The following is a 115,343-nucleotide window of genomic DNA, read 5'->3' as shown; positions in this document are numbered from 1 at the left end:
AACTTCTGCTGAACTAGGTACTTCTGTTTCTTCGTAGCGTAGACCCGCATTAATTTGAACGTAGTAATCGCCTAGCTCAAAATCCCACTCGGTTTGTACGTAAATAGAGTCTGTAATTTCCTCTACATTACTTACAGAAGGAGCACCCATGTAATATGGATCGATTGAGTATGCGTTAGCCTCACCTACGACATCAGCAGTAATAAACGCCAATTGGCGGGCAATAGCTTCGTCGAAATCAAAGGTATAGTAATACCCAGGGTTCATATTCGCACCACCGCTACTAAAGGCATCTAAGAAACCGCTGGTGTCGTTGCGTACGAACATGCTGTCTGGGAATATTTGAGTAAACGATGGGTTAAATCCTGGGCCGCCTCGCAAGCCGCTCCATGCTTCAAATCCACTTAGCGCCTGTTCTGTGCGTGCATACCCAAAGTCCACTTTAATTAGAGGAATATCAAAAGCAGAGTTGAACCAAGTACCGTCCAATTGAAGTTGCTCAATATCAGAACGGCCAGGAGAATAGATAAACTGGCTAAAGTTAGAGTCTATTTCGCCAGGCGCAATTTCATTAGTGCCGTTGTTCCAGTTTACAAATACCTGAGGAATATCACCTTCGCGGTAGTCGTACACTTTTGACTGAAGCTGATTTGAACCAAGAATAATTTGGCCAGAGCTGCCAAGACCTTCATCGTATCCGTTGTCTATTTCGTTGTATGAATCATGGTAATCGAGGGCTAAATGCCAGTCGTCGTTTACCATCCAATCAAGGTTAATACCAATTGAGCGAGCGTCAACGCGTGTGGTATTTCTGCTGGCAGTGAACGAGCCATCGTCGCCGCTGATATCAGCAAAAACTGCCGTACCGTTTGCATCTAGCTCATAAGCATTAATGTTTGAACCGAAGTTATTCCAAATACCCCAGCCCACAGTGTTAGTTCCTGTGGTAGCACGAGACGCCGTGTAGTCTACCGTTGCTGTGAAGTCGTCGATAGGACGGAACTGGAAGGTCACTTGCGCATTTGAACGTTCGCGCTGAACATCACTAATGCTGTAGTTCATATCTTTAGGGAAGAACGCAGCATTGGTAATGTTAGAACGGTTATCAACTACATTTTCTGGGTCTAACTCAGGTAGCGCATCGTTCTCTTGTAACTGCCAGCCCTGAATGTTCGCCGCTTGCTGCTGGAAGTCACGCTCTTGGTGAGAAAAAGATACACCAAAACCAAACATGTCATCGGCAAAAGTATTGCTGTAAACACCTGCAATTTCAGGTGTTACATCATCACCTTCTTCGTTTGAGGTATCGTAAATACCCTTTACTGAAAATGAGGCTTGCTGCCCTGATTGCGCTAGTGGCTTCATGGTAATGATATTCACCGTTGCACCGAGGCCACCGCTTGGGTTTTCAGCGCGAGCAGTTTTTTGAAGCTCAAGCGTGTTAACACCTTCAGATGAGAGGTTAGACAGATTGAATGAACGAGTGAAACCTGTACCCGGCATTTGACGGCCGTTTAGCGTTATCAAGTTAAATTCTGGACCAAAACCACGTACCGTGATTTCGTTACCCTCACCGTTATTACGGCTTATGGTTACACCGGTAATACGCTGAAGCGCCTCTGCCAAGTTGGTATCTGGGAACTTACCAAGTTCTTCTGCCGATATTGCATCAACAACACCGTTTGAACTGCGTTTTAAGTCCATGGAGCGAATCATACTGCCGCGTATACCGCTAACTTGGATAACTTCAACTTCGCCTTCTTCTGGAGTGGCTGTTTCGTCTTCTTGTGCATAGCTAGGCATTGCCAAGGTAGAGCCCAATAACAAAGCCATAGAAGTGGCAAGCTGGGTCTTTTTAAAGGTAGTGTTTTTCATAATTGCCTACTAATTCTTATCAATTTGACGTGCCGCCAGGGCTACTGGCGGCACATTGCTTTATTACTGTGCTGCTATTTCAACATTGTCTACGCGGTATACAGCGCCATTACCTGTCCCCCATGTAGGGAACATCATAAGAACGTTGATAGCACTGATATCCAGGCCTGCGTCATAAAGAGTTTGCAGTGGGAAAGTGTATGTCTGCCACTCGCCCTCAACTGGGGCAACACCCTCTAAGCTTGCAGACATAGGGAGTTCAACTGCGGTTGATGCGCCAATTGATTCAATTTTGAATAACCAATCACCTGATGTATCAATTGGCATTGCGCTTACTTTCATTTCAAAGCGAACTACGCCTGTAGAAAGTAATGCCGATGCGTCGTAAGACACGTCTTCATCAGCAAGGAAACCCATTACCGTTGGTGTTTCACCAATTCTAAATTCAGCAACGGTTCCGTGCTCAGCGTCGTCTACTTCTTCTGTTGGTGTTGAACCACCACAGCAGTCCCAGATAGACCATTGCTCTGCAGCGGTGTCAGCGAAAATGTTCAATCCGCCTGCTGGAGCTTCGTTGCCGCTATCAGGGTGGAAGAACTTCACATTATCTAAGCGATAAACTGCTCCTTCACCCGTGCTCCACGCTGGGAATATCATGATGACGTCAATACCGCTTACATCTAAGCCTCGAGCTTGTAAATCGGCAATGGAGAACGTGTAAGTCTGCCACTCACCTTCAACAGGGACCTGACCTTCTACGCTGTCGCTAAGTGGAAGCTCCACAGCAGTGGCAGCGTCGTTTGATTCAATTTTGAATAACCAAGTTGAGTCTGGATTATTTGGCGAGCTAACAACTCTCATCTCGAATTGAAGTAGACCACCATCGGTAAGTGCAGTAGCGTCAAATGGAGTAGCACCGCCGCCATCAATAGCACGAGTGGTGAAGCCCATAACTGTTGGATCTGCGCCTATACGGAACTCAGCAGTAAGGCCGTGCTCTTCATCATCCATTTCTTCAGTTGGTGTTGAACCGCCACAGCAATCCCACATTGGCCAATTTGGATTTTGTCCAGCTTCGAAGATAGTAAGCTCAGGGTATGACGCACCGCCTTCTTGTGAAATTTCAACGTTGGCCATGCGATACACCGCACCGCTGCCCGTATCCCACAGTGGGAATACCATGATTACGTCGATGGCACTGGTGTCTAGGCCTGCCTCTGCTAATACACTCAGTGGGAATTCGTACGACTCCCACACGCCTTGCTCAGGTGTGTCGCCTGCTACATCCGCTGGACCTACGTAGCCATCCTTTAGAGGAAGTTCGGCGAAGGTAGAGCCCTCTGAACTCTCAACTTTAAATAACCATGAAGTTGTTGCGTTGTTGGGAAGTGCCACGGTTTTTAAGTCAAACTTAATGCTGCCAGTTTCTTCCATTGGCGAAGCGTCAAACGGTGAAGCTTGGCCATCTGGGTCGGTGATAAATGCCGAGCGACTAATAAAGCCCATCACTGTTGGCGCGTCACCAATACTAAACTCGTAAACCTGACCTTCTTCTGCATCTTCAACGAGTGCAGGAGTAGAACCACCGCAGCAGTCCCATGCTGGCCAGTTTGGATTAGGCGTGCCGTCGAAAATAGTCAGGTTCTGCGCGATACCTGTAGAGGGTGGTGACGGAATTGGAGCCGCGCCTTCAACTAGCGCATCTTCAAGTGAGTCGTAACCTGGGCGAACCGTTTCACAGCCTTTGCCTGTCATTGGGTCTGATGCACATTCGTAAACACGAACATAGTCAACTTCAAGGCTTTGACCTTCTGCAAATGCTTCAGCGTCGATACCTGTTTCATTCACAGACTCAGGCCATGCTCCTCCAACAGCAAGGTTTAAAATAAGATAAAACTCTTGGTCGAAAGGTGCATTGTCCCAATGAGTTGTTAACTCACCTGTGCCTTGTTCATAGTATTCTGCATACCAGCCGCGGTGTGAAAGGCCGGTGGCTTCACCTTTACTATTTTCGCGTACTTCAGAACGACGCTGCGTAGCATACAAGTAACCGTCCATATACCAGCGGATTTCGCCTTCTTGCCACTCAATGGCATAGGTATGGAAATCGTCGGCAGGGTTAGCACCGTTTGGTAGCGAATAAGCTTGGCCTGAACTGTCGTTGTTCGGCCACTCTTGGCCGTAGTGCAGTGTGCCGTAGATATGATTTTCAGGATTGCCATCGATGTCGGCAGCTTTAAGGTTCACTGCTTCCACGATGTCGATTTCACCAGAGCGTGGCCATCCGCCGTATACTTCGTCGGTTGGCATCATCCAAAATGCTGGCCAAGAACCTTGACCTTCAGGCATTTTCGCACGCATTTCAATACGGCCGTATTTAAAGTCGCCTTTATAACGTGTATTTAGGCGTGCAGATGTGTACGGCTTAGGCGCTCCTTCTTCTGCGGGAAGAGCAACAATATTTAGCATACCGTTGTCGACAAATGAGTTACTCTCGCTGTCGGTGTAACACTGTGCTTCGTTATTACCACCGCCGGCGCAATCTACTTCGTGGGTCCATTTATTTTCATCGATGCTTGAACCGTCGAATTCGTCGCTCCAGACTAGCTGCCAGTCTGAAACCGGCGCTGACGCGTCAACGACGTCGATATCTGTGGATGTGGTGGCTCCACCACCGCAGCCAAATAGGGTCGTGACTGACAACGCGGCGGTAATCCGCGTAATTTTTGATGCATGTTTAGTCATTGCTTTCAGCCCTGCTAAGAGTGTTGTAAAGAAATCGCCGCGATGGCTTATATTTTTTTGAAAGCGCTTACAAAATTCGGCGTAATAAATTTGGAAGCGCTTACATTTGCGCAACATTATGATAATGTCGAAGAAAGATCAATCCTATTTGCATAATTTTAACATCAGGTGTCTTAGTTAATTCGTCTAATGCATGAGTTAACAAAGTATAAACTTTTGCCAGTTAAAACTGCTTTCTCTCATTTTAGCTCAGAAATTTTCTTTATCTATTTTAACAATTGAAAACTTAATATTTGGTTTTTTTTTGCAAAATATTTATTTTTATCAGATGTTTACTGTATTTTTCTGAGTGTATGAATTTACACAATGTTTATTAACACTTGCATTACATTTCTATGGGGAGTATTTTTATAAATGTAAGCGCTTTCAACTTGCGTCTCGCCTTGTAAGCGCTTACATAAGGCTTTGTTTGATCGATTCTTAATGGTTGGTCTGAAGAATAAGCTCGAATATGCGGTAGGGTTTGAGGAAGGTTTTGTATCTTTTTTTAACAATATATAACACGCTGGGAAACTTATGAGAAAACACACATTTCAAAAAACACGGCTCGCTACAAGCGTCTCTATGATTTTAGGGATACTGGCTGCGCCTACATCTTATGCACAAGAAAAAGAGGAAGAGCTTCAGCCAGGAGACTTTGAGGTAATTGAAGTAAGCGGTATTCGTGAGAGCTTAACTAAAGCGATGCTCACAAAGAAGGCAGCTTCAGGTGTTGTTGATGCCATCTCTGCAGAAGATATTGGTAAATTCCCAGATACAAACCTAGCAGAATCGCTACAGCGTATTACCGGGGTATCTATTGACCGCTCACAGGGCGAAGGTAGCCGAATTACGGTTCGTGGTTTTGGTCCAGACTATAATGTCGTCACGTTAAATGGTCGACAAATGCCAGCTGCTAATATAGCAGCAACGTCCGCCTCTTCATCTCGTTCTTATGACTTTGCAAACTTGGCGTCTGAAGGTGTATCGGCAGTTGAAGTTTACAAAACAAGTCTTGCCTCGCAGCCAACAGGTGGAATAGGTTCTACCGTAAACTTGGTTACTGCTAAGCCGTTATCAAATCCTGGTCGTAAAGCGACGATTACCGCAAAAGGAATGATGGATGGCTCTACCGAGACTGGAAGCACGATTACACCCTTATTATCTGGTATTTACAGTGAAACCTTCAATGATGATAAGTTTGGTATTCAACTCATCGGTTCTTATCAGGAGCGTGACGGTGGCCAAGCTAGTGCAGAAACAGGCAATGGCTGGTATACAATAAAAGGTGATGGTGGAGATTGGGGCTCTCTACCAAGAGATGGGTCGTTTACTAACCTTCCAGGGCCTAACGACGTCTATTCTGTACCGAGAAACTTAGCGTACAATTTTGACGAGTTTACGAGAACACGAACCAATGGCCAGTTGACGCTTCAGTATGCTCCTACAGACACACTGACCACGACGCTAGACTATACTTATTCAGAACTTGAGACTCGAACTCAACGCCAGCAGCTTTCAACGTGGTTTAATGGTGTACCCGCATTTGGTGAGTATACGCCTGGAACCAACACTGAAGGGTCAGTTATGGGGCCGGTGATATATGCAGACGCAACATGCTGTGATGTTGGTCTAGGCACATCTGACGCGTCGGTATACAACGAAAACAAATCCATTGGTTTTAATGTTGAATGGTTGGCTTCGGATAATTTAACACTTGAATTAGATTACCATTCATCTACAGCAGAAGCTGGACCGCAAAATGACCTGGGCAGCGACAACGTCGTAAGTGCTGTATCTTTTGACCGAGTACTTACTGAGGTTGATTATTCGCAAGATTTTCCTGTTATGAGCATTACGTATGCTGATGGGGTAGATGGGTTAGACCCTTCCCGCATGTCTACTTCGGGTACCTCTTTACGTAATAGCTTCATGAAATCTGACATTGATCAGCTGCAGTTCCGTGGAAATTACTACTTAGATGAAGGCGTTATAACCAGTATCGACTTTGGTATTACTGCAATGGAATCAAAAAACCGTTCAGCATACTCCGTCGCTCAACGTGATACTTGGGGCGGATATGGTACGGCCGATGATTATCCAGATGATATCTTTATACAAGAGGATTTGCCTAGTCGGTTTGACGACGTTTTAGGCAGCAATGGCGCTGATCTAGAACCTTTCTATTACGCATCCAACATTCAAGACTTAATTGGTGCAATAAGTGCAATTGCTGCAGCAAATGGCGAGACAATTAGTCCGTGTGGCACGCGCTTATGTATGGACCCGAATTACCAAGTGGACAGACGGGTAACTGAGACGCAGCTCGCGGCTTACGTTCAGGCTAATATGGAGTTTGAAATTGCCAAAAGGCCCGTTTGGATCAGTGCAGGTTTACGTTATGAAGATACCGATGTTGAATCAACAGCATTAGTTCCGCAATTCACTACTATTCAATGGTCTGGTGCGAACGAGTTTAATGCGGTTATCGATGGTGAAACTTTCACTACACTTGATGGTGGATATGATCACTTGCTTCCATCATTTGATTTTAAGATGGAAGTTCAGGAAGACTGGTATGTGCGCGCATCTTATAGTGAAACCATAACTCGCCCTGGCTATGCCGATATTCAAGGCGGCTTAACGGTTAACCAACTTGCTCGCTTTAACGGTGGTACAGGAAATGCCGGTAATCCAAATCTACTTCCCTTCGAGTCGACAAATATAGATTTCTCTACTGAATACTACTACGGAGAAGGAAGTTACGTCTCAATTGGTTATTTTGATAAAACCGTTGATAATTTCATAGGGTCCGATACGTTTGTAGATACTATCTTCGACTTGCCTACGCCATTTGGTGGACCTCGTTACAATGAAGCAGTCAATGCATTGGGTACCGATGATGCTAACGCGGTATTGGAGTATTTGAGAAACAACTTTGGCGATCCTGTGCAAGGTATTCGTGGAGAAGATCCATTATTACCTATTACAGTAACTCAGGCAGTTAACTCTGACACTTCCCGCTCGGTGGATGGTTTTGAAATGGCTGTCCAGCACATATTTGGCGAGAGTGGTTTTGGTGTCATTGTTAACTACACGACAGTTGATGGTGACGTAGAGTATGACAATTACAACACCAATAAAGGTGAAGGCGTACAGAATCAATTTGTTCTTTTGGGACTAAGTGACACCGCCAATGCTGTGTTGTTCTACGAGAAGTTTGGCTGGGAAGTCCGTGTTGCATGGAATTGGCGCGATCAGTTTTTATCCGCCACAATCGATGGAAACGGCGAGCGTAATCCAACTTACGTAGAGGCGTATGACCAAATTGATGTCAACGTGCGTTATGAAATTAACGAAGATCTCGAGGTCTTTGTTGAGGGCATAAACGTCACTGGTGAATATCAGCGCTCAATAGGTCGTCATCCGAATATGCTAATGGGCATTTATGATGTTGAGCCGCGTTACAACGTGGGTGTACGCTATAGCTTCTAACTTAAGAAAATTGTAATACGCAAAAGCATTGCGACTGTCAGTCGCAATGCTTTATTTTGTTCAATCGAAATCAAATAATTCATCATTTTAGGTAAGAGTGGAACGTGACATTGCACGATAACTTTGAAGACAACGAAACAGCGATTCAGTCTATAGTTGTTGCTGGTGGTGGTGCAGCAGGTTGGTTAACCGCCGCAGTGATTGCCGCAGAGCACAATGTTAAAAGTAATCACAATATTTCTGTCACATTAGTTGAGTCTCCTGATGTCAAAATTTTAGGTGTCGGTGAGGGCACATGGCCTACTATGAGGGATACTCTTAGAAAAATCGGAGTTGATGAAAACGAATTTTTGGTTGCTTGCGACGCATCTTTTAAGCAAGGAACCAGGTTTACTGATTGGCGATACGCCCCTTCTAATCAGCGCACTGATGTTTACGACCACCCGTTTAGTTTGCCCGCAGGCTTTTTTGAGGGAAACATCGGGGCATGGTGGTTACTGAATCAGCACAACGATTCTGGAGCGCCATCATTCTCACACGTTGTCAGTGCGCAATCTTTTTTGTGTGATAGTCATAAAGCGCCTAAACAAGCACAAACTCCTCCTTTTGCAGCAGTCGCTAATTATGGCTACCACTTAGACGCACACAAATTTGCTGAGTTTCTGAGAAACCATTGCGTTAATGTACTTGGTGTTGCGCATGTCCGCGACCACATAAAAGCGGTAACAGTTGACGGTATTGGTAATATCTCCGCTCTTGAGTGCACTAACGGTAATATCACAGGGGATTTATTCGTAGATTGTACCGGTTTTGCGGCAACCTTAATTGGTGGGTATTATCATTCAGAATTTACCGATGTCTCCTGTGGTTTAAAAAACGACAGTGCTGTGGCTATTCAGGCAACTTATAAGAATGAAAACGAAGATATTGCCTCTGCAACGCTCTCAACAGCGCATAAAAACGGTTGGATTTGGGATATTGGCCTGCCGCATAGAAAGGGAGTAGGGTGCGTCTATAGCAGCGAATTTTGCAGCGAAGAAAAGGCGGTAGAAACGCTACTATCTTATGTTTCATCTTGCGATAAGTTATCCTCTATATCTGGCGATGCCATTCGGAAAATTTCATTTAATCCAGGCTATCGAAAAAAAGCATGGGTGAATAATTGCGTTGCAGTTGGCACAAGCGCAGGTTTTGTAGAACCTTTAGAAGCATCTGCTCTCGTTATGGTGGAACTGTCTGCTAAATTTATAGCGCAAAATTTACCGGCTCATCGCGACCTATTAAAGGCAGTTGCTAAGCAATTTAATGCAAATTTTTCTCAGCGTTGGGAACGAATCGTCGACTTTTTAAAATTACATTATGTGTTAAGTGAACGTCGAGACTCTGAGTATTGGCGATATATGTCTAGTCTAGAAACAGCTTCCGACCAACTTCAAGAATGGCTTATGCAATGGAGGTATAGGCCAGTGTCGACATCTGATTTCATTTACGCGGATGAGTTATTTCCTGCAGCCAGTTACATGTATGTCCTTTATGGTATGAAGCCACCAAGCGCATTTCATTTGGAACGGTTGCGCTACAGCACGAGTTTGATGTCGTCGACGTATAATGCGGTACGACAAACGCAGAAGTATGGGCAGCAGCAGCTATCTGCTTTGCCTTCAAATAGGACGCTTATCAATTCTATTCGTTCGGTGAATAGAGCATAGGAGATTTTATGGCACATCATGTATTGCTTAATAATGTAGAGCATAAAGATGTAAAAATAGCACAGAGCTACCAGCATGCTTTTGGCCATGACCAAATGTGTGTGCCAGTTTTCCCGGTTGAAGTACGCCATGCCCAAGCATGTTACCCCTTAGTTTTTGCAAAAGATGCGCAAGAAAACTTTCAAATGGTTGCTCTCCTTGGGCTAGAGCAAAATGAAAATTTGTTTCTCAAAGACGGTGAATGGAACGCATCGTACAAACCACTTTTGGTGGAAAAAGGCCCTTTCCTTATAGGTCGAAATACCTCAAATGCAGAATCGGGAGAGACACTATCAATACATATTGATATGGAGGACCCTCGGGTGATTAAGGGGGAGGATGGAGCGTCTGATAGTGTTAGCGTGTTTCTGCCCCATGGTGGTAATAGCGAATATATCGATAATATTGCTAATGTGTTAAGCACAATACACGAATCTCAAGCGGTCCATAAAGAATTCATAGATGCAATGACGAGATACGATCTTGTCGAGTCATTTGTTGTGGACATAAATTTAGATGGTAATGGTACTAATCGATTATCTGGCTTTTACACCGTTAATGAGGACAAGCTCAATGATTTAGACGCTGAAGCATTGTTTGCACTCAATCAAAAGGGGCATCTTTCAACAGTCTTCATGATGCTCGCTTCCATGTCGCAGTTGAGCAAAATAGTTGATATGAAAAAAGCGGTGCTGTGAAAAGTACTTTGCTCATAAAATACAGCGCCAAGGCAGGAAGAGGTAATAATGCTCAAAGAAAACAGTAACTCTGTGCGCAGCCAATGGCAGATGTCATGCGCCTCGCCTTCGGTGGTTGATGCCTCTGTAGTTGGCGCGAAACGAGAAAGCCTAAAAGGTTTTTTAAAAGGTCGCGACGAGCCTGTTTTCATTTCCAATCTTGTTGAAGATTGGCCATTGGTGAATGCCGCAAAAACTTCAAATGACGAGCTTCGTGACTACCTTTTGTCATTTGTTGACCAAGAAACAACGGTAGACGCCCTTCACCTTCCGTTTGAAGATAATGGAAGGATGTTTTATAACGAAGAGTTGTCGGGTTTTAACTTTACGCGCTCAAGAATACGTTTCAGCGAAGCACTTTCGAAATTGAAACGCTATGAAGCTAAGTCGCAACCCGACACCCTCTATGTGGGCTCAACAACGATAGATAGTTGTTTACCCGGCTTATTAACTGAAAATGACATCGGGCTCAGTGAACTCAAACCGTTGGGAACATTATGGCTTGGGAATAAAAGTAGAATAGCAGCTCACTACGATGCGTCAGACAATCTAATTTGCGTGGCCGCTGGTAAACGGCGTGTAATCCTCTTTCCGCCAAATCAGGTTGAAAATCTGTATATTGGCCCTCTTCATTTCACGCCTGCAGGGCAGTCTATTAGTATGGTTGACTTTGCAGACCCAGACCTTACCGCATATCCAAAGTTTGAAGAAGCAATGCGTCACGCTTTGGTCATTGATTTATCTCCCGGCGATGCTTTGTACATTCCCGCCATGTGGTGGCACCACATAGAAGCCAAAGAAGATCTTAATTTGTTAGTGAACTTCTGGTGGCGAGAGGGTGAACAATTTTTAGGGCGTGCTGAAAACGCGCTTTATCATGCTTTGCTCACACTTAAGCAGTTGCCTAAACCTCAAAGAAAAGCATGGAAGGCATTATTTGATTTTTATGTGTTTTCGGGTGATGACCATCGATTTCAACATATTGAGGATTCAAAAAAAGGACCCTTGGGGGATATTGATGAAAATACGCATCGTCAGTTTAAAGCGTGGCTTGTAAATAATTTAAAGCAGTAGTTCTGAGGTTTTTATGACAGTGTCTAATCAGGCAAGACAGAAACAACGAATAGTAATAGCCGGCGGCGGTACCGCAGGATGGATGGCGGCGGCAGCGTTCACACGTCTATTGGGTAAGGAAGTTGACGTTACGCTTATAGAAAGCTCAGATATCGGTACCGTAGGTGTTGGTGAGGCAACTATCCCTACTCTCGTTTTCTTTCATAAGCTGCTAAAAATAAGCGAACAGGAGTTTATGTCTGAGACCAATGCGACATTCAAACTCGGAATTAACTTTGAGAATTGGAAAGATGTTAACGACGCCTATCTTCACGCATTTGGCGTCACTGGTAAGGACTGTTGGGCTGCGGGCTTCCAACATTTTTGGCTTAGAGGATTAAAAGAGGGGCTTGCAGGCGACTTTGGTGATTATTGCTTGGAGCGGCAAGCTGCAGAGGCAAATAAATTTGCGCATCTGCCTAACAACGGTCTGAACTACGCTTATCATATTGACGCTACAAAATATGCTTTGTTTTTGCGTAAGCTTGCTGAAAAGGAAGGGCTGAGACGCATCGATTCTACAATATGCGATGTAAAGCTACGAGAGAGTGACGGTTTTATTCAGTCTCTTACTCTTAGCTCTGGTGAAACCATTGAAGGAGACTTCTTCATTGATTGTTCTGGGTTCAGGGGGCTTTTGATAGAAAAAGCGCTGCATACAGGATATGAAGATTGGTCTCATTGGTTACCCTGCGACAGCGCAGTTGCTGTGCAGACAGAGTCAGTAGGCGACCCTATTCCATACACCCGCTGTATTGCCCATGAAGCTGGGTGGCAATGGCGAATCCCTCTCCAACACCGCGTTGGCAATGGTATGGTGTTCTGCAGCAATTACTTTTCCGATGAGCAGGTGGTCGAGAAACTACTAGCAAACGTGGAAGGCAAACCGTTGAATGACCCTCGCGTTATTCACTTTAGAACGGGGCGAAGGAGGAAGCAGTGGAATAGAAACTGCCTAGCTTTAGGGTTAGCAAGCGGTTTCTTAGAGCCGCTTGAGTCGACAAGTATACATCTCATTCAGCAGGGAATCGTTCGCTTTTTACGTATGTTCCCAACCCAAGGTGTTATCCAGGAAGATATCGATGAATTTAATAAGCAATCAGAATTCGATATCGAGCATATTCGCGATTTCATTATTTTGCACTATCACGTTACGAATAGATCAGACACTCCTTTTTGGCGTCATTGTCGTCAAATGGATATACCTGATTCTCTCACACACCGCATTGAATTGTTTAAGAAAACAGGCAGAGTTTTTCGCGAAGGCAACGAGTTATTTGATGATTCTTGGCAACAAGTAATGATTGGTCAAGGTCTCATGCCGCAAAGCTATCACCCTATTGTTGATACAATGAGCCGGCAAGAGCTCGCTAGTTTGTTAAACGGCATTAGCGATGGTATTTCCCGGAGTGTCGATAAGCTTCCGCCACATCAAGACTACATAACGAGGTTTTGTGGATAAGCTTTAGATTGCATGAGCCTGTTTTTTTAAATGCCCGATGTGTTTAGTCGGGCATTTTCGTATACGCTTATATAAAAAACAGTAGAGCTGTATATGCATCATCACCATCACCACGTGCATAGCCACGAACACCACCACGAAAGCAAGGTTACTGACAGTAATAGAATAGGTTGGGCTTTCTGGCTAAATTTTGTTTTTACCATTATTGAATTTATTGGCGGCTGGTTAACAAACAGTGTGGCTATTATGGCTGACGCAGTGCACGACCTTGGCGATACGCTATCTATAGGCCTTGCTTGGTACCTCAGTAAGCTGGGGCATAAAGCTGCAACGGAAAAGTATTCTTACGGCTTTAAGCGGCTAAGTTTGCTTGGAGCGATGATAAATGGACTGATTTTGATTGTGGGTTCAATATGGATATTGCTTGAGGCAATACCGAGACTATTTAACCCTACCATGCCAGTCACTGAAGGCATGATAGTGCTAGCGATAATGGGAATAGCGGTTAATGGATTCGCAGCTTATAAATTAAGTGGCGGCCACTCTATGAACGAGAAAGTGCTCAACTGGCACCTAATTGAAGATGTGATGGGGTGGGTTGCGGTATTATGTGTTGCGATTTTATTGCAGTTTGTACACTGGCCAATTCTTGATCCTATTCTCTCCATCATATTTACGCTATTTATCTCGATCAACGTTGTGCGGTATGTGGTGAAAACCATGAAACTGTTTTTACAGGGCGTACCAAATCAAGAAAGCAGAGTAGCAATTCGCAGCGCCCTGCTTGAAGTGCCTCATGTCGAGGAAGTTCATCATCTGCACTTTTGGTCATTAGACGGTGAACAGCACGTACTCACCGCCCATTTAGTGATTGACTGTAGTGTGGATACACAGACGCTGCTAAGACTCAAAAGTGAAGTTGCAGAGCGTTTGACTGAATTTCAGCTTGCTCATACAACAATAGAATTTGAGCTTCCTGGAGAGCCATGTAGAGATAGCAAAGATCATCTTCATCGACATTCTCACAACAACGAACATGTAGAAATTGAACACTCGAAATAGCACTTATTTGCCGAGTTTGCATTCACAGCGCTCTATTTACATGCTTTTGTGTCAAATCTGTATATTTTGAATGATAAGCAGACTGCCACTTAGGGTAAGCATCAGTAAAGCAAGGGCTCGAATGTGTTTTGCAGATACTCTAGCTGTAAGAAGGCGTCCAATTCGTGTGAAAATGAGTACCACAGGCACGGCGAAAAGTGTCGATATAAGCATGTCGTAAGAGGGCAGTGCACCGAAAGGAACTACAATGAGTCTTAGTAGCGAAGTCATACAAAAGAACGCGAGCAACGTAATGCGGATTTCTACAATTGACCAAGTTTGGCGGTAACATTGAAATACAACCGGTGGTCCGAATGTTGAAAACAATCCGCCGAGCACTCCGCTTAGTGCGCCTGCTACACCAAAACCGAAAGGCGAAGTCGACGAAACACTGCGCTTAACCAGCAGTAGTGCGCAACACAATAAAATAATGCACCCAAGTAACACATTTAGCCAGTTTGACATGTATTGTGAAAGGTACTCCAACAGCACATAGCCTATGGCTAAAAATGGGATTGCTGTTGATAGTAAGATTATGAAGGCCTGTTTATTTACATGGTGGGTGTTTCTAAACACCAAGCTAACAGAGTTAAACAAGCTTAAAAAACTGACTAAAAACGTGGTTGCCGTAAGCGGCATGATGTTAAGCAGAGTAAAGCTAGAGACCACGATAAGACCAAAGCCAAAGCCGCTCAGCGTTTGAAGAAGTGTCGCTACACTTAATAGCGCAAACATTAAAATTAGCGTTTCAAACACCATTGTGGAAAATCACCGCAACAATAAGGCAAGTAAATAATTGGTTAGCGACTGTTAATTTTTGCTCAAAACCGCAGCCCAACTGCTTAAAAAAGACATCAGCTAAAAATGCTGCAATGGTAACCTCTTTTCAATTTGTTGAAATGTTACTAATAAGCTGTTTCCTACTATTCATCTAAACGTTGATAAAATTTGCTACTGCAAGTTCACACTCTTACACGGCATTTGCAGTGAGAAACTGTAGGCCCGCTATCCAGTGTTGAACCTTATTTTTATCGCCAAACTCTTATCTAAAATCATAAAAGGCCCTTAACAGCTGAAAATAAGTAAAGTGTTAAAGCAGCGCGTGGTACGGTCGATAACATAACTACATGCTTTTATGTTCGTTTTCTACTTCAGGTTAATAGTCACTGCGGTTTACTTTCTGTTACTCTTGAAAAAACGAATTACTCTCACTTTTCGGTAAATTATATGTTTGTTTCACGCGGTAAATATGAAGAAAAAGAAGCGCAAGCTAGGCAGCTAGAAATGCGTCTTCAAGATACCTTGGATAAGGTAGCGCAATTAGAAGCTGAAAACTCAGCCTTAGCTAACGAAGTTGAAGAGCTGACTGCCGCGGGAACTCAGGCTAATGATTCTGTACTTCTCAAGTGTGTGATAGATGCATTACAGCAAATAGACAGCATTAGAGAAACAGTGCTGGCTGCATTTGAAACCATCGACGCCGAAAGCCGTTCAATATCCGATATTGATACCTTGTTTTCGCAGTCGGCATCAACGCTTGGCAACATTGTTAACGACATGAGCGGCTTAAATGTTCAAATGGGCAGTATGAGTGAGCGTATTTCCGGTCTATCAACGACGGCGGATAACATTAATAAATTCGTTACAACCATTACCAGCATATCAGACCAAACTAACTTACTAGCACTTAATGCGGCAATTGAAGCCGCTAGAGCCGGCGATGCGGGAAGAGGTTTTAGTGTGGTTGCCGATGAGGTACGAGCGCTTGCGACTGAAACGAATAAGTCTGCAACGGAGGTATCTGAATTAGTAAACGGCATTATTCAGAGCACGGCAAAAGCGGTGTCGGGTGTAAACGAACTGCGCAGTAATAACGAAAACTTAGAAGCGGGTATTAACGAGTTAAACGGCAGTTACGAAGGTATGGTGGGCCATTGTAAGACAATGAAATCGACCATAACTGATGGTGCCTTTAGCACGTTTATTCAAACCGTTAAGTTAGACCATGTTGTTTGGAAAGCTGATATCTATGCCATGCTTTGCGGGTATAGCAATAAGTCAGTATCCGAACTATCAGATCACACAAATTGTCGCTTAGGGCAGTGGTACAGGGAAAATACGGGTAGCCATGTAGGTAAGTCAGCAGCTTTCCGAGAGCTTGATAGCCCACATGCAACAGTACATTTGAGTGGAAAAGCAGCCATAGAAGCAAAATTAGCAGGTGATCAATCGACATCTGATGCTAAGCTTATAGAAATGGAGCAGGCTAGCGCACGAGTGATGCAGATTCTCGACACGCTAGCTAATTATTAGTCATTGCTAGCAATTAAGCGGGTCTAGGTTTAAGGCCCGTCGTTGTCTTGAAGGTAGCTTACGTTTGAGTAATGAGAAAAACCACATTGCCAATGAGAGGGTTAACGAGCTTGAAGCCCGCGTCAATTCATTAGAGCGGCAGCTAAAGCGCCAAAAAATAGCCCGTAAAAACGCTGAATCCTTTTTAGAAACCTATTCTCAAGATGCGTATTTAGCTAACCAAGCCCTCCGAAAATCCCTTCAAGCTTCTAAGCAGCGAGAACGAGAGCTGCTCTATTTAAGTCGCTCTGCATCACAGCTTGGTGCAAACAACACTGTCGCATCCTTTATTTTCTCTGCGCTTGAGTCCGCCGTTGAGTTTTGTCAGGCCCGCTGTGGAAAAGCCTTCATTGTGAAAAATGGCGATATGGTGGTAGGTGATGACAATAAAGTATTAACGCCGAACGAAGGTTGGATTGAGGCTAATGACCTCTCTACGCTTATTGTCAATGAGCTACCTTTAACTCTCACCGAAGGTTATGCCCACTGGTGTGTTAATGCTGTTGAGCGCGATGATACAAAAAAGGAAGCGAGAGTTATTCATTTTATGCATGAGCTTGCGGATAACGAGTTTGCTTGGCTAGCGTTGTTAACCGAAGACGACAATCTCGATGAAGAAACCCTTTATATACTCGATACCACAAAGCATTATTTGAATTTTGGCCTTCGCTATCAACTCAAATCCCATAAGCTTAGCCACCAAGAAGCTGCCATATCAACAATGCAAGAAGATAGGAAGCAGTTGGAAGAAAGGCTTGTTAGTGCCGATAAAATGGCCATGCTTGGGCAGCTTGCTGCGGGGATTGCCCATGAAATTAACAACCCTATTGGTTACGTTCGCAGTAACACAACAGTTGCTAAAGAAATTTTCAATGATTACCAAAGTGCCCTTGAGCAAATAGGCGACTTGTGTCGTGAGGCCGGCGGACACATAGCCAGCACCTTCGAGAGGTTAGAGAAGGATTACGCCTTAAAAGACAGTGCTAAAGATATTGCTGAGATGTTTGAAGAGTCTTCAGAGGGAATAGAGCGGATTATTGATATCGTTAAAGCACTGAGAAGCTTTTCTTACCCGAACTCTGATAAACGTACTGAAATAAGTGCAACAGAGGCGTTCCAGACCGCAATTAAACTCACCAATAATCTTTATAGGTATAAAAACAATGTCATTTTTTGTGAGCCAGAACATGATGTGACGTTTAAAGGGAATTCAGGGCAAATACAGCAGGTTCTTGTCAACTTTTTAACCAACGCTATTTATGCCACTGCAGAGGGTAAAAATATTACGTTGAAAGTTGAGAGAGACAATGACAACGTGCTGCTCATTGTTGAAGACGAAGGCGCTGGGATGTCAGCCGAGGTGCTCAACAAAGTATTCACCCCATTTTATACCACTAAGCCGCCGGGAGAAGGTACAGGGCTTGGTATGTCTATTTCGCTAACAATAGTAGAAGAGCACGGCGGAAAAGTAGATATTTACAGTACCGAGGGGGTGGGCACGCGAGTCGTCGTCTCTATCCCTTGTAGTTCGCCTGAAGATTAGTGGGTAAAAGGCACTAGGCCAACAGGCATATAAATCTCGTAACACTTTTTTTTAATTAAAGTTTTTCTAAAACTAGACGTTATCTAATATTGATCTAATCTTAATTGTACGGTTCAGAGGCCTATCTGTTGCCGCGATTAGACCTAACGGAGCACGTTTTGAATGAGAAATAACCAGCCTGTTACTCAAAAAGAGTATAAATACCCTTCTCACTATAGACTTATTTCGTCTACCGATAAGCGCGGTGTCATACAGCACTGTAACGACGATTTTGCAGAGGTCAGTGGTTTCGAGCGTGATGAACTAATAGGTAAAAACCATAACCTTATTCGTCACCCCGATATGCCACCTTCAGTATTCAAAGAAATGTGGGCAACACTAGAATCGGGTAAGTGCTGGCTTGGGTTGGTGAAAAATAGACGAAAAAATGGCGACCATTATTGGGTATCGGCGTTTGTAACGCCGGTTTACGAAAGTGGCGCTATTGTTGGTTACGAGTCTGTTCGTGTGCCCGCGTTTGATGATGAGATTAGGCGCGCAACCGACATGTACAAGCGGCTCAATGCGGGGCAGTCTTCAACGCCTTTATCACAACAGGTTACCCAAGGCTTAGCTCATGTGTGGCCCTCTCTATTGATTGGGCTGTTTATGGTGGCAGCAGTGTGGTTTACCGCAAATACAACTGCAGCTGTTATTTCATTTGTCGCGCTTCTTGTATTAATTGCAGCTCAAGCGGGCAAAACGAAAGCTGAATGGAAAGAGTTTCTGTCGCTAAGCCCCGAAAGTTATAACAATGAAATTGTTGCGCAAACCTATTTCGCTGATGCCAGTCATATTGCGCGAGCAAAACTGACGTTGGGGTGCGAACTTGCCCGCACCAGAACGGCGTTAGCACGGATCAAAGATGCATCTGCTGGCTTAGAAGCGGTTTCTAGAACAACCCATACTCAAGCAGAAAACACGAGTGCCGCGGTTGTACAGCAAAATCAGGCAACACAACAAATAGCGTCTGCGGTAACGCAAATGAGCCAAGCTATTCAAGAAGTAGCAGAGCGCGTAGAGAGCAATGCGAAAAGCGCAAAAACCGCTGCTATGAATGTGGATATGGGTAATCAAAAAGCAGAAGAGGCCATGCAGGCGATAGTGTCTTTGCGCCAAGCGGTAGAATCTATTTCAGAGACAGTGACCGAGTTAGCGCAGTCTACGAGCGATATTGGCGAAGCAGCCAACATCATTTCTGCCATCGCCGAGCAAACCAATTTGCTGGCGCTTAACGCGGCCATAGAGGCGGCAAGAGCGGGAGAGCAAGGTAGAGGCTTTGCGGTTGTTGCCGATGAGGTGCGTACGCTGGCCTCACGTACTCGCGATTCAACAGATAAAATACATAATATTATCAACGAGCTTGCAGAGCGCTCGGACAGAGCAGTTAGAGTGTCTACCGACGGACTGGCGTCTGCTGAAAAAGGCAGCTTGATTGTCGAGGAAACTCGCGGAGCCTTATTTGAGATAAATAATGCAGTGAGCGGTATTGCAGATGCTACTGTTGAGATGTCATCGGCCGTTGAAGAGCAAAGTACGGTAGCCGAGCATATTAATCAGCAGCTTGTAGATGTGGCAGATGGCGCTGAAGAGACGCAGCGTTCCTCTGAAGCCTCACTTGCAGCGAGTGATGATTTAAAAGAAACAGTCAAACAAGTTCACGAACTCGTACTTCGCTTTAGTACCGAAAAACGCGTTGGTGAATAGCAGTCGTTTAGCAAAGTTAACGAGTAGGCTCTATGCCCACTCGTTAACTGTCATTTAAATCTCTGTGTAACCCCCGTCTATAGGCGGCATACGCGGGGAAAAAAGATACAAGATAAGTGCTTATTACAACAAGTAGTACGATAATAGCACTGCTTTTTGTGACTAGTACGCTTCCTAAAAATACCCCGTATTCGCTACTTAGCCAGGGCTTTATACCGTGTAAAAGGCCTAGCACTAATAATATACTTATACAGCAACCCGCAAGTGCGATAAGCAATGCTTCTATCTGCACCAGTATTAACAATGTTGCTGGGCTTGCCCCTATTATGCGAAGTACCGCAATTTCGCGGTAACGCTCTCGCATTGTTGCTAGCAGCATAGTGGAAAGCCCAAACAGTGAAGAAACAACAATGAGTGTTGATAGCAATAAAAGTAATGCCTCTACATTTCCCATGATTTGCCATAGTTCAGCAAGCGCCATTCCTGGCAATATAGCAAGCAACGGCTCATCGCTACGCTGATTAATTTGATATTGTAGTTGCAGAGCCGTTACTCGGTTTTCTAGCCCTAACATTACCGCCGATACTGAAGAGGTGCGGATGCTATCAATGTCATAGTTCTCATAATGCTCCTCATGATGCTCCTCATGATCCTTTTCATCCCGCCTTGAAGCATGGTCTTCGCTGTGTTCTGCTTCATGCACTTCAGCGCCATGCTGACCTGAAGAATGAGGTTTCGCTAACGCTGATGACTTTTTAATTACTGTTGGCTTTTTAATGGTTAACGGTTTAGTAATAGATGAAGAAGCACTATGGCTATGCGCTTGTTCTAAGCCGCTAAGGGTAATGTAAACCGCTTTATCAACAGGGGTGCCTGTTTTATTCAATACGCCTACCACGGTAAATGGGTAGGCGTCGTGCTGACGAAATGAAACATTGCCCAAACCATGGGATATAACAATGTTATCGGCGACGGAGTATCCTAAGCTCTCGGCAATATCTGCACCTATAACTGTAGAGCCAGCGTCGGAAAAAAGGCCTCCAGATGCAAAGGATAAAGGCTGTTTATCGCCATACTTAAAATGTTGGAAGTAGGCATTTGTGGTTCCAATAACACGAAAACCTTTATGCGTATCGCCAAGAGAGATAGGTATCAGCCATGAAACCCGAGGGTCTTCTTGAAGCGAGAGCACACTTTTCTTACTTATTCCTTTAGTGGGCGCCGACAGGTTGAATACTGAAGAGAGCAGTAAGTTCAGCTGTCCATTAGGTGCGCCAACAATAACATCGACGCCAGATACTGTTCGGGTAAAGCTACTTTTAACCTGAGTGCGAATGATATCAACCGAGAGTAAAAGACTCACGCTAATAACAATACTGACCAATGTCAGTAATGCCGTGCTTTTGCGACGTTTTAAGCTTTCAATGGCGATGGTGGTTAACATTAAAGCCCACCTTCCAACATCTTCAAAGACTCTGTATCAGAAGCAGCGTTATTTGGCGTTGTAAAATTCCGCATTTCTAGGTGGTTTGAGAAATACTTCATCATGTAAGGGTCATGACTTACGAAAACTAAGGCACTGTCTTTGGCGACACTTTTTAATATCGCCATAAAACTATCTCTTGCCTTCGCATCTAATGCCGACGTAGGCTCATCAACTATTAGAACATCAGGTGAATTTATTAGGGCGCGGGCAATTGCTATGCGCTGCTGCTGACCCACACTCAAAGCATCAGCTTTAACGTGAAGCACCTGTGGCGAAAGCGCTAATTGTTCAATTAACATAACAATGCGCTCATCGACTTTTTTACTTTTAATCGGGTTGCCAGCAAAATACATTGCAGCCTCTATGTTCTGCTTTACAGACAGATAGGGAATTAAATTAAATTGCTGAAAAACCACCCCGATGTGGTTGGCGCGAAATCGGTCTCGCTGTTTGTTTGAAAGAGAGGAGAAGGGTTTTTCTAGAAGGCTTATAGAGCCTGAGTCGGGTGTTAAAGTGCCGCTTAATAGATTGAGGAAGGTACTTTTGCCACTACCGGAGGGGCCGGAAAGAAAAACATGTTCGCCTTTATTCAATTGCCAATGGGGAATGTCGATAACGGGCGTGCCACCCTTTCGATAAGAAAAGCTAACCCCATCAACAGCAATGGCGACTTTGTACGAACTCTCAGTTTTTGTTATCGCTTCCACGTAAATCCCTAACTAATCTCTCAAGTGCTCGCGTTTCATAAGCTGCTTCAGTACTTTGATACCTTATTACGGTAACGAGCTGACACAATGTATTGTTGCAACCATGCTACCGAATAAGTTGGTTGTTACATAGTTTTACAGCAAAAATCATTGTGTCTTCAGCACTTTTCTGTAGCGGGTTCTTTCGGCGTGATGCTCTGGCGCGTCACTCATAGCATTTACGGACTACGCACAAAGACTTGCCATAAAGTTCTTGTGATACAGTAAAAACGCCGCCTGGTTTAAGAGAGTTAGTCAGAAATTTAATCGCTGTTGCAAATATTTCTATTACAAGAAAGCGAAGCGCTTTATCCGTTGGCCTTAAGTTTTACTACTTCCGCGCTCTCATCTTCAAGCACGCTATCTGCAGTGGCCCCTTTAAAAATTTTGCTTACCTTGTCTTTATTCTTAGACAGTAGAATTGTTAGTTCTTCTACCGCCTTGTCTTCAAGAGTAATGCCTTTGGCGAGGATATACTGGGCTAAATTGTCCGCTGCATCTAGCATCTTATCGTACTGATCGGCTTCTTTTTTATCGGTAGTTACCAATTTTTCTACCCCTTTGTGCGTAACAACATACTGTGTGGTAATGGCCATGGTAGGTCCCCTTTTTGTAAGTTCCCGAAAACCTTACCGCATTTAACTGTATAAATAAACAGTTATTTGGTGGATTTTACAACAGCGCGTTGTAAAGTGGTTCAAGTTACATCCACGCTATATCAATAATTACTGTCAATACCTACTGTCTGTTCTGTGGATGTATAACATTTAACCAGGCCCTAAGATAATATCTTTTATTTTCCACTTTTCAGTGTCAACATACAGGTATGGGACGATTGCTCATTCATCGTGAAGCAGGTTTTTATTCCATAAAACCTTAAAAAGCTTGGACGCACGTAGCATGGAAAGACTTAAATGAGCACCACAACATCAACAGACATAAGCGCGATACAAACCATAGATGCTATTCCGCATATCATGGAGATGCTGGCAGATATCACGGGTTTACGATTTATTTGTGTTGCGCGGGTAACACAACAAGAGTGGACAATGTGTTCTGTGCTGGATCGGGTTGAATTTAATTTAAAACCTGGTGACCAGTTAGATATTCAAACCACGTTTTGTAATTCGGTTAGAATGTCCCAAAAGCCCATTGTTATAGAGCACGCCTCTAACGACGAGGAATATCAAAAAAGCCCTATCCCCGGTTTATACGGGTTTGAGAGTTACTTTTCCTATCCAATATACGATACCGAAGGGAATTTCTTCGGCACAATTTGTGGGTTAGACCCTTTGCCGGCGAAGTTAAAAACGGAGTCGATCACTCAACAGATATCTTCTTTTGCAGCGCTTATATCTCGTCAAATCACCCTTTACGAGTCTCTTGAAGATACCAAAGCTGAACTCTTTGATGAGCAATCTGCTGCCAAATTACGAGAGCAATATATTGCTATATTAGGCCACGACATTAGAACGCCTTTGTCATCAATCAAAATGGGGATCGATTTTCTCTCAGACTTGCCTCAAGAGCACACGGCTAAAACCATATTGAAACGCATGAATAACAGCGTTAGCCGTATGACTAGACTTATATCAGATGTAATGGATTTTACACACGGTAAAATGGGTAGCAGCATTCCGTTAGAAAAAAAACACACTAATAATTTAGGCGCACTATTGCGCTACACCGTGTCTGAGTTAGAGCTTACCCACAGCGAATGTGCTATCAAGTATCACATCAATATAAACACTTCGGTTTTTTGTGACCCAGACCGCTTAAGCCAGGTGTTGTCTAACTTATTGACAAATGCAATTGTTCACGGAGATATAACCAAGCCTATTCACGTTTATGCTGACTTAGTTGATAACGAACTTATTATACGCGTTACCAATAGCGGTGAGCCAATAGCAAAAGAATCTATGTCCCGTCTTTTCCAGCCGTTTTGGCGTCACGAGAAGCAGAAAGACGCAGGAGGTTTAGGGTTAGGCCTCTTCATCGCTTCGCAAATAGCAGCTGCTCACGAAGGAGTGCTGAGCGTCAATTCAGATAAAAAGCAAACCGAATTCGTCCTCGCCATTCCGGCATAGTCGTCAGCCCGCCATAGCAGCACATAATTATGCTCAGTACAGGTGATTAATGCTTGTGCAAATTCTACGGTATGCGTATAATGCGCGCCCTTACAGCCATCCTAACTCGTTCCTTGTCTCCATACAGTTGGCTGTACTGTCGAGGCTACAACCGTAAGGAGCTATAATGCGTCATTACGAAATCGTATTTATGGTTCACCCTGATCAGAGTGAACAAGTACCTGGTATGATCGAGCGTTATACTACAATTCTTAAGCAAGACGGTGGTCAGATTCATCGTTTAGAAGATTGGGGCCGTCGTCAATTGGCTTACCCAATCGAAAAGCTGCACAAAGCCCACTACGTACTAATCAATGCTGAAGCATCTGCAGAAGCTGTTGACGAATTGGAAAATGCTTTCCGTTTCAACGACGTGATCCTACGTAACATGGTTATGCGCACTAAGACTGCTGTGACTGAGCCTTCTCCAATGATGAAAGAAGAGCCACGTCGTGAGCGTCGTGACGATTCTGCTCCTCGCACAGAGCGTGCAGAAAAGAAAACTGAAACCACTGAAGACAACGCTTAAGGAGATCACCCATGGCTCGTTTTTTCAGACGTCGTAAGTTCTGCCGTTTCACTGCAGAAGGTGTGACCGAAATAGATTACAAAGATATCGCTACTCTTAAGAACTACATCACTGAGAGCGGTAAAATTGTCCCTAGCCGTATTACTGGTACTAGCGCAAAATATCAGCGTCAGTTGTCATCTGCGATAAAGCGCGCACGTTTTCTTGCGTTGCTTCCGTACACTGATTCACACAAGTAATTTGGCGAACTTAAGGGGTAGCTTAGATGAACATCATCCTACTAGATAAAATCGCCAACCTTGGCGGCTTGGGCGACCAAGTGACTGTAAAGTCTGGTTATGCGCGTAACTTCCTTTTCCCACAGGGTAAAGCGGTTCCTGCAACTAAAGACAACGTTGAAAAGTTCGAAGCACGTCGTGCTGAACTAGAAGCAAACATTGCTGAGCAGCTAGCTGCTGCAAACGCAAGTGCTGAGAAAATCAATGAGTTGGCTGAAGTTACAATTGCTGCACCTGCTGGTGAAGAAGGCAAGTTGTTTGGCTCTGTTGGTACTCGTGACATCGCTGATGCAATTACTGCAGCTGGCGTTGAAGTACAAAAATCTCAGGTTAAACTACCTACTGGTACACTTCGTGAAACCGGTGAGTACGACATCGACGTACAGCTTCACGCTGACGTAATCACTTCTATTAAAGTGATTATTATTGCTGAAGCGTAAGCGCTGACGATTAGTTGAAAAAGCCGCTCATTAGAGCGGTTTAATTAGATGGTCCGCCTCACCTCTAAGCTAATCTTAGAGTTAGGCAATCAAAGAGGCGAACCATCATGTCTACTATTAAAGTTCTTGGAATCGATTTAGGCAAATCATCTTTTCACGTGATAGGCCGCGACTATTCAGATAATCAAATCATTCGCAAAAAATTTTCCCGCTCGGCACTCATTCACTATCTTCATCAATTAACGCCATGCACAATTGCCTTCGAAGCTTGTGGCGGTGCGCACTGGCTTGGCAGGCAGTGTGAGTTGATGGGGCATACGGTCAAACTAATCCCGCCACAATACGTAAAACCTTTCGTTAAAAGCAATAAGAATGATTTTATTGATGCAGAGGCCATATGCGAAGCATCAATAAGACCGAAAATGCGGTTTGTCAGCGTCAAATCAGAAGAAGCCCAGGTCATTTCAGCTATTCATAAAGCAAGGCATGGTTATGTCAAAGACAGAACAGCCTGCATGTCCCGTATAGGCTCCTTACTGCTGGAGTTTGGCATTGCACTTCCAACAGGCCATAGCGTAATGAAGCAACTGTTTAACTGGCTTTCACAGCAGCGGCAGGTCTTGCCAGGGTTACTTATGGAAGAGCTCATGGAGCTGCACGAATATTACCTGCTCCTTAACAGGAACATTGAGAGACAAGATAAAAAGCTAAAGCAACTGGTTGATACAAACCCGATAGGGCAGCTTCTTAAAACCATCCCAGGTATTGGCGATATGACCGCCAGCCTTTGTATTGCCAACATCAGTAGCGCTACGGATTTTAAAAACGGAAGAAACATGGCTGCATGGTTAGGGTTAGTTCCAGCGCAGTACTCAACTGGCGGTAAACCCAAATTACTGGGGATAAGCAAGCGGGGTAACAAAGAACTCCGAACCTTGTTTATCCATGCCGCCAGGGCGGTTATGTCCAGGCCGGATAAGACCGGAAAGATTTATGGCGAGTGGTTGATAAATTTACGCGCCACCAAGCCATTCAATGTTGTAACCGTTGCCCTGGCCAACAAACTGGCCCGAATAGCATGGGCAGTGATGAAAACAAAAAAAGCATTCAACAGCAAAGCGTTAGCACCGGGTTTGCAATGATAAATATGATGACGAAAACGGTAGAACCACTGGATTAAAACCTGACATAAAAAACAGCTCTCAGAAGCTTTCGGTTTTTTGAGGATAATCCAGCGCGGATCTCATCGTGGAGCGGGTTGCGAAAGCGCCTAAACAGACTCCGAATACATTAGCGCATAACCAACCCCGTTATCGAAATTAATCATTGCAATAACGAGGCGGACCATACATTTTTATGTCTAAACATTTACTTACGTTTTTTGTTTTTTCCTTCTCCCTATTCAAGTACAAATATTTTACTATCAGTTTTATTGAAACCATTGAGCTCGAAATGAAATACGTCTTTTTACTCTTTACGCTCTTACTATGTGCATGCGCAGTAGACAATACTGTCCAAACTCTTGCGCACTCTAATACCGTAGTAAAGCGCTCGCAATTCGAGGGTGAGGAAGACCGGTTTGCCAACATTTATAAAAATTTTCCCGATTACCCAGTGACTTGCCAATCTAACTGCTATCCTCCAACTGAGCGCGTTGAGTGCGAAGCAAAAATGCAGGATTGCTTTTACAAAGGTAACAACCCTTCCTTATCAATCAACAGTGGCTTTACAATTAAATGGCTTGGTCATGCTAGCTTTGTTGTGTCTACCAGCAACAACCAGCAATTCTTGTTTGACCCTGTATTCGATCAGTTCGACTGGCCGGTAGACTGGGGCTTTAAGTTAGCAGAAGGCTTTTTTCGTCAGTCTGCGGCAACGATGACACGAGATGAAATAGAGCGCACAAATGCGGTGATGTACTCCCATATTCATTATGATCACTTCAATAAAGCAGACATTAAACACATAGGTAATAAGCCTTCATATTTGGTGCCGTTAGGTTTTGCTGAGCACTTTCCAACAGGCGGTTTTGATATTACGGAAATGGCTTGGTATGCAAACAAAAAAGTGGGTGATACCACTATTCATTTTGTTCCTGCTCACCATTTCAGTAGTCGTATTGTAGTGCCGTATCTATATGAGGATAACGACAAGGCGCTGTGGGGAGGCTGGGTTTTAGAGAATCAGGGTAAAACACTATTTTTTTCCGGCGATACGGGGTACTCCAAGCATTTTGAAGATATTGCAGATCGTTTTGGTAGCATAGATGTTTGTTTACTTCCCATTGCTTCATATTTTAGTGAGTCTTCGCCTAAGTGGTATCGCAATGTTCATACTACTCCCGAAGATGCATTAGTGGCGGCTAAAGAGCTAGATTGTAAAGTTGTCATCCCATGGGGATATGGCAATGCAAGCTGGCAAATGGGCGACAAAACTTCTCATTCAGCCCTATTCAGGCTATTAAAAATGGACGAGAAGCTGAGCAATAAAATTCCGCTTTACATCCTCAATGAGGGAGAAGAAGTGGCGCTTTAAGAGCCACTAACTAGCTTTTTTGCTTCTTAAGCGGCAGCTATTTTTTCGCACTTTAAGCGCCATTCGTCATCAAGTATGGGCAGTGCCGACAACTTAGCTGCTAGTGTTTTGTCTGTTTTTTTGTGAGCACATTGCATAAGCTCATGTACACTCACCGTATTGCTGGAGCGCTCTACTAAATTTACGGCATCGCCGGGGTAAATTATGCCAGGCTCCAAAACTCGGTAGTACCACCCAGTTATTCCTCTCTCACCAACGAACCTGTCTAAATTAGAAATACCGTAACGTTGAGATATTTTATTACACGGCGCTCTAGGGGCACTTACCTGAAGTTGTACATTACCAAATTGCCAAATATCCCCAATAAACACGGTGGCGTCGTCCGTACCCTCTACACTGAGGTTTTCACCTATGCTGCCTGGCACAAAATTGCCCTCTGGAAAGTGCTTTCTCAAAGTTAGGTAATTTAGCGGGTTATATTGATGCAATACTTTTTCAGGGCCACCATGCAGGCGTTGATTAGCTTGCAGATCTTCTTCTGTTTTGTCGATATGAACAGTAAGTTGCGCGACGGCTTCTTTGACAATACTACTTAGCGATTTACGAGGACCTAATGGCTTAGGTTGGCCTGCGAACAACGCTTCTACTCTGAATTCTGACATATCGGCTCCGTGTTTTTGAAAAAAGTTATTCTTCTCTTTAAACCTTTCTACTATAGGCTACGACTAAGGATATAACACTAACGAGATTCGTTACCCAGTGTACACAAAAAAGAGAGTGTCATGGAGCAGGCCCTAAAATCTATTTCCCCGAACAAAGAGGTATTTACCGTTAAAAAGGAAAGTGCACTTATTGCTGATGTGAAAGCGGGAGATAAACATGCCTTTAAGCTGTTGTATCAGCAGCATATAGGCCGTGTTTATGCACTGTGTTATCGCATGACGGGCGAAAAAAATATGGCCGAAGATGCTGCTCAAGAGGTTTTTATTCAGCTGTGGAGAAAAATTGCGAATTACGATGGAAATAGTCAATTTAGTACTTGGTTACACAGTGTAACTGCCAACGTCACCATTTCGTATATGCGTAAACAGAGAGGCTGGTTTCAACGCATGCTGAACATTGAGCTAAGTGGGGCCAGTGAGCCGGTTGCACCGCAACAACCAGATAACGAAGACTTAGAGAAACACATAAGAGCGCTGCCAGAGCGGGCTAGATTAGTCTTTGTTTTGCATGCGGTGGAAGGTTATCGACATGAAGAAATAGCCAAAATGTTGAATATGGCGGTAGGTTCAAGTAAAGCCCAACTGCACCGAGCCAAAGGGCTATTAAAACATGCCATGGGGTATAAAGATGAGTAAAGCTGACAAAACGCTATCGCAGCGAGTTCTTCAGATGCCTAAGGAGCAGCAGCCCGAGCGAGATTTATGGCGAGGCATAGAGCTTGGTATCACAAGTGATGAGGACGCTTTCGAGCAGCACTCGAATACCTATCGACGCTGGGGAAGTGTAGCGGCTTTGCTGGGCGTATTCAGTGTGCTCTGGTTCTTTACATTCGAGATAGATGAAAGAGAAAGAGCGTCTCCTGATAACTACGCGCTAGTTGAAGTGCAAAGTGCGCAGCAGCAGCAATACTTAACAACTCTGTTAGCAAGCTATGAAGAAACGCCAGCGTTAACAGAAAATTGGCAGCAACAGCTTAACGAGTTAGATGAAGCCGCAGATGCAATAAAAAAAGCGTTGAAAGAAGACCCTGACAATACCGCGTTAATAAAGATGCTACACCATGTTTTTCAACAACAAATTGCCCTAGTTGAGCGAGTGCACGCGCCAAAATGGCAGCAAATTTAATAAGAGGTAATACCATGAAAATAAGACAATCTAATTCACCATCATCTGTAGTCGCACATGCGCTCGCGGCGATTATGCTGTTTGTGGTTTCGTTAGGCGTTAGTGCAGGTGAAAAGGTGGATAAAACCATTGATACTTCATCATCGCCTAAAGTGGATATAGAGCATGTAAACGGGCGAACAGAGGTAAAAGTGTGGGATAAATCTCAAGTTCGAGTTTTTGGAGAGCTAGGTGAGCGAACCGAAGAGTTTATTTTTGAGAAACGAGGTGATGTGGTTGTCATTCACGTTGAAGTAAAGCGCAAGTCAAAACAATGGTATGGCAACGATAAAGATGGAGACGACCTTACGGTTTATGTACCGAAAGACAGCGACTTGCATTACACAGCAGTAAACGCAGATATTATGGTTAATGGAATACAGAACGCTGTTGATATCGAGGTGGTTAACGGTGATGTAACGTTGCAAGACGTTGGGAGTCGTGTCGAAGTAGAGTCGGTAAATGGCGATATTGAACTACGCAATATTATTGGGGAATTAGATGTTGAAACAGTGAATGGCGACATTGATGTTCAACACTCTGGCACTAGCGATATCTCATTTACCTCGGTAAACGGCGACCTTCAAGTTGACACCACAAGCCCTGATGTAGCGGTAGAAACTGTTAATGGCCGAATAGATCTCACCTTGGCAGAGGTCGATGCATTAAGTATTGATACGGTTAATGGAAAAACCACAGCTCGCATGTCACTGAACGCGAATGGACAGGTTAAAGCCAATTCAGTAGGTGGCTCGATATCGCTGACTTTCCAAAGTGATGTATCCGCCCAGTTTGATATTGAGGCCCATGCAGGAGGTAGTATTAAGAACCGTATTAGTAATGACAAAGTGAATAAGCCAAAGTATGGCCCAAGCAGTTCGCTGCGCTTCATAAAAGATGGGGGCGCTGCCAACGTAGATGTCTCCACCGTAAACGGTCGCATTGAATTAGATCAAAAATGAATAAGTAAGCGTTTTACTAATTCGATTACTAGGTTGAAAATTAGTTTTTAATCCATATTTATTAATCGACGAACGGCAAAGCTGCTCAGATACGGGCGGCTTTTTTATTTTGTGTTAAGTACTGCATGTTAAGTACTAAATGCTAAGTACTACATGCTAAGTACTACCCAGGGGGAAAACAGTGAAAATTATTGGACATGTTAAACGCTTTTGGAAATTCCATAGCCTAATTATAGGTGCGTTTGGCATTTGTGCACTCACGTTAGGATGCGCAATTAAGGAACCTGCAGTGTATGAAGGAACCTGGGTTGTCACAGATGCTTATCCCCAAGGTGCTAGCAGTGTAAGTGATAGCGCTGATAGCGTTTTAGGAAGCTCCGTAACCTATTCGGCTAAATCGGCCCGTTTGGACCAGGCTACTTGCGATGTGCCAGTATACAAATCAGAGCGTTTAAATTCAGACGATTTTTTATTTCGCTATAACGTAGAGCAACAGCAAATTGGTTTTACATCCGACGATGTTATCGAAATCACACTATCCTGTTCATCTGATACCTCTGACCTAGGCCGCACATTACTTCTTCAACAAGATGCATATGCTGTAACGCCATCAAAAGGTATGTTCTTCCGCCTTGAAAAAGCAAAGATATAAATTAGCCGAGTAAGGTTTTTTTATACAAGGAGACCTAGGCAAACCAAATGGTGCAGCAGAGGCGGGTTCCCTTTTTAGAATAAAAGTTGTGCTAGTGTGGCCAATCTCTAATTTAGCGTATTGAGGCAAGCGTACGAAAAGCGCATAATAGTGAATTGGTTTTGATACTCTGCAATAGGTTCGATTAGTGGCTTCTCCTCCTCAAGGCGATAAGAATATAGAAAAATTGAAGGTTCCACCTCACAGTATCGAGGCGGAGCAATCTGTTTTGGGCAGTATGCTTATTGACCCTGAAAGTTGGGACAAAGTTGCTGAACTTGTTACAGAGACAGACTTTTATAACCGGTCTCACCAAACTATCTTTCGCGCTATTGTTCGCCTACTTAATACCAACCAACCGATTGATCTAATAACGGTTTCAGAAGAGCTCGAAAAGCACGATGAGCTTGATGATGCTGGTGGGTTTGCTTATTTGGGCGAACTAGCTAAAAACACGCCTAGTTCCGCAAACGTGGCTTCCTATGCTCAAATTATCAGTGAGCGCGCCATTACTCGTGAGCTTATTGGTGTCGCTCACGAAATTGCCGAGATCGGTTACAACCCCGAAGGTCGTGACAGCGCTGATATTCTCGATTTGGCTGAAAGTCGGGTGTTTGAAATAGCAGAGCGCAGAACCGGAGAAAACGAGGGGCCCCGTGACGTAGGGTCGGTGCTTGGAAAAACTATAGACCGACTTGAAGAGCTAGTAAAGACTAATAAAGAAGTGACTGGTGTTACCACAGGTTTTACCGACTTAGATAAAAAAACCAGTGGATTACAACCTTCCGATCTCATTATTGTTGCGGCAAGGCCATCAATGGGAAAAACAACCTTTGCGATGAACTTGGTAGAAAATGCCATGATGGCAGAGGAAAAGCCGGTATTAGTATTTAGTTTAGAAATGCCTTCTGAGCAAATTATGATGCGTATGCTTGCATCACTAAGCCGGGTTGATCAAACAAAGATTAGAACCGCGCAATTAGATGATGAAGATTGGGCGAGGATTTCTAACACAATGGCTATGCTTAAAGATAAGGACAGGCTGTTTGTAGATGACTCTTCTGGTTTAACGCCTATGGATGTTCGCAGTAGAGCCCGGAAATTAGCTAGAGAGCGAGGTGGGATTAGCCTGATAATGATCGATTACCTTCAGCTCATGCGCGTACCTTCGTTAAGCGAAAACCGAACACTTGAAATAGCGGAAATATCTCGCTCACTTAAAGCCTTAGCAAAAGAGCTGGAGGTGCCAGTGGTAGCACTGTCTCAGCTTAACCGAACGCTAGAGCAACGTGCAGACAAGAGACCGGTTAACTCCGACCTCCGTGAATCTGGCTCTATCGAGCAGGATGCCGACTTAATCATGTTTATTTATCGCGATGAGGTATATCACGAAAATAGCGAAGATAAGGGGATTGCAGAGATTATTATCGGTAAGCAACGTAACGGCCCTATAGGTACGTCAAGATTAACCTTCCAAGGACAATTTTCACGGTTCGACAACTACGCAGGTCCTGCGATGGCCGATGAATATTAGCGTTCTTTTCACTAATTGAGTTAAATCAGCCCGCGTTAACGAGTGATTGATAAGGCGTGTGTAAAAATATGTGACATCAGCCAGCAGTGCTAAATGACCATGGGAGAACGTCAGTTAGAACGGGCTACACAGATACAAAGACACAAAAAAGGCGCCATCGGCGCCTTTTTTAATCGTTAAATCAGAAGATTATTTCTCTTCAGGTACTTTAACTGTGTCTTTAACTGTCACTGAAATGCGACGGTTAACACGATGTGCTTCAGCATTGCTAGCTGTATCTAGCAATTGTGTTTCACCGTAACCTACAGTATCTAGACGCGTTGCATCGATACCGTACATATCAACCATTACTTCTTTGAAGTTAGCTGCACGACGCTCAGATAAGTCCATATTATAAGACTCAGTACCCGGTGCAGAGGTGTGACCTTCAATTACTGCAGTTGTAGAAGGATACTGCTTCATGAATTCTGCGAATTCTGAAATTTCAGGATCCTTTGGCATTTTCACAACGGCACTTTCGTTATCGAAAAGAACGCGCAGTGTAATTTTTACTGTTTCTTGGTCGAATACAGTACAGCCTTTAGCATCAACTTTTACACCAGCTTCTGTATCTGGACACATGTCTTTGCTATCTACAACGCCATCGTTGTCAGCGTCTTTGATTGCACAACCCATTGCGTCTACTTGTGTGCCAGCAGGTGTGTTAGGACATTGGTCAACGCTGTTCATAACGCCGTCATTGTCGTTATCAACACTACAACCAGTTGCGTCTACACGTACGCCTGAAGGTGTCATTGGACATTGGTCCTTGCCATCTACTACGCCATCGTTGTCGCTATCCACAGGTGCTTTTGGCGTGCTTTTACCGAACGGTACTGCAAGGCCTAATTTAAAGCTGTAATCGTTATAGTCTTCACCGAAGTCATGGTAAGCAGCTACTTCAGTAATAAGTCTCACTGACCCATCAAGATCCCAATGTTTACCAATACCAATGTTGCCTTGCGTTGTTGAAACGCCTACTGACTGGCGCTTAACACCACCGAAAAGGAACCATGCGTCATCAGGCATGAAGTACATAGCATCTACGCCAACCATTTCACCGTCTGCATCGCCAGCAGAATTGCCCGCCGCGCTGTCTAGGTTTAAGTCAGTTATTTCAATACGCGCTGCCCAGCTTTGTGTGAAGCGAAATCCGTATTCAACTGATAGGCCTTGGCCTTCGTCATAGGCACCGTTTTTAGTTAGGGAAAGTGGGCGTGATTCGTCGGCGTTGTAGTACATGCCAGAAAGACCAATCCAGTGTTTGTAATCTGGTTCAGAAGATTCTTGTGCAAACGCATTCGTCGAAGCCATTACAGCAAGAGATAGCGCTGCTAGTTTTAAGTTGTGTTTCATAGTCACATCCTGTTTTACGTTGAGTGATTATCAATTTGATAATATGTTTTTTGTGCTCAAGAGCTTGATTCTTTAAGCTATGCACAAAGCATGCCATTTATTGTGTGGGCTATGCGACTGTCCCTTGTAGTGTGGCAATAATAGTGCGTCTTCCACCGTTGTAGCGGTGTTCACCGAGCATGATACCCTGCCACGTGCCAAGTGCAAGTTTTCCTTGCTGAATGGGAACAGTAATTTGACAGCCTAATAGGCTCGATTTTAGATGTGCGGGCATATCGTCACTGCCCTCATAAGTGTGTTGAAAGTAGCGAATGTCTTCTTTTACCGTATGATTTAGAAATGCCTCCATGTCTTGTCGAACTGTTGGGTCGGCATTTTCATTAACGGTAAGACTTGCGCTTGTATGCTGTAGCCAGAGGTGAAGCAATCCTACTTCTACTCTGCTGATAGAGGGAATTGCTTCTACTATGCGATCGGTGATGAGGTGGAACCCTCTTTGATACTCAGGCAGTGTAATTTTTTCAGACTGCCATACACTATTTGTCAAAACAGATTTCCAAATGAGCCATGCCCTGATCGCACATAAAAGGTAATATGATTTTTGCGCCATCTACCTGATGGCTGATAGTGTGTTGGTGACCAGAAACAACAATAGGAGTCGCCATGCCAAACTCGTAGCCTCGTTCTGCTAAGTCTCGTTTTGCATTGCCACAAATCATGTTGGTCACTTCACCAACCATGTCGCCCACTTCTGCATCCAGTTTCTCAGGACGCTCACCTACCATACGCTCCATTATAGTTAATGCTAGAGATTCGTCGAAGGTTATTGACATTGAACCCCGCACATTCGGCCCTACCATACCAATAAGACCAGACACGTCGCCTTTAGCCACGTCGCTTTGTTTTTTCTTTGGTTTGCCTGGGGTAAGCGTGGTCTGCGCCATTGTCTCCATAACATTGAGTAAACCGCCGATAAATGGGTTTACAAAATCAGCATTCATGAACTTGCTCCTTAGATGAGACATCTTCCGTTTGTTGACATTCAGCGCAAAGTCCATGTGCTTCAATGGTTTGTTTTGAGACGCGGAAGCCATGAGCTTCAGCTTGACTATCAAGGGTATCTTTTAAACCTTCAGACTGTATTTCTGCAACATCACCACAGCTGTCACAAATCAAGAACTGAACCGGGTGATTACATCCAAAGTGATAGCAAGCAACAAACGCGTTTGTAGATTCTAATCTATGAATAAAACCGAAGTCTAACAGAAAGTCGAGAGCGCGATAGACGGTAGCTGGTTTAGCGCTTGATTCAGTTTCTTTAAGCGAGTCGAGGAGTTCATAAGCACCCATGGGTCCATGCTTTGAAAGTAATATCTCGTACACTTTTTCTCTTAATGGCGTAAATCTCGCCCCGCGCTGTTCGCAGTAGGCACGCGCCTTGTGGATCAGTGTCGTATTATTCATGAATAGCTACCGTAAACTCGACTGTTATTAACTTCATTATTATAGAGTACTCTTAGCAAATTACTTTTATTGTGCACACGCTACAAATGCAGGGTTAAAAATCACAAGGGATCTGCAGTCCTTAAGTGAAATTGAGTGACAACACAAACACTAAGCTTTAAGTCTTTATCACACTGCTTTTACGAATGGGTAAGAGCAGGGATCGTAAAGTTAAAAAATAAACTTAACGTTTTTGTCATCTAAAGCGTGATTCGTCAGTAATTTTTGATGTTTTCAGTATAACACTGTGTTTTTGTGACACCAACACGCGTCAACGAAAACTGCAATGCGTGTCTCTCTGTTTCATGTCTATTTGTTTCAATGCTATTGCGCAAGTCTTTTGTGGCGTTTAACAAGTTCTACCTCAAGCAACTCACGTGTGCTTTATGTTATCTTGTTAAAAAAATAATAAGGCTTTTACTTATGATGATTAATTTGTCTCGCTCAGATATCAACGAACGTAAAGCATTGTGGGTTATCGTTAGCCGTGAAAAGTTAGTTGTTCGCGCCAATGATGCCTCCCTCCCCAATGCGCATTTCGAAGAGTTATCTTTCTTACATTCCTACGCTGAAGATGTACACGAACTGCCGCCTCTTAACGGGTCTGCAGAAACTGAAGCTCCCGTCTATGTTGTAGATTTAGGGTCTGAATTTTTTGAAGACCCTGGCTGGGAAAGAGTTCCTTTACGACAGCTGCTTTTTACTCAGCAAAATATCGCTTTTTCAGTGCTAGGGCGTGCCTGGCAATACATCCATTTTATGCGTACCCACAAATTTTGTGGACAATGCGGTGCTGAAATGGAAAGAGTAAATTGGGAAATGGCAATGCAGTGCCACCGCTGTAAACACAGAGCTTACCCGCGCGTATCACCGTGTATTATTGTTGCGATACACAATGGGGAAAAAATTCTGCTTGCCAAAGGAGTCAGGCATAAAGAGGCGAACATGTATTCTACCTTAGCGGGGTTTGTAGAGAGCGGCGAAAGTCTAGAGGAGGCAGCTCACAGAGAAATTTTTGAAGAAGTCGGTGTTCGTCTAAAAAACCTAAGATATTTTAACAGTCAGCCATGGCCCTTTCCTCATTCGCTCATGGTGGGATTTATTGCTGAGTATGATGGAGGAGAGATTCGCTGCCAGAAAAATGAGATAGATGACGCGCAGTGGTTTGACGTTGATGCATTACCAAAAATTCCACCCTCAGTTTCTATTGCTGGGCAACTCATAGCTGAGACAGTGTCTCTTATTAAAGACAAATAATTAAGCGCAGACAAATAAAAAACCCTGCCGAGGCAGGGTTCTAATATGGTTAGCACGGTCCCTTTGAAGGGGCTTCTTTTTGATTACGTATATAGTATTAGCAAACGATTTTATGAAGTGCAAGTTAATTTAGACTTTCGTTATATTCGACGTTTTTGTCTATGGTGTATATTTTTGCAGACACTATTCATCGCACTCACTCGTTGCTCCGCCGAAAGGACGTGTTTACATTCAGGTTTTTAGCACACCAAGAGATAATTGCTGATATAATCCACTCGCTTAATTTTAATCTCAAATCAGGTGAGTAACATGTCGCAAAATATTCCTAATGTCGATAAACCAGCGTTAAAAAACGATCGTTATTTACGAGCGTTGCAAAAACAGCCGGTTGATGTAACACCAGTATGGATGATGCGACAAGCGGGTCGTTACCTACCTGAATATAAGGCAACGCGTGCTGTTGCGGGCGATTTTATGTCGCTGTGTAAAAATGCAGAGCTAGCGTGTGAAGTTACGCTTCAGCCTTTACGCCGCTTTCCTCTCGATGCCGCGATTTTATTCTCAGATATCCTTACTATTCCAGATGCAATGGGCTTAGAGCTCTATTTTGAGACAGGCGAAGGCCCGCGCTTTAAAAAGCCAATCACGTGTAAAGCCGATGTCGACAAAATTGGCATCCCTGATCCTGAAGGCGAGTTGCAGTATGTTATGAATGCGGTTCGTACTATTCGCCGTGAACTAAAAGGCGAAGTGCCCCTCATTGGGTTTTCAGGCAGCCCTTGGACGCTAGCAACATATATGGTTGAAGGTGGCTCGAGTAAAGCATTTACAAAAATCAAGAAAATGGCATTTGCAGAACCGGCTATTTTGCACACACTACTGGCTAAACTAGCAGATTCAGTGACCTCATATTTAAATGCCCAAATTGCAGCAGGCGCACAGTCGGTTATGATTTTTGACACTTGGGGCGGTGTGCTTTCGCCACGAGACTACAAAGAGTTTTCATTGCAATATATGGAACGTATTGTAAATGGCCTAACGCGAGAAAACGAAGGTAGAAAAGTTCCAGTGACACTATTCACTAAAAACGGTGGTATGTGGCTAGAATCAATTGCCGCTACAGGATGTGATGCAGTAGGACTAGATTGGACAATTGATATTAAAGAAGCCAGAGCTCGAATAGGCGACAAAGTGGCTCTGCAGGGTAATATGGACCCATCAATGCTCTATGCTCCTGCACAGAGAATTGAAGAAGAGGTATCAACTATCCTAGAAGGCTACGGCGAAGGTTCAGGTCATGTGTTCAATTTAGGCCACGGTATTCATCTTGATGTGCCACCTGAAAATGCTGGTGTATTCGTTAATGCCGTACACGAGTTAAGTAAGCCATATCACAAGTAAAAATAACAAGGTAATAAGGACACTTGATGAAACCTTGGTTTCTGCTTTTGCTTGTTTCGTTTGCTGTTATAGCTGGCTTTAAGTTTATTTCTTACAAGCAGAAGCTAGATAACTCGGCAGTGGAGCATGAGCGCCTAAGTAGCGTTCTAGGGCGCTCTCGCTCTACCCAGAATAGCGAGCTCAAGGTGGTGCGCCCTACAGTAAATATAAAGGGATCAAAAGAAAGTGCCAAGTTTGTTGATGCTGAATCAGAGTTGCGAAGCATTTTTGGGGCATCACCTCAAGCAAACCAGATTTTGTTAGACAGTATTGTGTGTTCTGAAGCCTTATGTGAGATAGACGGGGTTTTTGTCGGCACTGTCGAAGAGCTCACTGAAGTGATAAAAAACTTGCCTGCTTCGCCTACCTGGGATGTTGGAACTCTCAATTCGTCAATAAATTCGACGTCTGAAAAGTCAGTACGCTTTTCAGCGACATTTACCCCGAAATTGGGAGTTCAACCAGCGCCAACGTCAATAGGGCGGTAAAACTTATGCATCTCGCGGCAGACCCTTTTCTACCACTCTAATTAAACGTTTCTGCTGACGCGGTGCTTCATCGCCCTTCTCTTGGGTGGATTTTACATGTAGTTGTTCGATTGCCCAGTCAATGTGTCTGTCTACTTGGTTGCTCACCATTCCTCGGCGAGCGCGAAGTATCGCGATACTGTCCTCACTATATGCTGCATTGCCAATCGCTACCGCGATATTACGCTGCCACTTCTCATAACCAATGCGACGAATAGGCGAACCTAACGTATTGTGTAAAAAGGTTTCTTCACTCCATGAAAAAAGGGTAGTTAAGGGCTGGCCTTGAAGTACCTCTTTGGCGTGAAAGTCTTCCTCTTCGGTAATATCTGCATAGCGATTCCAAGGGCAAACAAGCTGACAGTCGTCACACCCATAAATGCGATTACCCATAAGCGGTCTAAGCGTTTCAGGAATATCCTCGTCCGACTCTATCGTGAGGTAGGAAATACAACGTCTAGCGTCTACCTGATAAGGTGCCACGATTGCATTGGTTGGGCATATAGTCATGCATGCAGTGCAACTTCCACAACCTTCTTCAACCGGTGAGTCGACTGGAAGAGGCAGGTTGATAAAAAGCTCACCCAGAAAGAACCAAGAGCCCGCTTCTTTATTGAGCGTTAAACTGTGCTTACCCGTCCAGCCTATTCCTGCTTTCTCTGCTATGGCATGCTCTAAAACAGGGGCAGAGTCGACAAAGGGGCGGTATTCAGTTGTACTTAACGCCTGCGTAATTTTTTCACCAAGTTGCTTCAAGCGCTTTCGAAGCACTTTGTGATAATCCCGACCGAGTGCATAACGGCTGATGTAACCAATGTCTGAGGCGTTTAAGTGCTTAGCAAAAGAGGCATCGGGAGGAAGATAATTCATTCGCACGCTTATCACCCTTAACGTACCGGGTACAAGTTCAGCGGGCCTAGCGCGCTTCATTCCATGCGACTGCATGAAGTTCATGTCACCGTGATAGCCATTGTCTAACCATGCCTGCAAATGCGCTTCATGCTGATGCAGATCAATATCGCTTATACCAACTTGCTGAAAGCCTAGCGCTGCTCCCCAAGCCTTGATATTGTGGGTCAATTCAACGAGATCGATAGAATTAATTGCGGACATATTCTCATGCTAGATACTCAACTCACGTCAAGTTTATCATACAAACTATTTAGAGCCGACCAAGTTCGCGAAAACGAAAAGACGGCCGCGGCTAATTCAAACTGCGACATGTTTACGCTGATGCAACGTGCTGGCGATGCTGTTTTTAAGCAATGCTTAGAGCTGATTCCAAACTCAGATGTTTATCTTGTTCTCGTTGGCCAAGGCAATAACGCAGGAGACGGTTACATAGCGGCCATGAACGCAAAGCTTGCCGGTAAGCAAGTTGACTTGTGTGCCATAGAGCCGGAGCGCATTTTAGAAGGCGACGCCGGTATTGCGCAAAAGCGATGGTTAGATTCTGGCGGCGAAATTAAACACTTTAGCACACAGTTACTAGACCGAGCAGACGTGGTCATAGATGGGTTGTTAGGAACGGGTATCAATAGCTATATTCGCAATGAATTTGCTGATGTGATAGATGCGATTAACAGCAGTAGTACGCCGGTGGTAAGTGTGGACGTACCCTCTGGATTAGACGCGAATACAGGGCAAAGTTTGGGGCGCTGTGTGCAGGCTGACATAACGGTTACCTTCGTTGGAATAAAGCCAGGATTGGTAACGGGGGCTGGTAAACAATCTTGCGGCAAGCTTGTGTATGCAGATTTAGGCATTGGAAACGCGTTTCAGTCATTGGCAAAGCCAAGCGCTACTATGTTGAACATTGACCATTTTAAAGGAATGGGGCCAAGAGATGTTCACAGTCATAAAGGTACTTATGGTCGCCTTCTTTGTATTGGCGGTAATAGAGGGACAGCAGGTGCCATCCGCTTAGCTGGTGAAGCTGCCTTGAGAAGCGGTGCAGGGATGGTGCGGGTTTACACTCACGAATCCTCAATTGTTCAAGTGAGTGCCGGTCGGCCCGAATTAATGGTATCCGATAGTCATTTAGAAGACGCGCTCCAATGGGCAAGTTGTGTGGTTATTGGCCCTGGATTAGGGTTAGATGCGTGGTCTGAAAGCACGTTTGCAACAACGCTAAAGCATTGTCAGGCTACTAATAAGCCCATTGTTATCGACGCAGACGCGCTTAATCTTTTATGCAAACAGTCGACAGCTTTTACCTTGTCACAGAGTATTTTAACCCCTCACGCAGGGGAAGCGGCTCGATTACTTGGCGTCTCAGTTGATGATGTAGAAAGCGATCGCTTTAATTATGCTCGTCAATGTTCACAGCGATATCATTCAGTATGCGTATTAAAAGGTGCAGGAACGCTTATTGATAATGAAAAGAGAACATGGGTTTGTCGACACGGTAACCCGGGCATGGCAACAGCCGGTAGCGGCGATGTTCTCAGCGGTATTCTAGGTGCATTACTGGCGCAAGGTGTAGAAACCGATATTGCTGCAAAATACGGTGTGGTTTTACATGCAAAAGCGGGCGACGATATTGCCCAACAGCACGGTCAACGTGGTATGATAGCGAGTGACTTTTTTGATGCAGTACGTAGCCTAATTAACCATAACCAATAGCCTGAGTGTTCAGCGCATTTAACGTAATGGCGTGTAAGGTATCTACTGCGAGGTTTATTTTAGGTGGAATAACGTAGATGTCTTACCCGCAATCCTCATTTTTTGCCAGCGATGTTGATGATACTTCACAACTTGCTCAAGATCTTGCTAACGCAGTATCGAGCCAACTCCCTTCCGATGTGGTGATTTTTCTCAATGGCGACCTCGGTGCGGGTAAAACCACCTTCAGCCGTTATTTTATTCAAGCTTTGGGTCATTCAGGTAGCGTTAAAAGTCCCACGTATACTCTAGTTGAGCCTTATGAGCTAGAGAACGTCAATATCTATCATTTTGACCTGTATCGCTTAGCAGATCCTGAAGAGCTAGAGTTTATGGGCATTAGAGATTATTTTGGTGGGGGCGCTGTGGCGCTAGTAGAATGGTCTGAAAAGGGGGGAGAGTACTTGGCTTCCCCTGACTTAGTGATTAGTATAACAATGTCGACATCGGGGAGGCAGTTTAACTTAGAGGCGACAACAGCTCTGGGTGCCAAGCTGCTCCAGCAATGTAAGCGTATATAAAAACAAAAAGCATCTCTTGTTTTAACAGCAAGAGAATGAAGACGTAAAGGCAAACTATGGTGCGCAGTGTAATAACAGTATTAGTATTGTGTTTTATGACACAATTTGTGAATGCTGCACAAAATAAAATCAGCGGCATTAGAGTCTCCCCAGATTCATCAAAAACTCGCATTGTTTTTGACATGAATGGCGCACCAGAATTTACTTATTTCACACTGAAGAAACCGCTTAGAGTTGTTATCGATTTTAAGAACACGTCTGATTCCTTCAAGTTATCTACGGTTAAAAATAGTGGCAGCCTTGTTCGAAAGCTTCGCTATTCAACACCTAAACGTGCAACCTCTGCGCGGGTTGTGGTAGAACTAAATCGCAGTGCAGAGCCTACGCTTTTTGCTATGCCACCCGAGCAACCTTATGGGCATAGGCTTGTTCTTGATTTGGCGGATAGTTTGAAAGATGGTAAGCCGGACCCGTCAACTACCGCTAACTCGTTATCGTCAACAAATACAAGTTCCTCAAAACAACGGGTTATTCTTGATGAGTCTAGCAGCACCCGAGACAGAGATATTATCGTTGCTATTGATGCTGGTCATGGCGGTCAAGATCCGGGCTCAATAGGTCCTTCCGGCACTTTTGAAAAGCACATTACGCTGAGTATTGCCAAAAGGTTGCAGGCTATGGTTGATGCAGAGCCTGGAATGCGTGCAATAATGACGCGCTCTGGCGACTACTATCTTTCACCTAATAAACGACCGGAAATTGCGCGCAAGAAAAAAGCAGATTTATTGATTTCCATTCACGCTGATGCTTTCACTCAACCCGAGCCGCGAGGCGGCTCTGTGTGGGTGTTGTCAATGCGAAGAGCGGATACCGAATTAGGCCGCTGGATGGAGCGTACAGAACGACACTCTGAATTATTAGGCGGTGCGGCAGAGGTTATTAGTGATAAATCGAGTGAACGCTATTTGGCGGAAACCATTCTCGGTTTGTCCATGGATCACTCAATGGCGACCAGTCACGATTTGGGTAACAAAGTTATAGAAGAGTTAAAAGCGGTAACCTCGCTGCACAAGAGAAAGCCTCAAGCGGCCAGCCTGGCAGTATTAACGTCACCAGATATTCCTTCAATTCTCGTAGAGGTAGGCTTTATTTCAAATCCTCAGGAAGAAAAAAATCTCAACTGGTCAAAATACCGTGAGCGATTGGCAAAAGCCATGTTTAATGCAGCAAAACGATATTTTAGACAGGTACCTCCAGACGGGACGCTGTGGGCCGCTGAAAAGGCGAAAAACAGGACGCACAAAGTACGCTCGGGTGAGTCGTTATCACTGCTTGCACAACGTTACAACGTGCGAGTTAGTCGCATTAAAGAAGCTAACAACTTAAACACCGACGTAGTGAGAATAGGGCAAGTACTCACCATACCCAGTACTTAAAAAACGCGCATTTCTCGTTCCATAGACTTTTGCCAAACAAAAAAGTCAGTAAAACGAATTTACATTCTTACAGGGGGCTTTTTTGCCTATACAACTTTTGTCTCCACAACTAGCTAACCAAATTGCCGCAGGTGAAGTGGTAGAAAGGCCTGCATCCGTGGTTAAAGAGCTTCTTGAAAACAGCGTCGATGCGGGCGCTACAAAAATAGAGATAGATATTGAAAAAGGCGGACACAAGAGAATTCGTATAAAAGACAATGGCGCGGGTATAGCAAAAGATGAACTTCAACTTGCGTTAAGTCGCCATGCCACAAGTAAAATTTCTACCCTAGACGATTTAGAACAAATTTTATCCCTTGGATTTCGCGGCGAGGCGCTAGCAAGTATAAGCTCGGTGACACGTTTAACGCTAACATCGAAGACGCAGGCACAAAGCGAAGCGTGGGAAGCCTATTGCGAGGGGCGAGATATGGCTGTAGCCATAAGGCCTGCTGCCCACCCCGTAGGAACCACAATTGATGTGGCGGATCTTTTTTACAACACGCCTGCCCGTCGTAAGTTTTTGCGTACAGAAAAAACAGAGTTCCAACATATTGAAGATGTCGTTAAACGCGTTGCGCTAAGTTACCCCCATGTTTCATTTATCCTTAAGCATAATGATAAGGTAATAAAACGCTATATCGCCGACAAAGAGGGCAGCATTGAGCGGCGAATAGCCGCCGTTGTGGGACAAAAGTTTGTGCAAAACGCGGTGCATATCAACACCCATTATGACGGAATTACTATCGATGCATGGCTTGGCAACGAGACCATGCTGAGAAGCAGTAACGATTGCCAGTTCAGTTTTGTAAACAGTCGAGGTATGCGGGATAAGCTTATCATGCACGCCATTCGCCAAGCTTATGAAAGCGTATGGGGCGTTTTAGAGCAGCCCAGCTTTGTAGTGTATTTAAGTCTAGACCCCAAAGATGTTGATGTGAATGTTCACCCGGCAAAGCACGAGGTTCGTTTCCAGCAAAGCCGTTTGGTACATGACTTCATTTGCAAAAGCGTATGCGACGCTTTGCATGCACTGAGCAATGATCTTCCCGAGCAAAACAACATTGCTAGTGCGAGTCATCAACCTAATGATTATATGACTCCAACAGTAGAGCATGGCTATATTCGTCCACTTAGCAGTGCTGATTCCACCACTTCACCTGCACATCGTGGCTCGTCGAACGATTCTTTTACAGGTTCTATTGGTTCTTCCTTTGTTCGCTCTCAAGAAGGCTTATACGGTGGCGCGAGCACCTCTGGAAATTCTCCATCGGCACCCTCATCGTCGTCACCCTCATTATCACCGTTATCATCATCGTTATCGTCGCAGGCGACACCATCCCGAGGGCGTCTTACTGATTTTCAAAGGCAAGCAAAAGGGCCTACAGCAGCTTATCAGGCAGGTTTTAATGCACTGATGACTCTAAAAGAAAGTAGCATAGATAACGATGCTTCAAACGAGCTCATGCTATCGTCGGTTAACCTCACTTCGCATCAAAGGCTTTATGTTAATCAGGGCGAGGCGTATTTATTGTCAACGGGTAGCTTAGTGACCGAATGGCTTCTTGCGCTATTTTTTAGAGCAGAACACGGGCAGCCTTTACTTATGCCTGTGGCAATTAACGCAGACGACGTGAGTAATGCTACGTTAGAAGTGCTAGCGGAATTACACTTTGATATCAACAAAGTGGCAGGTAAGTACCGGCTGCAACAAGTGCCAGCAGGCACCAGGCATTTACCTTGGATTAAATGGTTTGAATATTTTCTCTGCGCGCACGTCGATAGCGTACAGAATATTGTTGAAAATGTTGTTGTTCCCCAACAAGAGGTTGATGAACAGGTGGACAGCGCAATTTGGTACTGGTTGGAGCAGCAAAGTCAGTCTAAACAATGGGAATACATCAAGCAATTTGCTAAAGTGCGCCCGATAAATGACATATTAAGTACGTGGGGTGAATGAGATGTCAACTGGCATAGATTCTGCTTCTCAAGTACTTGCGATTATGGGGCCTACTGCGTCCGGAAAAACGTCACTGGCGTTGGATGTTGCAAAGCAGACTGACAGCGAAATTATCAGCGTCGACTCTGCCTTGGTGTACAAGGGAATGGACATAGGGACTGCAAAACCCACAGCGCATGAGCAGGGGGCAGTTAAGCATCACCTTATCGATATAATTGACCCTAAAGATAGCTATTCAGTGTCGCAATTTGTCAACGATACGACGAGGCTGATTGGCGAAATTCACGAACGGGGCAGGCTACCTATTTTGGTAGGTGGTACAATGATGTACTTTAATGCCTTGATAAATGGAATTTCGTCACTACCTAAGTCAAACGATGTTATTCGCGAACAGATTAATCGTGAGGCTGAGCGCTCTGGGTGGTCAAGTCTGCATGCAGAATTAATGAATGTAGATAAGGTGAGTGGTGAAAGAATTCACCCAAACGACCCACAGCGAATCACTCGTGCTCTTGAAGTGTATCGAAGTACAGGTAAAACCCTGACACATTGGCAAGAGCAAGAGGGTGAAAAATGCCCATATGAAATAACACAATTTGCTATTGCCCCTCAAGATAGGGCTATACTGCATGAGCGCATTGAGCGTAGGTTCGATATGATGCTAGCAGAGGGCTTTGAAAGGGAAGTGAAAAAGTTGTACGAAAGAGGTGATCTTAATGAAGGTTTGCCGTCTGTTCGTTCTGTGGGTTACCGGCAGATGTGGCAATACTTCGAAGGTCAACTTTCGCGATGTGAAATGCGTGAACGAGGTATTATAGCAACAAGACAACTTGCTAAAAGGCAGCTTACTTGGCTGCGTGGTTGGCAAGATGTGACGTGGTTAGACACATTTGCTAACGATAATTTGACTAAAATTGCAGCAAAAGTCACACTCTAAATAGGTGAGTGTGTTATATAATAGACGTGCAGCGGTGTGAAAAGACGCCCGCTAATAATAAAAACTAAGGATTACAAATGGCTAAAGGGCAATCATTACAAGACCCATTCTTGAACGCTTTGCGCAAGGAACGTATTCCAGTATCTATTTATCTGGTAAACGGGATTAAACTTCAGGGACAGGTTGAATCATTTGATCAGTTCGTTATTTTGTTAAAAAACACTGTTAGTCAAATGGTTTACAAACATGCAATATCAACCGTTGTTCCAGCACGTGCTATCACAATGCCAAGTACAACAGGAGATTCTGAAAATAATAAAACTGAATAATTTAAAAGGTAACGCGCTTGTTTGACCGTTATGAAGCCGGTGAACAGGCTGTACTTGTTCATATACATTTTTCTGATGAAAACAGCAAAGAAGACTTAAGTGAGCTAGAGCTACTTGTGTCTTCAGCGGGCGTAAATGCGGTGGAGGTGATTACCACCTCGCGTAGTGCACCGCATGCAAAGTTTTTCGTCGGGTCAGGTAAAGCAGAAGAAATAGCCGCAGCAGTAAAGGCAAACGAGGCCAACGTGGTTATTTTCAATCACTCCCTCTCTCCTTCACAGGAGCGAAATCTCGAGGCAGTGTGCAAATGTAGAGTATTAGACAGAACAGGTTTAATACTCGACATTTTTGCTCAGAGAGCGCGAACTCATGAAGGTAAGCTTCAGGTAGAGCTTGCTCAACTGCGCCATATTTCTACACGCCTTATTCGAGGCTGGACTCACCTTGAGCGTCAGAAAGGTGGTATTGGCTTGCGTGGGCCTGGCGAAACTCAGCTAGAAACTGATCGCCGCCTATTACGCGGTCGTATAAAATCCATTCTCCGCCGGCTAGAAAAAGTCCAAAAACAGCGCGAACAGGGAAGACGTTCACGTAAAAGGGCTGAAATACCGACGGTATCCTTAGTTGGCTATACGAATGCGGGCAAGTCTACGTTGTTTAACACTATTACTGATTCACATGTTTACGCTGCCGATCAGTTGTTTGCAACGCTGGACCCTACACTGAGAAAAATTGAATTACAGGATGTTGGGCCAGCTATACTTGCCGACACTGTGGGCTTTATTCGTCACCTTCCTCACGACCTTGTTGCTGCGTTTAAAGCAACACTGCAAGAGACTCAAGAGGCGGATCTTTTGCTTCACGTTGTCGATATCGCAGATGCGAAATATCGAGAGACCATGGATGAAGTAAATAACGTGTTAGAAGAAATTGATGCGGGCGAGATACAACAATTACTAATCTGTAATAAGATTGATAAACTAGACGATGTCGAACCGCGTATAGAAAGAAACGAAGAGGGTATTCCAACTCGAGTGTGGTTGTCGGCTCAAACTGGAGAGGGTACCGAACTTCTTGGTCAGGCACTAACAGAGTGTTTAGCAAGAAGTATGGTAAATTATACCTTGAAGATACCGCCGGCACATAGCCGCCTTCGTGGAGTTTTGTATGAATTAAACTGCATATCCAATGAAGAGTATGACAACCAAGGCGATTGGGTGGTAGACGTGAGAATGCCTGCTGCCGACTGGAATAGACTTGAGAAACGTCTAGAAAACGGAATATCAGAGTATGTTGTGCGACATTAGTCACTGCGAAAGCCGTGATAATGCATGCGAACTTTAAAAATTAAACTGTAATCTATGGAGTATCAGCATGGCTTGGAATGAGCCGGGTGGAAATAAAAACGACCCGTGGAAGAATCGCGGAGGCCGAGAGCAAGGTCCCCCAGATTTAGATGATGTATTTAAGAACTTATTTGGTAAGTTTGGTAAATCAGGTGGCAATGGTGGCGGTTCAGGTAAAAGCTTAGGCGGTATCGGTGCTGGTATTCTTGTTGGCCTTCTTATAGCCATTTGGGTGATCAGTGGCTTTTACACCATAAGGGAAGCTGAGCGAGGTGTTGTGCTTCGTTTTGGTGAGTATCACAAACAGGTTGAACCTGGCTTGCGCTGGGCGCCTACATTTGTAGACTCAGTCATTCCAGTAGATGTTCAGTCTATTAGAGATCAGTCATCTTCAGGTTCTATGCTTACCGAAGACGAGAACGTGGTTAGTGTGCAAATGGAGATGCAATATCGCGTTGTCGACCCATTCCGCTGGACGTTTGCTGTTGAAAACCCTGAAAAGAGTTTAAGCCAGTCATTAGACAGCGCAATCCGTTACGTTGTTGGTCATTCGAGAATGGATGACGTACTCACCGACGGCCGTGAGATGACTCGTCAGCGTGTGTGGGAAGAGCTACAAGGCATTATTGAACCCTACAATATGGGTGTTTCGATTATCGATATGAACTTTAGAGATGCTCGTCCACCTGAACAGGTTAAAGATGCTTTCGATGATGCCATAGCTGCACAGGAAGATCAGCAACGTTTTATTCGTGAGGCTGAAGCTTATGCGAGAGAGATTGAACCTCGCGCTCGTGGTCAAGTAAACCGCATGAACGAAGAAGCACAAGCTTATAAAGAGCGTGTAACACTAGAAGCGCAAGGTGAGGTAGCACGTTTCGAAGAGCTACTTCCTCAGTTTGAACGCGCTCCTGTAGTAACGCGTGAACGTATATATCTGGAGACAATGGAAGAAGTATTGGGTAACACCAGCAAAATCCTTGTGGACAGTAAAGGTGGAAACAACATGATGTATCTACCGCTAGATAAAATAATGGATCGTCAGCGTGAAAATGCGAAGCCCACATCTAGAAACACGCTAGAAGGGTTGCAGATGCCGGTAACAAATGAGGGCGGTCGTAACCGCAACAGTTCTCCTACATCTGGCTTACGCGGCGACACGTTTAGAGAAGGGAGATAATCGCTATGAAAAATATTATTATTGCTGTTGTTGTTCTCCTTGTTTTGTTGGCGTCGGGTTCTCTGTTTGCCGTTAAAGAAGGCGAGAGAGCTATAGTTATACAATTTGGTAAAATTCAGCGAGATGAAGCCACAGGTGAGACGAGAGTGTTCACGCCAGGGCTGCACTTCAAGCTACCTTTTATCGATTCCGTACGTCACCTTGATGCACGTATTCAAACGCTAGATGGAACACCTGACCGCTTTGTAACAAGCGAGAAGAAAGATCTTATCGTTGATTCTTATGTGAAATGGAGAATTGATGACTTTGCTCGCTATTACTTGTCTACAGGTGGTAATAAGCTGCAAGCCGAGGCGCTTTTGAAGCAGAAAGTGAACAATGGGTTACGCTCTGAGTTCGGTACACGAACAATTGCGCAAATTGTATCAGGTGAGCGTTCTGCGCTGATGAACCAGGCTATGGAACAAGCATCCACGTCCTCAGATGAGTTGGGTATACGTATTGTTGACGTGAGAGTAAAGCAAATTAACCTGCCAACAGAAGTGAGTAACTCTATCTTCCAGCGTATGAGAGCAGAGCGCGCCGCGGTTGCACGTGAGCACCGCTCAGAAGGTCAAGAGCAGGCGGAAGTTATTCGCGCCAATATTGATGCTAAAGTTACCGTAATGCTGGCTGACGCAGAGCGTAATGCACGACAGCTTCGCGGTGAAGGTGACGCATTAGCAGCTCAAATCTACGCCGACGTTTACTCTAAAAATTCAGACTTCTACAGCTTCCTTCGCAGTATGGACGCGTACAAGAAGAGTTTCTCAAGTAAGCAAGACGTCATGGTTATTGCACCAGACAGTGATTTCTTCAAATACATGAACCAATCACAAGTCAAATAAACGCTTCTAAACTTAGAAAAGCCGCTTTGCAAAGCGGCTTTTTTGTACCCGCTGTAAATTTATAAGCTACTGTTTTTGCGAGATAACACCTGTTTTTGCATGAGTAGCGTAGACGCAAATAACACCTCATTTATCGCTTACTCTGCCAAAATTAGTGTAATTCCGATAAAATGCCGCCGAACTTATAATAAACGTGTCGCATATTCATGCGTGACTTTTTGTTTATTCACGCATATCACACTAAGTTGCGTTGCCTTCCCAGCAGCGCGTATTTAAAAAAGACACGACATAACGACAGAGGGAACGTTTTGACAACGGATAATAATAAAACAACGTCTACCAGTAATAATGGTGGACAGAGCGGTCTATTTTCACGATTTTTAGCGACGGTAGAATGGCTTGGTAATTTACTTCCACATCCTGTAACACTGTTCGCACTACTGTCACTATTCATAGTGGTGCTAAGCGGCATCCTTGGCTACTTTGATTTAGCCGTTGCCGATCCTCGCCCTGAAGGCGCAAAGGGAAGAGAGGCTGATGGGATGATTGAAGTCATCTCGCTAATGAGCGCAGAAGGGCTGCAGCGTATTGTTACTGGGTTGGTGACCAACTTTACAGGCTTCGCCCCACTAGGCACTGTGTTAGTCGCGTTGCTTGGTGTATCGGTGGCCGAACATTCTGGTTTACTGTCGGCGGCTATGCGGGCACTGGTAATGAATGCTTCTAAGCGTGCGGTGACTTTTGCTGTGGTGTTTGCTGGTATCGTTTCAAATACAGCATCTGAGCTGGGCTATGTGGTTCTCATCCCGCTTGCGGCAATGATTTTTCATTCTTTAGGAAGACACCCCTTGGCGGGCTTGGCGGCAGCCTTTGCAGGCGTATCGGCGGGGTACAGTGCCAACTTGTTGCTAGGTACGGTAGATCCACTTCTTTCTGGTATAACCGAAGCAGCGGCGCACATGATAGACCCAGACTACGCGGTTGGTCCTGAAGTAAACTGGTACTTCATGTTTATCAGTACCTTTGTGGTGGCCACAATGGGCGCGTTGGTTACCGAAAAGGTGGTTGAGCCGCGACTTGGGCAGTACGACCCTAGTGAAGCGTCTATCGACTTAGGCAACCAGTCAATGGACGCTCCAACCGAATTAGAGAAAAAAGGCCTGCGTTGGGCTGGTATTTCATTTGCTCTCGTGTGTGGTGTTTTAGCGCTTACCGTAGTACCTGAAAACGGTATTTTACGCCATCCTGAAACCGGTGAAGTAGCTGGTTCGCCGTTTTTAAAAGGCATTGTTGCCTTTATCTTCATTACTTTTGCGTTACCTGGCTTTGTGTATGGCAAAGTAACAGGCTCTATGAAAGGCGACAAAGACGTTATCGATGCTATGTCGAAAAGTATGGGTGCCATGGGGCTTTATATTACTCTGGTGTTTTTTGCCGCGCAGTTCGTAGCATTCTTCAAATGGACAAACCTAGGTACCGTATTAGCGGTAAAAGGTGCGGCGCTTCTACAAGCTGCCGGTTTAGATGGACCTTCGGTATTCATTCTATTTATTCTTATGTGCGGCGTTGTGAACTTGTCTCTTGGCAGCGCTTCGGCGCAGTGGGCAGTCACTGCACCTATATTTGTACCTATGCTAATGCTTATTGGCTATGCGCCAGAAGTTATTCAGGCGGCGTATAGAATTGGTGACTCAGTGACCAATGTTATTGCACCTATGATGAGTTATTTCGGACTCATACTCGCCATGGCGGCTCGATATAAGAAAGATTTGGGTATGGGTACCCTTATCGCCATGATGTTGCCGTACTCCATGGTTTTCGTTGTGGGCTGGACTATTCTCTTCTATATATGGGTATTCTTGCTAGGCATGCCGGTAGGGCCAGGGGCCGCGACTTATTATCAACCTTAAGGATTTCGTTGTTAAAAGAAAATAAAATGAAGGCCGTTAGATTGTAACTTAGGTTTATTACTAACGGCTTTTTTGTTGCTTCTCATTATCGGCGCTAAGAAAGCTTTCCCTATTCACTTAAGTAGTTTCCATCTTAAAAACCTATTAACGCAATTGGGTTTTAATCGGGCTTTAAACGATCACAAATGTCTCTAACTCAGTATAATACCCATATTGCGTTGTACTATTTGGACTGCTGTTAATGAAATATAAATCGAACAAAGGCTTTTCCCATTCACAAGCTGACAAAATAGGGGTGCTAGTTACTAACTTAGGAACTCCTCAAGCACCTACTAAGCAAGCGCTTAGACCTTACCTAAAAGAATTTTTGTCAGATCCACGAGTAGTAGAAGTTCCACGTATCATCTGGTGGTTTATTCTTAATTTGATTATTTTGAATATTCGTCCAAAGCGCTCAGCCGAGGCATATTCTACGGTATGGACAGACGAGGGCTCGCCGTTACTATCTATTACCAAAGCGCAGTCGAGTGCCATTGCAAAACGCTGTAAAGAAAAGTACGGCGATGATGTTATTGTCGACTTTGCAATGCGCTATGGCCAACCTGCTATCAGCGATACCATCGATAAAATGCTCGCAAATGGCGTAAGAAAATTAGTGGTATTACCGCTTTATCCTCAATACAGCGCATCAACTACCGGCTCTACCTTTGATGCTATTGCCAATGACTTTACTAAACGCCGCTGGCTACCTGAATTGCGCTTTGTGAATCATTACAACGATAGAGATAACTTTATTGAGGCCTTGGCCAACAAAGTACGAGCGCACTGGGAAAAGCACGGTCGCGCTGACAAGCTTATTCTCTCCTACCACGGTATTCCAAAGCGTTACTTGATGAATGGCGACCCTTACCACTGCGAATGCCATAAGACGTCTCGCTTACTTGCTGAAAAGCTTGGCTTATCTCATGATGAATATATGACTACGTTTCAGTCTCGGTTTGGCCGAGAGGAATGGTTGAAGCCCTACACTGATGAAACGTTAAAAGGGCTGCCGGGCAAAGGGGTAAAATCCATTCAGGTTATGTGCCCTGGCTTTTCAGCCGATTGCTTGGAAACCATTGAAGAAATTGGCGAAGAAAACCATGAGTATTTCATGGAAGCGGGTGGCGAGCGTTACGAGTACATTGACGCACTTAACAGCGACGAAGAGCACATTGATGTACTGTTTGATATTGTTCAGGAAAATCTTCATGGTTGGACAGTAGATTCGGATAACTCTGTGCGTGCAGGTTTGGCAAAAGCACTCGGCTCTGAGGTATAAGTTAAAATATATAGCTAATACAAAGCAGGCAAGGTTTTGAGTCTCTCAATGCCTTGCCGTTAATTATTACAACCTAATAGGAATGAATATGGACGTTAAAGCACCAAGCGCATTACTAAAAGCACAAAAACTGGCAAACCTATTAGATACCGCAATAAAACTTCCCTTTATCCCTATCAAAATTGGTCTGGATTCGATTGTTGGTTTAATCCCCGGGGCGGGTGACGCTTTAATGCTGTTTGTCTCTCTTAGAATTGTATGGTTGGGTAAGTCTCTGGGAATGCCTTCAGCTCTTGTCGCACAGATGGTTAAAAACTCTGCCATAGATTTCGGTTTGGGCTTCATTCCGTTTATTGGCGATCTTATTGACGTGTTTTACAAAGCGAATCAAAAAAACGTTCGGATAATGGAACGTTGGTGGATTAGCGAAAATAAATCGCAAGTTGATGAAGCCACTAGGCAGAAGCTTGAGCAGTGGGAAGCTGAACAGCAAAAAAGCTAAACGCAAATACGGCAAAGACGCCTATAGTTATAGCGACATAAATCGTTTTTAACGTTATCGCCGTAGCAACTAACTCAAACCAATATACAACTCGACAAAGGAGTGTGTGGTAAATGAAAGCGTCTGACCTATTTGTAAAGGCTCTTGAAGCCGAAGGTGTAGCGTACGTCTTTGGCATTCCAGGTGAAGAAAACCTCGACCTGCTTGAATCATTGCGTTCCTCCAACATAAAGCTCGTACTCACTCGCCATGAGCAAGGCGCGGGATTTATGGCGGCGACATACGGAAGGCTCACCGGAAAAGTAGGCGTTTGCCTCGCCACACTAGGCCCAGGTGCGACCAACCTTGTTACGCCAGCTGCGTATGCTCAATTAGGCGCCATGCCTATGTTAATGATAACTGGCCAGAAACCGATAAAAACCAGTAAGCAGGGGCGCTTTCAGGTCATTGATATCGTCGACATGATGCGTCCTATCACCAAATTTACCAGTCAAGTCGTTAGTGGCGACAGAATTCCCTCTACTGTGAGAGAAGCTTTCAGAATTGCTCACCAAGAAAGACCCGGTGCCGTTCATATTGAACTTCCAGAAGATATAGCCGCAGAGCAGACTACAGCGCAGCTACTCGAGCCTAGCGTAGCTAGGCGGCCTATTGCTGAATACAAAGCGGTGTCCTCTGCGGTTGAAATGATAGAGAAAGCAACGTCACCACTGCTACTCATTGGTGCGGGTGCAAACAGAAAGCTAACTGCCAAAATGCTGCGGGAGTTCGTAGATAAAACGTGTATCCCTTTTGTTACTACACAAATGGGTAAAGGGGTTCTCAACGAGAGCGACCCGCGCTTTGCCGGCAACACCGCATTATCTGATGGCGACTTTGTTCACAGAGCGATTGAGCGAGCCGACCTAATCATTAATGTGGGCCATGACGTGGTTGAAAAACCACCGTTCTTTATGCACCACAACGATAAAAAAGTCATTCATGTTAACTTCGATCCTGCTGCCGTTGATCCTGTTTATTTTCCGCAGCTTGAAGTGGTTGGCGACATCGCCAATAGTATTTGGCAAATCAAAGAGGCGATAACGCCACAGGAAGATTGGAAACTCGATTTCTACAAAGACGTACACGAAGCGTATGTTCACCACAGAGCGGAAGCTGAAGATGATAGTCGTTTTCCAATACTGCCTGAACGCTTTGTCAGAGATATACGAAAGGTGATGCCTGATAATGGCATAGTCACGTTAGATAACGGTATTTACAAAATATGGTTTGCCCGTAATTACCCTGCTTACCACCCCAATACCTTACTGCTTGATAACGCATTGGCGAGTATGGGAGCTGGGCTTCCATCAGCCATGGCTGCAAAACTTGTGCATCGCGATGTGCCTGTGCTGAGCGTATGTGGTGATGGCGGATTTATGATGAATAGCCAAGAGATAGAGACGGCAGTAAGACTTAAGCTCGATTTAGTCGTGATCATCCTTCGTGACGATGCCTACGGAATGATTAAGTGGAAACAGGCTAACATGGCGTTTGATGAGTTTGGTTTAGATTATGGTAATCCAAACTTTGTTAAATACGCTCAAAGCTACGGGGCCCAGGGGTGGCGGGTGGATGACGCAGATGTGCTGATACCTATGGTCGAGAGCTGCCTGAAGACTCCAGGGGTTCATATTATTGACTGTCCTATCGACTACAGCATGAATGACAAAACCCTAAATAAAACCATAAAAGAACTCAGTGCTAAGCTCTAACCAAGAGCAAGGCAAAACAAAAGGAGCCGATATGTTGAAGGAAAGCTATCCATACTATCTTGCAAGTGAAGCGATTTATGCGAACACAGACCTCGATGTCACCAATAAGTATACCGGTGAAGTAGCAACACAAGTTGCGATTGCCGATGCAGATACCATCGATAAGGCAATTGCTGCGGCAGATAATGCTCAGCGTGCAATGACTGCCTTAGCCCCCTTTGAGCGTCAGGCAATACTTGAGCATTGCGTTAAGCGTTTCACTGAGCGTTCAGACGAATTGGCACAGGCGCTATGCATTGAAGCAGGCAAGCCAATTAAAGATGCAAAGGGTGAGGTAAGTCGTCTTATTGATACGTTTAAAATAGCAGCTGAAGAGTCGGTTCGCATCAACGGTGAAGTGGTGAACTTAGAAATTTCAGCAAAAGCCAAAGGTTATCAAGGAATGACGAAGAAGGTGCCTATTGGACCATGCTCCTTTATTTCACCTTTTAACTTTCCGCTAAATTTAGCTGCTCACAAAGTGGCGCCAGCCATCGCTGCGGGGTGTACATTTGTATTAAAACCTGCTTCTAGAACACCTATTGGAGCGCTGATTATAGGCGAAGTGTTAGCTGAAACCGCGTTACCTAAAGGAGCGTTTTCAATTTTACCTTGTAGCCGGGACGGCGCAGATCTCTTCACAACAGACGAGCGTTTGAAATTGCTTAGCTTTACCGGCTCTCCTGATGTGGGTTGGGCACTTAAAGCTAAAGCAGGCAAAAAACCTGTGGTTTTAGAGTTAGGAGGCAATGCAGCATGTATTGTCGATGAAGATGCTGATCTTGATGATGCTATCGAGCGCATTATTATTGGTGCTTATTATCAATCTGGACAAAGCTGTATTAGTGTTCAGCGATTGTTGGTTCACAGCGCTATATATGATGACTTTAAAGCGCGTTATGTTGAAAAAGTTAAGTCATTGGTAAGCGGCGACCCGTCTAGCGAAGATACCTTTATTGGGCCAATGATTTCCGAAGGTGAAGCGCAGCGACTGCACGACTGGATTACCTCAGCAGCAAAAGCCGGCGGTAAAATATTGTGCGGTGGCACCCGTGATGGTGCAATGCTTGAAGCTACAGTAATGGAAGATGTTCCAAAGGACTGCGATGCAAGTGCTGAAGAGGCATTTGGACCTTTATCGGTTCTTTATTCTTTTGACACCTATGAAGAAGCCCTCGCTGAAGTCAATAACAGCCGATACGGATTGCAGGCTGGCGTGTTTACCCGCGACATCTACAAAGCGCATAAAGCGTGGAATGAGCTGGATGTAGGTGGTGTAGTTATTGGTGATGTGCCTAGCTGGCGAGTGGATAACATGCCTTACGGTGGCGTAAAAGACTCTGGTTTAGGCCGAGAAGGTATTCGTTATGCCATTGAAGATATGACCGAAACCCGTCTTATGGTGCTTCGAACCCCGTAGCTGAAAAAGCATGCTTTACCAATATAGTAAAATGAGAACAACAAAGGCGCTATCAAGCGCCTTTACTTTTTCTTAGCAGGTTTGAGGCCTAATAGCAGCCTTATTGTACTGCATACTCTTCAAGTACGGCCAATGGAATAACATCAAGCGCTTTTTCGTGGGTGGCTTCAAGACGTACTTTAGGTGCAACGCCAGCCTCATAGGCCTGCAGCCAACGACTCGCGCACAAGCACCATCTATCACCTGCTAATAATCCGGAGAACTCCATGCTTGGCCAGGGAGTAATAAGGTCGTTACCTTGGCGTAATGAAAATTGTAGAAACTCATCTGTCACTACCGCACATACGCTATGGTTACCCACGTCGGCCGAAGGTACATAGCAAAACCCTTCTCTCGTAAAGCCTGCGTTGCCACAACACAACTGAAGTGGGCGGCCATAAACATTTTTTGCGTTCGCCAAAATCAAATACCTCGCTGAATACGTATCTAGAATTAATCAGTGTATACGGTTTTGTTGAAAAAGGGATGCATTGCAGCTATCCATCGCAACGACCTAGCGTAGATAATAACAACGTCATGCATTGAATGCGCAAGACTTGCACACGCTTGGAGAAGTTGATATCAGCCAGTCAGGTAACTGATTGGCTATAGTGCACTCATTTGCGATACACATCGAAAGAAATATTGTTGAGGTAACAAATACATGTTGGATAAAAGCACCAAAAGTGGCAACGTCAATTTTTCTGAAGAAGAGATAGCCCGATTTGATGCTCTAGCAGAGACCTGGTGGGATCCGAAAGGTAAATTTAAAACCGCACTCGATTTCAATAAGGCAAGACTTAGGGTGATCGAATCGCAAATAAAAACACATTTTGAATGTGCAGATACCCATTCTCCCCTCACTGGATTATCGATTATCGACATTGGCAGCGGTGGTGGGCTGATCAGCGAGCCTTTAGCTTCCTTAGGTGCCACCGTGACGGGAATAGACGCAAGCGCGGTTAGTGTTGGAGTGGCAAAGCGACATGCCCAGCAAAATAACGTTGATGTAGAATATCGCCATCAACTCTCAAGCGATGTAGTAAAAGAAGGCAGGCAGTTCGATGTGGTTATCAATGCGGAAGTTGTTGAACACGTGCCAGATCAAAAACAGCTTATCGAAGAGTGCGCTAGTATGGTGAAGCCAGGGGGGTTACTGATACTGGCCACCCTGAATAGAACCATCAAAAGCTTCGTTATCGCTATCGTTGGCGCAGAATATGTAATGCGTTATTTGCCCATTGGCACCCACGACTGGCGCAAATTTGTTACCCCCGCAGAGCTATCAGAGTGGGTAGGTGATAAATTTGATCTTCAACATCAAGTAGGCATGAAGCTCAATCCCTTTACCTCCACCTGGCACACAACTTCAAGCCTTGATGTGAACTATGTTCAAGCCTACGCGCACAGAAATAAAGGCTAGGTTCTCACTATTACCCAAAGTAAGTATTTCCTGTGGCTATGCTCGCTATCTACTTTATAAATAGTATTAGCGAGTATACGTTGATTACTCGCTATCTTATTGATTAGCTTGATTTCTTATCTTTTGTTTTTCATTAATATTCTAATTTATCTATAACTAAAAAATTAGCTCTCTCTTTTATCTCTTGATATTTACATTATGTTTACATAAAAATAACAAAGGTCTGACCACAGACCACTGTCTTTAGCGGGTCTCAGAATTTAAGAGGGTTTTGTTGTAGAGACTGTTGTTAAAAAAATAAGCGTTCATAAAGAACGGATTAATGGGACACACATGAAAACATTCAAGAAAGTTTCACTGTTACTCGCCGTTATTTGCATGGCATTTGCCGGCCATGTATCAGCATCTACTTATGCTAAAACAAAGTATCCAATTGTCTTAGTGCACGGCCTCTTTGGCTTTGAAGACATATTGTTTGTCGATTACTTCTACAAGGTTCCGCAAAAATTAACGCGAAATGGTGCGCAGGTTTACATTGCTGAAGTTTCACCTGCTAATTCTACTGAGGTGCGAGGCGAGCAATTACTAGACTATATTGATGATGTACTTGCGCTTTCAGGCGCGGATAAAGTGAATTTAATTGGACACAGTCACGGCGGACCCACTGCGCGTTACGCGGCTAGCGTTGCTCCGAATAAGGTGGCCTCGGTGAGTTCAGTGGGCGGAGTAAACTGGGGCAGTAAAGTGGCTGATCAGTTGCGTAAAGCGATTGCCGAAGACTCATTTCAGGAAGATGCCGCTGGCGTTGTTGTCAATGCCTTCGCAAATATCATCGAGTTAGCGTCAGGATCTGACCCTAGAGACAAACCAACAGATTCAATCGCTGCTTTAAACTCGCTGTCGACAGAAGAAACCATTGCATTTAATCAACGCTACCCCGAAGGAATGCCTTCAGCGTACTGTAGAAATGATGGAAAAATGTTGGCAGAAAACGGCGTGTTCTATTATTCGTGGAGCGGTGGAAAAACTTATACTAATGCACTCGATGTCGTAGACCCGTTTCTCGCCATTACAGGCACTGCTTTTAGTGAGCCCAATGACGGCTTGGTGGCTACTTGTAGTTCACATTTAGGCAAAGTAATACGCGACAACTATAGAATGAACCATCTTGATGAAGTAAACCAAAGCTTTGGTATCACACATTGGTTTGAAACGAACCCTGTTAACGTGTTTATTCAACAGGCAAATAGACTAAAGCGCCAAGGCCTATAGTGAAAAAAGTAGTAGTATATGGAGGGCTTCTCGCTCTCCTATTAGGTGCATTCTTAGCAATACAATTAGGCCATGCACCTTATCCCTCTGTGCATTCCAATTCTGTAGAGCGTTCGAGTGCGCCTACAACAGTAACTGGAAGCCATGCCACAGCGTCTTTTATTAGCGCCAAGCTTGTTGCAAAACCTGATGATACCCATTCTAGCGATAACAAGCGGGTGCCATTTAGGCTTGATAATCGCGTTAGAGACAAGTTTGAACTGTTTATCGCGGAACATTCGGAAAAAGCCCCACTTACCGTAAAGCTTGCCTTTGTTAAGAGTAGCTTACTCACTTATACAGAAGAGACTCATGACTATGCGGTGGACCTATTCGCTCGTTATGTAGATTACAAGGTCGCATTGGCCGATGAAAATGTCGAAATAGATACCGTAAATTTTTCTCTGCAAGATATAAGAATAAAACTCGATGAAAGGGTTGATATAAGGCTGCAGTTTTTTTCCAAAAATGAATATGACTATTTATTTGGTCAAGATGAACACACTGATAATGAGGCACTATCTAGATTGGCAATTGCACAGGCTGACACCTTATCAAGAGCGCAAAAAAAAGATGCCATCATCGAATCTCTCGCAGTAGCAAGCGATAGGGATGCATTCAAACCAACCATAGATATTCATAAAATTAAAAAAATAAAGCAGCAATACAAAGATAATAACTCTCGTTTCAGTGCCATCAGTGCGGAGTTTGGCGATGAAGTGGCGCAACGTTTTGTTGAATTGTGGAGTGAACAAGAAGAATGGGAGAAAAAAATAGAGGGTTATCGTCTCTATTTAGCGCAGTTGAATAACAATGACGTATCAAAAGAGGCTCTCCACGAATTACTCCGCGAATATGAAGAGCAACACTTTACAAGTAACGAGTTAAAACGAGTCAAAGTGCTTGTGAGTCGAAAAGACCCTCTTTAGCCAAACAGGTATAACCATTCAGTGGTTGAATAGACTAACCTTAATTAAGAGTGATTTGATCCTACTTTCACTTGTCTCTACTCTAGAAAAAAACAAAAAGGTCCCTGCAACCATGAAAATATATGAAACAAAAACAGCGCCTAACCCCCGTCGAGTGCGCATGTTTCTCGCTGAAAAGGGTATTGATATGGAGTATGTTCAAGTCGATATTCAGAAGGGGGAAAACCTTAGTGCAGAGATGAGAGCAAAAAATCCTCTCGGCAAAATACCCATTCTCGAATTAGACGACGGAACCTGTATTGCAGAGACAGATGCCATATGTACTTATTTTGAAGCGCTGCATCCAGAACCATCGCTGATGGGAAGCACCGCGCTAGAGAAGGGCACCATAGCTATGTGGCAGCGACAGGTGGAATTGGCGCTAATGCTTCAAGTGGGAATGTGTTTTCAACACACCACGGGATACTTTAAGGATCGCATGGTGCCTGTTCCGGAATATGGAAAAGAGGCGGGTATTAATGCGTCGAAATACCTCAACATTCTAGAGCGAAGATTAGAGCTAAACCCCTTTATAGCGGGGGATAGTTTCTCTATTGCAGATATCACTGCACTATGTGCTATCGATTTCGCACGGGTGGTAAATATTAGAATCAAAGATGAGCAAAAAAATCTTCTTCGTTGGTACGACAGTGTAAATAACAGAGCGAGTGCAAAAGCCTGATGATTGAACTTTATACCGCTGCGACTCCCAATGGCTGGAAAGCCTCAGTGGCGCTTGAAGAAATGGGGTTAGAATATACGGTAAAGCCGGTAAATTTGTTGAAAGGTGAGCAAAAGACCTCTGAATTTCTCGCCATGAATCCTAATGGTCGTATACCTGTGATTGTAGATAAGAGCGAAGGTGATCATGTCGTCTTTGAGTCTGGCGCTATTATGATTTATCTGGCTGAAAAAACGGGGATGTTTCTTCCTAATGATAACAAAGGCCGTAGTAAAGTATTGCAGTGGCTTATGTTTCAAATGGGTGGCGTAGGTCCAATGATGGGGCAAGCAAATGTGTTCTATCGCTACTTAGAAGAAAAAATTCCAGTGGCTATCGACAGATATCAAAACGAAGTAAGACGATTGTTCGAAGTGTTGGACGGGCATTTGGCAAACAATGAATACTTAGTAGATGACTATTCTATAGCTGATATGGCTAATTGGTGCTGGGTAAGAACCTACGAATGGTCAGGAGCAAGTATTGACGGGTTGGACAATCTTACTCGTTGGAAGAACAGCATAGAGGCTCGTCCCGCAGCGCGAAGAGGCGTTGAAGTTCCCAATAAAATTGATAAAGAAGCACTTCTCAAAGGGGCAAAAAACGTTGTCACCCGATAGTGTTCTCTTTTTAGGGTGAAAAGAGATATGTACGAATAAGTTAACATTAACAATGACATTATGCTTGTTCGCACTGTTGAAAAACCTCTATTGGTAATGTAGGTTTACCCGCCTACGCCTTAAAAAATAGTTAAAAGGACATATATGAAACGGATTTTTCTGGCCATGCTGGCTGTTTATTCTCTATTCATTTCTTCATCCACATCTGCAAGCGATAAACTCCCTCTGGATTACTTCATCAAGCATGGTGATTATCTCGATCTGCAACTTTCTCCAGATGGAAAACATCTCGCTGCTCGAGTTCGTCTAGATAACAAGGTTGTGCTTGGTGTTCTTTCTACTGGTGATATGAAAATTGTAGGCGGAGTGCGACCTCAAAATAACGACATTATTCACAGCGTTACTTGGGTCAATAATGAGCGTCTTGTTTTTGAATATGCGGAAAAGCAATTTTCTTTTGATAGACCCGTACCTACTGGCGAACTCTTCGCTATGAATTTCGACGGCAGCAAAAGAGAAATGCTTTATGGTTACAGAGCAAGTGATGAGCAAACTGGGAGTCGAATTACTAATAAAGACGATTCACTCGCCAGCCAAGACGTTATCAGTCTGTTAGAGAATGACGACAGGTATATTCTAATTGCTGAATATCCTTGGGATAAAGAGGGTAACACCTACTACAACAATCGGGTGAGGCCAGCAATTATCAGCAAACTCAACATAACGTCGGGGAGAAAAAGGAAAGTAGATGTTCTTCCCCACAAACGTAGCCGTCCTTTGGCAACGAAAAATGGCCAAGTTATTTTTATGCGTTGGCAAGATGAAACGGGAAATTATCACGCTGCATACAGAGAAAACAATGACAGCGAGTGGAAGAATCTCGAAGACGTGTTTAGCGTAGCAGAGGATATGATCCCCCGCGGTTTAAGCGAAGATGAAAAGTACGTTTACATGACGGGCTTTACTGGTGAAGAAGGTATTTATACCTATTTTAAGCTTAACCTAGAAACCGGCGAATCGAGCGAAATTTTTCAGTCGCACAATACAGATATCGAGCAGGTGGTATTCGACAAACAGGGCTTGCCGGCTGTGGGCATTACATATCCAGGTACATCTGAATATGTTTACGCACAAGATGCTACCCGCGCTAGTGAAATCCACAAAGCGCTGGTTGACGCATTTGGTGAACAAACCGTTACTATCGCCAGTCATACCAGAGATTGGAAAACGCTACTAGTGCATGTAAGAAGTGACGTAAACCCCGGAGAGTACTATCTATTTGACAGCGAAACCCTTGCCGCCCAATTTATATGGGCTAATAGCTCTTGGATAGATCCACGTCTTCTCGCGCCCGTGAAGCCAATAAATGTCACAGCCTCAGATGGCGAAATTATCAAAGGTTATCTCACCCTTCCGAAAACACAGGGAAAAGAGAGTTCACCTGAGAACAAACCCCCTTTGGTGGTGGTGATCCACGGTGGGCCGCATCAAAGTGGAACGCGAGATTTTTGGGATTACAATAGTGAAGTTCAGTTACTTGCAAGCCGAGGTTATGCCGTACTACAGGTTAATTTTAGAGGCAGTGACGGCTATGGCGAAAGATACAAGAAGTTAGGCTATCGCGAATGGGGCGGAAAAATGATTGATGACATCAATGACTCCGTTAAATGGGCGATAGACCAGCAGTTAGTCGATGGCGACAATGTTTGCGCATACGGAGCTAGCTACGGTGGCTACGCGGCGCTTATGTCTGTAGTAAAAGAGCCTGACTTATACAACTGTACGGTAGGTTACGTAGGAATTTACGACCTAGAGTACATGTTTACAGAAAGTGACATTCCCAACAACTGGGGTGGAAAAGCGTATTTGCAACGTGTGCTAGGCAACGATAAAGCGCAATTAAAAGCGTATTCTCCGCTGTATCACGTGGATAAAATTAAAGCGAAAGTGATGCTTATTCATGGCTCAAAAGATAGACGCGTACCAGAGATTAACTCAGAAGCGTTGTCTGAAGCACTAATAAAAGCCGGCAACCCGCCAGAGTATTTACAATATTCTCAGGCCGGTCACGGTGTTTTTGATGAAGAAGACAGAAGAGAACTGTATCAAGGTTTGATAGACTTCCTCGATAAAAACTTAAAAAGTTAGCAAAGCTTTAGCATTAGAAAACGCCCCGAGGGGCGTTTTTTGTTTGCCCAGCGAAGCTGGCAAACCCGTCAGGTTGAAAGAAACCTGAATCACCCTGACTGAGGGGAAGATAATCCGAATGGCAAGGGCGTTGTTGGCCAACGGCAGGGTCTCCGGGGGCCGGCCCGAAGCAAGCCATAGGAAGTTAGAGGTACACAACGCAAGTGAACCTGATTCGGCAAGACAGGAGGGTAAGCGTGCAAAATAGCGCGAAGCCCGATACTCAGTCAGTCCTGTTTTGTGTTTGAGGGTGGAATTTCTAACAGGGAGCCAGTGCAGTAACTGGGGAAGCCTGGCATTAGATCCAATCAAATGGTTGGACGTATCGTTCAAGGAGTGATCCAAGAATGTTGCGAGTGTGAGGTGGCAGATGAACCCGTAGTAGTGAGTAAGGCTAGGCCGATGAAAGCCAGTAATGGTGTGGAGGGTAAAACCAAGCCGACTATCAGCATTGTGTTTGATAGGATCTATTTTAGCCAAAAGCTTAAATGGATTGCGAAGGGGGGAAGCAGACTTTAAGACTCTGATGAGTTGTGAGTTTTTTTATCATTGATACACAAGCCGCCAGATCAGCGGGACAAGTCGAATCGGTGCGCTAGGAATAGTGATGTCTGGTGAGACAGGCCGTATATGGGAAGTAATTGTAGTCAAATTTGGTAGATTGCCTCAGTGCTAGAACGCCAAACCCTGCAATGAAAGTTACCACAATGTTAGAAAATGAACGATGTCCATAGGGCGCACGATACTAGATTGCAAATTAGCATTGTGTCACTTAGCAAGTGATATGAAGTATGCAGGAGCCGTATACGAGGCCCGTACGTACGGTTCTGTGAGAGGGATGAGGCGCAAGCCTCACCCTACTCGATATTTCAGCCTGTCAACTCAAAAGCGAGTTAGGCTAAAGGCGGCGTGTGACATTCCAATGTCCGCTAGAACGATTTCACGCCTTAGTAATAATTTGCCACCAAAGGAAGATTGGCGCTTCCAATAGACTGCGCCCTCGCACCTACTTTACCCTCTGTGATAGTGGGTGAAGCAATGCCTCGCATATCCCGTTGAGACAGCGCGCGACGAGTTTCTTCAACTAACAGGGATTTAACAGGTTCTGGCAACGCACCATCAATAATCACGCCTTCTATATCCAGTAACCCTGCAGCGCACTGGGCAGCAAAGGCAAGCCCCTTTGCAGTAGCTTTTACCCAATTTGCGATATAGATTTCATCAAAATTCCAGTGTCCGTGTATATCGTAAATTTGCTTTCCATTTATGCCGTTTTGATTGAGTGTATTTTCCAACACAAAGAGTGACGACTGGGCAAGGAGTTGATGCTCGTTCTTGCCGTTAAAAAATGGCAGAGAACCTACGGCACCAGCATTGCCGGCTTTACCTAAATAGGGGGCGTTGTTAATAACTAGTCCGCCACCTAAGAATGTTCCCACAAATAAATAGAGAAAGTGAGTGAACCCCTTTGGATTACCAAATGACATCTCCGCGCTACAGGCCGCTGCGGCATCGTTACAGATAATAACAGGTAGTGAGAGCAGCGCTTCTAATGCTGATTTTGGATCGAATTGCTTCCATTGTTCTAGTACTGCTAATGGAGCCGCGGCTTCTTCAGCCCATGTCCAAATTTCAAACGGCATAGCAACACCCAGCCCGCGTAATCGCGTCTTTTGTTCAACCGTAACCTGCTTTAACAAAGCGTTTACTGCACGCTCAGAAAAAGATAAGAGCCCATCAACAGTAGGATAGGCCACTTTTTCGCTAATAGTGGCCCTAACGTTGCCGCATAAATCGAGAAGAGTCATATCGTAACTGCGCCTTCCCACTTTAAGGCCAAGGCTGAGTGCGCCATCGACATTTAGGCTGAATGGTACTTTGGGTTGCCCCACATTTCCTTTGATAGGCGCATTCCGTTTTACCAGCCCATCGCTTTCGAGCTTCTTAATAATAACGGTAGCAGATTGTGCTGATAGGCCAGTTAATTCAGCTATTTCTGTTTTTGGTAGCTCGCCATGTTTATTAATGAGCGCAATGATTGCGCGTTCATTGTCAGAGCGGCTATCCGCTAAATGTATTGCCATTGTTATTTTGCCAACTCCTGCTTACCGTTGAGATTGAAACCCTGTTACGGCTTTAAATCTGGTTATTAGATCATCAACCAAAGTATAAATTTTTCATGCATTAAATCAATCTGGTTGATTTAATGCAATGGAAAGATGATACTATAGTCAATTAACGATCTATTAACCCAGTGTAAAAATTTAAAATTTGCGCTACGGTTGGTAATACTCAAAATACAGTGGAGCTGGTATGAAAATATTATGTTTAGGTGAAGTACTTATCGATATGTTAAGCCAAGGTGCGGCGCCAAAAGACGGCGACATACCGGCAATGAAACCATTCCAACCTTATGCGGGCGGTGCGCCAGCTAACGTGGCTGTTGCCGTATCTCAGCTTGGTGGAAATAGCGCCATGGTATCAAAGGTAGGCGATGACACCTTTGGTGCATTTTTAAAAGAGATGTTAGCGCATTATAAAGTTAATACTGACTTCGTGTGGTCTACAAGCGAAGGTAATACAGCTTTAGCCTTTGTAAATTTAGATGAAGATGGTGAGCGTTCTTTTGATTTTTATGTAGATAATGCAGCGCACAAGCACATCACCGAGCAGGACTTAGCCACAATTGACTGTGAAAAAGATACGGTTCTACATTTTTGCTCAGGCTCCTTGGCTGGTCCAGAACTGATTCCCGGCACAGAATTTATTCTCGATAAAGCACAGCAGAAGGGAATGATGGTGTGTTTAGACATTAATTATCGCCCTGCATTTTGGGATGACACCGCGAATGCACCAGCAAGAATAGATAGCGCAGCACAGCGGGTATCCATTTTGAAAGCAAGTCGCGAAGAACTTGCTGAACTTTATGGAGAAGAAAACGCAGACGCGAAAGTGCAGGAGTGGTTAGAAAGCGGCGTTAAAGTGGTTCTAGTCACAGATGGTGGCGAACCTATCCACTATATCACTCAGGCATTCAGTGGTACGTTAGCGTCTCCTAAAATGGATGTGAAAGACACTACGGCAGCAGGCGATTCATTTATTGGTGGCTTTCTTTATTACCTTTCAACGAAAGTCAAAAGCACAGATGAATTTGATGCGTGGGCAAGCAGCTTTGAAAATGTGAGCGAGGCCACTGAATTTGCAATTCGCTGCGGGGCTTATACAGTAACTCAGTATGGCGCGTTTAGCGCACTGCCTACCCAGCAGGATATTGCCAAATAGGCTTTAACCAATATCTCATGGTTAGCGCTCAATAAGCTGTTTGAGCGCTTCCAGTGTGTCCGCCTCATTCGCTGGTTTGTCCCAGCGAATGCGGTGAATACGAGGAAAACGAAGGGCGACGCCCGACTTGTGGCGGTTTGAAGGATGAACCGCGTCAAAAGCTACTTCGAAAACCAGCTCTTTCTTTACTTCCCGAACGGGTCCAAAGCGACCGATAGCGTTGCGCCTTACCCAGTTATCTAATTTCTTAAGCTCTTCATCGGTAAAACCCGAATAGGCTTTGCCTATGGGCAAAAGCTGCTCTCCTTGCCATGCTCCAAACGTGAAGTCTGAATAAAAGCTTGAGCGTTTTCCATGGCCTCGCTGCGCATACATAATCACCGCGTCGACTACAAGCGGGTCGCGCTTCCACTTAAACCATTTGCCTTTGGGGCGTCCCGGCACGTAGGTGCTATCAAGGCGTTTAAGCATAAGACCTTCAACTGATCGGTTAGCGCAAACGCGGCGGTGTAATTGTCTCAGCTCTTGTGGCGATGAGGCTTCAAGCGTGTTGGATAAAAATACCCGAGGTATCTTTTTATGTTCAATCCAAGCGGCTAATTTTTTACGACGCTCTTGTAATGTGAGTGAGGTTAACTGTTCACCTTCCAAAACTAACGCATCGTATACAATGAGTCCTACTGGGTTGGACTGCATTAAAGACTTTGCAGGTTTCTTCTTATTCAACCTTTGTTGCAGTGCGTTAAAGGTATCGACTTTAGGGGGGGCAATTGATGCGGTTGATTCCTTTGCTTCTTCACTCTCATTTTGAATTACCAGTAACTCGCCATCTAACACCATGTTGCCTTGCATGTGTTCTAGCAAGTCGGGAAAAGAATGGCTAATGTCATCGCCGGTTCGAGAAAACAGCGCTTTTTCGATGTCGCTTTCCTCTGTGTTGTCGCTAGGTATTTTTTGTATGGTTTTCTCTGTGTTTACCGCAAGCTGGACACGAATACCGTCGTATTTATTTTCAATTTGCCACATGCTTGGCTCAAAGCCGTCAATATCGCTTTCCTCTATGGGGTGTGACAGCATTACAGGGTGAAAGGTAACCGCATTTTCAATATCAGGCTTATCGGCTTTTCCCTCTAACCATTGCAACAGCTGCGTATAGGGAGGCGTAACTGCATGCCAGAGAGTTTCTATCTCTTTGATATCTTTGTTTCCGTAATCAGCCAATATCTGTTTTATTGAACGTGCAGATACACCTATGCGTAATCCTCGAGTACCTAGCTTTAGTAAGGCCCAGCGCTGCGACGGCATCATCATCGTTAAATAATCAGCGAGGGTTTTTGATACCTGTTGTTTAGCAACGTTGGCGAAGGTATCAACAATGCTATGAAGAGACGGCAGCGGAGAAACTGCCTCACTATGTGGCCAAAGGTGTGCCACGGTCTCACTTACTTCGCCAACATAGTCGTAACTCATCGCAAACAGCTGTGGGTCGGTGTGCTCAGCAATAAGTTTTTTCACCGTATTTCGTTTAAAAAAATCAAAACGAAGTGTTCCCGCCATAGCCGCAATAGCCCATCCTCTGTCAGGATCTGGTGTATTGGCAATATAGTCTGCTATTAGCTGGGCCTTCGCTTTATTTCCCGCGGTGTAGTAAAGCTGTTCAAGTAAATCACTAAACGCCTCCATTAATCTCCTCCCTGTTCTTCCTCGTCGTAGCCTACGAGTGAAAGCGCGCGAGCTTTGTATCCCATTTTCTCTGCCTGATACATCAGTGCGTCTTCTCTTCCATGGGTAACCCACACTTCTTTAGGATTTACCTGCTCTATCGTCATAAGTAGTTCGGGCCAGTCGCAATGATCGGAAATAATAAGCGGTAGTTCAGCATTGCGCTGTTTCGCTCTAGCGCGTATCTGCATCCATCCCGAAGCCATTACTGTGCGAACATTTGGAAGGCTTCTCGACCATCTATCTGACAATGCTGAAGGTGGCGCAATAACTATCTCTCCCGCTAGTGTTTTTTTATCACCCACCTCAGAAACAGGAATTAACTCTCCAAGATCAATATTAAATTGCTGATACAGGTCGCAAAGTTTTAGCTGTGCTCCATGCAAATATATGGGTTTGTGATATCCAGCGTCTCGCAAGGCAATTATGAGACGCTGGCATTTACCTAAGGCATAGGCGCCTACAAGGTGGCAACGCTCGGGAAACACTCTGAGTGAATGTAAAAGCTTATCTATTTCGTTCTCAATCGGAGGGTGTTTGAAAACAGGAAGGCCAAATGTGGCCTCTGTTATCAAAACATCGCATGGCACTACTTTGAACGGTGGGCATGTTGGGTCGTGCCGCCGTTTATAATCACCAGAAACCACAACCCGAAACCCTTTATATTCAAGCAAAATTTGCGTGGAGCCTAAAATATGGCCGGCAGGGTAAAAAGTCACAGACACGTCGGTAAACGTGATTGTCTCGCCCAATGTAACGGTATGTTGGTGCTTAGCCATATCCTCGCCGTAGCGAGTTTGCATAATGGCGAGAGTTTCTTTACTTGCGTAAACACAGTGGTGTCCAGCCCTAGCATGATCCGCATGGCCGTGAGTTACTAACGCCGTAGTCACTTCTGTCATAGGGTCGATATAAAACCCTCCAGGTTCACAGAATAAACCAGTGTTATCAGTTTTTAGCCATGTAGACGGATGCACAGATAGCTACCCTTTTAAAATTTCTATTAAATCTACATACGGTAAAATTGGGGCAAAGCGACCACTTTCGCAAGTGCGCTTAGTGCTTATCAAAAAAGTCTTTATTACGAATGTATTTATGCATGTAGTGGTAAGAGATGGGCGAAATTAGCCACTGGGATAGAACGCGATATAGTCGCCAAATAGGTTTGGCGTTATCGTAAACCCGTTCGTTGTGAAGCCAGAGCGAGCGCCCGACATGCTTAAACAGACCGGGGATGGGCGGCAGAAATGTCACTATATCTAAGTCGCAGCACACTCGAAACGTACGGTGGTGAAGTAAGTAGTGCTTGTAATAACGCAAGTAACTGGTTGAGGGCTGTCCAAATGTAACAACACGGCGCACCGATTTTGGGAATTTTAGCTCCAAACGTTGTGCAGCTAACACGGCCATTGCGCCACCAGACGAATGCCCGGTTAGAGTAATGCGCTTTCCCGCCTCAATAAGAGGCGCTAATTTAGTTTCAATGTCCTCATAAATACTGAGGTTTTTGGGCTTTGTATTTTTCCCGGTTGGATCAGTAGAAACAGATTGGCTTCTCTGATTAAGCAAAAATTGATAGCCAAAGTGCACAAACCCATTGTGCGCAGATTTATCTGCAAATTGACCTTTTGCTTTACTTGGAAAAATACAAAAGTTGAGTAGCCAGTCCCGCAACGATTGGGTTCCTCTAAACAGTACAATGACTTCTTTTTTGTTAGGGCGGCAAAGAATTCTGGCTACAACAATGCCTCTGGCGTCAGTTACAGCATGGTGGTGCTGTGCCGAAAAGCCCAGTGAGGCATAGTCAAATTCTTTCGGGTACGCCAACTTGCAAAGTACCGCATATCGTTCGTACTGATAACGCTTAAGTTTTTTCAAGAGCGAATTAGGCTGCCTTATTGGTTGTGTCTAGATGACTAAAATCAAGTTCAGATACAGTATCTTGTTTGGTATAAACCACCCAATCAATTAGCTCTAACTTTCCGGTACTATCTTCAACTAGCGCAGAGCAGTTTTCTATCCAGTCACCGTCGTTCACGTAATGAATTCCATTAACAATGTCCGACTCTGGGTGATGGATATGGCCGCAGATTACACCGTCTAACTTAAGGTCTAAGGCTCGCTTTGTAGTGGCGTTTTTATAACGCGCTATCGCTTTATTTGCCCCTTTAACCCGCTGCTTAATGTAGCCGGCAAGCGACCAATAGTTCTGTTTTCTCCAGCGGCGGATTAAGTTAAACCAACGATTAGCGAACAGCAGGGCATCGTAGGCTTTATCTCCTATCCAAGCATGAAAGCGACCTAGTGTAACGTCTTGATCGCATTGATCTCCGTGCAGCACAAGGTAGCGTTTATTAGCCGCTGTTTCATGAATATATTGGCGTTTTATTTCAATATCCCCAAACTGCATTCCAGAATACTTTTGTAATGGTGCATCGTGATTACCAGGTAAAAAAACCACCTTGGTAGAGTCATGACTTAGCTGCATAATTTTATGGATAACTTCGTTATGCGCATCTGGCCAGCGAAATTGCTTGCTCATAGACCACATATCAACAATATCACCCACTAAATACAGTGTGTCGCAGGTCATGTTGTTTAAAAAATGAAGTAGAAAGTCTGCTTTGCAGTCTTTGTTGCCAAGGTGTGTATCTGAGATAAAAACACTTCTGAAATGGGGGGCCTTAATCATTGAAATGCTCAAATAGGTCGTTTGGTAGCTCTACCCTAATGGCTTATCTTGACAGTAAATTGACACCTTGATGACGATACGGTTACGACAAGGGCTTAATCGTTCCCCTTGTTAATAAACCTTAGTCGCTAGCGAGCGTATAACGAGTAAAAATTTAGGTAAGAGATACAAATGAAATCCGTTCCCCCAGTGTTTGCTGAGTGGTTTGACAAGAAAGGCTGGCAACTGCGTGATTATCAACGCACTATGCTGGTGGAAAAAGACAAGCACGACTGCACGTTACTTATTGCGCCCACGGGAGCAGGTAAAACCTTGTCTGGTTTCTTACCAAGTTTAGTAGAGCTGTATGAGTTAACGACTTCATCGGGCTTTAGCGGCTTACATACTCTCTATATCTCTCCTTTGAAGGCGTTAACCCAAGATATTCACCGAAACCTGCTGCAGCCTATCGAGGAAATGGGGCTGGACATTAGTGCCGAAACGCGCACAGGAGACACGCCTTCTCACAAACGCCAGCGTCAGCGTAAAAAGCCTCCTCATATTTTACTGACCACGCCGGAATCCCTCATGCTAATGCTTAGCTATGCCGATTCAGATAAGCTTTTTGGCAAGTTAAAGCGGGTTATTATCGATGAAACCCATAGCTTAATGGCTAATAAAAGAGGGGATTTCCTATCTCTTGCGTTAGCGCGTTTATCGATACTGTCACCTGCCTTAAAGCGAATAGGGCTGTCGGCAACGGTTGCCTTTCCTGACACCTTGGGAGCTTGGCTTGCAGGTAACGATAGCCAAGCCAATATTGTAAAGGTGAAAGCGGGAGAGAAGCCTAAAGTTGAGATGCTTCAGTCTAAAGCGCGCATGCCTTTTGGCGGTTTCATGGCTCGTTATGCTATTGATGATATCTATGAAGCGATAGAGAAAGCCAACACAACCTTGGTTTTTGTCAATACACGCGCCCAGTCTGAGCTATTGTTTCAAATGTTGTGGGAGGCAAATAAATTAGCGCTCCCTATCGCGCTTTATCACGGGAGTTTGAGCAAAGAGCAGCGGCGTAAAACCGAAGCAATGATGTCCAGCGGTTTGCTCCGTGCCGTAGTGTGCACATCTGCGCTTGAGCTTGGTATAGACTGGGGAGATGTAGACAAAGTTATTCAGGTAGGCGCACCTAAGGGTGTGAGCCGTCTGTTACAGCGAATCGGACGCGCCAATCACCGGCTTGATGAACCCAGTGAGGCATTACTTGTTCCTGCAAACCGCTTTGAAGCACTAGAATGCCAAGCTGCTATCACAGCGATAAATGCAGGTGAGTTAGACGGTGATGCTCCACATGCGGGGGCTCTTGATATTATTCCGCAGTTTATTTTGAATTGCCTGTGCAGCCAAGCCGACACTCCAGATACATTATATGCCCAAATACTTAACGCTACGCCTTATCAGGGGTTGGATAGAAGCGACTTCGAGAAACTGTGGCAGTTTACCCTTGATGGCGGCAGCGCTCTCAATGCCTACGAGCGTTACCAAAGGCTGACTAAGAATGAAGACGGTACGTTTTCGCCGGCCAATCGCCGAGTAATACAGCGCCATAGACAAAACATAGGCACAATTGTTGAGTCGGGTCGTCTGAAAGTGAAGCGTATACGGCGTGGTAATCAGGGAAAAATTATTGGTGAAGTAGAAGAGTATTTTGCCCAGCAGCTTACCCCAGGAGATACTTTTTACTTCGCCGGAGAAGTGCTCAAGTACGAAGCAATAAGAGATATGCAGCTGCATGCAAAACCCGCAAAAGCAAAAGAGCCAAAAATTCCGAGTTATAGCGGCGGTCAAATGCCTCTTTCTACTTATTTAGCCGACGGCGTTAGAGCCATTTTAGCCAAGCCCTCCCAATGGAAAACTTTGCCAAAGCAGGTTCAGGAGTGGCTAACGCTTCAAGAGGCGTTCTCCCAATTACCTAAACCTGATAGCGTACTGGTAGAGCAGTTTCCGTTTAGACAGGCTTATTACACGCTTTTCTATACCTTTGACGGTAGAAAAGCCAATCAAACGCTGGGAATGCTGTTAACCCGCCGTATGGAAAAAATGAGTATAAAACCGCTCAGTTTCAGCGTTACCGATTACGGACTTTCGATCGCCGCAGTGAACCCGATAACGCAACAACAGCTACAGCGCCTTTTTCAACCTGATATACTTGGCGACGAGCTTGAAGATTGGATGCTGCAAGCACCCATGCTTAAACGGTCTTTCAGGCAGGTGGCGGTAGTGAGTGGGCTTACAGAGCAGCGATACCACGCAAGTCAAAAAACCATGAAGCAGGTTACGTTTTCCACTGACTTAATTTATGACACCTTGCGAGAGCACGACCCCGACCATATTCTTTTAAAAGTGGCGAGGGAAGATGCAGAGCGAGAGCTACTAGACTTAACGCGGTTGGCGAATTTATTGATTCGCTATGTGGATAACGCCACCTTGGTCAATTTAGAAAAGGTTTCGCCTATGGCGATCCCTATCGTGCTAAACGTTCGCAGCGAGCAAATTAAAGGTGCAGGGGCTCAGGCCATTATTGAACAAGCCGATCTCTATGCAGAAGCAGAAAATATGTTAGAGGATGTGCGCGCACTGCTTTCACAACAAAAATAGGTATCAATTGGCAATTAGCGATAGTTGGCTAACGCAGCAGTTAGCAAAAAGAACATTGAGTATCACTAAGTTTGCGAACTTGCTGTGGGTACTCGATGCCCGCGGAGTGGCTTACTTACCATCGCTAGACTGGTTGGTCGTATCAGACCTTCATTTGGAAAAAGGCAGCTATTTACGCAGTTATGGAAATCCGCTGCCCAGTTTAGATTCACAAGCAACGTTAAAGCGGCTCGAAGCCATTATTCACGACTACCAACCTAAGCGAGTTATCAGCCTGGGTGATAGTTTTCACGATAAATACAGTATGTCTAGAATGACACCAAGTGATCGTGAGCGCTTAAGTGAACTGGTTTTACAGGTAAATGAGTGGAGCTGGGTTGAGGGGAACCACGACCCCGATTTGCCCGACGGCATTCCTGGTGATGCGTGCGAAGAAATACATTTGCATCAGCAGGGCCTTTACGATGTGGTATTTCGCCATGAGCCAAAAGTATTGGCTGTTGAAAATGGCGATGAAGAGTTGAGCAGGGCTCAAATTATTGGTCACTTTCATCCGAAAATGCGTACCTCAATTTCCCGCAGACGCTACTCGGGAAAGTGCTTTGTTGCCACACAAGCTCTGTTTGTTATGCCTGCGTTCGGGCAATTTACTGGTGGGTTAGATATTGATGATGAGGTTATGCTGGCTTTGCTGGATAAAAATGAACGCAAAGCTTTTATGATGTACGACGGTATTATATTCGGGACGTGATTCAATAAAAGTGAATGTTGAGAGTGCATAATTGTAAGCTATGTCTGGGGCGTGTTGATCTTTGCTGTACATTTAGCCTAAAACTCGTACAACAAAGTTCAACACGCCCTAGGGAAATGCTTACTAGACATAGCTCTTTTGACCCGACACATTAGTCACAGCTTTCAAGCTACGAGTGTCTAATTGTTACTAGTCGCGCCAACGCTTAGTTAAATCATCGTAAGCGTCTATGCGACGGTCGCGAAAGTATGGCCAAATACGTTTCACGTTTTCAGTACGCGACATGTCTAATTCAACTGAAAGTGTGGTCTCCCCGTCGGCGTCCGCCTTTGCCAGTATTTCCCCTTGAGCTCCGGTTATAAAGCTTTGTCCCCAAAACTGAATGCCTGGGTCTGCAGGGTTAGGCGAGGGTTCGAAGCCTGTCCTGTTCGCTACAATAACAGGCAGGGAATTAGCGACGGCATGAGCGCGCTGAATGGTTTCCCACGCGCCGTGCTGACGAGTACGTTCTTCATCTGTGTCGTTTACATCCCAGCCAATTGCGGTGGGGTAAAACAATAAGTCAGCACCAGCCATGGCCATCAGTCTTGCCGCCTCTGGGTACCACTGGTCCCAGCACACTAAAACGCCTAGTTTACCAATACTGGTTTGTATTGGCGTGAAGCCGGTATCGCCAGGGGTAAAGTAGAACTTCTCATAAAAGCCAGGGTCGTCGGGTATATGCATTTTGCGATATTTGCCCGCAATTTCCCGACTTCTATCAAACACAACGGCAGTGTTGTGATAAAGCCCAGAGCCTCGCTTTTCGAAAAGTGACGTTACTAAAACAATATTGTGTTTCTCTGCCAGCTCACCGAAAAACTCGGTTGCGGGGCCGGGAATAGGTTCGGCTAAATCGAAAGCGTCGGTATCTTCTTGCTGACAAAAATACAGTGTACTGTGGAGCTCTTGTAGCAAGATACACTCACATCCTTCAGCGGCAAGTTTGGCCACTTGTTCAGCACTTTTATTCCAGTTTGTCGCTTTGTCGTTATCGCTTACGGCCTGTTGTACAAGGCCAACTTTTAACTTAGCTGGGGGCATAAAGTGATACTCCTTTTTTTAAGTTTTCGATAATGACACTTTTTAGCGTGTTCTTTGGCACTTGCATTGAGATACAGTGCAAACTGCCGTATTGCTTTACGAGTACGCGACAGTCAATTGGTTCAACGATATAGGTAGGAAAAGCTTTTTGAATAACTGAAATCGCCTCTCTATCTTCATCCTCTCCATAAATGGGAAGCAAGATTGCGCCGTTACAAATAAGGTAGTTGGCGTAAGATGCAGGAAGCCGATCGCCATCGTCACTTACAATGTATGGCAGCGGTAGTCGATACTGCTGATATTCTGGCAAGCGCTCTGCGCACTCATTACACAAGGCGTTTAGTGCATCGAAATGCGAGTCGTTTGGGCGATTTTCGCAGGCTTGAATAACTAGGCCTGTATCAGGGGTAAATCGTACAAGCGTGTCGATATGACCGTCGGTGTCATCGCCCTCAAGGTGACCATGTTCTAATATTGTCACTTTGCTGGCGCCAAGCATTTCGCAGAAAATGCCTTCGTATGCCGCTAGCGACAGGTCACCATTACGCTCTGGGTTTAGCAAACATTGAGACGTAGATAATAAGTGCCCTTCATCGTTAATCTCAAGTGCGCCGCCCTCAGCAACGATAGGACTGCTGCGCATGACAGACTGACATAATGCGGCGAGATAGCGCTGATTAACAAGGTTATCGTCTTGCGCGTTGAATTTATTGCCCCAACCATTAAACCTAAATTCAGTTGGATGGCCGTTGTCCTCGCTATCTGTACAGGTGATAAAGCCGTAATCGCGCATCCAGGTATCGTTGAATACGGCCTCGACAATCATGACATTAGCCGATGGCGAAATACGCGCTTTTAGATCATCAACATCAGCAGGGGCGCACAGTAAAATTACACCAGCATTGTATCGGTTGACTGCGCTGATTACGTTAAGATATGTCTCTCTAGCTTCTTCTAGCCATTCAGACCAATCTGTTTGCGCGTGAGGCCAAGCAAGCATGATAGCGTCGCTGTCATGCCACTCAGGCTTCATAGTGCGGGAGCCTTGCATAATATGTCTCGGTTAGTAAGTCACGGTGTTAGACGCCAAGTATACCGGCAGCACACATTCCTACCAATACTCTCATTGATATATTTCACCGGCGGTCGGCGTGTAGAGCAAGAATCTGGACTTTGCTATTTTAGGTTTCTTCCGCCGTTTAAATGCAACGTCTGACCAGTGATGTACTCACTGTTCAACAAGTAATGCATTGCTTTTACCGCCTCTTCGGCGCCGGGCACGGTTTCAAGCAACGATTTCTTTAATGCCTTTTCTTTGTATGCATCATCATCGCCTTCATTAAACATCAATAACGCGGGGGCAATGCTGTTTACCTTTACTTTTGGGGCAAGCTTTTTGGCAAAAGAAAGCGTTAGGTTTTGTAGCGCAGCTTTACTCGCCGCGTAGGCTATGTGCTTTTCACTGCCGGTATCTTGCACGTAATCGGTCATATGAATAATGTCGCTAAAACCACCCTGCGATGATAACGATTGCGATAGCGCTAAATTGATTCGGTAAGGGGCTAGAGCGTGTACATTCATCATGCGGTTGAATAGATCATGCTTGTTGTCGTGATCTTTTTCTTGGGCCCAGTCTGAGGCATTATGAATAATCGCGCGGTAGCTCTCACTAACCGCCTTAATATCATCAATTGCTCGATCAATACCCGTCTCAGTGCTAAAATCTGCATGTAAGACGATAGCGCCTTTATCTTTGAGCGTTGAGATAGTGGGTCGCAGCGTTCTGTAGGTTACGACAACGGTATACCCTTCTTCTAGCAAGCTGTCTGCCATTGCTAACCCCAGTCGTTGACTGGCACTTGTAATTAAAATGGGTGATATCAAGGTGTTTCCTAATATGTTGAAATTAAAGTGATATAACGATTGTGAGACAATCTCATGTTGTAAGGCAATGACATTAAAAAAAAGTCATTTTACTGCCTAATCGATCTCTAACGCATTGATGTGCGTAAAAGTTCAAAAAAGAAGTCAAATACGGATAATCCAATGTTAGCAAAAGAAGCGGTAATTGTGCGCGATGCACTAGACCCCTCACTATCTGATTCAGCAAGACGTGTACGAGAAGTTCTAGAGACTAAAGGGCTAGAGACGCCTATGGTTTCTAATAATCTTAGTGATGAACAAAAGCGTACGCGGATTGAAAGTGCGATGCGAGACATCATGGAAACGCTTGGCCTAGATTTAGAGGACGACAGTTTATGTGATACGCCAAAGCGTATTGCCAAAATGTACGTCAATGAGATTTTCGGTGGCTTAGACTATAGGAAGTTTCCTAAGATTACTGCGATTGAAAATAAAATGCAGATTGACCAGCCTGTTCAGGTCTCAGATATCAGTTTGACCAGTACATGTGAACATCATTTTGTGACGATTGATGGAACGGCTACGGTGTCTTATATCCCTAACGACACTGTTATTGGATTGTCTAAAATTAATCGCTTAGTGAGCTTTTTTGCGCAGCGCCCGCAAGTCCAGGAACGCTTAACTCAGCAGGTGCTGGTGGCTATTCAAACGCTTGCGAGAACAGACGATGTGGCGGTGTCGATTAATGCAACTCATTATTGCGTTAAGGCACGGGGAATAAAAGACACGAACTCGTACACTAAAACATCGGCACTAGGCGGAAAGTTTCTTACCGATAGCGAGTTGAGACGGGATTTCTTTGCTAATTAATTTAAGTGCCTAACTAAGACAACACAAAAAACCGCCTGTATCACTCACTACTAGGCGGTTTTTTAATTTTAACTTCTCGGATCTTTGCAGCGCAGATTGTACTTATCAATTTTACTATCTGTAGCGATTGTCCGATTCTACTGCATCAATAACAAGATTCACTCTGCCGCCAATACCGTCTGCTGGTGTAAGGCTTAAATGCTTCTTACAGCCAACGCAAGCGTCAAATTGTTCGATATACATTTCTTTAAGTATACCAATTTGACATGTGTTTATTGCCCCGCAATGGGGACATATGTATTCAAGACTGCTTTCGCCGTGCATCTTAATTTCCTTCTCCATAATGATATCCATATTTCACGCCATTCCCACATTTGCCGTGATTTCCAATTTAAGTCCTATTGAAGTACTAGTGCTTCTAAGCTAGCCAGCAAAACCTCATTATTTAAAAAAACGCTACACCGCTCATTCGGTTTTTTAATAAGCCAGCTTTATACTTAAGTATAGCGTGAATGCTTCTTTTTTCCTGAAAAAATAGTAAAAAAGCTAAATACTTGCTGGAAATGTAATTTTCAATTATTTACGACGAGTTTTTGATTGTTTCGATATTAGAAGTAACGCAATTTATGCGCTAACTGAACGGGAATGCTAGACCAGCGTTTCACCGGTCTAGCACGTTGTTTTGTTGAGGAGTTCTGCGCCTGGCCTCTTACTTTTGACTCTGGTATCAAAAGAAGCAAAAAGAAGCCAAACACATTTTTTCTGTATGTATTAGGCGCCCTTAATCCATAGTTGCTGGAATGGACGCAGTGTAATTACAGATTCGTCGCCTTTGAAGTGTACGCTAGAAAGTAAATCTTCACCCGGATTGCGGCCAAGCGTTGTTAATATTTCGCCATCTACCTGTTGAGGGTATTCACTGAAGTTGCTCAACACTAGTAGCTTTTCACCGTGTTCGTTTTCTCTTAAAAAAGCAAAACAATGTTGGTTGCTTGCCTCTAAGATGAAGGTTTTTGCCTTTCCAAAAACAGCATTGCTCTTGCGTATTTCTAACATATGCTGAAGGCCGTTAAAGACTTTAACGCTTGCTTCTTCTTGCTGACTTAACTCACGATTAACTTCTCCCATTGCGAGGGAAATATCTTCTGGCGTAACGGCAATTCTATTTACCCAGCGGTCATCGTGTTGTTTGGTTTCATCATTGCGATAGCTGTAGTCGTTAAGTTTGGCAATTTCGTCGCTAGAATAGAGGAGCGGGATACCACCGATGCTAAAAGTTATGCCGTAAAGTAGCAACATACGACTAACAGCCTCTTCAACACCTTTGCTATCGCCATTTTGTAGTGCGCTTTCAAGGCCACACAGCGATGCAAGTGAACCACAGACTCGACAATCTCCGTTTGACGGATTTTCTGCAAATGGAACACCGTTGGCGAAACTGCCTTCAAAACGACCTGTAAAGAATTGATTCAAGAAGAAGCGATGGTCGTGCCCATTAATGCCAAGTTCTTGCGCTACGTTATCGTCAAACGTCCAACCAATATCGTCGTGGCAACGCACATAGTTAACCCAAGTGCAGTCGTCTGCGATAGGAAAGCTTTTCTGCATAGAGCGAGTTAATAATCGGGTTTTTCTGGTAGCCAAGCTATTCCATAACAGCGCCATAAGTAACGGGTTGTAAGATAGCTTACATTCGTCGCTACCAATGTACTTATTCACTTCATCTGGGTGAACAATAGCCTCAGACTTGAACACAACCGCAGGAGCAGCGATCTCTAAGCAGCAGGTAAATGCTTGAATTAATACGTGAGCTTTTTCCTGGTTTTCACAGTTTGTGCCCATTTCCTTCCAAATAAATGCCAAAGCGTCGAGACGAAGCGCGGCTGACCCGATATTAGCGAGGAATAACATTTCAGAAGTTATGGCATTAAACACTTCAGGGTTACTGTAATTTAAATCCCATTGAAAGCTATTAAACGTGGTCCAAACCCATTTTTGCATTTGCTCATTGAACGTAAAGCTGCCGCGGCGAACTTGAGGAAATATCTCTCGTAAGGTTTGCTCGTATTGGTCAGGAATAGTTCTGTCATCGTACATGTAATAGTAATTCTGATACTGCCTTTCACCTTCTAACGCAGCTTTTGCCCATCTGTGCTCATCAGAAGTATGATTAAATACAAAATCTAGAACTAAGTTTATGCCTTCCTTAAGTAGCGCGTCTGCAAGCTTTTCAAGATCTTCCGTGGTCCCAAGAATAGGATTTACCTTACGGTAATCAGAAACCGCGTATCCACCGTCGCTGTCGCCAGCCGGTGCGTCGTATAGAGGCATAAGGTGAAGGTAGGTGACCCCAAGAGCCTTGTAGTAAGGAATTCGCTTGTGTAAATCGTTGAGGGTTGGGCCCATTAAGTCTACATAGCAAGCTAAACCCACCTGATTCTCGTCGCGGTACCACAGCGGTGATTTGAGACGATTTTCATCAAGTTTTTTAAGCGCTGGCTTTCTTTTCTTAATGCCATCTCTTAACGTTTCTACCAGTTTTTGTAAATGGTAATAGCAGTCATACTGGTGGCCGTAAACGTAAGTATACTTTTCAAAAAGCGACGGGAAATGCGCTTCTAGACGTTTGGTAAATAGTGTTGCGTCTTTCTTCGTCAAACCTGACAAATCGGTTGATTCCAAGATGCGGTCTAGACAAACATTCACGTCAGCAGCATAGCTCATAGGTGGCTCCAATATGTTACGCAATTACGACTGTTCTGTTGCGTTTAACTAAAGATAATAATTAACGAGTTTACAGCGATTTTAAATTCTGTTAACTTTTATCTTAAACGATTAAGTTATTTTATCAAATAAACTTGTGTATGTATTCGTCAAAAAGTCTATTACTAATGGATGAAAATGGCGTTATAACATGAGCAGGCTTAATTATAGGCGTTAATAGCGGTATTTTTGCGAGACTTACTATGTCCAATCAGGATCCAAATAGCAGAATCATAAGATGGTTAACTTACCTAATGTTTATGATGTTCGCCATGACATCAGACTCTGTAGGTGAAATTATTAAAGAAGTTAAGGTGGCGTTTTCTGTCACTAATGCACAAGCAAGTCTTATGCACTCACTTCCCATGTTGGGCATAGCACTCTCAGGTCTTTTTCTAGGCTTTTTAGCTGATAAAATAGGCCGAAAACCTACTATTATTATGGGGTTAGGCATATTTGGCGTGGCGTGTTATAGCTTTTTAATTGCCGACGATTTCATGCTGATAGTGAGTTTAATGAGTTTGTCTGGTGTTGCCGTTGGTGTATTTAAAACAGGCGCTCTTGCTCTTATTGGTGATATATCGTCGTCGACTAAACAGCACACGTCTACCATGAATGGTGCAGAGGCTTTCTTTGGTGTTGGCGCTATTATCGGCCCTTTAATTGTTGCGTATCTTATTCATCAAGGTGTTGCGTGGCAGTGGCTATACGTGATTGCAGGTGGTGTATGTACGGTACTTATCGTTGGTGCATTGTTCGTGAAATATCCGAACTATACCCGCGAGCAAGGTGACGAAGTAAAAAAAGTTTCTGTTATCCAAAGTTTGTCGTTGGTAAAAAACCCATATGCGCTTGGTTTTTCTGTAGGTGCGTTTTTGTACGTTGCGGCAGAAAGTGCGATTTATGTTTGGATGCCAAGTTACTTAGTGTGTGACGCCTCTACATTGAGAGCAACATACGATTGTTACACCCAAGGTTTTAGTCAAACATTGGCCATCTACTCTGTCACTGCGTTCTTTATTCTGCGTGCAGCAGGTCGCTTTGTTGGAATTTGGATGATGTCTCACTTTAACTGGGCGTTAGTACTTATGCTGTTCAGTGGAGCTATCGTACTTTGTTTTGGCCTTGGCTTGATGGGAGGCAAACAGGTTGCGCTCTATCTATTCCCACTAACGGGTATTTTCATGTCGGTTATTTACCCCACATTTAATTCTAAAGGTATTAGCTGTTTTCCCAAAAATCAGCACGGCAGTGTCGCGGGAGTAATATTATTTTTCACTGCTGCGGGAGCCGCCGCTGGGCCGTTTATAATGGGTCTGGTTAGCGACGCCAATGGTGGAGATGCAAAATACGGGTTTATGGTAGCAACAGCATTTGCCGCTATTTTGTTTGTTGGTATGGTGTATAACTTTGTTAAAAACCCAACGCAAAAGCGATTAGCTGAAATAGAAGCGTCTGAATACAGTAACTCCTGATTGTAGAAGCTTGTACTTAGTGACATGAGCTTTAAAAAACATAGGCGCCAAATGTTGATTTGGCGCCTTTTTTATCTACTACAAAACTACTTAAGCCTTGATTGATAAGACCTATTGAAACCTCGGCTCAATCCCGACTAAAAGCCCAACTTTAAAAATATCTCTTCAAAACTATAGTTCATAAAGCTCTAGCGGTAATTCATCAGGGTCTTGGAAGAACGTAAAGCGTTTGCCGGTATATTCATCTACACGAACAGGTTCACACTCAACTCCACTTTCCGCTAATTTTTTTATCGTTGAATCTAAATTATTCACCTTAAAGGCTAAATGTCTCAGTCCCTGCGCCTCAGGCCGAGAGGGGCGAGTTGGCGCACTGGGAAACGAAAACAGCTCTATTTGGCTACCATCGGGAAGCGCGAGGTCGCATTTGTACGAGTCTCTGGCTTCTCGATAATTCTCAGCGATTATCTTAAAACCTAAAACTTCGGTATAGAAATGTTTTGAACGTGGGTAGTCGCTACAAATAATAGCGACATGATGAAACCCATTCAGCATAGCAGTATCCTTTGTCTAGTGCTTTTGTGTGCCGTTAAGTGTGCTTCGGTATTGTAAAAGCACGCGTTATGAGCCCGCGTTAGGGGACTTCCTGTCCTCGTGCGGCTTCAACAAGGGCGTACCAGTGTTCGCGGGATAAAGAAATGCTTTCAGCTTCTTTGCACGCCTCTAATCGTGAGAGGTTAGTTGTGCCCAGCACAGGCTGTATGTTGGCAGGGTGTCTCATTAACCAGCCAAGCACAATCGCTTCTGGCGTGGTTTGGTATTCACTGGCTAAACGCTTCACTAACTCTGCAGTATTCCTATCTGCTTCACTAGATGTTGCTGCACCTGTATAACGACCCTGCGCGATACTACCCCAAGCCTGAAGCTGAACGTTGTTTAACATGCAATGCTCGAGTGTGCCCGCAGCATAGCCAATATTTCTATTTGCCACACTGTTAGTGGTAATACCGTCTTCTAACCAATCTCTAAAGCCCAAGCTCATTTCCAGTTGGTTAGCAACGATGGGAGTTGAGAGTGCTGATTGTAAAAAAGCAATTTGGTGTCCGTGCATATTCGACACGCCAATGTGCTTTATCTTACCTTGCTGCTGTAACTGGGCTAAGCAGTTGGCCACTTCATGCAGTTCCATTAAAGGGTCTGGGCGATGAAGTAGCAGTACGTCTAGTTGCTCTATGTTTAATCGCGATAGAATTCCCTCAACAGAGGCGTTTATCCAATTGGCTGAAAAGTCGTAACGTTTTGGGCCTAATTCATCTTCAAAGCGTATGGCACATTTAGACTGAATAGTCATCTGCTCTCTAAGTGATGGATTTGCTTTTAACACCTGACTAAACACGCTTTCGGCTTTTCCGAAAGTATAAATATCGGCGTGATCAAACACATTAATGTTAAGCTCTAGAGCCTTGTTGATGATGGCGTGAGTGTTGCTGACATCGCCAGACGTTACCGGGTTGTTGTTCCAGCCTCCGCCAAGCCCCATACAGCCATAGACCATTCTGCTGGCATTAGGAAAGTAGGTTTGCATTGCTTTATCCAAAAAAGTTTATGTAAAAAATCATCTAAAAAGGATGATAAGTAGCTGTCTCAAAAGAACAAGCTAAAGACATGTTCCTCAAACTACGGGAACGTATTGAATGATGATATTGTAAGATACAATAACGCCGATACTCGCTTAATAAAAGCGGTGTATGGATGAATACGGTGATAGATACGACACCTAACACTATGAATACGTATGAACTAAGGAATTTACCATGCGCTTAAGTTTACGATGGCCTTTACTTGTTATTATTGTTGCTTTGCTTGCAAGTTGTACGAGCGTGCCGGACGGTGTGAAACCCGTACAGGGGTTTGAACTTCAGCGGTATCTCGGTCAATGGTATGAGCTTGCGCGATACGATCACAGTTTTGAAGAGGGGTTAACTCAGGTGACTGCCACATACTCTATGCGGGATGATGGCGGCGTTAAAGTCGTGAACAAGGGCTACGCCTCTGACACCGGAAAGTGGGAAGAAGCAGAAGGCACAGCGTATTTCGTAGACGAAGCTACTACAGCACACCTTAAAGTCTCATTTTTTGGGCCGTTCTACGCAAGTTATGTAGTGATGAAGCTCGACAAAGCCAATTATCAGTATGCACTGGTAACAGGTCCTGATAGAGACTACTTGTGGCTACTCGCAAGAACTAAAACGCTGCCAGACAATGTGTTAGCCGAGTTAATGTCGTTTGCAGAAAACGCGGGTTACGACACTGAAAAACTGATCTGGGTCGACCAAAACAGCCAATAGACGGCGCTGTTTTACCAATAGTATTACCTTACATGACAAAGCTGCGATAATACGTCGAAAATGTAAATGTCGGGTAGTCAGTGTTATTGGCTGACGAAAAATACTTATAGTTGTAGCGAAAAGCCTTACTTCGTTGCTGGCATCATAGTCATCAAAATATGCTATCATTGCACACAATTTATTTTTGAGATCTAAATTGTGCTTCAAGACGCCGTAATAGCAAGAGCAAACAATGCCTGTGAACTGTGTAATTCTACCTCTGAAACCGAAGTTTACATGGTGCCCGAATCCCCAGATGAAACTGCCGGAAGCGCTATCTTTACCTGTGGTACCTGCCGCTCACAATTAGAAGGTGAAGAGAGCTTAGACCCGCTTCACTGGCGCTGTCTCAATGACGCAATGTGGTCGCCAACTCAAGCGGTACAGGTGGTTGCTTATAGAATGCTGTCTCGTTTAAGTAGTGAAACGTGGGCGCAAGATGCATTAGACATGATGTACCTAGATGACGATGCGAGAACCTGGGCTGAAGCAGGGCTCATTGAGCGAGATGCAACGCTAGATTGCAATGGAACGGCCCTTCAGACCGGCGATAATGTGCATTTAGTGAAAGACTTAAATGTGAAAGGTGCAGGCTTTACCGCTAAGCGCGGTACACCCGTGAGGGGAATAAGCCTCTGTGATAACCCTTTGCACATTGAAGGTAAAGTGAATGGCACGCGCATTGTTATTATCGCGGCATATACCAAGAAATCTTAGTCCACCGATACTTGCTGTAACGCTAAACGTTACAGAATACGTTAGGCAACAGAATACAAAACCGTTTTTAAGTAATGAGAGAATTAGGCATGCAAACGTTAACTATTACCACTCCTGATGATTGGCATCTGCACTTTCGTGATAATGAAATGCTGGAAGAAACCGTTCCTGCGACAGCGCGTTGCTTTCAACGTGCCATTGTCATGCCTAATTTAGTGCCCCCGGTTGTCAACGCCTCGATGGCGATGGAGTACAAAGCGCGTATTGAAGGCGCTCGTCCAAAAGGCAGTACCTTCGAGCCGCTAATGACATTGTTTTTAACCAATGAAACATCGCCGCAAGATATTATAGACGCGAAAAAAGCAGGTGTTACAGCGTGTAAACTCTATCCTGCGGGTGCAACAACAAACTCAGATGCTGCCGTAAAGGGCATTGAGGCGCTTTACCCAGTTTTTGAAGCCATGCAAGAGCAGGGGCTTTTACTCCTTATTCACGGCGAAGTTACCGAAAGCCACATTGATATATTCGATCGCGAAAAAGTGTTTATCGACACACATTTATCGCGTATCACTGCGGCCTTTCCAGAATTAAAAGTGGTGTTTGAGCATATCACTACAGCCGATGCCGCTGAGTTTGTCGCGCAGGCTAACGAGTTCGTTGCGGCAACAATTACCCCTCAGCACTTGTTGCTCAACCGAAATGACTTATTGGTAGGTGGTGTACGCCCTCATAATTACTGCTTGCCAGTACTGAAACGCAATACGCACCAAAAAGCATTGCGAGAAATGGTAGCCAGTGGCAACAAGAAGTTTTTTCTAGGTACCGATTCGGCGCCGCACGCAAAACACAAAAAAGAAAATGCATGTGGTTGTGCGGGGTGTTACAGCGCATGGTCTGCCATTGAGCTATACGCAGAGGTCTTCGAACAATTAGGTGTGCTCGATAAGTTAGAAGGGTTTGCCAGTCATTACGGAGCAGATTTTTATGGTTTGCCTCGAAACACAACCAAAATGACTTTAGTGAAAGAAAACTGGGATGTGCCGGAGCAGGTAACTCTTGCAGATGGTACTGACATGGTGCCTTTTTACGCCGGACAAACGCTACAGTGGAAGCTGAAGACAGCTTTCCAAGCAATATAACGCACTAGCAAGTGCTTGAATTTCCCCATTGGATAGAAAAATGACAGTTGAAACAATTAAAGACCTTGATATAAACCCGGCAGTTGTAAAAGCGCTTGACGCTCAAGGCATCCATCAATTGTCGCCTATTCAGGCGCAGTCTTTGCCGAGCGCGTTACAGGGAAGGGATATTATAGGTCAGGCGCAAACTGGCAGTGGCAAAACGCTGTGTTTCGTTATTCCTATTTTAGAAAGTATTGATGTTAACGACTTCAACACTCAAGCACTTATACTTTGTCCTACCCGTGAACTTGCCGACCAGGTTGCGGAGCAATTTAGACAAGCGGCAAAACAAATTGGCAACATAAAAGTTACTACACTGTGCGGTGGAAAGCCCATGGGGCCGCAAATTCAGTCATTAAAGCATAGCCCACACATTATTGTTGGTACGCCAGGGCGTATTATGGATCATGTTGAAAAGCGCAGAATTACGTTGAAAAACGTGCGTTTTCGCGTGTTAGACGAAGCAGACAGAATGCTGGATATGGGGTTTGAAGACGACCTGCGCATTATCTTTTCGCCCATGTCATCAAAAGTACAAACACTGTTATTTTCTGCCACCTTTACTGAGCAAATTGAGCGAGTAGCGAATCAGTATTTACGTGACCCAGTATCTTGCAAAGTTGAATCTCAAGATAACAAGCCGGCTATAACCCAATTGGGTTATAACGTTCTTCCCCACACTCGTATTCAGGCGTTAAAAGCGGTGTTAACAGACTACCAGCCCAAAAACGCCATAGTGTTTTGTAACCGAAAAATACAAGTGGCTGAAGTAGTAGAAGAGCTTGTTGAAGAAGGATTTAGTGCGGCGGGCCTAAAAGGCGACATGGAACAGCATGAACGCACAGCCGTACTTATGCAGTTTGCCAGCGACGCATTACAGGTTCTCGTTGCTACCGACGTAGCGGCTCGCGGGCTAGATATCGACGATATTGCCTGTGTAATTAATTACACTGTAAGCGAAGAGCCCGAGGTTCATATTCATCGAATTGGTCGCACGGCAAGAGCTGGCGCAAAAGGTATAGCAATAACTCTGGTGAGTGAAGACGAAGAACACTTCTTAAGAAAAATAGAGGTGTTGCAAGAAGAGGATATTCCGCTTAAAGGTGCCCAGAGCTTGCGCTTTCATAAAAACAAAATTACGCAGCCTGAGTTTACCTGTCTCTCGCTAAGTGCGGGTAAAAAGCAAAAGCTTCGCCCTGGCGATCTTGTTGGAGCCTTAACCAAAGATGCCGGCATTCCCTTTGAAGATGTGGGTAAAATTGCGGTGCAAAACAGCGCAAGTTTTGTGGCGGTAAAACAGCGCAGCGTTAAGCGAGCCATGACACAGTTTCGCGAAGGTAAAATAAAAGGTAAGCGCATTCGAGCGAAAAAGCTTTAATCTATCTCATGGCCTAAGTAAGGTCGTAACAATCATGCTTGCAATAGCACGAGGCAAATGAACATGTCAGCGGAAAAAGAACTCGCTTTGCTTCTTAAAAACCTGTCGCCTGTGGTGAGCGAAGAAGATTATGTTTTTGTATCTTTGCCTGAGGCACAGCTTTCGCCTGATGAAATGTTTAGCAGTTCAGTTGTTTCTACATTGCTGACTAACGCAAAGGGCATGTTTCGAGAAAGCGAAGGTATGACGCTAATTTTGAATCGCGAGTTGGCGCAGCAGCATGAGTTAAAAGGCGAGGGGCCGTTTAAGTGTATCACCTGCGAAGTACATTCAAGCCTTGATGCGGTAGGCATGACAGCGGCGATGAGCACAGCGCTGAGCAACGCCGGTATAAGTGCCAACGTAGTGGCAGCTTTTCATCATGATCATATATTTGTTCAGTCTGCGAAAGCGCAACGCGCCAGCAACGTCCTGAAGGCACTTTCGGATAGGTCTTAAACTGCTTACCCAAATAATAAAGGCTCCTGAATAAATTATCAGGAGCCCTTTTTTAAGCGCTAAGGGTTTTTAGAGCACTACCAAATTTTTACGCGATTTTCTGGTGCCAAATACAGCGCATCGTCTTCGGTAACGTTAAATGCTTTATAAAACGCGGGCACGTTTCTAACTGCGCCATTAGTGCGGAATTTGGCCGGTGAATGAGTGTCCGTTTGCACTTGGCTGCGCAACGCCTCATCGCGATACTTACTAGCCCATACTTGCCCGTAGCCTAAAAATACTCGCTGATCGCCGGTAAAGCCGTCAAGCACAGGCGCTTCTTTACCATCTAACGACAAATGGTAGGCTTTCAGCGCAATGCTAATACCACCTAAGTCACCAATGTTTTCACCTAGTGTGTATTCTCCATTAACGTGTAAATCTGGCAGCACTTCGAACGTATCATATTGCGCTATAAGATTGGCAGTGCGGGCATCAAACTCAGAGCGATCTTTATCTGTCCACCAGTTGCGCAGCACACCGTCGCCATCAAATGTAGAGCCAGCGTCATCAAAACCATGTCCAATTTCATGACCAATTACCGCGCCAATTCCCCCGTAATTAACGGCGTCCTCAGCATTCATATCAAAGAACGGCGGCTGAAGTATGGCGGCCGGAAATACGATTTCGTTAAGCGGTGGATTGTAATAAGCGTTTACAGTTTGTGGTGTCATACCCCATTCGTGAGTCCACACTGGGCCACCTTGTTTTTTCAGCATCTCTTCATACAAAACATCAGACGAGCGCTTTAAGTTACCGAACAGATCGCCAGCATCCACAGTCAGCGCTGAATAGTCTTTCCACTGGTCTGGGTAACCAATTTTAACCGTGAACTTCGATAATTTATCTAACGCTTCTTTACGGGTTTCATCTGTCATCCACTCAAGCTCTTCAATACTACTCTTATAAGCAAGCAGCAGGTTGTTCACCATCTCCATCATGCGCTCTTTGGCCTTAGGCGGAAAATGTTGTTTCACGTAAACTTTGCCAATAAGTTCGCCCACATGCGCATTTGATAAATCTACAGCGCGACGCCACTGTGGTTGCTGCTCTTCAACGCCTCGAAGTGTTTTGCTATAAAAATTAAAGTTGGCTTGGTCTAATTCCGTGGTCAACCTGCTCGCCGATGCGTTTAACAGGCCCCATTGAAGGAATGTTTTCCAGTCTTCAATAGCGGTTTGATGAATAACGGCATCAATATTTTGCATGAAGTCTTTTTGCAACACACCCAACTCGTTTAAATCTGTCATACCAGTGCTTTGAATGTATGCGTCCCAGTCGAAGTTGGGCATTAACGCACGGAGCTCATCAATAGTGAGTTTGTTGTAGTTGGCAGCGAAATTACGCGCCTGCTCTTTTTTCATATGCAGGTTTGCAATACGGGTTTCTAGCTCAAACAACATTTTTGCGCTAGCTTCAGGCGCATCAAAGTCGGCTAGCTCGAACATGGTTTGAATATGTTTTACGTAGGCATCGCGTACTTCTTGAGAGGTTTCGTCCTCTTTAAAATAGTATTCTCGTTCTGGAAGTCCAATACCAGACTGCCATGTATACATTAGGTATTCTTGTGGAGATTTCAGGTCTGAAAATTGGGCAAGGCTGAACGGAGTGCCATAACCATAGCGGGCTGCATAAGCAAAATAGGCGGCCAAGTCGGAATAGTTTTCGATATCTGCTATTTTCGCTAACTCAGGCTCAAGCGGTGTAATACCCAACGCGTCGCGGGTATCTGTATCCATATAGGCGCGATAAAAGTCACCCACTTTCTGTTCGTCACTTCCGGCTTTAAAGTCGCCCTCTGCCGACGATTTTATAATATCCATAACATGATCTTGTGCCTCATCACGCAAGATCACAAAAGACCCATAGCTGGATTTGTCTGCCGGTATTTCAAAGGTGTCCAGCCACTTGCCGTTGACATACTGAAAAAAGTCATTGCCGGGTTTAACGCTTAAGTCCATGTTCTCTTGAATGATTCCGGAAGATAAAGCTTCTTTTTTCACTTCCGCAGCTACACCTGCCTCAGGCACTGTGGTTTGCGGGCTGCACGCTACTAATGCTAATGCAACGCTCAGGCTTAATATGTTACGCAACATGGAAATATATATCCTTTTATCGAACGGCAGCACAATCTTTGATGTTGAGAGTAGTTATACAAGATGGTCTGTCGGAGTTTAAATTATGCGATTGCTTTTTGTTCTCAAGGTCGCTATGCGCTTTACATTGATTGCTAAAAAGCTCGCAGACCTTTACGTTTTAGCATGCAGTGCCTTTTAGAAAAAGCGTTTATAGTGAAAATACACAGCTTGTAACAACTTGTTGCTCTGCCTTTGATATAGTGGAAACCTACTAATGAATTTCAGAGTGAATGAAAAATAGAGTTTTGCTTATATACGGTATTGAAATCAGTACAGTAAATTAAACCCATGTAAATGCTAAGGACCCGCCATGTCGCTATCTAAGTTGCTTTCTACCCCCTCACTTTTTGCCTCAGTGTCGCCCTGCGAGTATGCCGATGCACTTCCTCGAGAGCAGTTTATGGACTACGCCATCAAACCTTTATGGCAGGGTATTGGGCGTATTGCGGGGCCTGCATTTACAGTAAAATGTGCTCCGGGTGATCATTTAATGCTGCACGCTGCAATATATCGAGCGAATCCAGGTGATATCATTGTGGTAGAGGCTGATGATAAGTACGCAGTGGCGGGCGGAAATGTATGCGCAATTGCACAGCAGCGGGGTATAACTGGCTTTGTCATTGATGGGGTAATTCGAGACATTGCTGAAACGCGGGAAAATAAATTTCCCGTCTTTGGCCGAGGCGTCACCCCTAAGCCAGGGGCGAAAAAATGTATAGCTCCTCTTAATCAGCCTATTTTATGCGGAGGGGTTACTGTGAATGCAGGCGACATCATCGTGGCAGACGAAGAGGGCATTGCCGTCATTCCGCGTTCTGAAGCTGAGAGCGCGTTTAAAATCGCCAAAGCCCGAGCAGATAAAGATGCCTCAATGACATTGTCTCAATGGCAAGAACAGCATAGTGAAAAGGTAGAGTCTACTCTTGCCAAGCTGGGCTTTAGAGACTAATGAAACGCAGCATCATTTGTGTTCAGATTGCGTAAGTTCATAAATAAAGGTTTCAACTAACTCTCCGGTTTCAAGTTGTGCGGATGTTATGACGCGGCGATACCCTTCGCCTTCAAAATCGTCAAGCATATCCCAATGTTCCGCAAGCTCTGAGGAGTTAAATACCTGACCGTGAACTTCTTCGCCCTCTTTATCCAAGACTATGCCAGGGAACCCTAGTTCCGCGCCCCAGCCACTAGAGAAAAGGTGACCTTTTACCATCGCTTTTCTCCACGTTCCAGTGACATCTTTCAGCACATGCTCGTTAGGTTTGCCAGGCGCCAATGTGCCATAAATAAATAGATTCATAATTACGCCAACTCCACTTAAACCAATCTCACTCAAACCTAGCCGAGTGCAATTCATTAATCATATAGAACCAGTGATGTTGGGTAAAAGGAATTGTGTACGAGTATAAAAAGTTGCTTGCTCATCAGTTTTACAAATGGGAGCTGTTTGGTTATGCCTGATTGCCTATAGATGATTGTCTATAGCTGACCGCTGCTGCCAAGAGCCTACAGCAAACAGACTGCCGATAAACAAACAAATACCAGAACTGACTAGCCAAAACGTCAGGCTGTTTTCTGGGAACATTGGCATTAAGCCAACAAAAGACACGCCGCGAATTATCAATATACCCGCAATAAGTATCAGCGCTAATTTAGTAAACGGTAAGCGCAAGATGACTCCTGCGCCTGAGAGAGCATACACCGACCAGACTAAGAGGATGAAAACTATAACGGATGTCACAATTGTTGGATACCAAAGCCCTTGCTCTGCCATTCTAGCCATCTGCTCGCCAGCACCAAAGAAACGATACCAATCGCCGCCAAAAACTATGCAGCCAAGGTGTGCTAGTGCCGCTGCAAAGCAACATATTGCCGCTGCTATAAGATACTTATTGGTAGAGTGCATCATTCCTCCTTGAATGCTAAAGCCTTTGATGAAACGGCGGTAAACAAAGACCCACTATTTCAATTAATAGAGCCAAGCATAGCTAAATTTCATGAAAACAGCTTGCTCTGTGCGAAAAAGCCCTGGCGTATTATCGTCGGCAAATGCTGAGTCACCGTAACCGATAAACAGTCGCGATAAGGGGTTGATCATGTATGAGTAAATCAACTGAGTTCCCATACTGCGTTCTCGAGCGTCCACATCAACAAGATAGTTATTGGTGTTGCGTCTAATGTCTGAGTAAATGAGCGCCAGTCGAATATACTGCTTCGCACTGAATTGATAACTTATTCTAAAATCTGAGAGGTTGGCGGTAAATAGCATCTCATCGTTCACATTAATACGATTGTATTCATGATTTACCGAGGCTTCTAAATGCTCTCCAATATTGAGGCTTATCTGTGGCTCTAATAGTACTTGCTCACCCAAACGATTGTTACGCAGATCAATTCTATCACCAACGCGAATAAAGTTTTCAAAGTAGAGCGTTCTATTGGGGCGTGCCTCAAAATAAAATGAGAACTGTTCTTCAGTGAAGCGCGTTGTATTGCCGTCAATAGCTAAGCTTGCACCATTTTGGCGTAGCCCTACTTGATCTCGCTTTACCCACTGAAAATTAAAGTAAGACTGATAGGCCGCATTGAGTTCTACTTGTGCCTGAACTTCTCTCTCAATAAGTTCGCCGTTATCGTTGTGCGTGATATCCCAGTCACCACCCAACTCGAATCGGTTCCACCAAGCGTTATCCTTCCACCATACCAGACCACCACCGAGTACCGTTTTGTGTCTGTCTACATTACTTTCAAACCCTAAATCTGCTCTAAAATCTGACTGAGTACTTTTCCTATTTGCAATGACATACCATTCTCTTTCTTCATGGCGATAGTCTATTTGATAAGTGCTGCCAGAAAATGCGTCATTTTTGTTGGTTCTTAACGTGGTCTCTGTAAAATCCTCTTCATTCTCGCAACTGCCGCGACAAAACTGCGACGAAAGAGCATCTGGATATTGTGTATCTGAACGCAATGCCTGAACCCGCAAAGTATCGCTAGGCGTAATTTGATAGCGCATGTCTACACCGGTAACAAGGTTGTGATAGTCATCGGCATGCCTGCCTGTAAAAATTGTGCCGAACGACAAGGTATCTGACACATCGAATCGATAGCGTGCGGCAAGGTTGGTACTGCATTGGTCAAGTTGTGCGACACTGGAGCCCAAATTGCCCGGCACTAAAAAAGTGGTGGTTTCATCGTTAGCCACTAGCAAGCCAAACGTGTGGTCGTTTAACCTGCCGGTGAGTTTACTGCCAATATCTGGTGCACCGATATTTCTCGTGTAAACCAAGTCGTATTGGGTACTGAAAAAGTCTGCGTTTTCTACAAAGAAGGGACGTTGTTCAGGAAAGAACAGTGCAAATGGGTTGTTGATGCCAAGCTGACCCGCATCAGCTTCTACCTGCGAAAAGTCTGGGTTTATGGTTGCTTGTAGCAGCATATCAGAGGTAATTCCCCAATTGATATCTACGCCAACCTCTTGGTTGTTACCATACTCCCAGTTTTGAGGACTTGCTGGCGTCCGGCTACGTGCTGCCCCCGTTACACCATAAGGCGTTATTGAAAGATTTTTTCCTTGCTTCGCTTTGCTGAAGCCCTTCATGTTGCCCATTTGACATAAACTGCACGCATTATCTCGGTCAACGGGACGATTTGATATGCGAAGGTTGTTGTTACGCGGATAAAAGCGCACAAACTCCGCGCGCCATTGTTTCGGACCATCAGCATCTAAAAAGTTCATAATGCGAAACGGCAGTGCAATCTCAACCGTGTAACCTTTATTAGTAATCTTGGCTTCAGAATCCCAAATTGCGTTCCAGCTTGCGCTTTCACTGCGGGTCATTTGATTTTCTATAGAATCAATTTGAATGCCGTGAGGATTAACAAAAAACTGATAGGAGAGGCGACTGTCGCCGAAGGTATCAAGTTTAATGCCCACTAAGTCATTATCCCATACGCTATCGCGGTCGCGAAAAAGTGCCCGAATTTCCGACGGATCGTTATCGAAGGCTGTGAAGCCGATATAGATGGTGTCGCCGTTTTCAAATATTCGCGCAACGGTTTCAACGGGAGGCGTGGTATTTTCAAATGGCCGCGTAACCACGTTAAGCGTAACTTCCTGAGCGTGCTGCCACGCAGCGTCGTCGAGAACCCCGTCTAGTGTCACCGTATCTGAAAGGTAGGGCACTACAATAGTTTCTGAATTTGAATCTGAATCTGAATCCTCGCTCATCAACTCATCAGGTTTTGCGCTCTTGGTGGTAACAATTGCCTCGGGGAGAGGCTCATTTGGGCGCTCTTGCTTCTCATCCTGTGGGGTGAAAATGTTGCCGTTTGAATTATCTCGGGCTTTAGCATTCGCATTAGTAATTAGGCAAAGAGATACTAAAACTATCGAGCCAAAACGTCGCAGTAAAGAGTTGTGAGCGCGCACAATTGTGCGGCATTTAGCTATGTCCATATTTAAAAGGTGTTCTTTTTTATCGTTATAATTTTTATCGCAGAAGTATGAAGGATTAGCGCAAATGTCAAAAGAATGTTAATCGTATTTTAATGAGCACTGAACGAAACCTGATTTTATATAGAAAAGGTCTGTATTACTTGATATTCATTGGTTTATTGACAAGGAGTTAATCAATTGAATGAACATATCGTGTAGAATAGCGTACTCACTTCAACAAAAATTGTAACGCTACGCTGTTGCAAGCAGTCGGCGGCTTAATAACACAAAGAGTTTCTGCATGTTTTCTTTTTTTGAAAAGCTCACTCAGCCTTTTCCTGACACACCACCCACACAACCGCCGAAGGGTTTAGTTGCGTTTTGTAAGTATTATACCCAAGGAATGTGGCACATCATTCTAACTGTATCAGTACTGAGCGCCATAGTGGCCATGCTTGAAGTCGCGTTATTTGGCTTTTTGGGCCAGCTTGTTGATTGGTTTTCAGAACAAAGTCGAGAGACCTTTCTAGAAGAGCAAAAGCTAACGCTCATTGGTATGGGCATTACCGTTCTTGTTCTAATTCCGGGCTTTATTTTGCTGCGCTCTTTTTTCTCCCGTCAGTCGTTAATGGGCAATTATCCCATGCGTATACGCTGGCAGGCCCACCGTTACTTGTTGGGTCAAAGCTTAACGTTTTTTCACAACGAGTTTGCTGGGCGAGTGGCTACCAAGGTTATGCAAACAGCGCTTTCGGTAAGAGAAACCGTCACTAAAATGCTCGACTTGCTGGTGTATATCAGCGTGTATTTTATCTCTATGGTGGTACTGGTATTTAGTACTGACTGGCGTTTAGCACTACCACTAGTGGTCTGGTTCTTCGTGTACGTTGGCATATTGCGAGTGTTAGTGCCAAAGCTCAAAGCCGTGTCGCAGAAGCAAGCAGATGCACGCTCGTTAATGACAGGGCGTATAGTAGATAGCTACACCAACATAACTACTGTAAAGCTATTTTCGCACAGTAGACGAGAAGCCGATTACGCCAAAGAGAGCATGGACGGTTTCCTAAAAACTGTTTACCCGCAAATGCGGCTTGTTACGGTGCTCGAGTTTTGTGTCGAGATGGCCAACGCTATTCTTATCTTCACTATTGGTGCTCTGTCCGTCTATTTATGGATGGAGAATATTGCATCGCCAGGTGATATCGCCATTGCGGTGAGTTTGTGTTTGCGCTTAAACGGTATGTCTCACTGGATCATGTGGGAGGTGTCTGGGCTATTTGAAAATTTAGGCACAGTGCAAGATGGTATGAATACCCTCGCGCAACCTGTCGCTGTAAAAGATAAGCCACAAGCAAATGCGCTATCCGTTGGTGGTGGTAACATTCACTTCGATAAAGTGAATTTCTCTTACTCGGGCGCAAATAACAAACCCATCGATGTTTTTAATAACTTGGAACTTGCCATTAAACCTGGTGAAAAGGTTGGGCTGGTGGGGCGCTCTGGTGCGGGCAAATCTACACTGGTCAATCTCCTTATGCGCTTTTATGACACGCAAAGTGGACGCATCACCATCGATGAGCAGGATATTACTGAAGTTGAGCAAGAAACGTTGCGCGCTAAAATAAGCATGGTAACGCAAGACACTTCGCTTATGCATCGTTCGGTTAGAGACAACATTCTATATGGTCGTACAGATGCCAGTGAAGCTGAAATGATCAAAGCAGCTAAACAGGCAGAGGCGCACGATTTTATTTTAACACTTACCGATAATCAGGGGCGCACAGGTTACGATGCCCACGTGGGAGAACGGGGAATAAAATTATCTGGTGGGCAACGTCAGCGAATCGCTATTGCACGGGTGCTGCTAAAAGATGCACCTGTGCTCATTCTGGATGAAGCCACATCTGCACTAGATTCAGAAGTAGAAGCCGCCATTCAAGCATGTCTAGACAAAGTGATGGAAGGGAAGACCGTATTAGCGATAGCGCATCGCCTTTCTACTATTGCGCAAATGGACAGGTTATTAGTGCTTGATAAGGGTCAAATAGTCGAGCAGGGCACTCACAGTGAGTTGATCGCTCACAATGGCATTTATGCAAAGTTATGGGCGCATCAAACCGGTGGCTTCATTGGCGTTGAATAGTCAGTGTAAAATCTGCCTTCAAAGCTAGATGAGAAAAGAATAAAGCGCTTGTATCTTGAAAGTGGTTAAGTATAATACGCGTCCCTCCCTTGCGATACCGCACTTTCCAACGAAAAGACGCACAAATCACAAGGGCAGTGTAAGTAAAATTTAAGAGTGAAAACGCCACAGGGGTGTAGTTCGAATTGGTAGAACAGCGGTCTCCAAAACCGATGGTTGGGGGTTCGAGTCCCTCCACCCCTGCCAGATTATTAACTTGCGCGTGTACGCAAGAAAACGACGCTGTAGTGCTAGGATCGTGACATGAGCGAAAAGACGGAAAATCAGTCCAACGGGTTGGACATGTTTAAATGGGTAGTGGTTTTTGCCCTACTTGCAGGGTTGGTAACCGCCAACACAGTTTACGGTGAAATTTCGGTATTATATCGCGCCATAACAGCGGTAGTGGTTGCTGTGATTGCAGGTTTTATCGCTGCATCTACTCATAAAGGCAGCGCATTTCTAAGCTTTGCCAAAGAGTCGCGCACTGAAGTACGCAAGGTTGTTTGGCCTACACGTCAAGAAGCAAACCAAACGACACTTATCGTTTTGGCAGCAACCTTGGTTATGGCACTTATATTATGGGGACTAGACGGGATTATCGTACGTGTAGTTGGCTTTATTACTGGAATTGGAGCATAAGCGTATGTCTGAAGAAGAAATTAAAAAGAGATGGTACGTAGTACAAGCATATTCTCAGTATGAAGCTCGCGTTAAGAAAACGCTTCTTGAATACATCAAAATGCACAATATGGAAGAGCATTTCGGTCAAATTCTAGTACCCACCGAAGAAGTTGTAGAAATGCGCGCAGGTCAAAAGCGCAAATCAGAGCGTAAGTTCTACCCTGGCTACGTGCTGGTAGAAATGGCAATGAACGAAGAGTCATGGCACTTAGTGAAAAGTGTTCCTCGCGTTCTTGGTTTTATTGGTGGAACGTCTGATAGACCAATGCCAATTACCCAAAAAGAAGCCGACGCCATTTTAAATCGCCTTGAAGAGTCGGTTGACAAGCCTAAGCCTAAGACATTGTTTGAGCCAGGTGAAGTCGTTCGCGTTACCGATGGACCTTTTGCCGACTTTAACGGTGTGGTTGAAGAAGTTGACTATGAAAAGAGCCGCGTAAAAGTATCGGTTCTTATATTCGGTCGTTCAACGCCAGTAGACTTAGAGTTTGGTCAAGTAGAAAAAGGCTAAATTGTAGATATTTTGAAAAGCCCGCATGAGCGGGCTTTTTTGTACCTGTAAATTAAATCCCAAGCTCTGTTTTGTCGTCTGCTGTCATAAAAATCTCCCTATTCCTTATACTCAAAGTTAATTTATTTGCAGATGTGAAGAGATTCGTCTACAACTAAAGTATAATATTTGGTCAAAGGTTAGGGCTATCGATACTTTAGAGCAGCGCATTGCATGCAAACAAATAGATATCGACGTTGCGTCGTTCTATCAGACCATGTTACTCGAACTCGAAAAGCTGATGGAAGATGTCATTGGTACTGAAGAGTCGAAGGGGTTCGTGGGAATTGTTGCCGACCATGTAGGCGCCATGTTTCATGAAAAATACAAATCCCAATTGGGCAGTGACATGGCTTCACCTGAAGTTATCGCTCATGTACTTGTAGATCTGAAACGTCGTATTGGTGGCCAATTCAGTATTTCCAGTATCTCACCCGAGTCAATAATTCTACAAAATTATAAATGTCCATTCGGCACCAATGTGGTTGGTAAAACACCCTTGTGTAATATGACGGCAAATGTGTTTGGTAAAATTGCAGCAACTGAAAGTGGTTATGCCGCTGTCGAATTAGACAAAACAATCGCGAATGGTGATGGGCATTGTCATGTTGTTGTGCATCTAAGGCCACTGAAAGAACGTCGCGATATTGCCCATGAATATTTTGGAGTGAGCTCTGATGGGTATTGAAAAACTCAGTGTAGCATCCATGCTCGCCGGTATTAGAGAAGCCGCAGTTATTACGTGCCTTGATGGCAATATTATTCACTATAATAATCAAATGAAGCGTCGCCTCCCTAATATCGATAATGCCAAGGTAATGACTGAGGTTTTTTCGCTTGCATCAAAAACATTCAATGTTTCTTGCTTCAAAGAGTTTAGCAGTATTGTGAAACGCCGCTCGGGGCTATTTCCAATACGCCTTAAATTTAACGATACGAGATTGAATGATACCTCTACCATACCCGCTTACGTATCAGTGCTTAAGGACGCGGAAAATAATGAGCCAGCCGCACTTATCTACAAATTAGACGAGCATATTGTGCGTTTTAATAACCGGTTGCGACAACTACAGGATGCAAAACGAGCTCATGCAAAGATAGCAAGAGAAGCAAAATTAAAAGCGTCAATGGATTCGTTAACGGGTTTAAAAAACAGACGTTTCGTGCAGTCCTTTTTAGAAATGCAGTGGAAAGCATACACAACAAAAGGTGAAGACACAGTTTTGATCATTTTTGATATAGACTACTTCAAGCAGATAAACGACACTTACGGTCATGCTGCGGGCGATGAGGCGATTAAAGCTTTTGCCAAGTGTTTGCATTCGCAGACAAGACCTTCGGATGTGGTAAGTCGGTGGGGAGGTCAAGAGTTTGTTGTAGTTTTAGCGAATTGTTCATCCACTCAAGCGCGCTTGTATCTCGAGCGGGTAATGACAAGCATTCGTCAGCTTCGCATAAAGTACAAAAATGTAGTTAACGAGCAGACATTGATTTCTATGACTGCTAGCGCAGGGTATTGCCCGTTTTCGCAGGTATCTAGCGTGCAAGAGGCTTTTTCACAGGCCGACCGTGCTCTCTATGAGGCGAAATCTGAAGGAAGGGACCAATACAGAAGAGCATGTCCTGATATTGCGATGAGCGAGTTAACCTCTGCATTCCCTAATTCACGCAGCCAGTTACTGAATTAGCTCTGGGATCTTTGTTTTAACTAAAGCACTGATTTAACCATGCCATTACTATAAATGCATTGCTGTCGGTGTTCCATTACCTACCATTTACTTAATATTTTAGCTGTTACAGTACCTTTTTACCTGAAAGATCGTTTTTTAAGCATTTAGGGACTTGCATAGCAATTAATCAACCCTTATAATGCGCGCCCTTTTAAACGGAAACGGGAAGCCGATTGAGCAAATATTCTCTGTATTTGCGAGGCGTTAGACCCAAACAAGAGAGCATTTAAAATGGCTAAAAAAGTAAGCGGTATTATCAAGCTTCAGGTTGCGGCAGGTGCTGCTAACCCAAGTCCACCAGTTGGTCCTGCACTAGGTCAACACGGTGTGAACATCATGGAATTCTGTAAGGCTTTCAATGCAAAGACTGACAGCCTAGAGAAGGGTGCTCCGGTACCAGTAGAAATTACTGTATACGAAGACCGTTCTTTCACATTCGAAACTAAGACTCCTCCTGCGTCATACCTTCTTAAGAAGGCAGCTGGCATCAAGAGCGGTTCTGGCCGTCCTAACACTGAGAAAGTGGGTAAAGTTACCACCGCTCAGTTAGAAGAGATTGCTAAAACTAAAGAGCCAGACTTAACAGCTGCTGATCTAGAAGCAGCGGTACGCACTATCGCGGGTTCTGCTCGCTCAATGGGCTTGAACGTAGAGGACTAATCGGATGGCTAAATTAACAAAACGCGCTCGTCTAGTACGTGACAAAGTTGACTCAACTAAAGAGTATGAAATCAACGAAGCTGTTGCACTTTTAAAAGAATTAGCGACTGCTAAATTCGCTGAAAGTGTTGACGTTGCTGTAAACCTTGGTATCGACGCTAAGAAATCTGACCAAAACGTTCGTGGTGCTACTGTACTACCTAACGGTACTGGTAAAGACGTGCGCGTTGCGGTATTCACTCAAGGTGCTAATGCAGAAGCTGCTAAAGAAGCAGGTGCTGACGTTGTTGGTATGGAAGACTTAGCTGAACAAGTTAAGAAAGGCGAAATGAACTTTGACGTTGTAGTTGCTAGCCCAGACGCGATGCGCGTAGTTGGTCAACTAGGTCAAATCTTAGGTCCACGTGGCCTAATGCCTAACCCTAAAACAGGTACAGTAACGCCAGACGTTGCTACAGCTGTTAAAAATGCAAAAGCTGGTCAGGTTCGCTACCGCAATGATAAAAACGGTATCATCCACGCTAGCCTAGGTAAGATTGCGTTTGAAGCAAATCAAATTCAAGAAAACCTTGAAGCGCTACTTGAAGCATTGAAGAAAGCTAAGCCTTCTTCTGCGAAAGGTACCTACATCAAGAAGATCAGCCTAAGCACTACAATGGGTGCGGGTGTTGCTCTTGATAAGGCTTCTGTAGGTCTTTAATACTGATGGGCTTGGCCCGTTAGTTCTCTGAAAGGTTATGGGTTGGAGTTGTGTACATAGCAGTGCTAGTAAACAACTCCCGTCCAAGACCGCAGGTGCGGTGTGGTGAAAGAGGTAAGAGAACTTTCACAGTCAACATACTGCTTAATAGAACAACCTGCGCAGACGGTGGTTTGACTCAGACTCTCTGGGATAACAAACACCGTAGAGCGGTACCAAATATGACGTTTGGTATCAATCTGTGAACCCTGACGGCGTGAGTAGTTAATTACAAACAATGTCAGATACAAAGAGGTGAACTCAGTGGCACTAGGTTTAGCAGCAAAAAAAGAGATCGTAGCAGAGGTATCTGAAGTTGCGTCTCGCGCTCTATCCGTTGCCGTCGCTGAATACCGTGGGATGGAAGTTGCAGAACTGACTGACCTTCGCATAAAAGCTCGTGAGCAAGGCGTATACCTAAAGGTTGTACGTAACACACTAGCTAAGCGTGCATTGGCAGACAGTAAATTTGCAGACTTGGAAAGCGCACTTACAGGTCCGCTTATCTATGGTTTCTCTATCGACGCACCAGGCGGTGCGGCACGTCTTTTCAAAGACTTCGGTAAGACTAACGATAAGCTTAACGTAACAGCACTTTCAATTGGTAGTGGTCTACTTGGTCCAGAGAAATTGGACGCGGTTGCTTCACTTCCAACTCGCGACGAAGCGCTTGCACGTCTACTTGCAACCTTCAAAGCACCAGTTGGGAAATTCGTTCAAACAATCAACGAAGTTCCTGGCAAGTTTGTGCGCGTATTGGCGGCGATCAAAGACGAGAAGTAATTTTCGTTTTTGGCATATTGATTTTTTTAACATTAAAAACCCAGGAGTTTAGAGAACATGGCTCTAACTAAAGAAGATATTTTAAACGCGATTGCTGAAATGCCAGTTATGGAATTGGTTGAGCTAATCGAAGCAGCTGAAGAAAAATTCAACGTATCTGCTGCAGCTGTTGCTGTTGCTGGTCCTGCTGCAGCTGGTGAAGCTGCTGCTGTTGAAGAGAAAACTGAATTTGACGTTGTAATGACTTCATTCGGTGGCAACAAAGTTGCGGTTATCAAAGCAGTTCGCGGCGCGACTGGCCTAGGTCTTAAAGAAGCTAAAGAAGTAGTTGAGTCTGCTCCTAAAGCTATCAAAGAAGGCGTAAGCAAAGAAGAAGCTGAAGAACTTAAAGCGGCACTTACTGAAGCTGGCGCTGAAGTTGAAATCAAGTAATCTGATTTGATCAGATTATTTGCCTGAGACGGCAAGGCTGGTGGTTTTTTGAACCACCAGCCTTTTTGCGCTGTATAGTGTGTAGAATATAACCCTTATCTACATTTCACTAGGCGCACATCGGTCAACACCGTTAAAAGCATAAAAATCCAACAACTTAACTAATAATTGGTTAAAATTTGTTGTATGCTGGTGAACTTGCCCGACTTAGGGTTGTGGAAGTTTGTTGCTTATTGCGCCATTTGAAACGCAGCTTTTAGCCCATAGCACGCGTTTTAAAGCATTTAGCAGCAGGTTGGGTCATAAATCAGCAGGCTGAGGAACCCATGGTTTACTCTTATAGCGAAAAGAAACGTATCCGTAAGGATTTTGGCAAACGCCCACAGGTATTGGAAATTCCATACCTTCTTTCAATTCAGCTTGATTCTTTCAAAAAGTTTATTGAGATCGACGCCGATGCTCAATACGGTTTGGAAGCAGCATTTCGTTCCGTTTTTCCAATTAAAAGTTACTCAGGTAATTCAGAGCTTCAATATGTAAGCTACCGCCTGGGAGAGCCAGTATTTGATGTTAAAGAATGTCAGATACGCGGTGTAACTTTCTCTGCTCCGTTAAGAGTAAAACTACGGTTAGTATTGTTTGACAAAGACGCAGCCCCAGGTACCGTAAAAGATATTAAAGAACAAGAAGTGTACATGGGAGAAATCCCATTGATGACAGAGAACGGTACGTTCGTTATCAATGGTACAGAGCGTGTAATTGTGTCACAACTACACCGTTCACCTGGTGTGTTCTTTGACCACGACAAGGGTAAAACCCACTCGTCTGGTAAAGTACTTTATAACGCGCGCGTCATTCCTTACCGTGGCTCTTGGTTAGACTTTGAGTTTGACCCTAAAGATAACTTGTTCGTGCGTATCGACCGTCGTCGTAAACTGCCGGCAACTATTATCTTGCGCGCATTGGAAATGACGTCAGAAGAAATCTTAGATACATTCTTCGACAAAGTTAATATCCGCATTGATAAAGACCGTCTAATGATGGAAGTGAAGCCTGATCGCCTACGTGGTGAGACAGCAGCTTTCGACATTATTGACAGTGATGGCAATGTGGTTGTTGAAACAGGCCGTCGTATCTCTGCTCGTCATACACGTGCACTAGAAAAGTCTGGTTTAACAGAGCTAGAAGTACCTGCCGATTATCTCATCGGTCGAGTATTTGCTGCTACTTATGTAAACGAAGACACGGGCGAAGTTATTGTTAGTGCAAACGACGAGCTTGCACTAGAGAACTTAGCTGAGCTTAGCCAAGCTGGTATTAAAGAATTTGAAACTCTTTATATCAACGAGCTTGATCACGGGTCATACATTTCAGATACGCTACGTATAGACTCTTCAACAAACCGCCTAGAGGCGCTTGTTGAAATTTACCGTATGATGCGTCCTGGTGAGCCACCAACGAAAGATGCTGCTGAAACCTTATTCGAGAACTTATTCTTCTCTGAAGAGCGTTATGATCTTTCTTCAGTGGGTCGCATGAAGTTCAACCGTCGTTTAGGCCGCGAAGAACTTATTGGTTCTGGTACGCTTGCCAAAGAAGACATTATTGCTGTTATGAAACAGTTAATAACAATTCGTGACGGTAAGGACGAAGTTGATGACATCGATCACCTAGGTAACCGCCGTATTCGTTCGGTTGGTGAAATGGCTGAGAACCAATTCCGCGTTGGTCTCGTGCGTGTAGAACGTGCAGTTAAAGAGCGTCTAAGCTTAGGCGACCTAGACAACGTAATGCCACAAGATCTTATTAACGCCAAGCCTATCTCGGCAGCGGTGAAAGAGTTCTTCGGTTCGTCGCAATTGTCACAGTTCATGGACCAAAACAACCCGCTATCAGAAGTTACGCATAAGCGTCGTATTTCTGCATTAGGTCCGGGTGGTCTTACTCGTGAACGTGCTGGCTTCGAAGTTCGAGACGTACACCCAACTCACTATGGTCGTTTGTGTCCAATCGAAACGCCGGAAGGTCCAAACATCGGTCTAATTAACTCATTAGCGAGCTTCGCGCGCACTAATGACTTTGGTTTCTTAGAAACACCTTTCCGTCGCATTGTTGACGGTGTTGTTACCGATGAAATCGATTATTTATCTGCAATTGAAGAAGGCCAATTCGCGATTGCTCAGGCTAACATTGCGTTATCTGAAGCAGGTGAGTTGGTAGACGACCTTATTCCATGTCGTCACCGTGGTGAAACAACCTTGATGCCAAAAGAAGACATCAAATACATGGACGTTTCTCCACAGCAAATCGTATCAATTGCGGCAAGTATAATTCCATTCCTAGAACACGATGATGCAAACCGTGCACTTATGGGTGCCAACATGCAACGTCAGGCTGTTCCTACATTACGTGCTGATAAGCCGTTAGTAGGTACGGGTATGGAAAGAACTATTGCAGTAGATTCTGGTGTAACGGTTGTCGCTAAACGCGGTGGTACAGTTGATTACGTAGATGCGAGCCGCATTGTAATCAAGGTTGCCGAAGATGAGATGCTTCCAGGTGAAGCAGGTATCGATATCTACAACCTGACTAAATACACTCGCTCTAACCAAAACACCTGTATTAATCAGCGCCCTACGTGTAACGTTGGCGACCCGATTGTCACTGGTGACGTGCTAGCCGATGGTCCTTCAACAGACCTTGGTGACCTTGCACTTGGTCAGAACATGCGTATCGCGTTCATGCCTTGGAATGGTTACAACTTTGAGGATTCAATCCTTATTTCTGAGCGAGTTGCTCAGGAAGACCGTTTCACTACTATTCACATTCAAGAGCTAAGCTGTATTGCTCGTGATACTAAGCTTGGGCCAGAAGAAATTTCTTCTGATATTCCAAACGTAGGTGAGTCTGCGCTAAGCAAGCTTGATGAATCAGGTGTTGTTTACATCGGTGCGGAAGTGAAAGGCGGCGACATCCTAGTAGGTAAAGTAACACCGAAAGGTGAAACTCAGCTTACTCCGGAAGAAAAACTTTTAAGAGCTATCTTTGGTGAGAAAGCGTCTGACGTTAAAGATACGTCTCTCCGTGTACCTAACTCAGTTCACGGTACGGTTATCGATGTTCAAGTATTTACCCGCGACGGTGTAGAGAAAGATAAGCGTGCGCTTGAAATTGAAGATATGCAGCTTCGTCAGGTTAAGAAAGACCTTACTGATGAATTTGAAATCCTTGCGGACGGCATTTTTGCACGTGCTCAAACTGCGCTAACTCGTGCTGGCGTTGAACAAGCGAAGCTTGACAGCCTACCACGCGAAAAGTGGTTTGAAATTGCACTTAACAGCGAAGATGCACAGTTAGAGCTTGACCAAATTGCTGAACAGCATGCTGAAATCAAAGCTGACTTCGATAAGAAGTTTGAAACTAAGCGTCGTAAGATAACGCAAGGCGATGATTTAGCGCCTGGTGTACTTAAGATAGTTAAGGTTTACCTAGCGGTTAAACGCCACATCCAACCGGGTGATAAAATGGCGGGACGTCACGGTAACAAGGGTGTTATCTCTACTATTCAACCAGTAGAAGATATGCCATACGATGAGCACGGTACGCCGGTAGACATCGTACTTAACCCACTTGGTGTACCATCTCGTATGAACATCGGTCAGATCCTTGAGACTCACTTGGGCATGGCTGCTCACGGTCTTGGGGTTAAAATTGACCGCATGATTAAAGAGCAGCGCGAGCTAGCCGAAATGCGTGATTTCTTGAAGAAAGTTTACGAACTAGGTGAAAATCACCAAGAAGTAGACATTGATAGCTTCACAGATCACGAAGTTCGTCGCTTAGCGGAAAACCTTCGTAAGGGTGTTCCAGTAGCAACACCTGTATTCGATGGTGCTCGCGAGTCTGAAATCAAGGAAATGCTGAAGCTTGCTGATATTCCAGAAAGCGGTCAGATTACCTTGTTCGACGGTCGTACTGGTAATTCATTCGAGCGACCTGTTACGGTTGGTTACATGTACATGCTGAAACTGAACCACTTAGTAGACGACAAGATGCACGCGCGTTCTACTGGTTCATACAGCCTTGTTACGCAGCAGCCTCTTGGTGGTAAAGCACAGTTTGGTGGTCAGCGCTTCGGTGAGATGGAAGTGTGGGCACTTGAAGCTTACGGTGCGGCATATACCCTGCAGGAAATGCTTACTGTTAAGTCGGATGACGTTAACGGACGTACTAAGATGTACAAGAACATCGTCGATGGCGACCACAGAATGGAGCCTGGTATGCCAGAATCCTTCAACGTATTACTTAAAGAAATTCGCTCGTTGGGTATCAACATCGAGCTTGAAGAGAAGTAATACGGCAATTGCCGCGTAATGTTATGAGATGACCCGGTGCTTGCACCGGGTTCTAGAGACTGACTCCGCTGGGAGAGTAATGTGAAAGACTTATTAAAGTTTCTAAAGCAACAACACAAGGCCGAAGAGTTCGATAATATTCGAATCGGTCTGTCTTCACCTGACATGATTCGTTCATGGTCATTTGGTGAAGTGAAGAAGCCTGAGACTATCAACTATCGTACGTTCAAGCCTGAGCGTGACGGTTTATTCTGTGCCCGTATCTTCGGACCGGTAAAAGACTACGAGTGTTTGTGCGGTAAGTACAAGCGTCTTAAGCACCGTGGTGTTATCTGTGAGAAGTGTGGCGTAGAAGTGACACTGACTAAAGTTCGTCGTGAGCGTATGGGGCACATCGAGCTAGCAAGTCCTGTAGCACACATTTGGTTCCTTAAATCGCTACCGTCACGTATCGGCCTAATGCTTGATATGACGCTTCGCGATATCGAACGCGTGCTTTACTTTGAATCATATGTTGTGACCGAGCCGGGTTTAACAACACTTGAGCGCGGACAACTTCTAAACGAAGAAGATTACCTTGATTCATTAGAAGAACACGGCGACGAATTCGAAGCGAAAATGGGTGCAGAAGCAGTATTCGACCTGCTAACCGTACTTGACGTTGACGCCGACGTTGCAGCGATGCGTGAAGAGTTACCTTCAATCAACTCTGAAACAAAGCGTAAGAAAATCACCAAGCGCCTTAAGTTGCTTGAGTCATTCCAGCAGTCTGGTAATAAGCCAGAGTGGATGATCATGACAGTACTTCCAGTATTGCCACCCGATCTTCGCCCTCTTGTACCACTAGATGGCGGTCGATTCGCAACATCTGATTTGAACGACCTTTATCGTCGTGTAATCAACCGTAATAACCGTCTTAAGCGTCTTCTAGACCTTGCTGCTCCAGACATTATCGTGCGCAACGAAAAGCGTATGTTACAAGAGTCTGTTGATGCACTTCTAGATAACGGACGTCGCGGTCGTGCGATTACCGGTTCTAACAAGCGTCCACTTAAGTCGCTTGCAGACATGATTAAAGGTAAGCAGGGTCGTTTCCGTCAAAACCTTCTTGGTAAGCGTGTTGACTACTCTGGCCGTTCTGTAATTACCGTTGGTCCAACACTTCGCCTTCACCAGTGTGGTCTTCCTAAGAAGATGGCACTAGAGCTATTTAAGCCGTTTATTTACGGTAAGCTTGAAGGACGTGGTCTTGCAACAACAATCAAAGCTGCTAAGAAGCTAGTAGAGCGCGAAGCACCAGAGGTTTGGGACGTACTAGATGACGTTATCCGCGAACACCCTGTATTGCTTAACCGTGCACCAACACTTCACCGTTTGGGTATCCAGGCATTCGAACCAACACTTATTGAAGGTAAAGCGATTCAGCTTCACCCGTTAGTGTGTGCGGCGTACAACGCCGACTTCGATGGTGACCAAATGGCGGTACACGTTCCGTTGACAATCGAAGCTCAGCTTGAAGCACGCGCACTAATGATGTCGACGAATAACATTCTGTCACCTGCTAACGGTGAGCCAATTATCGTTCCTTCACAGGACGTTGTATTGGGTCTTTATTACCTTACGCGTGACAAAGTAAACGGCCTAGGCGAAGGCATGGTATTTACCAGCCCGAACGAAGCAGAAAAAGCATACCGCACAGGTAATGCTGAGCTTCATTCTCGCGTTAAAGTACGTATTACAGAATATGACATTGATGAAGACGGCAATAAAACAGAGAAAGTAACGCTAACGCAAACCACGGTTGGTCGTGCAATTTTCTCATTGATCCTTCCTAAGGGTCTTCCGTTTGAAATCATCAACCAGCCTATGGGCAAGAAGCAAATTTCAAGACTATTGAATGCTTGTTACCGTACGCTTGGTCTAAAAGACACCGTTATTGCGGCTGACCAAATCATGTATACCGGCTTCCACTACGCGATGATCGCGGGTGCGTCTGTTGGTATTGACGATATGGTAATCCCTGAAGCGAAGAAAGAAATCGTTGACGCTGCTGAAGCAGAAGTTATCGAGATTCAGGAACAGTTCCAAAACGGTCTAGTAACAGCCGGTGAGCGTTACAACAAAGTTATTGATATCTGGTCAAATGCCAACGAAAAAGTTGCTAAGGCCATGATGGATAACCTTAAGACTGACATCGTAATCAACCGCGATGGCGAGGAAGAAGAGCAATCATCATTTAACTCTGTTTATATGATGGCCGACTCGGGTGCTCGTGGTAGTGCCGCTCAGATTCGTCAGCTAGCTGGTATGCGTGGTCTGATGGCTAAACCAGATGGTTCAATCATCGAAACACCCATCACAGCAAACTTCCGTGAAGGTCTTAACGTTCTTCAGTACTTCATCTCAACGCACGGTGCGCGTAAAGGTCTTGCCGATACAGCACTTAAGACAGCGAACTCGGGTTACCTAACTCGTCGTCTTGTAGATGTTGCACAAGATTTGGTTATCACTAACGATGATTGTGGCACATTCGAAGGTGTGACAATGACACCGCTGATCGAAGGTGGTGATGTTGTTGAACCGCTTCGCGAGCGTGTTCTTGGTCGTGTGGTAGCAGAAGATGTAATCAAGCCTGGTACAGACGAGGTGTTGGTTGAGCGTAATGTACTGCTAGACGAAGCGCTAGTAGACATGCTTGAAGCTAACTCGGTTGACCAAATTCAGGTACGCTCGGTTATCACATGTGATAACGACTTTGGTGTATGTGCTAACTGTTACGGTCGTGACCTTGCTCGCGGACACATGGTTGGTAGTGGTGAGTCGGTTGGTGTTATTGCAGCACAATCAATCGGTGAACCTGGTACACAGCTTACCATGCGTACCTTCCACATTGGTGGTGCGGCATCACGAGCGTCTGCAGAAAACAGCGTTCAGGTTAAAACAGCGGGTAGCCTTAAGCTACACAATGAAAAATCTGTACGTAACTCTGACGGCAAAGTGGTTATTGTTTCTCGTTCAACAGAGCTTACTGTTATCGATGAACAAGGTCGTGAGAAAGAACGCTATAAAGTGCCTTACGGCGCAGTACTTAGTGTTGATGACGGTGCGAAGATTGCAGCTGGCGACGTTGTTGCTAACTGGGACCCGCATAGTCACCCTATCGTTACTGAACGCGCAGCGAAAATTAGCTTCGCGGACATCGACGACACTAATACAGAAATGCAGCAAGATGAGCTTACTGGTCTAACGCGTATTGTTGTTAAAGATTTAACAAAAGCAAACGCCAAAGAGCCTAAGCTAATTCTTGAAAGTGATGAGTTCGGTCTTCAAGAAATTCGTCTTCCAAGCTTCACTACCATTGAAGCGAAAGAAGGCAAAGTGGCTAACGAAGGTGACGTGCTAGCGCGTATTCCTCAGGAAAGCTCGAAGACACGTGACATCACGGGTGGTCTACCAAGAGTTGCTGACTTATTCGAAGCACGTAAACCTAAAGAGCCTGCTATTCTTGCAGAAATCTCAGGTACTATCGGTTTCGGTAAAGAGACTAAAGGTAAGAAGCGCCTAGTAATTACGCCTGCTGAGGGTGATGCATACGAAGAGATGATTCCAAAGTGGCGTCAGCTTAACGTGTTTGAAGGTGAGAAAGTGGAAAAAGGCGAAGTTATCGCCGACGGTCCAGAGTCTCCACACGACATTCTACGTCTTCGCGGTATCTCTGCAGTAGCGAACTACATCGTGAACGAAGTACAGGAAGTTTACCGTCTACAGGGTGTTAAGATTAACGATAAGCACATCGAAGTTGTTATTCGTCAGATGCTGCGTAAGTGTGTTATCACTCACCCAGGCGATACTCAGTTCCTAGAAGGCGAGCAAGTAGAAGTTTCTAACGTGAAAGTGGCCAACCGTGAAATAGAAAAACACGGTAAGATTCCAGCGCAGTACGAAACACAGCTGCTTGGTATCACTAAGGCGTCACTGTCTACTGAGTCATTTATCTCAGCAGCGTCTTTCCAAGAAACAACTCGCGTTCTTACTGAAGCAGCGGTTCAAGGTAAAGAAGATGACCTACGCGGTCTGAAAGAAAACGTAATTGTTGGACGACTCATTCCAGCGGGTACGGGTTTCGCCTACCATGAACGCCGCGCTCAACAGCGTAAAGAGCAAATCGAAGAAATGTCAGTATCTGCTGCAGATGCGGAACAGGCATTGACCGAAGCGCTTAACGCTGGTGCAGACGACGATTCGGCCGAATAAGGCATGATCATAGGAGCGCGTTAACGTGCTCCTAACATAATGGCAGCTCAAGCTGACAGATTTTAAGAATATTAAGTGCTTAGAGTTTGTACAGCTTGACAGTCAGGGCGATGATCATTAATATTCCGCGACCCGATTTTGGATAGCCCCGAAAAGGCTCGATAAACGGTCGCGGTTTTTTGTATCAAAGCTCAGTAAATATTGACGAGCACAATATTTACAACAAAGGGCGACAAAGAAAAAGTCGCATTAATATGGACCCAATCACAGTGATTGGGTTTTCGTAGTTTTTAATCAGGAGCTAGTTAATGGCAACAGTTAACCAGTTAGTGCGCAAGCCACGCAGAAAGCCCGTTGAAAAAAGCAACGTAGCTGCACTGCAAGCTTGTCCACAGAGACGTGGTGTATGTACTCGTGTATATACAACTACGCCAAAGAAACCAAACTCTGCACTACGTAAAGTATGTCGTGTGCGTCTAACTAACGGTTTTGAAGTTTCTTCATACATCGGTGGTGAAGGTCACAACCTACAAGAGCACAGTGTAGTACTTATCCGTGGTGGTCGTGTTAAAGATTTACCAGGTGTTCGTTATCACACAGTTCGCGGTACTTTGGACTGCGCAGGTGTAAACGATCGTAAGCAAGCCCGTTCTAAGTACGGCGCGAAAAGGCCTAAGTCTTAACGGTTCTCCGTTAGTAAGGCCAAACTGAAGTTTAAGAGTTTTGGGTATTCCCTGAATTCATACGGAGAATAGAAATGCCAAGAAGAAGAGTCGTAGGTCAACGTAAAATCCTACCAGAGCCAAAATTTGGTTCACAACTGCTTGCTAAATTCATGAATGTCGTAATGCTCGACGGCAAGAAGTCAGTCGCTGAAAAAATCGTTTACGGTGCGCTAGATATTGTTGCTGAAAAAACCAACAAAGCACACCTTGATGTATTCGAAGAAGCTCTTGATAACATCCGCCCTACGGTAGAGGTTAAATCTCGTCGTGTTGGTGGTTCAACTTATCAGGTTCCAGTAGAAGTACGTCCAGTTCGTCGTAATGCACTAGGTATGCGTTGGATGGTTGATGCTGCACGTAAACGTGGCGAAAAGTCTATGGCACAACGCCTAGCGGCTGAGATGTTAGACGCAGCAGAAAATAAAGGTTCAGCGGTTAAGAAACGTGAAGACGTTCACCGTATGGCCGAAGCAAACAAAGCGTTTGCTCACTACCGTTGGTAATCAACGTTATTTAACTGAGAGAGATTTATGCCTCGTAAGACCTCGATTGAGCGTTATCGCAATATTGGTATTGTGGCTCACGTGGACGCGGGTAAAACCACGACCACAGAGCGTGTCTTGTTTTATACAGGACTGTCTCACAAAATCGGTGAAGTGCACGATGGTGCTGCTACCATGGACTGGATGGAACAAGAGCAGGAGCGTGGTATTACTATCACGTCTGCTGCAACTACCTGTTTCTGGTCTGGTATGGAGCAACAGTTTGATCAACATAGAATAAATATCATCGACACGCCAGGACACGTAGATTTCACTATTGAGGTGGAACGTTCATTACGTGTTCTTGACGGAGCGGTAGTTGTATTCTGTGGGTCTTCTGGGGTAGAACCTCAATCAGAAACAGTCTGGCGACAGGCTGACAAATATGCAGTGCCACGCCTTGTATTCGTTAACAAAATGGATCGGGCTGGTGCTGACTTTGAACGTGTTGTGGGTCAAATTCGCAAACGTTTAGGCGCTAACTGTGTTCCGATTCAAATCAACATGGGCGCTGAAGAAGAATTTCATGGTGTCATCGATTTAATTAAGATGAAATCAGTCAATTGGAATGAAGAAGACATGGGTATGACATTTACCTATGAAGACATTCCAGCTGAATATTTAGAGAAAGCCGAGCAATATCGCACTGAAATGGTAGAAGCAGCCGCTGAAGCCTCAGAAGCGTTAATGGATAAGTATTTAGAAGGCGAAGAGCTAACTGAAGACGAAATCAGACTTGGACTTCGCACTCGTACGCTGAACAACGAAATTGTTCTTGCCACTTGTGGCAGTGCCTTCAAAAACAAAGGTGTTCAGGCAGTACTCGACGCAGTTGTTCATTTTTTGCCGTCGCCAAACGAGGTAAAAGCGATAACCGGTATTCTCGACGACAAAGACGAAACAGAAGCAGAACGTCATCCTACGGACGAAGAGCCGTTTTCTGCACTGGCGTTTAAAATAGCGACCGACCCGTTTGTTGGTACTCTGACGTTT

At 44.6% G+C, this 115,343-nt stretch carries 99 protein-coding genes and 1 tRNA gene (2 of these 100 cut by a window edge); 70 read left to right on the top strand and 30 right to left on the bottom strand.

Features of this window, described 5'->3' with window-relative positions:
* Positions 1 to 1,875 carry the 5' portion of a TonB-dependent receptor gene (locus CW735_RS18220; RefSeq protein WP_071980885.1) on the bottom strand. Its footprint begins 1,071 nt before the window's first position, so the window shows 1,875 of its 2,946 coding nt (coding positions 1–1,875); it begins with the start codon at positions 1,873 to 1,875; its stop codon lies beyond the left edge, outside the window.
* Between the two features lie 63 nt (positions 1,876 to 1,938).
* Positions 1,939 to 4,620 carry a glycoside hydrolase family 16 protein gene (locus CW735_RS18215; protein ID WP_100973314.1) on the bottom strand — a complete coding sequence of 894 codons (2,682 nt, stop codon included), beginning with the start codon at positions 4,618 to 4,620 and terminating at the stop codon, positions 1,939 to 1,941.
* Between the two features lie 624 nt (positions 4,621 to 5,244).
* Between CW735_RS18215 and CW735_RS18210 the strand changes: the two genes are divergently transcribed.
* The 6 genes from CW735_RS18210 (at position 5,245) to CW735_RS18185 (ending at position 14,276) form a co-directional block, all read left to right on the top strand.
* Positions 5,245 to 8,154, top strand: a complete 2,910-nt coding sequence (locus CW735_RS18210; RefSeq protein ID WP_232368324.1) for a TonB-dependent receptor — start codon at positions 5,245 to 5,247, stop codon at positions 8,152 to 8,154.
* A gap of 104 nt (positions 8,155 to 8,258) precedes the next feature.
* Positions 8,259 to 9,863 carry a tryptophan halogenase family protein gene (locus tag CW735_RS18205; RefSeq protein WP_232368323.1) on the top strand — a complete coding sequence of 535 codons (1,605 nt, stop codon included), beginning with the start codon at positions 8,259 to 8,261 and terminating at the stop codon, positions 9,861 to 9,863.
* A gap of 8 nt (positions 9,864 to 9,871) precedes the next feature.
* Positions 9,872 to 10,600, top strand: coding sequence for a SapC family protein (locus tag CW735_RS18200; protein ID WP_100973069.1), 729 nt, complete (start codon positions 9,872 to 9,874; stop codon positions 10,598 to 10,600).
* Positions 10,601 to 10,648: 48 nt separating this feature from the next.
* A complete protein-coding gene (locus tag CW735_RS18195; protein ID WP_232368322.1) occupies positions 10,649 to 11,713 on the top strand; it encodes a cupin-like domain-containing protein in 1,065 nt (354 codons plus the stop codon).
* Positions 11,714 to 11,726: 13 nt separating this feature from the next.
* Positions 11,727 to 13,214 carry a tryptophan halogenase family protein gene (locus tag CW735_RS18190; protein ID WP_100973068.1) on the top strand — a complete coding sequence of 496 codons (1,488 nt, stop codon included), beginning with the start codon at positions 11,727 to 11,729 and terminating at the stop codon, positions 13,212 to 13,214.
* Positions 13,215 to 13,307: 93 nt separating this feature from the next.
* Entirely contained in the window at positions 13,308 to 14,276 is a 969-nt protein-coding gene (locus CW735_RS18185; RefSeq protein WP_100973067.1) for a cation diffusion facilitator family transporter, read from the top strand.
* Between the two features lie 51 nt (positions 14,277 to 14,327).
* Here the strand turns inward: CW735_RS18185 and CW735_RS18180 are convergent, their stop codons facing one another.
* Positions 14,328 to 15,074, bottom strand: a complete 747-nt coding sequence (locus CW735_RS18180) for a sulfite exporter TauE/SafE family protein (RefSeq protein WP_100973066.1) — start codon at positions 15,072 to 15,074, stop codon at positions 14,328 to 14,330.
* 468 nt (positions 15,075 to 15,542) lie between these two features.
* Between CW735_RS18180 and CW735_RS18175 the strand changes: the two genes are divergently transcribed.
* The 3 genes from CW735_RS18175 to CW735_RS18165 all read left to right on the top strand — a co-directional run bounded on the left by CW735_RS18175 (position 15,543) and on the right by CW735_RS18165 (position 19,956).
* On the top strand, positions 15,543 to 16,628 hold the full coding sequence (locus CW735_RS18175; protein WP_100973065.1) for a methyl-accepting chemotaxis protein: 1,086 nt from the start codon (positions 15,543 to 15,545) through the stop codon (positions 16,626 to 16,628).
* A gap of 64 nt (positions 16,629 to 16,692) precedes the next feature.
* Positions 16,693 to 18,210, top strand: a complete 1,518-nt coding sequence (locus CW735_RS18170; protein ID WP_100973064.1) for an ATP-binding protein — start codon at positions 16,693 to 16,695, stop codon at positions 18,208 to 18,210.
* A gap of 162 nt (positions 18,211 to 18,372) precedes the next feature.
* The gene (locus CW735_RS18165; RefSeq protein ID WP_071980880.1) at positions 18,373 to 19,956 is read left to right on the top strand and encodes a methyl-accepting chemotaxis protein; all 1,584 of its coding nucleotides are present in this window, start codon (positions 18,373 to 18,375) and stop codon (positions 19,954 to 19,956) included.
* A 43-nt stretch (positions 19,957 to 19,999) separates the two neighbouring features.
* Here the strand turns inward: CW735_RS18165 and CW735_RS18160 are convergent, their stop codons facing one another.
* The 3 genes from CW735_RS18160 to CW735_RS18150 form a co-directional block, all read right to left on the bottom strand.
* Complete coding sequence (locus CW735_RS18160; RefSeq protein WP_071980879.1) at positions 20,000 to 21,400, bottom strand: ABC transporter permease; 1,401 nt, start codon at positions 21,398 to 21,400, stop codon at positions 20,000 to 20,002.
* On the bottom strand, positions 21,400 to 22,149 hold the full coding sequence (locus CW735_RS18155; protein ID WP_232368321.1) for an ABC transporter ATP-binding protein: 750 nt from the start codon (positions 22,147 to 22,149) through the stop codon (positions 21,400 to 21,402). Before CW735_RS18155 ends, CW735_RS18160 begins: the two co-directional genes overlap by 1 nt.
* 347 nt (positions 22,150 to 22,496) lie before the next feature.
* Positions 22,497 to 22,784, bottom strand: a complete 288-nt coding sequence (locus CW735_RS18150; RefSeq protein ID WP_071980878.1) for a YebG family protein — start codon at positions 22,782 to 22,784, stop codon at positions 22,497 to 22,499.
* Between the two features lie 318 nt (positions 22,785 to 23,102).
* Between CW735_RS18150 and CW735_RS18145 the strand changes: the two genes are divergently transcribed.
* The 6 genes from CW735_RS18145 (at position 23,103) to CW735_RS18120 (ending at position 28,096) form a co-directional block, all read left to right on the top strand.
* Positions 23,103 to 24,275: a GAF domain-containing sensor histidine kinase gene (locus CW735_RS18145; RefSeq protein ID WP_071980877.1), complete on the top strand. Its 1,173-nt coding sequence runs from the start codon at positions 23,103 to 23,105 to the stop codon at positions 24,273 to 24,275.
* Between the two features lie 166 nt (positions 24,276 to 24,441).
* Positions 24,442 to 24,843, top strand: a complete 402-nt coding sequence (rpsF, locus tag CW735_RS18140) for a 30S ribosomal protein S6 (RefSeq protein ID WP_071980876.1) — start codon at positions 24,442 to 24,444, stop codon at positions 24,841 to 24,843.
* Positions 24,844 to 24,854: 11 nt separating this feature from the next.
* Positions 24,855 to 25,082 carry a 30S ribosomal protein S18 gene (gene rpsR, locus CW735_RS18135; protein ID WP_012519954.1) on the top strand — a complete coding sequence of 76 codons (228 nt, stop codon included), beginning with the start codon at positions 24,855 to 24,857 and terminating at the stop codon, positions 25,080 to 25,082.
* Positions 25,083 to 25,108: 26 nt separating this feature from the next.
* On the top strand, positions 25,109 to 25,561 hold the full coding sequence (gene rplI, locus CW735_RS18130; protein WP_071980875.1) for a 50S ribosomal protein L9: 453 nt from the start codon (positions 25,109 to 25,111) through the stop codon (positions 25,559 to 25,561).
* Between the two features lie 107 nt (positions 25,562 to 25,668).
* Entirely contained in the window at positions 25,669 to 26,703 is a 1,035-nt protein-coding gene (locus CW735_RS18125; protein ID WP_100970746.1) for an IS110 family transposase, read from the top strand.
* 310 nt (positions 26,704 to 27,013) lie between these two features.
* Entirely contained in the window at positions 27,014 to 28,096 is a 1,083-nt protein-coding gene (locus CW735_RS18120; protein WP_071981384.1) for an MBL fold metallo-hydrolase, read from the top strand.
* Positions 28,097 to 28,122: 26 nt separating this feature from the next.
* Here the strand turns inward: CW735_RS18120 and CW735_RS18115 are convergent, their stop codons facing one another.
* Positions 28,123 to 28,758, bottom strand: a complete 636-nt coding sequence (locus tag CW735_RS18115; RefSeq protein WP_100973062.1) for an MOSC domain-containing protein — start codon at positions 28,756 to 28,758, stop codon at positions 28,123 to 28,125.
* A 120-nt stretch (positions 28,759 to 28,878) separates the two neighbouring features.
* Between CW735_RS18115 and CW735_RS18110 the strand changes: the two genes are divergently transcribed.
* From CW735_RS18110 to dnaB, 5 genes are all read left to right on the top strand, one after another.
* Positions 28,879 to 29,454, top strand: a complete 576-nt coding sequence (locus CW735_RS18110; protein WP_071980873.1) for an RNA polymerase sigma factor — start codon at positions 28,879 to 28,881, stop codon at positions 29,452 to 29,454.
* Positions 29,447 to 29,944 (top strand): hypothetical protein, encoded by a 498-nt coding sequence (locus CW735_RS18105; RefSeq protein ID WP_071980872.1) that lies wholly within the window; start codon positions 29,447 to 29,449, stop codon positions 29,942 to 29,944. The genes CW735_RS18110 and CW735_RS18105 overlap by 8 nt, the downstream gene beginning before the upstream one ends.
* 14 nt (positions 29,945 to 29,958) lie before the next feature.
* On the top strand, positions 29,959 to 30,945 hold the full coding sequence (locus CW735_RS18100) for a DUF4097 family beta strand repeat-containing protein (RefSeq protein WP_083595411.1): 987 nt from the start codon (positions 29,959 to 29,961) through the stop codon (positions 30,943 to 30,945).
* Positions 30,946 to 31,126: 181 nt separating this feature from the next.
* On the top strand, positions 31,127 to 31,597 hold the full coding sequence (locus CW735_RS18095) for a hypothetical protein (RefSeq protein ID WP_071980871.1): 471 nt from the start codon (positions 31,127 to 31,129) through the stop codon (positions 31,595 to 31,597).
* Between the two features lie 187 nt (positions 31,598 to 31,784).
* On the top strand, positions 31,785 to 33,170 hold the full coding sequence (gene dnaB, locus CW735_RS18090) for a replicative DNA helicase (protein ID WP_071980870.1): 1,386 nt from the start codon (positions 31,785 to 31,787) through the stop codon (positions 33,168 to 33,170).
* A 189-nt stretch (positions 33,171 to 33,359) separates the two neighbouring features.
* Here dnaB and CW735_RS18085 read toward each other — a convergent pair whose 3' ends face one another.
* The 4 genes from CW735_RS18085 to CW735_RS18070 all read right to left on the bottom strand — a co-directional run bounded on the left by CW735_RS18085 (position 33,360) and on the right by CW735_RS18070 (position 36,029).
* The gene (locus CW735_RS18085; RefSeq protein WP_071980869.1) at positions 33,360 to 34,565 is read right to left on the bottom strand and encodes an OmpA family protein; all 1,206 of its coding nucleotides are present in this window, start codon (positions 34,563 to 34,565) and stop codon (positions 33,360 to 33,362) included.
* Positions 34,566 to 34,674: 109 nt separating this feature from the next.
* Positions 34,675 to 35,112: a secondary thiamine-phosphate synthase enzyme YjbQ gene (locus CW735_RS18080; protein WP_071980868.1), complete on the bottom strand. Its 438-nt coding sequence runs from the start codon at positions 35,110 to 35,112 to the stop codon at positions 34,675 to 34,677.
* Positions 35,102 to 35,566 (bottom strand): chemotaxis protein CheX, encoded by a 465-nt coding sequence (locus CW735_RS18075; RefSeq protein ID WP_071980867.1) that lies wholly within the window; start codon positions 35,564 to 35,566, stop codon positions 35,102 to 35,104. Before CW735_RS18075 ends, CW735_RS18080 begins: the two co-directional genes overlap by 11 nt.
* The gene (locus tag CW735_RS18070) at positions 35,556 to 36,029 is read right to left on the bottom strand and encodes a transcriptional repressor (protein WP_071980866.1); all 474 of its coding nucleotides are present in this window, start codon (positions 36,027 to 36,029) and stop codon (positions 35,556 to 35,558) included. Before CW735_RS18070 ends, CW735_RS18075 begins: the two co-directional genes overlap by 11 nt.
* Before the next feature lie 462 nt (positions 36,030 to 36,491).
* Between CW735_RS18070 and nudC the strand changes: the two genes are divergently transcribed.
* The 3 genes from nudC (at position 36,492) to CW735_RS18055 (ending at position 39,253) form a co-directional block, all read left to right on the top strand.
* Positions 36,492 to 37,325: an NAD(+) diphosphatase gene (gene nudC / locus CW735_RS18065; RefSeq protein ID WP_083595333.1), complete on the top strand. Its 834-nt coding sequence runs from the start codon at positions 36,492 to 36,494 to the stop codon at positions 37,323 to 37,325.
* 309 nt (positions 37,326 to 37,634) lie between these two features.
* On the top strand, positions 37,635 to 38,726 hold the full coding sequence (hemE, locus tag CW735_RS18060) for a uroporphyrinogen decarboxylase (protein WP_071980865.1): 1,092 nt from the start codon (positions 37,635 to 37,637) through the stop codon (positions 38,724 to 38,726).
* 26 nt (positions 38,727 to 38,752) lie between these two features.
* Positions 38,753 to 39,253, top strand: a complete 501-nt coding sequence (locus tag CW735_RS18055) for a hypothetical protein (protein ID WP_100973061.1) — start codon at positions 38,753 to 38,755, stop codon at positions 39,251 to 39,253.
* 3 nt (positions 39,254 to 39,256) lie between these two features.
* On the opposite strand, the gene queG is transcribed toward CW735_RS18055, so the two are convergent.
* Positions 39,257 to 40,405: a tRNA epoxyqueuosine(34) reductase QueG gene (gene queG / locus CW735_RS18050; protein ID WP_071980863.1), complete on the bottom strand. Its 1,149-nt coding sequence runs from the start codon at positions 40,403 to 40,405 to the stop codon at positions 39,257 to 39,259.
* A 6-nt stretch (positions 40,406 to 40,411) separates the two neighbouring features.
* On the opposite strand from queG, the gene CW735_RS18045 reads away from it, so the two are divergent.
* The 14 genes from CW735_RS18045 to CW735_RS17980 all read left to right on the top strand — a co-directional run bounded on the left by CW735_RS18045 (position 40,412) and on the right by CW735_RS17980 (position 57,537).
* The gene (locus CW735_RS18045) at positions 40,412 to 41,917 is read left to right on the top strand and encodes an NAD(P)H-hydrate dehydratase (RefSeq protein ID WP_071980862.1); all 1,506 of its coding nucleotides are present in this window, start codon (positions 40,412 to 40,414) and stop codon (positions 41,915 to 41,917) included.
* 77 nt (positions 41,918 to 41,994) lie between these two features.
* Entirely contained in the window at positions 41,995 to 42,477 is a 483-nt protein-coding gene (gene tsaE, locus CW735_RS18040) for a tRNA (adenosine(37)-N6)-threonylcarbamoyltransferase complex ATPase subunit type 1 TsaE (RefSeq protein WP_071980861.1), read from the top strand.
* 56 nt (positions 42,478 to 42,533) lie between these two features.
* Complete coding sequence (locus CW735_RS18035; protein ID WP_100973060.1) at positions 42,534 to 43,913, top strand: N-acetylmuramoyl-L-alanine amidase; 1,380 nt, start codon at positions 42,534 to 42,536, stop codon at positions 43,911 to 43,913.
* A gap of 82 nt (positions 43,914 to 43,995) precedes the next feature.
* On the top strand, positions 43,996 to 45,912 hold the full coding sequence (gene mutL, locus CW735_RS18030) for a DNA mismatch repair endonuclease MutL (protein WP_100973059.1): 1,917 nt from the start codon (positions 43,996 to 43,998) through the stop codon (positions 45,910 to 45,912).
* 1 nt (position 45,913) lies between these two features.
* Entirely contained in the window at positions 45,914 to 46,849 is a 936-nt protein-coding gene (gene miaA, locus CW735_RS18025) for a tRNA (adenosine(37)-N6)-dimethylallyltransferase MiaA (RefSeq protein WP_071980858.1), read from the top strand.
* A gap of 77 nt (positions 46,850 to 46,926) precedes the next feature.
* On the top strand, positions 46,927 to 47,178 hold the full coding sequence (hfq, locus tag CW735_RS18020) for an RNA chaperone Hfq (protein ID WP_071980857.1): 252 nt from the start codon (positions 46,927 to 46,929) through the stop codon (positions 47,176 to 47,178).
* Between the two features lie 17 nt (positions 47,179 to 47,195).
* A complete protein-coding gene (gene hflX / locus CW735_RS18015) occupies positions 47,196 to 48,485 on the top strand; it encodes a ribosome rescue GTPase HflX (RefSeq protein ID WP_071980856.1) in 1,290 nt (429 codons plus the stop codon).
* 67 nt (positions 48,486 to 48,552) lie between these two features.
* Positions 48,553 to 49,704 carry an FtsH protease activity modulator HflK gene (gene hflK, locus CW735_RS18010; protein ID WP_071980855.1) on the top strand — a complete coding sequence of 384 codons (1,152 nt, stop codon included), beginning with the start codon at positions 48,553 to 48,555 and terminating at the stop codon, positions 49,702 to 49,704.
* Positions 49,705 to 49,709: 5 nt separating this feature from the next.
* Positions 49,710 to 50,591 (top strand): protease modulator HflC, encoded by an 882-nt coding sequence (gene hflC, locus CW735_RS18005; protein ID WP_071980854.1) that lies wholly within the window; start codon positions 49,710 to 49,712, stop codon positions 50,589 to 50,591.
* A 308-nt stretch (positions 50,592 to 50,899) separates the two neighbouring features.
* Positions 50,900 to 52,501, top strand: coding sequence for an AbgT family transporter (locus CW735_RS18000; RefSeq protein ID WP_071981381.1), 1,602 nt, complete (start codon positions 50,900 to 50,902; stop codon positions 52,499 to 52,501).
* Positions 52,502 to 52,742: 241 nt separating this feature from the next.
* On the top strand, positions 52,743 to 53,822 hold the full coding sequence (hemH, locus tag CW735_RS17995) for a ferrochelatase (RefSeq protein ID WP_071980853.1): 1,080 nt from the start codon (positions 52,743 to 52,745) through the stop codon (positions 53,820 to 53,822).
* A gap of 88 nt (positions 53,823 to 53,910) precedes the next feature.
* Positions 53,911 to 54,324: a DUF4112 domain-containing protein gene (locus CW735_RS17990; RefSeq protein ID WP_083595332.1), complete on the top strand. Its 414-nt coding sequence runs from the start codon at positions 53,911 to 53,913 to the stop codon at positions 54,322 to 54,324.
* A 113-nt stretch (positions 54,325 to 54,437) separates the two neighbouring features.
* Positions 54,438 to 56,078: an acetolactate synthase large subunit gene (locus CW735_RS17985; protein WP_071980851.1), complete on the top strand. Its 1,641-nt coding sequence runs from the start codon at positions 54,438 to 54,440 to the stop codon at positions 56,076 to 56,078.
* Between the two features lie 31 nt (positions 56,079 to 56,109).
* The gene (locus tag CW735_RS17980; RefSeq protein WP_071981380.1) at positions 56,110 to 57,537 is read left to right on the top strand and encodes an aldehyde dehydrogenase family protein; all 1,428 of its coding nucleotides are present in this window, start codon (positions 56,110 to 56,112) and stop codon (positions 57,535 to 57,537) included.
* A 100-nt stretch (positions 57,538 to 57,637) separates the two neighbouring features.
* Here the strand turns inward: CW735_RS17980 and CW735_RS17975 are convergent, their stop codons facing one another.
* Positions 57,638 to 57,997, bottom strand: coding sequence for a DUF2237 family protein (locus CW735_RS17975; protein ID WP_071981379.1), 360 nt, complete (start codon positions 57,995 to 57,997; stop codon positions 57,638 to 57,640).
* A gap of 243 nt (positions 57,998 to 58,240) precedes the next feature.
* On the opposite strand from CW735_RS17975, the gene ubiG reads away from it, so the two are divergent.
* The 6 genes from ubiG to CW735_RS17945 all read left to right on the top strand — a co-directional run bounded on the left by ubiG (position 58,241) and on the right by CW735_RS17945 (position 64,767).
* Positions 58,241 to 58,999, top strand: a complete 759-nt coding sequence (ubiG, locus tag CW735_RS17970; RefSeq protein WP_071980850.1) for a bifunctional 2-polyprenyl-6-hydroxyphenol methylase/3-demethylubiquinol 3-O-methyltransferase UbiG — start codon at positions 58,241 to 58,243, stop codon at positions 58,997 to 58,999.
* Between the two features lie 378 nt (positions 59,000 to 59,377).
* On the top strand, positions 59,378 to 60,271 hold the full coding sequence (locus tag CW735_RS17965) for a lipase family alpha/beta hydrolase (protein ID WP_269529789.1): 894 nt from the start codon (positions 59,378 to 59,380) through the stop codon (positions 60,269 to 60,271).
* Positions 60,271 to 61,239, top strand: a complete 969-nt coding sequence (locus tag CW735_RS17960; protein WP_157812724.1) for a lipase secretion chaperone — start codon at positions 60,271 to 60,273, stop codon at positions 61,237 to 61,239. Before CW735_RS17965 ends, CW735_RS17960 begins: the two co-directional genes overlap by 1 nt.
* A 112-nt stretch (positions 61,240 to 61,351) precedes the next feature.
* The gene (locus tag CW735_RS17955; protein ID WP_100973311.1) at positions 61,352 to 61,960 is read left to right on the top strand and encodes a glutathione S-transferase family protein; all 609 of its coding nucleotides are present in this window, start codon (positions 61,352 to 61,354) and stop codon (positions 61,958 to 61,960) included.
* Complete coding sequence (locus CW735_RS17950) at positions 61,960 to 62,619, top strand: glutathione S-transferase family protein (protein ID WP_071980847.1); 660 nt, start codon at positions 61,960 to 61,962, stop codon at positions 62,617 to 62,619. The genes CW735_RS17955 and CW735_RS17950 overlap by 1 nt, the downstream gene beginning before the upstream one ends.
* Before the next feature lie 144 nt (positions 62,620 to 62,763).
* On the top strand, positions 62,764 to 64,767 hold the full coding sequence (locus CW735_RS17945; RefSeq protein ID WP_232230519.1) for an alpha/beta hydrolase family protein: 2,004 nt from the start codon (positions 62,764 to 62,766) through the stop codon (positions 64,765 to 64,767).
* On the opposite strand, the gene CW735_RS19660 is transcribed toward CW735_RS17945, so the two are convergent.
* A complete protein-coding gene (locus CW735_RS19660; protein ID WP_157812723.1) occupies positions 64,756 to 65,118 on the bottom strand; it encodes a hypothetical protein in 363 nt (120 codons plus the stop codon). The two genes, CW735_RS17945 and CW735_RS19660, sit on opposite strands and share 12 nt — an antisense overlap.
* Between CW735_RS19660 and CW735_RS17940 the strand changes: the two genes are divergently transcribed.
* Positions 65,119 to 65,325 carry a hypothetical protein gene (locus tag CW735_RS17940; protein ID WP_015068459.1) on the top strand — a complete coding sequence of 69 codons (207 nt, stop codon included), beginning with the start codon at positions 65,119 to 65,121 and terminating at the stop codon, positions 65,323 to 65,325. It abuts the gene before it with no gap.
* A 428-nt stretch (positions 65,326 to 65,753) separates the two neighbouring features.
* On the opposite strand, the gene CW735_RS17935 is transcribed toward CW735_RS17940, so the two are convergent.
* Positions 65,754 to 66,890, bottom strand: coding sequence for an ROK family transcriptional regulator (locus CW735_RS17935; RefSeq protein ID WP_071980846.1), 1,137 nt, complete (start codon positions 66,888 to 66,890; stop codon positions 65,754 to 65,756).
* A gap of 229 nt (positions 66,891 to 67,119) precedes the next feature.
* Between CW735_RS17935 and CW735_RS17930 the strand changes: the two genes are divergently transcribed.
* Positions 67,120 to 68,088 (top strand): carbohydrate kinase family protein, encoded by a 969-nt coding sequence (locus CW735_RS17930; RefSeq protein ID WP_071980845.1) that lies wholly within the window; start codon positions 67,120 to 67,122, stop codon positions 68,086 to 68,088.
* A gap of 21 nt (positions 68,089 to 68,109) precedes the next feature.
* Here CW735_RS17930 and CW735_RS17925 read toward each other — a convergent pair whose 3' ends face one another.
* The 4 genes from CW735_RS17925 to CW735_RS17910 form a co-directional block, all read right to left on the bottom strand.
* Entirely contained in the window at positions 68,110 to 69,771 is a 1,662-nt protein-coding gene (locus CW735_RS17925; protein WP_100973057.1) for a cisplatin damage response ATP-dependent DNA ligase, read from the bottom strand.
* Entirely contained in the window at positions 69,771 to 70,787 is a 1,017-nt protein-coding gene (locus CW735_RS17920) for a ligase-associated DNA damage response exonuclease (protein ID WP_071980843.1), read from the bottom strand. Before CW735_RS17920 ends, CW735_RS17925 begins: the two co-directional genes overlap by 1 nt.
* Positions 70,788 to 70,866: 79 nt before the next feature.
* Positions 70,867 to 71,688, bottom strand: coding sequence for a lipase family protein (locus tag CW735_RS17915; protein WP_071980842.1), 822 nt, complete (start codon positions 71,686 to 71,688; stop codon positions 70,867 to 70,869).
* Positions 71,689 to 71,695: 7 nt separating this feature from the next.
* Entirely contained in the window at positions 71,696 to 72,499 is an 804-nt protein-coding gene (locus CW735_RS17910; RefSeq protein WP_198521017.1) for a UDP-2,3-diacylglucosamine diphosphatase, read from the bottom strand.
* A gap of 174 nt (positions 72,500 to 72,673) precedes the next feature.
* Between CW735_RS17910 and CW735_RS17905 the strand changes: the two genes are divergently transcribed.
* Together CW735_RS17905 and pdeM are read left to right on the top strand one after the other, a co-directional pair.
* The gene (locus CW735_RS17905; protein ID WP_100973055.1) at positions 72,674 to 75,136 is read left to right on the top strand and encodes a ligase-associated DNA damage response DEXH box helicase; all 2,463 of its coding nucleotides are present in this window, start codon (positions 72,674 to 72,676) and stop codon (positions 75,134 to 75,136) included.
* 7 nt (positions 75,137 to 75,143) lie between these two features.
* On the top strand, positions 75,144 to 75,887 hold the full coding sequence (gene pdeM / locus CW735_RS17900; protein ID WP_071980840.1) for a ligase-associated DNA damage response endonuclease PdeM: 744 nt from the start codon (positions 75,144 to 75,146) through the stop codon (positions 75,885 to 75,887).
* A 189-nt stretch (positions 75,888 to 76,076) separates the two neighbouring features.
* Here pdeM and CW735_RS17895 read toward each other — a convergent pair whose 3' ends face one another.
* From CW735_RS17895 to folM, 3 genes are all read right to left on the bottom strand, one after another.
* Entirely contained in the window at positions 76,077 to 76,970 is an 894-nt protein-coding gene (locus CW735_RS17895; RefSeq protein ID WP_100973054.1) for a carbon-nitrogen hydrolase, read from the bottom strand.
* Complete coding sequence (locus CW735_RS17890) at positions 76,957 to 78,021, bottom strand: agmatine deiminase family protein (RefSeq protein WP_071980838.1); 1,065 nt, start codon at positions 78,019 to 78,021, stop codon at positions 76,957 to 76,959. Before CW735_RS17890 ends, CW735_RS17895 begins: the two co-directional genes overlap by 14 nt.
* Before the next feature lie 125 nt (positions 78,022 to 78,146).
* Complete coding sequence (folM, locus tag CW735_RS17885; RefSeq protein WP_100973053.1) at positions 78,147 to 78,854, bottom strand: dihydromonapterin reductase; 708 nt, start codon at positions 78,852 to 78,854, stop codon at positions 78,147 to 78,149.
* Positions 78,855 to 79,016: 162 nt separating this feature from the next.
* Between folM and folE the strand changes: the two genes are divergently transcribed.
* Positions 79,017 to 79,703 (top strand): GTP cyclohydrolase I FolE, encoded by a 687-nt coding sequence (gene folE, locus CW735_RS17880; protein ID WP_071980836.1) that lies wholly within the window; start codon positions 79,017 to 79,019, stop codon positions 79,701 to 79,703.
* A 114-nt stretch (positions 79,704 to 79,817) separates the two neighbouring features.
* Here the strand turns inward: folE and CW735_RS17875 are convergent, their stop codons facing one another.
* Both CW735_RS17875 and CW735_RS17870 read right to left on the bottom strand, forming a co-directional pair.
* The gene (locus CW735_RS17875; RefSeq protein ID WP_071980835.1) at positions 79,818 to 80,057 is read right to left on the bottom strand and encodes a hypothetical protein; all 240 of its coding nucleotides are present in this window, start codon (positions 80,055 to 80,057) and stop codon (positions 79,818 to 79,820) included.
* A 417-nt stretch (positions 80,058 to 80,474) separates the two neighbouring features.
* Positions 80,475 to 82,427 (bottom strand): alpha-amylase family glycosyl hydrolase, encoded by a 1,953-nt coding sequence (locus tag CW735_RS17870; protein ID WP_071980834.1) that lies wholly within the window; start codon positions 82,425 to 82,427, stop codon positions 80,475 to 80,477.
* Positions 82,428 to 82,720: 293 nt separating this feature from the next.
* Here CW735_RS17870 and CW735_RS17865 point away from each other — a divergent pair, with 293 nt between their 5' ends.
* The gene (locus CW735_RS17865) at positions 82,721 to 83,941 is read left to right on the top strand and encodes an MFS transporter (RefSeq protein WP_083595329.1); all 1,221 of its coding nucleotides are present in this window, start codon (positions 82,721 to 82,723) and stop codon (positions 83,939 to 83,941) included.
* A 171-nt stretch (positions 83,942 to 84,112) separates the two neighbouring features.
* Here the strand turns inward: CW735_RS17865 and gloA2 are convergent, their stop codons facing one another.
* Together gloA2 and CW735_RS17855 are read right to left on the bottom strand one after the other, a co-directional pair.
* Positions 84,113 to 84,496 (bottom strand): SMU1112c/YaeR family gloxylase I-like metalloprotein, encoded by a 384-nt coding sequence (gene gloA2 / locus CW735_RS17860; protein ID WP_071980832.1) that lies wholly within the window; start codon positions 84,494 to 84,496, stop codon positions 84,113 to 84,115.
* A gap of 79 nt (positions 84,497 to 84,575) precedes the next feature.
* The gene (locus tag CW735_RS17855; RefSeq protein WP_100973052.1) at positions 84,576 to 85,526 is read right to left on the bottom strand and encodes an aldo/keto reductase; all 951 of its coding nucleotides are present in this window, start codon (positions 85,524 to 85,526) and stop codon (positions 84,576 to 84,578) included.
* Between the two features lie 229 nt (positions 85,527 to 85,755).
* Here CW735_RS17855 and CW735_RS17850 point away from each other — a divergent pair, with 229 nt between their 5' ends.
* The 5 genes from CW735_RS17850 (at position 85,756) to CW735_RS17830 (ending at position 90,102) form a co-directional block, all read left to right on the top strand.
* On the top strand, positions 85,756 to 86,289 hold the full coding sequence (locus tag CW735_RS17850) for a lipocalin family protein (RefSeq protein WP_100973051.1): 534 nt from the start codon (positions 85,756 to 85,758) through the stop codon (positions 86,287 to 86,289).
* 195 nt (positions 86,290 to 86,484) lie between these two features.
* The gene (locus tag CW735_RS17845; protein WP_071980829.1) at positions 86,485 to 87,045 is read left to right on the top strand and encodes a PhnA domain-containing protein; all 561 of its coding nucleotides are present in this window, start codon (positions 86,485 to 86,487) and stop codon (positions 87,043 to 87,045) included.
* Positions 87,046 to 87,134: 89 nt separating this feature from the next.
* Positions 87,135 to 88,184 (top strand): dihydroorotase, encoded by a 1,050-nt coding sequence (gene pyrC / locus CW735_RS17840; RefSeq protein WP_100973309.1) that lies wholly within the window; start codon positions 87,135 to 87,137, stop codon positions 88,182 to 88,184.
* 40 nt (positions 88,185 to 88,224) lie between these two features.
* The gene (dbpA, locus tag CW735_RS17835) at positions 88,225 to 89,604 is read left to right on the top strand and encodes an ATP-dependent RNA helicase DbpA (protein WP_100973050.1); all 1,380 of its coding nucleotides are present in this window, start codon (positions 88,225 to 88,227) and stop codon (positions 89,602 to 89,604) included.
* Positions 89,605 to 89,667: 63 nt separating this feature from the next.
* A complete protein-coding gene (locus CW735_RS17830; RefSeq protein ID WP_100973308.1) occupies positions 89,668 to 90,102 on the top strand; it encodes an ACT domain-containing protein in 435 nt (144 codons plus the stop codon).
* 77 nt (positions 90,103 to 90,179) lie between these two features.
* On the opposite strand, the gene CW735_RS17825 is transcribed toward CW735_RS17830, so the two are convergent.
* Entirely contained in the window at positions 90,180 to 92,237 is a 2,058-nt protein-coding gene (locus CW735_RS17825; RefSeq protein WP_100973049.1) for a M13 family metallopeptidase, read from the bottom strand.
* A gap of 352 nt (positions 92,238 to 92,589) precedes the next feature.
* Between CW735_RS17825 and CW735_RS17820 the strand changes: the two genes are divergently transcribed.
* A complete protein-coding gene (locus CW735_RS17820) occupies positions 92,590 to 93,228 on the top strand; it encodes an RraA family protein (RefSeq protein WP_100973048.1) in 639 nt (212 codons plus the stop codon).
* A gap of 12 nt (positions 93,229 to 93,240) precedes the next feature.
* Here CW735_RS17820 and CW735_RS17815 read toward each other — a convergent pair whose 3' ends face one another.
* The 3 genes from CW735_RS17815 to CW735_RS17805 all read right to left on the bottom strand — a co-directional run bounded on the left by CW735_RS17815 (position 93,241) and on the right by CW735_RS17805 (position 96,735).
* Positions 93,241 to 93,576, bottom strand: a complete 336-nt coding sequence (locus CW735_RS17815) for a gamma-glutamylcyclotransferase family protein (RefSeq protein ID WP_232368320.1) — start codon at positions 93,574 to 93,576, stop codon at positions 93,241 to 93,243.
* Between the two features lie 165 nt (positions 93,577 to 93,741).
* The gene (locus CW735_RS17810) at positions 93,742 to 94,182 is read right to left on the bottom strand and encodes a hypothetical protein (protein ID WP_198521016.1); all 441 of its coding nucleotides are present in this window, start codon (positions 94,180 to 94,182) and stop codon (positions 93,742 to 93,744) included.
* A gap of 63 nt (positions 94,183 to 94,245) precedes the next feature.
* The gene (locus CW735_RS17805; RefSeq protein WP_100973046.1) at positions 94,246 to 96,735 is read right to left on the bottom strand and encodes a carbohydrate binding family 9 domain-containing protein; all 2,490 of its coding nucleotides are present in this window, start codon (positions 96,733 to 96,735) and stop codon (positions 94,246 to 94,248) included.
* Between the two features lie 280 nt (positions 96,736 to 97,015).
* On the opposite strand from CW735_RS17805, the gene CW735_RS17800 reads away from it, so the two are divergent.
* The 15 genes from CW735_RS17800 to fusA all read left to right on the top strand — a co-directional run.
* Entirely contained in the window at positions 97,016 to 98,857 is a 1,842-nt protein-coding gene (locus tag CW735_RS17800; protein WP_071980824.1) for an ABC transporter ATP-binding protein, read from the top strand.
* A 169-nt stretch (positions 98,858 to 99,026) separates the two neighbouring features.
* Positions 99,027 to 99,103, top strand: a tRNA-Trp gene (locus tag CW735_RS17795).
* Positions 99,104 to 99,160: 57 nt separating this feature from the next.
* Positions 99,161 to 99,538, top strand: a complete 378-nt coding sequence (gene secE, locus CW735_RS17790; RefSeq protein ID WP_071980823.1) for a preprotein translocase subunit SecE — start codon at positions 99,161 to 99,163, stop codon at positions 99,536 to 99,538.
* A gap of 4 nt (positions 99,539 to 99,542) precedes the next feature.
* Entirely contained in the window at positions 99,543 to 100,091 is a 549-nt protein-coding gene (gene nusG, locus CW735_RS17785; protein WP_071980822.1) for a transcription termination/antitermination protein NusG, read from the top strand.
* 256 nt (positions 100,092 to 100,347) lie between these two features.
* Entirely contained in the window at positions 100,348 to 100,818 is a 471-nt protein-coding gene (locus CW735_RS17780) for a methanogen output domain 1-containing protein (protein WP_083595326.1), read from the top strand.
* Positions 100,808 to 101,818 carry a GGDEF domain-containing protein gene (locus tag CW735_RS17775; protein WP_100973045.1) on the top strand — a complete coding sequence of 337 codons (1,011 nt, stop codon included), beginning with the start codon at positions 100,808 to 100,810 and terminating at the stop codon, positions 101,816 to 101,818. Before CW735_RS17780 ends, CW735_RS17775 begins: the two co-directional genes overlap by 11 nt.
* Positions 101,819 to 102,091: 273 nt before the next feature.
* Positions 102,092 to 102,520: a 50S ribosomal protein L11 gene (rplK, locus tag CW735_RS17770; protein ID WP_071980819.1), complete on the top strand. Its 429-nt coding sequence runs from the start codon at positions 102,092 to 102,094 to the stop codon at positions 102,518 to 102,520.
* 4 nt (positions 102,521 to 102,524) lie between these two features.
* On the top strand, positions 102,525 to 103,220 hold the full coding sequence (gene rplA / locus CW735_RS17765; RefSeq protein WP_071980818.1) for a 50S ribosomal protein L1: 696 nt from the start codon (positions 102,525 to 102,527) through the stop codon (positions 103,218 to 103,220).
* A gap of 303 nt (positions 103,221 to 103,523) precedes the next feature.
* A complete protein-coding gene (gene rplJ / locus CW735_RS17760; RefSeq protein WP_032097751.1) occupies positions 103,524 to 104,042 on the top strand; it encodes a 50S ribosomal protein L10 in 519 nt (172 codons plus the stop codon).
* Between the two features lie 57 nt (positions 104,043 to 104,099).
* Positions 104,100 to 104,474, top strand: a complete 375-nt coding sequence (rplL, locus tag CW735_RS17755) for a 50S ribosomal protein L7/L12 (protein ID WP_071980817.1) — start codon at positions 104,100 to 104,102, stop codon at positions 104,472 to 104,474.
* Between the two features lie 326 nt (positions 104,475 to 104,800).
* Complete coding sequence (gene rpoB, locus CW735_RS17750) at positions 104,801 to 108,829, top strand: DNA-directed RNA polymerase subunit beta (protein ID WP_083595325.1); 4,029 nt, start codon at positions 104,801 to 104,803, stop codon at positions 108,827 to 108,829.
* 81 nt (positions 108,830 to 108,910) lie between these two features.
* A complete protein-coding gene (rpoC, locus tag CW735_RS17745) occupies positions 108,911 to 113,083 on the top strand; it encodes a DNA-directed RNA polymerase subunit beta' (RefSeq protein WP_071980815.1) in 4,173 nt (1,390 codons plus the stop codon).
* Positions 113,084 to 113,391: 308 nt separating this feature from the next.
* Positions 113,392 to 113,766, top strand: a complete 375-nt coding sequence (rpsL, locus tag CW735_RS17740; RefSeq protein WP_071980814.1) for a 30S ribosomal protein S12 — start codon at positions 113,392 to 113,394, stop codon at positions 113,764 to 113,766.
* A gap of 74 nt (positions 113,767 to 113,840) precedes the next feature.
* Positions 113,841 to 114,311 (top strand): 30S ribosomal protein S7, encoded by a 471-nt coding sequence (rpsG, locus tag CW735_RS17735; protein WP_071980813.1) that lies wholly within the window; start codon positions 113,841 to 113,843, stop codon positions 114,309 to 114,311.
* Positions 114,312 to 114,338: 27 nt separating this feature from the next.
* Positions 114,339 to 115,343, top strand: partial view of an elongation factor G gene (gene fusA / locus CW735_RS17730; RefSeq protein ID WP_100973044.1) — the start only. Its footprint extends 1,098 nt past the window's final position; 1,005 of the gene's 2,103 nt are visible here — the first part of the coding sequence; it begins with the start codon at positions 114,339 to 114,341; its stop codon lies off the right edge, out of view.

Origin of the sequence: Alteromonas sp. MB-3u-76 (assembly GCF_002831605.1) — a bacterium.
Lineage (GTDB): Bacteria > Pseudomonadota > Gammaproteobacteria > Enterobacterales > Alteromonadaceae > Alteromonas > Alteromonas hispanica.
Note: the sequence above shows the minus strand (reverse complement) of the source record. Positions and strands in the feature narration are given on the sequence as shown.

Excerpts from the sequence above, each read along its gene's own strand:
- CW735_RS18215 (WP_100973314.1), bottom strand. The coding sequence starts at position 4,620 with ATGACTAAACATGCATCAAAAATTACGCGGATTACCGCCGCGTTGTCA.
- CW735_RS18210 (WP_232368324.1), top strand. The coding sequence starts at position 5,245 with ATGATTTTAGGGATACTGGCTGCGCCTACATCTTATGCACAAGAAAAA.
- CW735_RS18200 (WP_100973069.1), top strand. The coding sequence starts at position 9,872 with ATGGCACATCATGTATTGCTTAATAATGTAGAGCATAAAGATGTAAAA.
- CW735_RS18195 (WP_232368322.1), top strand. The coding sequence starts at position 10,649 with ATGCTCAAAGAAAACAGTAACTCTGTGCGCAGCCAATGGCAGATGTCA.
- CW735_RS18190 (WP_100973068.1), top strand. The coding sequence starts at position 11,727 with ATGACAGTGTCTAATCAGGCAAGACAGAAACAACGAATAGTAATAGCC.
- CW735_RS18185 (WP_100973067.1), top strand. The coding sequence starts at position 13,308 with ATGCATCATCACCATCACCACGTGCATAGCCACGAACACCACCACGAA.
- CW735_RS18180 (WP_100973066.1), bottom strand. The coding sequence starts at position 15,074 with ATGGTGTTTGAAACGCTAATTTTAATGTTTGCGCTATTAAGTGTAGCG.
- CW735_RS18175 (WP_100973065.1), top strand. The coding sequence starts at position 15,543 with ATGTTTGTTTCACGCGGTAAATATGAAGAAAAAGAAGCGCAAGCTAGG.
- CW735_RS18165 (WP_071980880.1), top strand. The coding sequence starts at position 18,373 with ATGAGAAATAACCAGCCTGTTACTCAAAAAGAGTATAAATACCCTTCT.
- CW735_RS18160 (WP_071980879.1), bottom strand. The coding sequence starts at position 21,400 with ATGTTAACCACCATCGCCATTGAAAGCTTAAAACGTCGCAAAAGCACG.
- CW735_RS18150 (WP_071980878.1), bottom strand. The coding sequence starts at position 22,784 with ATGGCCATTACCACACAGTATGTTGTTACGCACAAAGGGGTAGAAAAA.
- CW735_RS18145 (WP_071980877.1), top strand. The coding sequence starts at position 23,103 with ATGAGCACCACAACATCAACAGACATAAGCGCGATACAAACCATAGAT.
- rpsF (WP_071980876.1), top strand. The coding sequence starts at position 24,442 with ATGCGTCATTACGAAATCGTATTTATGGTTCACCCTGATCAGAGTGAA.
- rpsR (WP_012519954.1), top strand. The coding sequence starts at position 24,855 with ATGGCTCGTTTTTTCAGACGTCGTAAGTTCTGCCGTTTCACTGCAGAA.
- rplI (WP_071980875.1), top strand. The coding sequence starts at position 25,109 with ATGAACATCATCCTACTAGATAAAATCGCCAACCTTGGCGGCTTGGGC.
- CW735_RS18125 (WP_100970746.1), top strand. The coding sequence starts at position 25,669 with ATGTCTACTATTAAAGTTCTTGGAATCGATTTAGGCAAATCATCTTTT.
- CW735_RS18120 (WP_071981384.1), top strand. The coding sequence starts at position 27,014 with ATGAAATACGTCTTTTTACTCTTTACGCTCTTACTATGTGCATGCGCA.
- CW735_RS18115 (WP_100973062.1), bottom strand. The coding sequence starts at position 28,758 with ATGTCAGAATTCAGAGTAGAAGCGTTGTTCGCAGGCCAACCTAAGCCA.
- CW735_RS18110 (WP_071980873.1), top strand. The coding sequence starts at position 28,879 with ATGGAGCAGGCCCTAAAATCTATTTCCCCGAACAAAGAGGTATTTACC.
- CW735_RS18105 (WP_071980872.1), top strand. The coding sequence starts at position 29,447 with ATGAGTAAAGCTGACAAAACGCTATCGCAGCGAGTTCTTCAGATGCCT.
- CW735_RS18100 (WP_083595411.1), top strand. The coding sequence starts at position 29,959 with ATGAAAATAAGACAATCTAATTCACCATCATCTGTAGTCGCACATGCG.
- CW735_RS18085 (WP_071980869.1), bottom strand. The coding sequence starts at position 34,565 with ATGAAACACAACTTAAAACTAGCAGCGCTATCTCTTGCTGTAATGGCT.
- CW735_RS18075 (WP_071980867.1), bottom strand. The coding sequence starts at position 35,566 with ATGAATGCTGATTTTGTAAACCCATTTATCGGCGGTTTACTCAATGTT.
- CW735_RS18070 (WP_071980866.1), bottom strand. The coding sequence starts at position 36,029 with ATGAATAATACGACACTGATCCACAAGGCGCGTGCCTACTGCGAACAG.
- nudC (WP_083595333.1), top strand. The coding sequence starts at position 36,492 with ATGATGATTAATTTGTCTCGCTCAGATATCAACGAACGTAAAGCATTG.
- hemE (WP_071980865.1), top strand. The coding sequence starts at position 37,635 with ATGTCGCAAAATATTCCTAATGTCGATAAACCAGCGTTAAAAAACGAT.
- CW735_RS18055 (WP_100973061.1), top strand. The coding sequence starts at position 38,753 with ATGAAACCTTGGTTTCTGCTTTTGCTTGTTTCGTTTGCTGTTATAGCT.
- queG (WP_071980863.1), bottom strand. The coding sequence starts at position 40,405 with ATGTCCGCAATTAATTCTATCGATCTCGTTGAATTGACCCACAATATC.
- CW735_RS18045 (WP_071980862.1), top strand. The coding sequence starts at position 40,412 with ATGCTAGATACTCAACTCACGTCAAGTTTATCATACAAACTATTTAGA.
- tsaE (WP_071980861.1), top strand. The coding sequence starts at position 41,995 with ATGTCTTACCCGCAATCCTCATTTTTTGCCAGCGATGTTGATGATACT.
- CW735_RS18035 (WP_100973060.1), top strand. The coding sequence starts at position 42,534 with ATGGTGCGCAGTGTAATAACAGTATTAGTATTGTGTTTTATGACACAA.
- miaA (WP_071980858.1), top strand. The coding sequence starts at position 45,914 with ATGTCAACTGGCATAGATTCTGCTTCTCAAGTACTTGCGATTATGGGG.
- hfq (WP_071980857.1), top strand. The coding sequence starts at position 46,927 with ATGGCTAAAGGGCAATCATTACAAGACCCATTCTTGAACGCTTTGCGC.
- hflK (WP_071980855.1), top strand. The coding sequence starts at position 48,553 with ATGGCTTGGAATGAGCCGGGTGGAAATAAAAACGACCCGTGGAAGAAT.
- hflC (WP_071980854.1), top strand. The coding sequence starts at position 49,710 with ATGAAAAATATTATTATTGCTGTTGTTGTTCTCCTTGTTTTGTTGGCG.
- hemH (WP_071980853.1), top strand. The coding sequence starts at position 52,743 with ATGAAATATAAATCGAACAAAGGCTTTTCCCATTCACAAGCTGACAAA.
- CW735_RS17990 (WP_083595332.1), top strand. The coding sequence starts at position 53,911 with ATGGACGTTAAAGCACCAAGCGCATTACTAAAAGCACAAAAACTGGCA.
- CW735_RS17985 (WP_071980851.1), top strand. The coding sequence starts at position 54,438 with ATGAAAGCGTCTGACCTATTTGTAAAGGCTCTTGAAGCCGAAGGTGTA.
- CW735_RS17980 (WP_071981380.1), top strand. The coding sequence starts at position 56,110 with ATGTTGAAGGAAAGCTATCCATACTATCTTGCAAGTGAAGCGATTTAT.
- ubiG (WP_071980850.1), top strand. The coding sequence starts at position 58,241 with ATGTTGGATAAAAGCACCAAAAGTGGCAACGTCAATTTTTCTGAAGAA.
- CW735_RS17965 (WP_269529789.1), top strand. The coding sequence starts at position 59,378 with ATGGCATTTGCCGGCCATGTATCAGCATCTACTTATGCTAAAACAAAG.
- CW735_RS17955 (WP_100973311.1), top strand. The coding sequence starts at position 61,352 with ATGAAAATATATGAAACAAAAACAGCGCCTAACCCCCGTCGAGTGCGC.
- CW735_RS17950 (WP_071980847.1), top strand. The coding sequence starts at position 61,960 with ATGATTGAACTTTATACCGCTGCGACTCCCAATGGCTGGAAAGCCTCA.
- CW735_RS17945 (WP_232230519.1), top strand. The coding sequence starts at position 62,764 with ATGAAACGGATTTTTCTGGCCATGCTGGCTGTTTATTCTCTATTCATT.
- CW735_RS17940 (WP_015068459.1), top strand. The coding sequence starts at position 65,119 with ATGGTTGGACGTATCGTTCAAGGAGTGATCCAAGAATGTTGCGAGTGT.
- CW735_RS17935 (WP_071980846.1), bottom strand. The coding sequence starts at position 66,890 with ATGGCAATACATTTAGCGGATAGCCGCTCTGACAATGAACGCGCAATC.
- CW735_RS17930 (WP_071980845.1), top strand. The coding sequence starts at position 67,120 with ATGAAAATATTATGTTTAGGTGAAGTACTTATCGATATGTTAAGCCAA.
- CW735_RS17925 (WP_100973057.1), bottom strand. The coding sequence starts at position 69,771 with ATGGAGGCGTTTAGTGATTTACTTGAACAGCTTTACTACACCGCGGGA.
- CW735_RS17905 (WP_100973055.1), top strand. The coding sequence starts at position 72,674 with ATGAAATCCGTTCCCCCAGTGTTTGCTGAGTGGTTTGACAAGAAAGGC.
- CW735_RS17895 (WP_100973054.1), bottom strand. The coding sequence starts at position 76,970 with ATGCCCCCAGCTAAGTTAAAAGTTGGCCTTGTACAACAGGCCGTAAGC.
- CW735_RS17890 (WP_071980838.1), bottom strand. The coding sequence starts at position 78,021 with ATGCAAGGCTCCCGCACTATGAAGCCTGAGTGGCATGACAGCGACGCT.
- folE (WP_071980836.1), top strand. The coding sequence starts at position 79,017 with ATGTTAGCAAAAGAAGCGGTAATTGTGCGCGATGCACTAGACCCCTCA.
- CW735_RS17875 (WP_071980835.1), bottom strand. The coding sequence starts at position 80,057 with ATGGATATCATTATGGAGAAGGAAATTAAGATGCACGGCGAAAGCAGT.
- CW735_RS17870 (WP_071980834.1), bottom strand. The coding sequence starts at position 82,427 with ATGAGCTATGCTGCTGACGTGAATGTTTGTCTAGACCGCATCTTGGAA.
- CW735_RS17865 (WP_083595329.1), top strand. The coding sequence starts at position 82,721 with ATGTTTATGATGTTCGCCATGACATCAGACTCTGTAGGTGAAATTATT.
- gloA2 (WP_071980832.1), bottom strand. The coding sequence starts at position 84,496 with ATGCTGAATGGGTTTCATCATGTCGCTATTATTTGTAGCGACTACCCA.
- CW735_RS17855 (WP_100973052.1), bottom strand. The coding sequence starts at position 85,526 with ATGCAAACCTACTTTCCTAATGCCAGCAGAATGGTCTATGGCTGTATG.
- CW735_RS17850 (WP_100973051.1), top strand. The coding sequence starts at position 85,756 with ATGCGCTTAAGTTTACGATGGCCTTTACTTGTTATTATTGTTGCTTTG.
- pyrC (WP_100973309.1), top strand. The coding sequence starts at position 87,135 with ATGCAAACGTTAACTATTACCACTCCTGATGATTGGCATCTGCACTTT.
- dbpA (WP_100973050.1), top strand. The coding sequence starts at position 88,225 with ATGACAGTTGAAACAATTAAAGACCTTGATATAAACCCGGCAGTTGTA.
- CW735_RS17830 (WP_100973308.1), top strand. The coding sequence starts at position 89,668 with ATGTCAGCGGAAAAAGAACTCGCTTTGCTTCTTAAAAACCTGTCGCCT.
- CW735_RS17825 (WP_100973049.1), bottom strand. The coding sequence starts at position 92,237 with ATGTTGCGTAACATATTAAGCCTGAGCGTTGCATTAGCATTAGTAGCG.
- CW735_RS17820 (WP_100973048.1), top strand. The coding sequence starts at position 92,590 with ATGTCGCTATCTAAGTTGCTTTCTACCCCCTCACTTTTTGCCTCAGTG.
- CW735_RS17815 (WP_232368320.1), bottom strand. The coding sequence starts at position 93,576 with ATGAATCTATTTATTTATGGCACATTGGCGCCTGGCAAACCTAACGAG.
- CW735_RS17810 (WP_198521016.1), bottom strand. The coding sequence starts at position 94,182 with ATGCACTCTACCAATAAGTATCTTATAGCAGCGGCAATATGTTGCTTT.
- CW735_RS17805 (WP_100973046.1), bottom strand. The coding sequence starts at position 96,735 with ATGGACATAGCTAAATGCCGCACAATTGTGCGCGCTCACAACTCTTTA.
- CW735_RS17800 (WP_071980824.1), top strand. The coding sequence starts at position 97,016 with ATGTTTTCTTTTTTTGAAAAGCTCACTCAGCCTTTTCCTGACACACCA.
- secE (WP_071980823.1), top strand. The coding sequence starts at position 99,161 with ATGAGCGAAAAGACGGAAAATCAGTCCAACGGGTTGGACATGTTTAAA.
- nusG (WP_071980822.1), top strand. The coding sequence starts at position 99,543 with ATGTCTGAAGAAGAAATTAAAAAGAGATGGTACGTAGTACAAGCATAT.
- CW735_RS17780 (WP_083595326.1), top strand. The coding sequence starts at position 100,348 with ATGTTACTCGAACTCGAAAAGCTGATGGAAGATGTCATTGGTACTGAA.
- CW735_RS17775 (WP_100973045.1), top strand. The coding sequence starts at position 100,808 with ATGGGTATTGAAAAACTCAGTGTAGCATCCATGCTCGCCGGTATTAGA.
- rplK (WP_071980819.1), top strand. The coding sequence starts at position 102,092 with ATGGCTAAAAAAGTAAGCGGTATTATCAAGCTTCAGGTTGCGGCAGGT.
- rplA (WP_071980818.1), top strand. The coding sequence starts at position 102,525 with ATGGCTAAATTAACAAAACGCGCTCGTCTAGTACGTGACAAAGTTGAC.
- rplL (WP_071980817.1), top strand. The coding sequence starts at position 104,100 with ATGGCTCTAACTAAAGAAGATATTTTAAACGCGATTGCTGAAATGCCA.
- rpoB (WP_083595325.1), top strand. The coding sequence starts at position 104,801 with ATGGTTTACTCTTATAGCGAAAAGAAACGTATCCGTAAGGATTTTGGC.
- rpsL (WP_071980814.1), top strand. The coding sequence starts at position 113,392 with ATGGCAACAGTTAACCAGTTAGTGCGCAAGCCACGCAGAAAGCCCGTT.
- rpsG (WP_071980813.1), top strand. The coding sequence starts at position 113,841 with ATGCCAAGAAGAAGAGTCGTAGGTCAACGTAAAATCCTACCAGAGCCA.